Source organism: Streptomyces sp. NPDC050388 (genome assembly GCF_040655635.1).
Taxonomy (GTDB): domain Bacteria; phylum Actinomycetota; class Actinomycetes; order Streptomycetales; family Streptomycetaceae; genus Streptomyces.
Window position 1 is genome coordinate 1 of sequence record NZ_JBFAKH010000007.1, and the last position, 110,544, is coordinate 110,544.

Consider the following 110,544-nt stretch of genomic DNA (forward strand, 5'->3'; position numbering starts at 1 on the left):
GTCGATCCGGCGTACACCTCCCGTACCTGCGCCGAGTGCGGGCACATCGACCAGGCGAACCGGGTGTCCCAGGCCCGGTTCGTATGCCGGTCCTGCGGATTCGTTGAGCACGCGGACCGGAACGGCTCCCGCAACATCCGTGCGAGAGCGTGGGAGTTGTGGCGACGCGGGGCCCCGTCAACGGCCCCCGCCCCGCTCCCGCGCCCGCGGGACGGGGCCGGACGCAAGCGCAGCACCACAGCCAGTGATGCCCGTTGTGCAAGCCCGTCGCTTTAGCGACGGGTAGTTGACGCCGCACCCCATGTGGGCCTCGCTCCCGGCCCTCCTGGACGCGACGGCCACCGCCCTGGAGACCGGCGAGATCGTGGACCGTCACCGCCGTGTGGTGGTCGACGGGACCGAACTGGACTGGGAGATCGTCTGAGCGTTCGGGACGCCACCGCGTGACCGGTGCCCAGCAGGCTCAGACCCGGCGCCGGTCGGTTTTCAACTCCCCTATGAACGCCGTCCAGGAGACTGCCCCGAAGGACAGGGCGGGACCGTGCGGGGCCTTGCTGTCACGGACGGGGACGACGCCGGGGAATCCGTCCGCCACCTCCACGCAGTTGCCGCCCTCCTGATTGCTGTAGCTGCTCTTGCGCCAGGCGGCGTCGTTCGGATCGGGACGGGACGTTCGCTCCACGGTGGTTGTCCTTCATCACGGATCGGATCATGCCGAGCGACATGAGCGGGGGCAGAGCTGCCGCCCGCAGTCGATCGTAGGTCAGGGAGAAGCTCCTCACCTCGTCCGGATCCTCGATGAGTTGGCCGTAGTGCGCCCCTTCCGTGTAGGCGACCTCCGAACCGTCCGGCAGGGTGAGGACCGTGAGCGAGCCACCCATGGCATCGTGTTCTCCCTGGTCGAACGGCATTACCTGCACGGTGATGTGAGATCCCGCCGCGGCTTCGAGCAGGCACGCCAACTGCTCGCGCATCACCGCCCGGCCACCGACGGGACGTCTGAGCACCGACTCGTCGAGGACCACCCACAGCTCGGGTCGATCAAGTGCGCCAAGGCGCTCCTGCCGTCCCACGCGGGCGGTGACCCGCTCTTCCAACTGCTCTTCACTGCCGAGCGTTCGGCCGACTTTCAGCACCGCCCGTGCGTAGTCCTCCGTTTGCAACAAGCCGGGGACCACATGAGCCGCGTACTCGCGGATGTCCACCGCCCGCTCCGAGTACGCCATGAACCTGCGTGACCAGTCCGGGAACGCCTCCCGGTACACGTACGGCCACAGGTCGACCAGCAGGTTGTCCGCGCCGAGCACGGCGTCCAGCGCATGCGCCAGCTCCAGCGTCGGCCTCGCCCCCGAGGCCTGCTCGATCTGGATGATCCGGGTGCCCGCCACGTGGGTCCTCACGCCGAGTTCGGCCTGGGTCAGTCCGGCCGCCGTACGGAGCTTGCGCACCCGTGAGCCGAACAGGGCGGCCATGGAGGCGCTGGGGTCAATTCCGTTGGCCAAAGCGTCACTTCCGTCCCTTACGAACCGAAAGGTAATGCTGCGTCACCTTCCGAGCGTAGGGCGATTCCGCGGCTCTCGAGTACGGAACGTGACGGATCGCGCGCAACAGGAGGCGTCCCGTGGGCGGAACGCGCCCTCCGTTTACAACCATTGGGCACGCGTACGCGTCCAAGATCGCAAGATCGCAGCTGCAGTCACCTGCGGAGCCCTTTCTGGACAACGGAGAGTCATGAGAACCTCACGCACCGCCCTCGCCACCGCGGTCGCCCTCGCGGCAGCGGTCTGCACCCCGCTCCTCACCGCCCCCACGGCGGCCGCGGCCCCCGCCAAGCTCGCCGACGACTTCAACGGCGACGGCCACCGCGACTTCGTCATGCTCGGCGGGACACACGGCAAGGACGGCCGGGTCACCGTCGTCTACGGCACGTCGACCGGCCCCGGCACGCGCGTCCAGACGATCCACCAGGACTCGCCCGGCATACCCGGCGCGGTGGAGGAGGGCGACAGCTGGGGGTTCGCCGCGACCAGTGCCGACCTCGACCGCGACGGCTACGCCGACCTGGTCGTCGCCTCTCCGGGTGAGGCGGTGGGCGACATCCGGATGCGCGGGGGACTGACCGTGGTGTGGGGCGGAGCCAAGGGGCTCGGCTCGGGCACCGTCTTCCACTCGCCCATCGCACCGGAGTACGCGGGCTCGGGCGACCAGTTCGGGCTGGACGTCGTGGCCGGCGACTTCGACGGCGACGGTGACCAGGACCTCACCGCGATCAGCGACAGTCGGGCCGGCGCGATCCTCCTCAAGGGCCCCTTCACCCGCGCCGGCGGAAAGAGCGGCTGGCAGTCCCTCGGCGGCGACTACGGCTACCTGCACGCCTCCCAGCTGGCGGCGGGCCGGGTCGACGCGGGCTCCGCCACCGACCTGTACATCCTCGGCGACGACCTCCAGGACGGCCGCGGCGACGTCGACCTGAGCGCCTACTTCCACCGCGGCGGCAGCTCCTTCGCCCGGCGCGCGCACGAGATACACGTACCGGACGACGGCGGCCACCAGCTCGGAGGCGGCCCCGTCACCGCCATCGGCGACTTCGACAAGGACGGCTACGGCGACCTCGCCATCGGCCGCGGATACGAGCAGCCGGACGGAGAACGCGGCTACGTCACGGTCCACTACGGCGGTTCCTCCGGCCCGAACACCTCACGCAAGCCGGTGAAGTTCACGCAGAACACGGCGGGCGTGCCCGGCTCCTCGGAGAAGGAGGACTACTTCGGCGCGTCCATCGCGGTCGGCGACGTCAACGGTGACGGATACGCGGACCTGGCCGTCGGCGCTCCGGGCGAGGACCTGGAGGGCAAGCGACAGGGCGGCATGGTCACGGTCCTGCTCGGCCGCGCGGGCGGCCTGTCCGGCACCGGGGCCAAGGCGTACCACCAGAACACCTCCGGCATCGCGGGCGCGGTCGAGAACAACGACTGCTTCGGCCAGAGCCTCAAGCTCACCGACTACACCCGCGACGGCCGCGCCGACCTGATCGTCGACACGAACGAGCAGCTGGACAACACCCGTTGGGGAATGGTCCACCTGCTGAAGGGTTCGAAGACCGGCATCACCGGCACCGGTTCGAAGACGTTCACGGTGAACTCGCTCAAGCTGTCGTACAAGAACCTCGGCGGCCCCTTCCCGCACTGACGGCCGAGGGCCGCCTGCAGCACGGCATCCGGCAGGCGGCCCGGCCCGAGTTCTAGGGAGCGGAGCACGGAGCAGAGCGCTGCCCGCCCGCCGCGGACGCGTTCACACGACGGGCTCGCCGATGCCCAGCAGGTTTCCCTCGCTGTCGCGGAACCAGACGGCGCGTTCGCCGCGGGCGCCCTTGCTCGGGTAGTTGCCCTCGATCTCGGCGATCCCGTCCTCCGCCGTCCGGAACCCCGGCAGGTCGACCACCTCGAACACCACGCCGCGCCGCCTCAGCTCCGCCACGACCGCTTCGATGTCGTCGACCTGCCACCCCATCTGCGTGAAGGTCCCGGACGCGGCCCCCGCCGACCGGAACACGGCGAACTCCGTACCGCCGCACCGGTACAGCAGCCCGCCCGGCCGCTCGTCGACGGGCTCCAGGCCGAGCTTCTCGGAGTAGAAACGCCGCGCCCGCTCCAGGTCCTGGGCCGGAAGCCTGGTCGCCACGCGTCCCCGGGCCAGAAGATTCCTGCCGTCCGCCTCCATGCCTCCCCACTGTGCCGTGACCGGCGGCCGATCGGACGGAGGGCAGGCAGGGCGGACGGGGGACCTGCGCCTCGGCGGGGACCTACGCCTTGAAGGCGTCCGTGTGCTCCACGGCCCACCGGGCGAAGGTACGGGCCGAGTGGCCGGTGACCTCGTTGACGGTGTCGACGACGGTACGGCCCACTTCGGGGGTGTTGCCGTACACCTCGAGCAAGAAGCCGACCACCTCCTCGGGCCGGCCCGCCGCCGTTCAGTACGGGGACCCGGCGTACGCCGGCCGCGCGGGCCCGGTCCAGGATGCGCGGGCCGGTCTCCAACGGGGCGAAGAAGGCCCCGCCGAAGGTGATCAGGTGGAGGCCGGTGACGCCCTCCAGGGCCGGTACCAGGCTGTCGGGTGCGGTCGGATCTCCCTGGACGACCTCGACCTCCGTCGGGAGGGCGGCCCGTGCCGGGTCCCGGGTGAGGGCGCGCACCGCGTGGCCGCGGGCGAGTGGTTCGGCGACGACCTGACGGTCGACGGTGCCGGTGGCACCGGTGACGAGGGTCTTCTGCGTTTTCTGTGTCTGCTGTGTCTGCTGTGTCTGCGCCATGGCACGACCGTAGGAAGCGTTGCGGTCAGATTCTGTCCGCACGGGTGCCGGAGGGGTGCGTCAGGCGGGCAGCGCGGTGAGCCAGTCGGTCAGGAGCCGGTTGACCTCGGCGGGGCGTTCCTGCTGGATCCAGTGGCCGCAGCCGTCGAGGAGGTGGGAGGAGACCAGGCCCGGCAGCGTGACCGGATACCTCTCGATCGCTTCGGCCAGCCAGGTGGCGGAGGCGTCGAGACCGCCGCCGATGAACAGGGACGGCTGGGTGACGGGGGCGCCGTCGAAGGCGGCGAGGTCCTCCCAGTCGCGGTCCATGTTCCGGTAGCGGTTGAGCGCTCCGGTGAAGCCGGTGCGTTCGAACTCTCCGGCGTAGACGTCGAGATCGCTCTCGCCGAGCCAGGTGGGCAGTCGGCCGACGGGGAACCGGTCGCGCATCCTCCCACCCCTGCTGACGAAGTGCGGGGCGGGGGCTCCGGGCGCGGGCATGGTGTCGGCGGACAGGGCCGCGTACAAGCCCGCGAGCCAGCCGCGTACATCGGGTTCGATCTCGGCCTCGGCGCGGCCCGGCTCCTGGAAGTACGAGACGTAGAACTCCTCGTCCCCACCCATCCGGGCGAAGACCTCGCTGGGGCGGGAGCCGCCGCGCGGGGTGTAGGGAACGCTCAGCAGTCCCACCGCGCGGAAGACGTCCGGTTTGAGCAGGGCGGAGTTCGCGGCGATGGGCGCGCCCCAGTCGTGGCCGACGACCACCGCCGACTCCTCGCCCAGGGCGTGCACCACCGCGACGTTGTCCTCCACCAGGGCGAGCATCCGGTACGCGTCCGTCGCGGCCGGCTTGGAGGAGCGGCCGTAGCCGCGGACATCGAGGGCGACCGCGCGGTAGCCCGCCGCCGCGAGCACCGGCAGCTGGTGCCGCCAGGAGTACCAGGACTCCGGGAAGCCGTGCACGAGCAGCACCAGCGGCCCGGTTCCCTGCTCCGCGAGGTGGATCCGGCCTCCGGGTGAGGCGATCGACCGGTGGGTGATCTCCGCGGCGTTCTGGTCCATGCGTTCTCCTCCAGGGCCGGTGGTCTCCTCTGGACCGATCATGCAAAAGAGTCGGCTGAGAGGACGAGCCCGTTTGCCGACACGGCAAACCCGGACAACGCCCGCTGGAACCTGCCCCTCTGGCAGTCGAGGAAACCCAGCCACGCTTCCCCAGAGCCCACCCGAGCCCGATCGGTTCCGAAGAGGAGACGGCCGACGGCCTCGAGCCCAAGGCCCAGCGTCCCGCCAGTGCCGTCCGGTCCCGGTGAGCGTACGCGCCCGGCGGCCGACCGCGCGGTGCATGGCGGAGCGGGGCCGGCCGTCGGCGTCGGGCGGGTCGGCCGAGCCGTGACCGCGCTGGTGGACGAGATCCTCCCAGGAGCCCGCAGCCACCTGCGGAAGGAGTACCCCGGGCTTGTTCGCCGGTCGTACTGATGTCTGGATACGCTCGCGAGATGATGGAGAACCTTCCCCCCTGCCCGAAATGCTCCTGCGAGTACACCTACGAGATGAATTCCCTCGTCGTGTGTCCGGAGTGCGCACACGAATGGGCCCCCGAGAGCGGCGCGGAGAACGAGGGCGCTGCCGTGGAGCGCGTCGTGAAGGACGCCGTCGGAAACGTGCTGCAGGACGGCGACACCGTGGTCGTCGTCAAGACGCTCAAGGTCAAGGGCAGCCCGACGGGCATCAAGGCCGGCACCAAGGTGCGCAACATCCGGCTGATCGACGGCGTCGACGGCCATGACATCGACTGCAAGATCGAGGGGTTCGGGGCGATGCGGCTCAAGTCCGGCGTCGTGAAGAAGGGCTGATTGACGGTGGCCGGCGGAGGGCGTCGATCACTGCTGATCCCTCGCCCTCCGGCAGGGCCACCCGGACGTCGGGAAAGCTCGCCGTGTGCGGTGCCGGGGCGGGAGCCCGTGCCCACGGGCATGACATACCTGTCCCATGGCGTGAGCACTTCGGCTGCCACTGTCCGAATGCCGCTCGGTCGAGCGCTCATGTGACACCCTCCCGCCGACTGCTCACGCTTTTCCACGAGGTGTCCGCCTCCGACCGCCCCGCAGCGTCGGGACCGCCGGCCGGTCCTCCCGTTCGGTCCGTTCGCGGCCGTCCAGCGGGTAGTCGCAGCCGCTCCGATGTCGACGCCCGTACGGAACGGGCGTGAGTGATCTGGTGACTGATGCGGCCCGCCTGAGTCGCAGCAGGGCCGGCCTCATCCGGAGAGGGGGCGCCGCGGTCCGCTCGGTCGGGACCGGGATACGGCCCGTCGCGATGGGAGCGCAAGCGCAGCGCTGAGCGGCAAGGCACCCTCTGTCTGCTTCTCCCCTTTCGGTCAGGTTTGCTCGTCATTTCACTTGACGGCTGACTTGGTTGCCGAAAGTGTCGTTGGGGCGGGTGGGTACCCTTTTGAATCTCGCATCATTTCTCTGCGCTTGCCACGTTCCGCCGGCGACGTGGGAGGATTCTTCTGCTGTTCCCTCAGCGGGAATTGAACGGGAGTTGAGTGATCGTTTTCGTGGTAGAGTTTCAATGAATTCGCAGGACGCCACGAAAAAAGGGGAATGGCGTGAACACCGAGAAGGTCACGGCTCGACGTCTTACGGCCGAAGAGGTTTCGGAGTTGAGTCTCCAGGACGGAATCTTCGTCTCGGCGGAGATGGACGGCCTTCCTCTCGACTGCTACGCCCCGGCTTCTCTCACGAAGCCGGGCAAGAATTTTGAGGGAGGGTCCTTCGCCGCGAGGACGATATTCGGTCAGGAGGTCAGTGTTCTCCCGGACAATGCCGAAGAGCCCGGGATCTGGGTTGCCGACGAGGCAGGTGAAGAAATCGAGGTTCTTCAGAATGCGGGCGTCCTCCTGAATCTCGCCCTCTTCGTACCCAACGGGAACAAGGAATCTCTGGAGGCGCTCTACTCCGCCGCCCGGGAAGCCTTCGGCGCGGGGATCGTTCAGCGCTGGAGCGAGGAGGTCGTCACGGTGCCGGATGTCAAGGTCGACTTGTTCGAGGAGCCGGCCCGGGGGCGGAAGAACGCGAACAGCCAGAACCGTGACCGCCGTGCCTTGGACATCTACCCGACTCGAGTGCGCTTCATGGAGCCCAGTGACGGCTGGAGGTTCGTTGTCGAACCGCACAAGGAGATCGTCGATGAGACACCGACGATCTGACCTGGTGGCAGGTTAGCCTCGGTCTTTCCCGGGAGCCCGTCAGCTTGCTGGCGGGCTCTTCTTCGTCTGTCGGGGTCAGCCGTTGATGTCGTTCACCCTGCGCGGCCTTGACGGATGCGACCCGTCGGGCACTCAAGCAGGCTGGGGAGGCAGCCCGGAGCTGTTCGCGCCGATGCCGGGGGAAGGTGTCGACGGCACGTCGGGGAAGTGTGTCACGCTTCTTCCAGGGCCTCCCCGAACTCGCGCAGCACTTTGCCGTGGCGGCTGCGGGCGAGTTCGTGCCCGACGCCTATGGCGAGAGCGATGGGCCACTCGATGAGTTCGAGCGCCGCGAGGAAGCCGAGGCCCGCGAGGAAGGCGAGCTGGTCCATGGGCGGCAGTTCGAGCCGACGGTCGCCTACGCGGACGGTCACCGTGTTGTTCGAGACGACGTGCTCAGCTGCGGCGCGGGGCCCGCTGGGCTTCGTGATCGGAATCGGCGCACCGGAAGGCGTGGTGCCGGGGCCCGTCCTGCTTGCTTGCGTGGTCATGTCATATTCCGTTTCATCGGCCGGTGCCGGGCATCCGCTCGATGTCCTTCTTCCACGCTAGCTCCGTATGGTCCGGTGCCCTGGCCCGGAAAGGCGTGTAACCGGATGCGGAGTGACGTGGTGGGACGCTGACCTGCGTGTTTCCGGTTCTACGCCTCGGTGCTCCTGGACGCGGGGGAGAACGTCGAGGACCTCGCCGCGTACCTGGGCCCCTCGGACCCGGGCCTGACGCCGCGGGTGTACGCGCACCTGATGCCGTTCAGCCAGGAGCGCACCGTAAGGCTGTGGCTGCGGTGTTCGCGAATAAGTTCGCCCAATAAGAGTCCCGTAGCAGCCTCTGCCATCGACGCAGAAGCGATAGTTACACGCAGATCGGCAGGCTTGGATAAGAGAGCTGAATAACAGCGACTGAATAGCTCCACCAATATATGGCGGATCGGATCGGCGCAATAGGTAACGGACTGAGGATCCCACGAGTGGGTGCATCGAGCTCTCCCCCGATCCTTCGCCCGGCCCCTCGGGGCGCAACACGCAGACAGAACCGCCTGATGCCACATCGGATGCCCTCTGTCGGGCTATGCTCGACCGCGATTCGGTCGAGCATAGCCCGACAGAGGGCATCTCTTCTTCTCTCGGCGGGCTGGCGCCACTTTCGTTGAATACCTTGAGCCGGCGTCCACCATCACGTGTACGGCGCTTCGACTGAGAAGCTCACGCGCCCCAGATGGGGGAATTCACCGGTCCGCACCGCTCTCGAACGGAAATTTGCGCCGAGGCGGTTTTTCTCAATAAGGTGCGCATGCATTTCAGGGCCGCTCCCGGGCAGGGGAGCGGCCCATCCCATCGATGCGTTTCGGTAGAGCACCCAACGGGAGAAACCATGCTCGCACGTCCGCTTCTCACCATCACCATCACCCCGAACCCGGCGTCGCTGCCGCTGCTCGGCGGCTCCGTGGCTTCTCTGCCTCTTTGGTCGCACGTCCCGCAGACCGCCGCCTGGGGCGTGGGCTTCCTGGTCGCCTTCCGGGTGCGCGTCCGACTGAGGCGCCACACCACCCAGGCCTGACGGCCCAGGCGCAGCAGTGAGCCCCCTACCGGCGAGAAAGTCGCGGGTAGGGGGCCTGGGGAGCGAAGGTTACTTCTTCTTGCCCTGGGTCTGGCGGGCCCGTTTTTTGCCCCTGGTCAGCGGGCCGCGCATCCCAACTGACCTGCGGCTGAGTGGTTGTTGTTGGTTGTTGTTGGTCATCCCCGGTCGTCCTCGGAGGGCCCAGAGTGGGCCCAGCGTGGACCCGTCGCCGTCGCCGTCGCCGTCGCCGTCGTATCCGAGTCATCGCGAGGAGAGCAGGAAGGACCGCCCTGCGGGCGGACGCCTTTCAGGAGCCTGAGCGCCGTCGAAGTACGGTCGGACGGCGCCCGCGCGCATTCCGTTTTCCCGGGGAGGCAGCGGGGGAGGTGCCAGGGAGGTAGGGAGTTCTCCCTGAGTGCCTCCCTGGGGTGCCTCCCTGTATCTGACCTGCGTAGATCAAGGATCAGGGAGGCGGGGAGGCGTGAAGGTCAGACCTGCCAAACCCCTTCCTGAGAGGTTCCGGCAGGGGGTGTCTCTGCCTCCCTGAAGAGCGCCGTCATGGATTCCGCTTGTGCTCGAAGAGCAAGAGGGAACGCCCTTCGGGCGGGTGACCTTCAGGCGCCTAAGCGCCGTGAGAGCTCCCGTCGGACGGCGGTTCTGCGGGCCCCTCTCCAGGGGCGTCCTTTCTTGGAAGGCCAACCGCGCCCGTCGGCGGCGCGGGGAAGACACGCAAGAGGAGCACCACGCGCCTGCCGGTGCTCTTCTTGCTGTTCTGGCGGCAACGCCGCCCTTGACGGTCGCGCCGCGCAGCGGCTCCTTCTTCAAGCTTGAGAGTCACCGCACCACTACAGACACCCCTTCTCTTGTCCTAAGAGAAGAGACGCTGCGTCACCTGCGGCGCCAAGGGCCGGGAAACGTCCCCTGACCTGCGATTAGAGGGGGTGACGCAGAGGGCGGCGGCTGCGTCATCCTGCGTCATCTGCGTCACTGGTGGCGCAGGCTGTTCGTCACCGATGACGCACTTCCAACGCTCTGCGTCATCAGAAACGTGCAGGTCAGAGGCGTGGGTGTCGCAGGTGTCACCGGTGACGCAGAAATCCGCACCTCGGACAGATGCGGCCGCCGTCCGGCGGGAGCGGCGGACTCTCAGGCAAGGGCAGGCGTCTCGTCCACGAACCCGTGGTCGGCCGGTTGGGTTGCACGCTGGGCCAGCCATCCAGAGACCCGAGGCCCACCGTTCACCGCGACGCCTTCACGAACGGTGCGCACGTGCTCAAAGCCCTGAGTGAGGTAGTAGCGCTGTAGTGCTTCGTTCGTCGTCCACGCATCGAGCCTGAGCCACTTCACGGAAGCCCTGAAAGCCCTGTCTCCTGCCCAGTCGAGAAGTCGCCCACCGAGGCTCTGCCCCGCGTGCGTGCGAGCCACCGTGAGCTTGTTGATGAACCACGAAGGCTCGCTGAGTTCCTGCTCGGTCCACAGCCCTTCCTCAGCGTCAGAGGTGAGCGTAATGGTGGCCGCAGTCGCCTCTCTGTCGCGCACCATGAACACGGTTCCCGCTTCGATCGTGGCCAACAGGCGGTCGGCCGGGTATGGGCGGCTCCACTGATCGGTACCGAGCTCGCTGAGCCAGGAAGCCGCCTCCTGCCGGAAGGCAAGCAGCTTGGGCAGGTCCTCTGGCAGGGCAGGAGTGATCTTCACTGAGGCTCGTTCTCGCTTCTGGCGGACAGGTCGCCGATCTCGTAGTTCATCCGGTTCAGGTCCGCCCTGAAGGTAGTGACCGTGCACCGGAGGGGCCGCTCTTGTGAGTAGCCAGTCCGTGTCCACAGCAACACCGGAACCCCTGTTCCGATCTCCAGTAGACGGGCCTCATCCGGCGTTGGCATACGAGCAGCAATCTCGTCGAAGTACCCGACCTGTTCGATTCCCAGGCCTGCCATGTAGCGAGTGGTTCCCTCGGCGATGTCACCAGGCTCCGTGAGCCTTGGGGCCTTGGACACAAGCCACTCCGGATAGTGCGTTGCCTGTGTCGACCATGGGACGTCATCCACGAACCGGTGACAGAAACGAAGAACCGCTGTAGAGCCCGCCTCCACCTTCAGCCGCTCTGCGACGTACTGCGGCGTCGTGGTCACCTCGACGCGGAAGGTTTGATGCGGCCGGCGCCCCGCGTTCGTCACGTCCGTCGTGTACGAGTCACCATTCTGCGGGAACGTCAGGTTCTCGAAGTGTGAGGCGTTCAGTTCGAACACCTCGTGCTTCCGCACCTCGTAGCCGAGTCCCTGACTCGACGAGATCAGCCCCTCGCCTGCCAGGAGCTTCAACCCAGCACGAACGGTGTTCCTAGAAGCGCTGAACCGCTCCTGAAGCTCGCTTTCTGAAGGCAGGCGCGCCCCCGGCGGGTATGTGCCGCCGACGATGTCACGGCGCAGGACATCGGCCACGTGGTGGTACTTCGGCTGCTTGCTCATGGGTCCATCATGACGCACTCGCTCAACTTGTTGGTACATGTTGGCGTGAACCCCTTGACGCTTGGCGTCCAGTGAAGGCAGCATCACAGTCAGCAACTTGTACCAACAAGTTGAGCAGGTGGTTCAACCGTGCTGCCTGCGGAAACACAAAGGCCCCGGCGGGGCATCCGGTGTTGGCGCACCGGACCCGCCAGGGCCCAAGCCCAAGAGCGGCGCTCGCGGCCAAGCAAAGCCGCCGCTCTCTGACCCTCGAAGGGGTATCTCCATGATGCCTGAGATGACCGCGACCGTGCCCGGCTTGACGGCTCCTGAGCGGACCGTGGCGCTGTACGCCTCGGACATGCCGGGCCAGCAGGGCCATTGGGCTCCGGAGCAGTTGGCCGTGTGGATCGTGCAGGGTGCCGAGCGGATCGGCACGGCCGAGCTGAGGCGGCTGGCCGAGTTCTTCCACGGGTTCTTCCTGCTGGAGATGGACGGCATGGTGACGCCAGCGCTGCTGGCTCGCCATGAGCAGTGCTTCCCGGACATGAGCCGTCTGGACGCGGCGAACAAGTCGGCGGCGCTGAGCGTGCGGGTGCACGGGATGAGCGAGACCGCCCGGACCCGGAACGGGGCAGCGTCGATGGACGACTGCCCGTGCGGGGGGACCGGCACGATCGACATCGACGACCCGGACCCGGACCTGTCCTTCTCGCTGTACTGCCCGGTTCACCAGACGGCCACCGCTCTGCGCATCCGGGCGGGTGTCCGATGACCGTTCCGGGACCGCTGGGCGCGCTGTACGCCCGTGTGACGGCTCCGGCCGCTCCCGCCGTGCCTCTGGTGCGGCGGGAGCGCCGCCGCGCGGCTGAGGCTTTCCCCACGGTCCCCATCCGAGGGCTTGAGCTGACGATGGGGGAGGTTGCCGCCGCCCTGTTCGAGACGGGTGCCGACGAACTCACCCTTCCGGTGCCCGACACCGACACCCTCTATGACGCTCTCAACGGCGCCGTGCGCATGCTGGGTCCGGCAGGGATCGCCGAAGTCATCGACCACTTCGCCGCGTTGGACAGTGCCGAGTTTCCCGAGGTGGGTGCCTGCCGTCAGTTCGCCTACAGGCTTGCCCTGTCGTTCTGGTACGCCGAGGCCCGCTCGCGGCCGATGACGGTGGGCGAGGCGGCTGTGGCTCTGTACCTGTCGCCTGCCTACCGGCATCAACAGGTCGACGCGGTCACCGTGCGGCGGGCGCCGCTGCTGGTCTTGCGTGCGATCCGGCAGGGCGCAGCCCTGGTACCGGTGGAAACCCTTATGCGCCTTGGAGAGGCCATGGGGCGCGATTTCGCAGCCCCCGCGCTGACCTGCGTGACGCCCGGCGTCACGGGCGCGTCACGCCCCGGCGTCACGCCCACCGCGTCAGGCCATGACTGGCTGTACCGGCAGGCCCTGCCGGACCGGCACCGTCGCCGGTTTTGCTTCGACCTGATGCGCTCCGACACGCGCCAGCCCTCCCCGCTCATCGTCCGGTTGGACGGCGGCGGCTACGCGGTCGGAGCCACCCCGCCGGCCGGACCGGACGGCACCTGGCGCCGCGCGCTGCGGGCGGAGTGGTAGCCGTGCCCATCGCGCAGCGGTCTACCCCCGACCTGCCCGAATCGACCCCGAACCACTCGATCGAAAGGACGGCGGCATGACCGCACTCCGGAACCAGTCGACCGACCCGCGTGCCGTCCTCCGTGGCGGACTGCCAGAGCGCTACCTCACCCCGGAAGACCTGGTCACGATGTTCAGCCTCCCGAGTGTCGAGACCGTCTACGCCTGGCGCCGCAAGCGTCTTGGACCGCCCGCGATCCGCATCGGCAAGTACCTGCGCTACGACCCCGCCGTCGTCCACGCGTGGGCCCAGCAGCAGACCGACCACGACGCCGCCTGAACACTCGGCCCTGAAGGGACAGCCTGTCGATGGCAGGAAGCATCCAAGACCGCTGGTTCAAGACCACCACCGACGCCAACGGCAAGGCCGTCCGCGTCAAGACCGACCGTCACGGCAAGGGCATGCGCTACCGGGCCCGCTACTTCACGCCCGACGGGAAGCGGAAGGGCAAGTCCTTCCCCGACGGACAGAAGCGCCTCGCCGAGCAGTGGCTGAGCAGCATCACGGCGGACGTGGCCCGCGGCGACTTCATCGACCCGAACGCGTCGCGTACGACGTTCCAGGAGTTCGCCGAGAAGTGGCTTGCGAGCCAGAGCGGCGACCCGAACACCCGGGCGTCGATGGACTCTCAACTCAGGCTGCATGCCTTCCCGCGCATCGGGGCGCGTCAGCTCGGGTCGTTCCAGCCGAGTCACATCCGGGAGTTCGTGACGCAGCTCGAAGCGTCCGGCATGTCCGGCGCGTACGCCCGTGTGATCTTCTCCAACGTCCGCGCCGTGCTGTCCGCAGCAGTCGAGGACGGGTGCCTGCGCCGCAATCCCTGCAACTCGCGCACGGTGATGCCTCCCGAGCTGGGGACGCGTCGTGTCGTCCCCTGGCCGCCAGAGCGAGTCTTCGCGATGCGGGCCGCCATGGTTGAGCGCTTCCGGCCCATGGTCGACGTGGGTGCCGGCTGCGGCCTGCGGCAGGGCGAGATCCTGGGTCTGTCCGTGGATGACCTGGACTTCGAGGGCGGCACCCTGAACGTGGTGCAGCAACTGAAGCTGAGTCTCAGCAAGCCCGTGTTCGCGCCGCCGAAGGGCGGCAAGCTCCGTGACGTACCTCTGCCGGACCCCGTGGCGGAGGCGCTCAAGGAGCACATGGAGCGCTTCCCGCCTGTCGAGATCACGTTGCCGTGGATGCGAGCGAACGGCCAACCCGTGACCAAGCGGCTTATCTTCAGCGGGCCCAACGGCGGCCACGTCTGGCGTACGTCGCTGAACGAGGACCACTGGAAGCCCGCCCTGGCGAAGGTCGGTGTCATCCCGCAGGCCAAGAGCCGTGAGCATGCCGCCGCTCGCGAGCACGGCATGCACGCCCTGCGGCACTTCTATGCATCCGTTCTGCTGGATGCCGGGGAGAGCATCAAGGCCCTTGCCGAGTACCTCGGACACTCCGACCCGGGCCTGACCCTGAAGGTGTACGCGCACCTCATGCCCAGCAGTCGGGAGCGTGCCCGGAGGGCCCTCGGCCAGGCACTCCGACCGCAGGACCCGGAGGACTGAGGGCCCAGAGTGGTCCCAGGCCGTGAAACTGCCTCCCATCCGCGCCGTATGCGCAGGTGGGAGGCATGATCATTGGGTCTACTTCTTCTTGCCCTGGTTCTTGACCGCCTCGATGGCGGCCGCGGCCGCGTTCGGGTCGAGGTAGGTGCCGCCGGGGTTGACCGGCTTGAAGTCGGCGTCGAGTTCGTAGGAGAGGGGGATGCCCGTCGGGATGTTCAGGCCCGCGATGTCGGCGTCGGAGATGCCGTCGAGGTGCTTGACCAGGGCGCGCAGGCTGTTGCCGTGGGCGGCGATCAGGACCGTGCGGCCGGCCAGGAGGTCGGGGACGATCGAGTCGAACCAGTACGGGAGCATCCGGACGACGACGTCCTTCAGGCACTCCGTGCGCGGGCGCAGCTCCGGCGGGAGGGTCGCGTAGCGCGGGTCGTGGAACTGGGAGTACTCGGCCTCGGTGTCCAGCGGGGGCGGCGGGGTGTCGTAGGAGCGGCGCCACAGCATGAACTGCTCCTCGCCGAACTCCGCGAGGGTCTGCGCCTTGTCCTTGCCCTGGAGGGCGCCGTAGTGGCGCTCGTTCAGGCGCCAGCTGCGGCTGACCGGGATCCAGAGGCGGTCGGCGGCCTCCAGCGCCAGCTGCGCGGTGCGGATGGCGCGCTTCTGGAGGGACGTGTGGACCACGTCGGGCAGCAGGCCGGCTTCCTTGAGCAGCTCACCGCCGCGCGTCGCCTCCTTCTCGCCCTTCGGAGTGAGGTTGACGTCCACCCAGCCGGTGAACAGGTTCTTCGCGTTCCACTCGCTCTCGCCGTGGCGGAGGAGGATCAGCTTGTACGGTGCGTCGGCCATGGGTCCGAGCGTAATCGAAGCCGCGAGCGAGCCGTGCCCCCGCTCGACGGGTGGACGGCCGGCGGGACCCGTTAATCGAGTGGTGGACTCCTCCGGTTCCTTTGTAAGGTGTGCTCGCCGTTTCAGGTGCTTACCCCGGGGGGTCGCGTGGTGTCCGTCGTCCGTGTCCGGCGTGCGGTGCGGGAGACCGTGTCCGGGTTGCCCCCGGCGTTCTGGTGGCTGTGGACCAGCACCCTCGTCAACCGGCTCGGTGCCTTCGTCGCCACCTTCATGGCGCTCTACCTCACCCTCGACCGCGGCTACTCCGCCACCTACGCCGGCCTCGTCGCCGCCGTGCACGGCCTCGGCGGGGTGATCTCCTCGCTGGGCGCCGGGGTGATGACCGACCGGATCGGCCGGCGGCCCACGCTGCTCATCGCGCAGGCCTCCACCGCCGTGTCCGTGGCGGCCCTCGGCTTCGTGCGCGACCCCGTCTCCATCGCCGCCGTCGCCTTCCTCGTCGGCATGGCCAGCAACGCGTCCCGGCCCGCAGTCCAGGCGATGATGGCCGACATCGTCCGGCCCGAGGACCGCATCCGCGCCTTCTCCCTCAACTACTGGGCCATCAACCTAGGCTTCGCCGTCTCCGCCACGGCCGCCGGGTTCATCGCCGAGTACAGCTACCTCGCCGGGTTCCTCATCGAGGCTGCGATGACCATGGTGTGCGCCGTCGTCGTCTTCGTGAAGCTCCCCGAGTCGAAGCCCGTGCGGAGCGCCGAGGAGGCGCGGGAGGACTCCGTGGGGCTGGGGACCGTCCTGCGGGACGGGCGGTTCATGGGGGTCGTCGGGCTCTCCTTCCTCGTCGCGCTGATCTTCATGCAGGGGTCCGTCGGACTGCCCGTCGCGATGGGCGCGGCCGGGTTCACCCCGGCCGACTACGGCATGGCCATCGCGGTCAACGGTGTGCTGATCGTCGCGCTGCAGATCCCGGTGACCCGGTTCATCGAGCACCGGGACCCCGGACGGCTCCTGGTGATCTCCTCGCTCCTCGCCGGGTACGGCTTCGGCCTCACCGCCTTCGCCGGATCGGTCGGCCTCTTCGCCCTCACCGTCTGCGTGTGGACGCTCGCCGAGATCGTCAACGCGCCCACCCAGACCGGGCTGGTCGTCCAGCTGTCGCCGGCCCACGGACGCGGGCGCTACCAGGGCATGTACACCATGTCCTGGGCCGTCGCCGCGCTGGTCGCCCCGCTGATGTCGGGGTTCGTCATCGACCGGTTCGGGGCGCGGTGGCTGTGGGGCCTGTGCGCCGTCATCGGCACCGTGGCCGGACTCGGGTACGGGCTGCTGATGCGCCGCCTGGCGGCCGAGGAGACCGCGACCGCCGCGGGGAAGGCCGACGGGGGCAAGGCCGACGGGATGCAGCAGACGCCGGAGGTCAGTGCTCCCTGAGGGGCGCCGCCTCCGGCGGGGGTCGGGTCCGCCTACTGCACCGACAGCGGCACCGCGTGGATCTCGTCGGCCTTGTGGCCGGTGCGCTCGTGAACGCGTTGCACCGCTTCGGCGGAGGGTGCCTCCGAGAGGCAGTAGATCGTGCCGGACTCCGGGTCCGCCCAGGACTGCCGGAAGTAGACGCTCTCTTCCTCCTGTATCGCGAGGTCGGCCTCATGCGCCTGCCGCAGCTGGTCCGCCGTGATGCCCTGCATGCCGTGGTGGATGTCCATGAACTGGGTCACGGCCTCGCACCTCCTTCCCACTCCGGGCCGTACGTACCGACTCGGGGCGTACGTACTTCCATGCTGCGCCCGCACCGGCCGCCCGGCATGCCGAAGGCCCCGGCGGTCGCCGGGGCCTTCGGGACGGGTGGTGCACCGAGCGACGGGCAACCAGTGGGCGTGCTCAGCACTGGCAGGGGCTGCCCGACTGGCAGCCACAGCTGCAGCCGGAGCCGCAGCCGCACGCGGCGACCAGGGTCAGGCTCCTGATCTCGGCGGGCTGCTCCGTCTCCCGCTCCTGCGTGGGATCGGGCGTCGTGCCGGGGGAGCTGGGGGAATCGGCCATGGGTCCCTCCTCGAGACTGGCGCCGTGCCTGTGCCCATTGGATGCCCGTTCCAGCGGGCGCATCAACGGCGCATTGGGGCTCATGCGCGCCCTCGGCCGATCCCCGCGCTCCCTTCACGCCGTCCGGTCAGGCCTCCTGAGCCCCCGGCACCGGCTGGATGTCGGGCTGGATGTCCGGCTGGATCTCGTCCGCGTGCTCGCCCGTGACCAGGTAGACCACCCGCTTGGCGACCGAGACCGCGTGGTCGGCGTAGCGCTCGTAGTAGCGGCCCAGCAGCGTCACGTCGACGGCCGTCTCGATGCCGTGCTTCCAGCGGTCGTCCATCAGGTGCTGGAAGAGGGTGCGGTGCAGCAGGTCCATCTCGTCGTCGTCCTGCTCCAGCTGGAGCGCCAGGTCGACGTCCTTGGTGATGATCACCTCGGCCGCCTTGGCCATCAGGCGCTGGGCCAGCTGGCCCATCTCCAGGATGGTCGCGTGCAGGTCCTGCGGGACCGCACGCTCCGGGAAGCGCAGCCGGGCCAGCTTCGCCACGTGCTGCGCCAGGTCGCCGGACCGCTCCAGGTCGGCCGACATGCGCAGCGAGGTCACGACGATCCGCAGATCGGTCGCCACCGGCTGCTGCCGCGCCAGCAGGGCTATGGCACGGGCCTCCAGGTCGTGCTGGAGCTGGTCGACCTTCTGGTCGCCCTCGATCACGTGCTCGGCGAGCTTCAGGTCGGTGTCGAGGATGGCCGTCGTGGCGCGCCCGATCGCCGACCCGACCAGCCGGGCCATCTCCACCAGACTGTCGCCGATCGAATCCAGTTCCTCGTGGTACGCGTCCCGCATCAGGGTTCCTCTCGTGCGTCTACTCGGGGCTTCGGGAGCCGGGCTCCCGCGGGGTTCCGGGGCGGGTGCTCCGCCACGCAGTCGACGGCGCGAACCCCGCGCGACCGACGGTGCGAAACCCCACGCTCCCACGCTCCGATCCTTACGCGTCCGGCTCCGCCACCCCAAATGAACCATCCCTGGCTCCGAGGTGAACTCTGGGCGACGAGTGTTCGAGCTTGCCCTCTCGTGGCTGTGGCCACCGGTCGGCGCATGCCTAACCTGGACACATGGACGTGAACGCGGCGGTCGCCGCAGCGGCGGCGATCGCCGGAGTGCTCACCGGCGCCTTCGCCGTGCTGGCGTTCCGCTTCAGTGAGCGCGAACAACGGCGCCCCACACGTTCCTCGCTGCACACGGAGCCGGTGCTTCCGCCGGGCGTGGACACCGTGCTCTCCGTACTGCGCTCCTCCGCCGTCGTCCTGGACGAGGCGGACGGCGTGGTCAAGGCCAGCTCCGCCGCGTACGCCCTCGGGCTGGTCCGCGGCGGCAAGCTCGCCGTGGAACCCATGCTGCAGATGGCCCGCGCCACCCGGCGGGACGGCGAGATACGGCAGGTCGAACTGGATCTGCCCCGCCGCGGCACCGGGCGCGGCGAGGCCCTCGCCGTCTCCGCGCGGGTGGCGCCCCTCGGCTCCCGGCTCGTACTGCTGCTCGTGGAGGACCTCACCGAGGCCCGTCGCATCGAGGCGGTACGGCGCGACTTCGTCGCCAACGTCAGCCATGAGCTCAAGACCCCCGTCGGCGCGCTCTCCCTGCTCTCCGAAGCCGTCATGGACGCCTCCGACGACCCCGAGGCCGTGGAGCGCTTCGCCGGCCGGATGCAGGGCGAGGCCACCCGCCTCACCAATCTGGTGCAGGAGCTCATCGACCTCTCCCGCGTCCAGAACGACGACCCGCTCGAGGACGCCGAACCCGTCACCGTGTACGAACTGGTCGCCGAGGCCGTCGACCGCTGCCGCCACGCGGCGGGCACCAAGCAGATCACCATGGCCTCGAACGTGTGGGCGCCCGGCGGGCTCGAAGGGACCGAGGGGTCCGAAGGGCTCGCTCAGGAGGGCGGTGAGCACCAGCCGAGCGCCGCCGACCTGCGCGTGTGGGGCAACCGCGGCCAGCTCGCCGCAGCCCTCGGCAACCTCGTCGAGAACGCCGTCAACTACTCACCCGCCCGCACCCGCGTCGGCATCGCGGCCCGCAGGGTCGCCCAGCCGGGCGGGGACCTGATCGAGATCGCCGTGACCGACCAGGGCATAGGGATCTCCGACAAGGAGAAGGAGCGCGTCTTCGAGCGCTTCTACCGCGTCGACCCGGCCCGCTCCCGTGCCACGGGCGGTACCGGTCTGGGCCTCGCGATCGTCAAGCACGTGGCCGCCTCGCACGGCGGGGAGGTCACGGTGTGGAGCGCCGAAGGCCAGGGCTCCACGTTCACCCTGCGGCTCCCCGAGGCCGCCGCGGCCCCCACCCGCGGCAGCGGCCTCGGCGGCCCCCCGTCGTCCCACCAGGACGACCCCGAAGGCCTCGACGAGGCCGGACGGTCCGCTTCCGCATCCCCCCGATCCCCCCACGCTTCCGATTCATCCGCGTACGAAACGCTTCCCTCCCCGGAGGTCCTTCCGTGACCCGAGTGCTCGTCGTCGAGGACGAGGAGTCCTTCTCCGACGCCCTGTCGTACATGCTCCGCAAGGAGGGCTTCGAGGTCGCCGTCGCGGCCACGGGGCCCGACGGCCTCGACGAGTTCGAGCGCAACGGCGCCGACCTCGTCCTCCTCGACCTGATGCTGCCCGGCCTGCCGGGCACCGAGGTGTGCCGCCAGCTGCGCGGCCGTTCCAACGTCCCCGTCATCATGGTGACCGCCAAGGACAGCGAGATCGACAAGGTGGTCGGCCTGGAGATAGGCGCCGACGACTACGTCACCAAGCCGTTCTCCTCGCGCGAACTGGTCGCCCGTATCCGCGCCGTGCTGCGCCGCAGGGGCGAGCCCGAGGAGGTCGCCCCCGCGGCCCTGGAGGCCGGCCCGGTCCGCATGGACGTCGACCGGCACGTGGTCACCGTGGGCGGCACCAAGGTCGACCTGCCGCTCAAGGAGTTCGACCTGCTGGAGATGCTGCTGCGCAACGCCGGGCGCGTGCTGACCCGGATGCAGCTCATCGACCGGGTCTGGGGCGCCGACTACGTGGGCGACACCAAGACCCTCGACGTCCACGTCAAGCGGCTGCGCGCCAAGATCGAGCCGGACCCGGGCGCGCCGCGCTACCTGGTGACGGTCCGGGGGCTGGGCTACAAGTTCGAGCCCTGAGACCCCGGCCCGGCCACGGGCGGCCGTTGCCCGGCACCCGTGGCCGGCACTCGTCGGTACGACGGTGGGCGGGACCCCTGCGCAGGGGTCCCGCCCACCGTCGTGTGCGGCTGTGCCGCCGGTGCTCAGTCGCCGGCCGACTGGCTGGCCGAGGCCGCGTCGGACGGGGTGTCCGCCGGGGCGTCGGAGCTCTCGGCCCCCTCGGTCGCGGAGTCGCCCGGCGTGCCGGAGGCTTCCGCCGACGGCTCCGTCGAGGTGCCCGGCGCGGCCGGGATCTCGCTCGGGCCCCACTCGCTGAAGAAGCTCTCGGCGGGGTGGACGAGCGCGCGCAGGCTCACGTCACCGGTCTCGCTGAAGGTGAACGTGACCGGCTGCGCGTTGCCGTCCTGGACGGCCTCACGGCTGCTGGGCAGGACGGCGGAGGCGTTGCCCGCGCCGCCGATGATGAGCGAGCCGCCGGCCGGGACGGTCAGGCTGCCGCCCTTGGCGGGGGTGAGCGCGACGGTCTTGCCGGTGCCGGGGAGGGTGATCGACTCCAGCGTCTGGTCGCTGCGGCCCTCGTTGAACAGGGTCGCGGCGACGACGGCGGGGCCCGTGGACTCGCGGTCCGGCTGGGTGACGACGATGGCGTTCTGGACCTTGATGTCGCCCACGCTCGTCGCGGCGTTGTCCGGCTGGATCTGCAGGGACTGGGCGTTGTTGCCGGATGTGCACGCGGAGAGCGAGGCGATGGAGAACGCGATGGCGGCGGCGGCGATGGCGCCGCGTCGAAGGCTGCTGCTCACGGCGGCGGCAACTCCTTGACTCGAGCGAGCGGCGGCGACCGGTTCGGCCGCCTTCAAATGTCTGTCAGCGGCCTCAGGCTATCGAGCCGTTCTCGCGTGCCCGCACCCGACCCTCCCTGAGAGGACCGCCGTTCCCCCGGAAGGCGCGCGCGGACCGCGGCCGTCACTCGATCACCGGCCGTTTTCACAGGCGTCTGCGGGGTCGTGGACGACCCACGGACGCCTTCCCCGCGGACGACGCCGCAGAGGACGCCGGGGGTGACTCGCGTAAGTGACTCGCCGGTTACTTCGGTCACGTACTCCTCCGACATTCACATAAGTGCGGTCGGGATCGTCCGCGGCACCTTCTCGGAGTGGCGCATATTTCGTGAAGGAATGCGGCGGCGGACCGGGAAATGCCGGGGCGGTCCGGAAATTGATCACCGGCCGCTCGTCCCGGAGGGCGTGTTGATCAATTCCGGATTCGGCCGGAACCCTGTCGCGCACACCGAACGGAGTAGCGGAAGTCGAGCGCTTGGGGGTGGACATATGGGGACGTTTGGCCGCCTGCGGGGGTCTTCGGATGCGTGTAACGTACGCGTTTCACTTGCCCCGAAGGGCCCCTCCGACCTGCGAATACGTGCTTCCGCTCAGTGGTCGCAGCACGTTCCCGATGCTGTTGTCAAGCCCCGAGAATGGCCCTGACCTGCGAAAACGTCATTCAGAACACGCCGTATCCGTGTTACCCTGGATAGCCACGGAAGGGGTACCTGTCACATGACGTTCAAGGTTGGCGACACCGTGGTCTATCCCCATCACGGGGCCGCGCTGATCGAGGCTATCGAAACTCGCCAGATCAAAGGCGTGGACAAGACCTACTTGGTGCTGAAGGTCGCCCAGGGTGACCTGACGGTGCGTGTGCCAGCGGACAATGCGGAGTTCGTCGGCGTGCGTGATGTGGTCGGTCAGGACGGGCTGGACCGGGTCTTCGAGGTGCTGCGCGCACCGTACGCCGAGGAGCCCACGAACTGGTCCCGTCGCTACAAGGCAAACCTGGAGAAGCTCGCTTCGGGCGATGTCATCAAGGTCGCGGAAGTCGTGCGTGACCTGTGGCGCCGCGAGCGTGAGCGCGGACTCTCCGCCGGTGAGAAGCGCATGCTCGCCAAGGCGCGCCAGATCCTGGTCAGCGAGCTCGCCCTCGCGGAGAAGACCAACGAGGACAAGGCCGAGGCTCTCCTCGACGAGGTTCTCGCCTCGTAAGGCGAGACGGACGAGGCAGGCGGAGCTTCACGTCGCCAGTACGTACATCGAAGTGCGTCGAAATGCCGCGGTGCCCGATGACGGATGTGATGTCGCCGGGCGCTGCGGCATGTCCGTCCCCGGGCGGCACCCGTACTCCGCAGCCGGTCCGTGCGCCGCACCCCTGCGCCGTGCACGCCCGCTCCGTACGCCCCTGCGCCGCACCCCGCAGCGCTTCCCGGCGCGTGCGCCGCGCCGGGAAAGTGTCACCACGCGTGTCCCCGCCCCTGGCGTGCGGGTCCGGGCGGCCGGCCCGACCAGAGTCACGGAAGGGGCTGGTCAGGGCGGTACGCCCGGCACTCCCCCCACTCCGGGAGCAGGGGCTACGCCCAGGCCATACCCACCCAGGCCCTGTCGTCAAACTCCCCGGGCCGAGCACACCAACCTGACAGGAACCGATGTCTGACGATCCGCTCCTTCCGCCGACGCCGAACCCCGCATCCGGCCGTACGACCGCCCGTACGGCGGCCGTGATCCCGGCCGCCGGCCGGGGCGTGCGCCTCGGGCCGGGAGCCCCCAAGGCGCTCCGCGCGCTGGGCGGCACGCCCATGCTCATCCACGCGGTCCGCGCGATGGCCGCGTCCCGCGCCGTCTCCCTGGTCGTCGTCGTGGCCCCGCCCGAGGGCGCCGCGGAGGTCAGGACGCTGCTCGACGCGTACGCGCTGCCCGACCGCACCGACTTCGTCGTCGTCCCCGGCGGGGAGACCCGCCAGGAGTCGGTGAAGCTCGGCCTCGACGCCCTGCCACCCGGCTTCGACATCGTCCTGGTGCACGACGCGGCCCGCCCGCTCGTCCCCGTGGACACCGTGGACGCCGTCGTCGCGGCCGTCCGCGACGGCGCCCCCGCCGTGGTCCCGGCGCTGCCGCTGGCCGACACCGTCAAGCAGGTCGAACCGGCCGCCACCCCCGGCGAGCCGGAGCCCGTGGTCGCCACTCCCGACCGGTCCCTGCTGCGGGCCGTGCAGACCCCGCAGGGCTTCGACCGGACCACCCTGGTGCACGCGCACGAGACGGTGACCGACGACGTCACCGACGACGCGAGCATGGTCGAGCAGCTCGGCCGGACCGTCGTCACCGTCCCCGGCCACGAGGAGGCCTTCAAGGTCACCCGTCCCCTGGACCTCGTCCTCGCGGAGGCGGTCCTGGCCCGCAGGAGGCTCAACGATGGCTTCTGAACCCCTGCCGGTGCTCCCGCGGGTCGGCATCGGCACCGACATCCACGCCTTCGAGGACGGCCGGGAACTGTGGTGCGCCGGCCTCAAGTGGGAGGGCCAGGGCCCCGGGCTCGCCGGGCACTCCGACGCCGACGTCGTGGCGCACGCCGCCTGCAACGCCCTGTTCTCCGCCGCCGGCCTCGGTGACCTGGGGCAGCACTTCGGCACCGGGCGGCCCGAGTGGTCCGGCGCCTCCGGTGTGACCCTGCTGACCGAGGCCGCGCGGATCGTGCGGGCGGCCGGCTTCCGGATCGGCAACGTCGCGGTGCAGGTGGTGGGGGACCGGCCCAAGATCGGCAAGCGCCGGGACGAGGCCCAGAAGATCCTCACCGAGGCCGCCGGCGCACCGGTGTCGGTCTCCGGCGCCACCACCGACGGACTCGGGTTCCCCGGCCGCGGCGAAGGGCTGATGGCCGTCGCCACCGCCCTCGTCGTCCCCACCGGCTGACGACACGGGCAGGGAGGACGACACGGGCCGGGAAAGGGGCGCGAGGCACCGTCCCGGGCCGACTACCCTGGAGGGGTGACTATTCGCCTGTACGACACCAGCGCCCGGCAGATCCGTGACTTCACCCCGCTCCAGCCGGGTTGCGTCTCGATCTACCTGTGCGGTGCCACCGTCCAGGCGGCGCCGCACATCGGGCACATCCGCTCGGGGCTGAACTTCGACATCATGCGCCGCTGGTTCGAGTACCGCGGCCTGAAGGTGACGTTCATCCGCAACGTCACGGACATCGACGACAAGATCATCGCGAAGTCCGCGGAGCAGAACCGCCCCTGGTGGGCCATCGGCTACGAGAACGAGCGCGCCTTCACCGACGGCTACCAGGTCCTCGGCTGCCTCCCCCCGACCTACGAACCGCGTGCCACCGGCCACATCACCGAGATGGTCGAGATGATGCGCGGCCTCATCGAGCGCGGCCACGCCTACGAGGCCGACGGCAACGTCTACTTCGCCGTCACCTCGTTCCCCGAGTACCTGGGACTGTCCAACCAGGAGCTCGACAACCTGCTCCAGCCGTCCGGTGAGGGCGAGACCGGCAAGCGCGACCCGCGCGACTTCGCCATGTGGAAGGCGGCCAAGCCCGGCGAGCCGAGCTGGGAGACACCGTGGGGCCGCGGGCGTCCCGGCTGGCACCTGGAGTGCTCGGCGATGGCCCACAAGTACCTCGGCACCGCCTTCGACATCCACGGCGGCGGCCTCGACCTGATCTTCCCGCACCACGAGAACGAGATCGCCCAGGCCAAGGCCTACGGCGACGAGTTCGCCCGGTACTGGGTGCACAACGCCTGGGTCACCATGAGCGGCGAGAAGATGTCGAAGTCGCTCGGCAACAGCGTCCTGGTCTCCGAGATGGTCAAGCGCTGGCGGCCCATCGTGCTCCGCTACTACCTCGGCACCCCGCACTACCGCTCGATGATCGAGTACAGCGAGGACGCCCTGCGCGAGGCCGAGTCCGCGTTCGCGCGGATCGAGGGCTTCATCCAGCGGGTGGGCGAGCTGACCGGCACGCCCGGCGCCGTCGAGCCGGCCACCGAGGTGCCGCCCGCCTTCGCCGAGGCCATGGACGACGACCTCGGCGTACCGCAGGCCCTGGCGGTGGTGCACACCACCGTCCGGCAGGGCAATAGCGCGCTGGCCGCCGACGACAAGGAAGCGGCCGTCGCCCGCCTCGCCGAGGTGCGCGCCATGCTCGCGGTCCTCGGCCTGGACCCCCTCGACGCGCACTGGGCCGGCGACGGCGACCGCGGCGAGGAGCTGAGCGGCGTCGTCGACACCCTCGTCCGCATGGTCCTCGACCAGCGCGAGGCCGCCCGCGCCCGCAAGGACTGGTCCACCGCGGACGCCATCCGGGACCAGCTCGGCCAGTCCGGACTGGTCATCGAGGACAGCCCGCAGGGACCGCGCTGGAGCCTCGGCCCGCGCTGAGGCAGGAGGGGGCGCCTCCTGAAATCTCCCGGAACCTCCGGGTTCCCCAAGATCGGGTTGTGCCGTCCGGGCCTCCGGGCGGCACACTTCACAGACGTAACACACACGCACGCGTGGGTACCTGCGGACGGACGCACATGAGCACGCACGCAGGCACGCACGGACGACTTCACGGAGACGGGTACATCATGGCCGCGAACAACCGCCGCATGTCCGGCAAGAAGGGCGCGCAGGTCGGCAGCGGCGGCCAGCGGCGCCGGGGCCTGGAGGGCAAGGGGCCCACGCCCCCCGCCGAGATGCGCAAGGGGCACGCCAAGCAGCGCGCCGCCCAGGCGAAGGCACGCCGTGCCGCCGGACGCGCCCCGCAGCGGCGCGGCGGCGGCCGCTCGACCTCCGAACTCGTCGTCGGACGCAACCCCGTCGTCGAGGCGCTGCGCGAGGGCGTACCCGCCTCCACGCTGTACGTCCAGCAGTTCATCGACAACGACGAGCGGGTGCGCGAGGCGCTCCAGCTCGCGGCCGAGCGCGGCGGCATCAACCTCATGGAGGCCCCCCGCCCCGAACTCGACCGGATGACCAACGGACTGAACCACCAGGGCCTGGTCCTCCAGGTCCCGCCGTACGAGTACGCGCACCCGGAGGACCTCGTCGCGGGCGCCCACGACGAGGGCCGGGACCCGCTGATCGTCGCCCTCGACGGAGTCACCGACCCGCGCAACCTCGGCGCCGTCGTCCGTTCCGTCTCCGCCTTCGGCGGCCACGGCGTCGTCGTCCCCGAGCGGCGGGCCGCCGGGATGACCGCCGGTGCCTGGAAGACGTCCGCCGGTACGGCCGCCCGCACGCCCGTCGCCCGCGCCACCAACCTGACGCGCGCCCTGGAGGCGTACAAGAAGGCGGGGATCGTGGTCGTCGGGCTGGCCGCCGACGGGGAGTCCGAGATCGGCGAACTGGACGCGCTGGCGGGCCCGGTCGTGATCGTCGTCGGCAGCGAGGGCAAGGGGCTGTCCCGACTGGTCGGTGAGACCTGCGACTTCCGGGTGCGGATCCCGATGCCGGGCGGCGCCGAGTCGCTCAACGCCGGTGTGGCGGCGGGAGTCGTGCTGTACGAGGCGGCACGCCGCCGCGCCTGAACGGGTGTTCGACGCCATCACCCACACGGGGTATTCCGGGTGGTCCGGACAAGCTTGACGCGGTCCGGACACATCCGGCGCGTCAAAGCAGTGTCCTATCACCACGTCACTCGGTTAGATGAGTGTGGACACCAGAACACCCCGCACACCCACGGGGGACCGCTCGTCGGGACTCGACGACGCTCCCGCGCTGAGCATGGTGAAGGTGCCGAGCGATCCGGCGCAGGTCATCGTCAATCACGCCAGCTTCCGCGTGCAGCTGGGCGCCTCGACGCGACGCGCCCGATCCCCGCGGATCGCACGGCACTTCAGCGTCGCCCAGGGCGCGCCCCGCATCCCCGTCGTCACCACCATGGGCGCCCCGGGCGGGACCGCGCCCCGGCGGCGCCCCGTCGTCTGGAGCGGTCGCTCCGCCCCCGACGACGCCGGTGCGCACCGGCTTCTCCAGGCAGTGCGCCACGAAGGCGTCCGGCACGCCGACGAACCGCTCACCGACGCCGGAGCGACCCGGGTCATCCCCCGCGTCGGCGAGGGGTACGGCTACGCCGACGACCCGGCCGCCACCCAGCCCATCGAAGTGCCCGTCATCGGCCCCCAGCGCACCCACGGCGGCGCGCCGCCCCTGCTGCCCCCCATGCGCCCCGTCGGCAGCGCCTACGACGAACCGGCCTACGGCGGTTACGGGGACTACGGCTACGACGAGCACGGCTACGACGAACAGGGCCACGACACCGGCGAGTTCGAGGGCGCCGGTGGCCACCGGGCCGCCGACCGGAAATCCGGCGGCCGCCGGGCCAGGCGCCAAGGCGACGACCCGGCCCGGCACGCCTACTACCCCGGCCGCCGGATGAACCTCGGCGTCGTCCTGCTCCCGCTGCGCGTCTTCCTCGGCTTCATCTCCATCTACGCCGGCATGGGCAAACTCTGCGACCCCGTCTACTTCGACGGCGGCGAACGCGGCTCCATGGTGACGTGGCTGAACACCCTGCACCCCTGGGAAGTCGCCCAGCCGCTCCAGCAGTTCGCCCTCGAGCACCCCGTCGGCGCCGGACTCGTCATCGCCTTCCTCCAGGTCGTCGTAGGCGTCCTGACCGTCCTCGGCTGCTGGCAGCGGGTCGCCGCCGTCGTCGGCGCCGTGCTCTCCGCCGCACTGCTGGTCACCGTCAGTTGGAAGAGCGCCCCCGCCTACGACGCGCCCGACATCATCTACCTCGCCGCCTGGTCCCCGCTGGTCATCGCCGGCGCCCCCGTCTACTCCGTCGACGGCCGCCTCGCCGCCCGCGCCTGGCGCCGCCTCGGCCCCCGTTCCGACCTGTGGGACCTGCGCCGCTACGTACTGCGCCGCGGCGCCCTCGTCACCGTCGTCGTCTGCGGGCTCACCCTGCTCGTCGGCTCGCTGCTCGGCGGTGCCGTGCGCGACGCCGACCGCGTGGTCGTCCCCGGGCCCGGCGAGGCCCCGCGCAACGAACTGCCCGGCTCCCCGCTCCCGAAGAAGCCCGACAGGAGCAGGCAGGGGACCCCGTCCGCCTCCACCTCGCCCAGCCGGAGCGCCTCCTCCGGAACGACCGGCCCGTCCGCCGGCACCACCAGCCCCGGCGCGACCCGGGACACCGGCGGTGCCGTCACCGGCGCGCCCAGCCAGACCCGGGGCACCACCGGTGAGGCCCCGCCCCAGCAGTCCTCCCCGGTCGAGCAGGCCCCGAGCACCAGCTCCGGCCCCACCTCCGGCGGCAGCACCACGGGCGGCGTCGACGACGGTGTCCCGAGCGACGGCGGCGGGGACGAGGCCCCGGCCCCCGAGCAGCCCGGCCGGCTCGTGGGCGGCCTCCTCGGGTAGCCCGTCCGCGTGTTGACGACGACGGGGTCCCGCACGTCACCGTGCGGGACCCCGTCGTCGTGTCCGGACGGCGGTCGTGTCCGGGTGCCGGGTCAGCGGTTCTGGGAGGCCAGTTCCTTCGCCGCCTCGGTCAGGTCCTTCGCGGTGTCGATCGCCCGCCAGTAGGAACCCTGCGGGATCGGGAACCCGGCCAGCCGACGCTCACGGGCCAGCCGCGGGAACGTCGTGCGCTCGTGGTCACCGCGCTCCGGCAACAGGTCGGCGAACCCGGGGGAGAAGACGTACACACCCGCGTTGATCTCGAACGTCGACGGCGGGGCCTCGATGAAGTCGGTGATGTGGCCGAACCCGTCGGTCTGCACGGCACCCCACGGAAGGCGCGGGCGGGCCAGGGCGAGGGTCGCGACGGCGTCCCGCTCGGTGTGGAAGTCGGCCATGTCGCGCAGCGAGAAACGGGTCCAGATGTCGCCGTTCGTGGCGTACCAGGGCCGGTCCGGGTGCGGGAGGCGGGCGGCGGCGTACTTCAGACCGCCGCCGCGGCCGAGCGGCTCCGTCTCGACGACGGTGGTGACGGAGAGGGACAGATCGGCGGTCTCCAGCCACTTCTGCAGCACCTCGGCGAGATGGCCGCAGGAGACCACCACGTCCGTGACGCCCTCCTCGGCGAGCCAGGAGAGCTGATGGCCGATGATCGGGGTCCCCGTACCGGGAATCTCGACCATCGGCTTGGGCCGGTCGTCGGTGTACGGACGAAGCCGGGAACCTTGGCCGCCGGCCAGGACGACGGCTTGCACGGGCCGCGACGCGGCGCTCGGATCGGTCATGAGCGCACTGTACGTGGCAGCCGGGGGACCGGACGGGCCGGGCGGCAGGCCCTCCGGCGGGCCGTGGCGTGGGCCGTGGTGGGGCCCCTGGGACGGGTTCAGCGGTGGGCGGTGAGCACCCCCGACGCGAAGGAGGTGTCGCAGACCGGACGGGCGAAGGACTGGGCCCTGGCGGGGCCGTACATCCGGACCGCTGCCTTGCCCAGCGCACGGGCGATCGACGCGCAGTGCCGCGCCAGCGACGGGCGGTCGTTCACCGCCTGCTGGAGGTGGGTGAGGGCGACGCCCGGGTCCTCCCTCTGCGACTCGACCAGGAGCGTGTCCCGCAGCACCTCGTGCGGGGCACGCGCGGCGGCACGCGAGGAGGCGCCGGCCGAGGACGCGCCGGGCACAGCCGTGTCGGCGGCGGCGAGCACCGGACCCGAAGGGCTCCCCGACCAGTTGACCCGGGCGACCGCGAGGGTTCCGGAGAACACCAGGACGACGGGCAGGACGAAGGCGAGGGTGCGGCCGACCCGGCGGGCGGGGCCCCGGCGGCTTCGCGTCTGAGGCGTAGTGGAGTGCTTCACGCGTGTGAGGGTAGCGTCCAGTGATGACATGGAGACATTCAGTCACTGGTTCGGGTGACATGGGCGGGACGTTTTCTGGGTAACGCGTTGACGCACGCTGCTCGAAACGCGCTGAATGTCAGGGTGTTCGTCGACGACGCAGACGCACGGAGGAGGGCCCCGCAGCGGTCTGCGGGGCCCTCTTCATCAAGTCGAGTGAATCACCCGGTGTGGTGCGACGGTTCGGTCGTGGCCTCAGTCGGACAGGCGCGCCCCGGACGACGTCGAGAACACGTGGGTCTCACCGGACTGCGGCACGACGTGCAGGGTGCTGCCCTTCTCCGGCACGTTGCGGCCGCCGACGCGGACGACGAGGTCCTTGGCCTCACCGCCGACCTGGGCGGTGCCGTACACGTACGCGTCGGAGCCCAGCTCCTCGACCACGTTGACGGTGACCGCGAGGCCCTGGTCGGACTCGGCACCGGCCACGTCGAAGTGCTCGGGGCGGACGCCGACGGTGACGGTCTTGTCGGTGGCGGCGGCCAGCGCGTCGCGGTCCACGGGGACCACCGAGTTGCCGAACTTCACGCCGCCGTCCGTGATGGGCACCTCGACGAGGTTCATCGCGGGGGAGCCGATGAAGCCGGCCACGAAGAGGTTGGCGGGCTTGTCGTACATGGTGCGCGGGGTGTCGACCTGCTGGAGCAGACCGTCCTTGAGGACCGCCACCCGGTCGCCCATGGTGAGGGCCTCGACCTGGTCGTGGGTCACGTACACCGTGGTGATGCCGAGACGGCGCTGCAGGCTCGCGATCTGCGTACGGGTGGAGACGCGGAGCTTGGCGTCCAGGTTGGACAGCGGCTCGTCCATCAGGAACACCTGCGGCTCACGCACGATGGCGCGGCCCATGGCGACCCGCTGACGCTGACCACCGGAGAGCGCCTTCGGCTTGCGGTCCAGGTACTCCGTCAGGTCGAGGATCTTCGCGGCCTCCTCGACCTTCTGCCGGATCTCCGCCTTGTTGACACCGGCGATCTTGAGCGCGAAGCCCATGTTGTCGGCGACCGTCATGTGCGGGTACAGGGCGTAGTTCTGGAACACCATGGCGATGTCCCGGTCCTTCGGCGGCAGGTGCGTGACGTCGCGCTCACCGATGCGGATCGCTCCGGCGTTCACGTCCTCGAGCCCGGCGAGCATGCGGAGCGAGGTGGACTTGCCGCAGCCGGACGGGCCGACGAGTACGAGGAACTCCCCGTCCTCGATGTCGATCTCGAGCGCGTCCACGGCGGGCTTGGTCGAACCGGGGTAGATCCGGGTCGCCTTGTCGAACGTGACAGTGGCCATGGTGAATGGGCCCCCTTCTACCGGCAGGAACGTGCCGGACGATCCGAGTAGGAAGGCGGTGCCACGACGGGATGTTCCGTTGTGGTTCCGAGTGGTGCAGTCCACGGAAGCGAACTGGCACAGGACGGTACCGGCGTTCACCTGATCTGTCAGTACCCGAAGTCTCATGAACTTCGCGGAAACCTTCGCCGGCCGGTGTCACCGCTCGGCCGCGTAGCGCTCGGCGAGGACCGTCACGGCCCCCGCGACCGCCTGCCGCAGCCCCGGCGGACCGAGCACCTCCGCCTCGGTGCCGAGCCGGAGCAGATCGCCGACGGCGACCGCCTCCGACTCGACGGACAGCTCCACCTCGACCCGTCCCGCGCCGTCCGGCGGCCCCGCGTCCCGCAGCGCCCGCGCGCCCGCCGCCCCGAACTGCATCGGCAGCAGCTTCTGCCCGCGGGGCGAGAGCCGCAGCCGCGCGGTGTCCTGCCGCAGCGCCCCCTCCAGCCGCCGGGAGGACTCCGCCCAGTACGCGGCGAGAGCGAACCCGGTGGGACGGGTGAACAGGTCGCCCGTCTCCTCCACCACCTGGAAACGCGACACCCGGTAGGTGCGCACGGTGTCCTCGGAGTTCTCGGAGGTCTCGGACAGCGCCACGAGGTACCAGATGCCGCCCTTCAGCACGAGCCCCAGGGGGCGGACCTCCCGGTGTACCTCGCCCCGCCAGCGCCGGTAACGGGTGCTCAGCACCCGCCGCTCCCACACCGCCCCGGCGATCCGTTCCAGGTGCGGCACCGGGTCCGCGTCGCGGAACCAGGCGGGGGCGTCCAGGTGGAACCGCTCACGCACCCGCCGGGCCTGATCCGCGAGTGCGCCGGGCAGGGCGGCCTCCACCTTCAGCTGGGCACTCGCCAGCACGGCCCCCAGGCCGAGGTCCCCGGCCGGTCCCGGCAGTCCGGCCAGGAACAGCGAGCCGGCCTCCGCGTCCGTCAGCCCGGTCAGCCGGGTGCGGTACCCCTCCATCAGGCTGTAGCCGCCCTCCGGCCCGCGCTCGCCACGGACCGGCACCCCGGACGCGCCGAGCGCCTCGATGTCCCGGTACACGGTGCGCACCGACACCTCCAGTTCCGCCGCGAGTTCGGGGGCGGTCATCAGACCGCGGTTCTGCAGCAGCAGGAGCAGGGAGAGAAGCCGGTCGGCACGCACGGGAGGCATTCTCCCGCGCCTCGGGCGTACCTGACAGGAGATGTCAGGTACGCCTCCCATGATGGTCGTGCCGGCGCGGGACGGTCCTCGCCGGCAGCACGACCGGACGACACGACCGGACGACACGACCGAAGGGGAACCATCCATGCCCACCACCCGGACCACCGGCCACTTCACCTTCGCCGACTGGAAGGAGGTCCCCGTAGGCCCGGAGGACACCCGCCCCCGGCTCGCACACGCCACCGTCACCAACGCCTTCACGGGCGGCATCGAGGCCGAGTCCACGACCTGCGACTACGCGATCTCCTATCTGACCGGCACGACCGGCTCCTTCGCGGGAATGGAACTCGTCCGCGGCCGCGTCGACGGGCATCAGGGCAGCTTCGTCCTCGAGGAGCGCGGGCGCTTCGACCCCGACGGGACCGTCCACTGCTCCTTCGAGGTCGTCGAGGGGTCGGGCACCGGCGAACTGGCCGGGCTGCGCGGCACCGGCGAGTTCACCTACCGGCACGGGGAGACGAAGGTGCCGTACACCTTCGCGTACGGTCTGGAGTGAGCGGGCCGGGCCCGCCGCCCCCAAGTGCGTGGCTCGGCGATTGCCGGTCTGTGTACAGTGGACCAGCCTTCGCGCGTTCCGCGCGGCGCCTCCTTAGCTCAGATGGCCAGAGCAACGCACTTGTAATGCGTAGGTCGTCGGTTCGAATCCGACAGGGGGCTCTCCTGAAAACCCCAGGTCAGTCCGTTCTGACCTGGGATTTTTCGTTCAGAGGACGCGGCGCCGACGGCGGGCGCGGGCGGCGCGGCCGCCGCCGGGTCCGGTTCTGGTCTCGGCAGGGGGTTCCGGACGGGGCGTGAAGGGGTCTCCCGTGCGGCGCATCGCGTCCTTCGAGAGGAGGGGCCGGCCCTTCACGTCGGGTGAAGTGCAGGTGCTCTCCGCCGCTCGCGGTCCGGGTCCGGGAGGGGGCGGGAACGGCCGGGCGCGTCCGCGGAAGCGCGTGGACGCGGGCTGCGGCGGGTGTCATGATCACGTCGGTGCCCGGCGGAGGTCCGGCGCGCCGGGAGGGGGGAACCATGCGGCTTTATCTCGCCATACCTTCCGTGGTGGTGGCGTTGCTCCTCACTGCTTCGGGCGTGGCGGCGATCACTCGCGGCTGGGTGCTCCCCTGGAACCGGCGTCACGTCCGCCGCGTTCGCCTCTACGGCTGGGGCCAGTTGGTGGCCGCCTTCGGCCTGTGCTGCCAGGTGGTCTTCGGGCTGGTGATCGGCGGCATCGGCGTCCGGCAGTCGGGGGCCTTGACGGGCAGCGGGCTTCTGCTGACCGGTCTCATCGTGATGATGGTGAGCCAGCGCGGAAGTAATCGGCAGGGCAGCGGCACGCCCTGAACGGGTCGACCCAAGTCACGTGCCGATCCCAGGGGTCAAAGAGGGGTCGACGGGCCGGGGCAGCTGCGCTGCGGGGCCCGGGAACTGCTTGGACGGTGGCGGACAGCCTGACATAGCGTCCTGTCCGGCCCGCCGGTCGGCGGGCGTTCCGCTGCCCATGGGGGGGCTTGCTCAGTCATGTCCGACACTTCGCAGAACGCATTCGATCCGCCTCCGGCGGCCACCGGACACCTTCCGTCGTACGTCGCGCCGTTCCGGTCGCCGAGGGGGCTTGCGACGGCGCTCACCGTACTCTTCGGCCTCACTGTCGGGGTGGACCTGCTCGCCGTTGCCTCGGATGCCCATGTGTGGCGGCTGACGGACGAGATGGCGGGCGGTGGGTTCGTCGAGGACGCCGATCTGACGCGGGCCGACGCCCTCCAGGTCGTGGGAGGCGTGCTGCAAGTGACGCTCCTGGTGGCGACGGCCGTGGTCTTCATCATCTGGTTCCACCGGGTGCGCAGGAACGCCGACTTCTTCGCGCTCGACTCCTGTGAGATGAAGAGCGGCTGGGCCATCGGGGCCTGGTTCGTACCGATCGGCAATCTGTGGCTGCCGCGCAAGGTCGCGGGCGAGGTGTGGGACGCCAGCATCGACTGGGAGTCCGAGGCGCGCCGCCCGTCCCACACCCCGATGAACGTCTGGTGGGCGCTGTTCGTGGCGACGTGGTTGGTCGGCCGGGCCGCGAGCTCGGCCTATGAGGACGCCGTCAGCGCGGCGGAGTTGAAGCAGGCCGTGGAGAGGATGATGGTCTCCGACGCCCTCGACGCGGTGGCAGCGGTCTTCGCGCTCCTCTTCGTACGGAAGCTGACCCGCATGCAACTCGACAAGGCGACCGCGCGTCAGGAGCAGATCCCGCCGCAGCCCCGACCGTAGTCCTGACGGGTCGGGCGAGGCCGGGTGCCGCGGTGAGGACCTGCACGGTGATCCAGCCGCCGAAGACGACGGCGGCGAGGAAACCGGCGCCCCCGAGGACGACGTTCACCGCGGTGCGGGAGACGGCCGGTCTCGCGGCGACCGTCTCGGGCTCGGCCGGCTCGACGGCGCAGCCGGTGACGACCCGCCCGTCCGGCAGGACGGCGCTCGCCACGGCCGGGACCGTGCCCGGCCGCACCGGAACGACCGGCGCCGGGGCGACGGCGGGTGGTACCGGGGTGGGCCGGTGCACCTCCACGGCCCGCGGCGTGGTCACCCCGTCGCGCAGTCGCTTCGCCCGCTCGGCGGTCCCGGTGCCGGTGTGGTGGGTGCGCACCGGGAGGGACGACGGCGCAGGCGGTGGGCGATCTCGAGTTCGCGGGGGGTCGGAGGGCGGCCGTCCTCGATGTGCCACAGGCAGTTCTGGAGCAGGCGGGCGTAGGTCCAGGCGCGGGCCCGGTCGCGGTCCAGGCCGAGGACGTCGGTCATGGCGTCGAAGCGCCAGGCGGTGTCGGCGGTGTTGCCGGGGTCGTCGGGATCGTCGGCGTCGAAGCGGTTGGCCAGGGCGGGCCAGAGGTCGAAGCCGGGGTCGCCCGCCAGGGGCTTGGGGTCGATGGCGAGCCAGGGGGCGCGGTCGGCGGCCAGGACGTTGTCGTAGTGCAGGTCCCAGTGCAGGAGGCGGTCGCCCGGTTCGTCCGCCACCTCCCGCAGGGCCGCGGCGCAGTCGGCGACGGTGCGGCGGACGGCCGGGTCCGGGGTACGGCTCAGGGCCCCGGGTGTCCGCTCCAGCAGGGCGTGCGCGATGTCGCCGAGGTGGCGCAGGCCCGCCGGGGCGGGGGTGCCGGTGAGGTGCGCCAGGAGGCGGGCGACGACCAGGACGGCCTCGCGGACGTCGGGCAGGCGGGCCAGTGTCCGGGCGGGGTCGAGGCGTTCCAGGAGCAGGGTGCCGGTGGACGTGTCGTGGTCCAGCAGGCGGACGGCTCCGTCGCCGTCCCAGGCGCGCAGGGCGACGGGTTCGCCTTCGGTCTCCTCGTCCAGGATCTGGAGCTTCAGTACGGCCGGTGTGCCGTCCGCGCGGTCGACGGGGAGGACCAGGGCGCTCACGCCGTGCATCGGCGCGCCGGTGACCCGCAGGTCCCAGTGTTCCAGGAAGGCGGCGGCCAGCCCGGGCAGCCCGGAGACGAAGGCGCGGCCCGCCGCGCCGTTGAACTTCTCCTGTGCCGCCGCGAGTTCCTCGGGTACGTGGATCACGGTGGGCACGATAGTGCGGCGCTCACGGTTCCAGGACGACTTTTCCGGTCGTGCCCCGGCTCTCCAGGGCGCGGTGGGCGGTGGCGGCTTCGGCGAGGGGGAAGCGGTGGACGGCGGGGGTGAGCCGGCCTTCGGCGGCTTCGGTGAGGGCGCGCAGTTCGAGGGTGCGCACGGGGTCGGCGCCGCCGGCCCTGCGCATCATCTCGGGGCCGAGGACGTTGAGGGAGACGCCGTCGACGAGGTGGGGGTCGGTGCTGTCGAGGCCCTGGGAGGACCAGCCGAAGACGATGTGGCGGCCGCCGGGGGCGAGGAGGGCGACCGCCGCGCGGGCGGTGTCGCCGCCGACGCCGTCGTAGACGAGGGTGACGCCGCCCTGGTGGGCGGAGAGCCGCTCGGGCCAGGCGGGGTCGGTGTAGTCGACGGCGAGGTCGGCGCCGTTCGCGGCCACGCGGGCGGTCTTCCCGGGGCCGCTGGCGAGGCCGATGACGGTGGCGCCGGCGTTCTTGGCGTACTGGACGAGGAGGGTGCCGATGCCGCCGGCCGCGGCGGGGACGAGGACCACGTCGCCGGGTCCGGGCTCGGCGAACTGCACGATGCCCATGACCGTGCGGCCGGTTCCGATCATGGCGACGGCCTGGGCGAAGTCGAGGCGCTCGGGGATCTCGTGGAGGCGGTCGGCGTCGGTGACGGCGAGTTCCGCGTAGCCTCCGGGGGCGAAGCCGAGGTGGGCGACGACGCGCCTGCCGAGCCGGTCGGCCGGCGTGCCGTCGCCCAGGGCGTCGACCACTCCGGCGACTTCACGGCCGGGAATGGTGGGCAGGGCAGTCGGGGCGGGCGCGGGTCCCTGGTGTCCCTGCCGTAGCGCGGTGTCCAGGAGGTGGACTCCGGCGGCCCGGACGGCGATACGGACCTGGCCGGGGCCGGGTCGCGGGTCCGCGACCCGTTCGTGGACGAGGTTCTCGGCCGGGCCGAAGGCGTGCAGGCGGACGGCGTACATGAGGCCCCCAGGGGTGTGATGCGGCTTCGACAGCGCCCCCACTGTTCAACCTCAAGCTCGCTTGAGGTCAAGCTCGTGATGCCCCAGGGCGAGGGAGACGGCTGTGAGGGCGCTGGTGAAGGAGACCTCGGAGAGCACACCGGGGGCGGCGACCTGGTCGCCGGCGAGGTAGACGCCGTCGCCGCGGTCGACGGCGGGCCGGTCGCGCCAGCTGGTGCCCGGCAGGTCGACGGCGCCGGTGCGTCCGGCCGCCACCGCCTCCCGCCGCCAGGTGACGCGCTCCCGCCAGCCGTCGAAGGCGAGGTCCAGGAGTTCTTCGGCGCGGGCGGTGCCGTGGGACTTGGACTCGTGCGGGGCGATGGGGACCTGGCCCTGGACGAGCTGTTCGCCGGCGGGGGCGAGGGTGGGGTCCTGGGCGGTGAACCGTTCCAGCCAGCCGGTCGCGTCCAGGTCGGACACGACGAACGCGTCGCCGCGCCGGGTGCGCAGGGCGAGGTCGATGAGGACGGTGCGGCCGCTCGGCCAGGTCAGGGTGGGGTCGCCGAGGAGCCGGCGGGCGGCGTCCAGGGAGGTGGCGACGACGACCGGGGCGTCGGTGGGGAGGGTGTCGACGCGGGACAGGGTCTCCACGCGGACGCCCAGGTTCCAGGCGTGGGCGGCCATCCGGTCGATGAGGCTGCCCCAGCCGCCGCGCGGGTAGTGGGCCTCCGGGGGCAGTGTGGTGGCGCGGCGCAGGCGTTCCTGCACGTAGGCGGCGGACAGCGAGCCGGGGTCGTGGTGGAAGAGGGCGACGGCGCAGTAGTGGGCGGCGGCCCGTGCGCCCTCCTCGCCCGCGATGCCGGTCGCCCAGGTGTGGAAGTCGGTGTCGACGGGTGCGTGGGCGTGGCTGCGGCGCAGCAGCTTCAGCATGGCGAGGGGCGGGGTGCGGCGCAGTGCGCCCCGGTGGCGGAGGCGGAAGCGGGTGGCTTCCAGGGGCGGGAGGGGAGCGAGGGGGCCGATGAGGCCGCGTTGCCGGAGCCAGGGCCAGTGCGGGCCGCCGCTGTAGAGGGCGTGGGGTCCTTCGTTGGTCCGGTAGGGGCCCTCGGCGGTGCGGGCCCGGCCGCCGAGGGTGTGGTGGGCCTCGTGGAGGGTGACTTCGGCGCCGGCCTCGGCGGCGGTGATGGCCGCGGTCAGTCCGGCGAAGCCGCCGCCGATGACGGTGATGCGGTGCATGGCTGGGGTCTCCCTCGGTCGGGGTCGCGCCTGCTGGATCGGGGATCGGGGTGGATCAGGTGGTTCGTGGCTACGACGGCCCAGGGCCCCGGGATGTGACATGTGCGGGGTTCTCGCAGGTCAGGGGGATTGTCAGTGGTGGGGTGCAGGATGGGCGCATGGCGAGGAGAGCGGTGGGTGGTGCGGGGGCGGTGCGCGGTGCGGGGGTGAGGGGAGCGCGGCGGCCGGAGCTGCGGCTGCCGGTGCTGGAGAGGTACGAGGGGGGTGGTCTGGAGCCGGACGGGGACTACGACGGGCTGGAGTTCCGGGAGGTGGACCTCTCGGGGGAGGACGGCGCGGGGGCCCGGTTCATGGACTGCGCGGTGACGGGGTGCGCGCTGGACGAGACCCGGCTGTCCCGGGCCAGGGTGCTGGACTCCGTCCTCGCCGAGGTGCGGGGGGTGGGCACGGACCTCGCCGGGGCGACCCTGCGCGACGTCGAGCTGACGGACGCGCGTCTCGGGGGGACACAGCTGCACGGGGCGGGGCTGGAGCGGGTCCTGGTCCGGGGCGGGAAGATCGACTTCCTGAACCTGCGGTCCGCGCGGCTCAGGGACGTCGTCTTCGAGGGCTGTGTCCTGGTCGAGCCGGACTTCGGCGGGGCGAGGCTGGAGCGGGTGGAGTTCGTGGACTGCGCGCTGAAGGGCGCGGATCTCAGCGGGGCCACCCTGACGGACGTCGATCTGCGCGGTGCCGCTTCGCTGGAGATCGCCCGGGGTGTGGACAGGCTGGCGGGAGCGGTGATCAGTACGGGGCAACTGCTGGATCTGGCACCGGTGCTGGCGGGGGAGCTGGGGATCCGGGTGGAGGGCTGAGCCGACGGGGAGGGAGCCGACGGGGAAGGGCCGGAGGGGGCGCGGTGGGTCACTCCAGGCGGGGGTAGCGGGCCTGGAGGGTCCAGACGGCCGGGTTCTCGCCGAGGTCCTCGTGCAGGTCGGTCAGGTCGGCGAGCAGGTCGTGCAGGAAGTCGCGGGCCTCGCGGCGGAGTTCGGTGTGGGAGAACGTCAGGGGCGGTTCCGACGCCGGCAGCCACTCGGCCTCGATGTCCACCCATCCGAAGCGGCGCTCGAAGAGCAGCCGGTCGGTGGATTCGGTGAAGTCCAGCTCCGCCCACTGGGGGCGGGAGGCGCGGGAGCCCGCCGGATCCCGGTCGATCCGTTCCACGATGTCGCACAGCGCCCATGCGAAGTCGAGCACCGGCACCCACCCCCAGGTGGTGGACAGTTCCCGGTCCGCCTCGGTGTCGGCGAGGTAGACGTCGCCGCAGAAGAGGTCGTGGCGCAGGGCGTGGACGTCCGCGCGGCGGTAGTCGGTCTGCGGGGGGTCGGGGAAACGGTTGGAGAGGGCGTAGCCGATGTCGAGCACGGAGGTGATGGTGTCACGACGGACGAGGTGCCCCGCCCGACGGCCCCCGGGCGGGGGCCGCCCGTGTGCCGGCGCCCCCGCTCAGGACGTGCCGGAGCCCCCGGCCGGTGTGCCTCGCGCTGCGCGGTGCGGTGCGCGATGTGCCGGGCGGCCGGGGGCTCCGAGAGGGCTGCGGGGCGTCCGTCAGACGTTCACACCGAAGTCCTGGGCGATGCCCGTCAGGCCCGACGCGTAGCCCTGGCCGACGGCGCGGAACTTCCACTCGGCGCCGTTGCGGTACAGCTCGCCGAAGACCATGGCGGTCTCGGTGGCCGCGTCCTCCGACAGGTCGTAGCGGGCGATCTCGGTGCCGCCGGCCTGGTTGACGATGCGGATGTAGGCGTTGCGCACCTGGCCGAAGTTCTGCGAGCGGTTCTCGGCGTCGTAGATCGAGACCGGGAAGACGATCTTGTCGATGTCGGCGGGCAGGGCGGCGAGGTTGACGTTGATGGCCTCGTCGTCGCCGGCGCCCTCACCGGTGCGGTTGTCGCCGGTGTGGACGATGGTGTTGTCCGGGGTCTGCTTGTTGTTGAAGAAGACGAAGTGACTGTCGGAGTAGACCTTGCCCTGCGGGTTGACCGCGATCGCGGAGGCGTCGAGGTCGAAGTCCGTGCCGGTGGTGGTGCGGACGTCCCAGCCGAGACCCACGGTGACGGCGGACAGGCCCGGAGCCTCCTTGGTGAGCGAGACGTTGCCACCCTTGGACAGGCTTACAGCCATTGTTGGGAGTCCCTTCCCTCGTGTACGTACGGCTACGAAGCTACAGCTACCCCCTTGAACGCGAGAGGGGGACGCGAGGTTCCAGGTCGCTTTACTTTCTTTACCGAGATGACCGGGGCGGCGGGGCGACCGGAGTGATCGGGGCGGCCGGGATAACCGGGTGACGTGGACCGGTCAGAGGCGGGAACATGTACGGCATGTCCGGTCCCTATGTCATCCGTGGCTCCGTCTCCCTGCCCGAGGCCGAGCTGATGTGGCGTTTCTCCAGGTCCTCGGGGCCGGGCGGGCAGCATGTGAACACCAGTGACTCGCAGGTGGAGCTCCGCTTCGACCTCGCCGCCACCGACGCGCTGCCCGAGGTGTGGAAGCAGCGGGCACTGGAACGGCTGGCGGGGCGGCTGTCCGGCGGCGTCGTCACCGTCCGCGCCTCCGAGCACCGCTCCCAGTGGCGCAACCGGGAGGCCGCCGCCGTGCGCCTCGCCGCGCTCCTCGCCGAGGCCACCGCGCCCCCGCCCAGGCCCCGCAAACCGACCCGCATCCCGCGCGGCGTCAACGAACGCCGACTGCGGGAGAAGAAGCAGCGCTCGGAGACGAAACGGGGACGCTCCGCGCGGGACTGGGGCTGACCCGCGGGACGGTGACCGGGGCCGTCGGCCGTCAGGCCAGGTCCAGTACCCCGACCGTCTCGCCCTCGACGACCTCCCCGTTCTTGCGGAAGCCCAGGCCGAGGTAGAAGCCCTCCGGGCCGTGCTCGCCGGGATGCCAGGTGACGTAGAGGTCCTTGCCGCCCCGGGCGCGGATCTCCGCGGCCACCGACTCCACGGCGAAGCGACCGTAGCCCTTGCCCTGTTCCTCAGCGGCGATGTTCAGCCGCCACAGGCCCGAACGGACGACGCTGCCGCCGTCCTCGTGCCAGTCGGTGTCGAGGAAGGCCATCAGGAAGCCGACCGCGCGGTCACCGTCCATGATCAGGCGGGGCCAGGCGGAGCCGGAGTGGACGTACGCCTCGGCAAGGGACTTCACGACCGGGGCGACCGCGAACTCCTGGTCGGGGCGGACGCGTATGCCGAGGGCGGCGTCGAAATTTCCCGGGGTGATCTCTTCGAGGCGGGGGTCTGTGGTTTTCGTCACCCGGGCAGGGTAGGCGCGCGATTTCCTTTCGGTGGAAGGAGTTTCCGGTCCGGAAAGAGCCCCGGGCGCGCTCAGGCCAGGTGGCGGTAGCGGCCTCGGAAGTAGGTCAGGGGGCCGCCGTCCGCGCTGGGCAGGTTCGCCGCGAGGACGCGGCCGATCACCAGGGTGTGGTCGCCGGCGGGCACCCGCTGCTCGGTGCGGCACTCCAGGGTCGCGAGGGCGCCGCCCACCAGTGGGGCCCCGCTGTGCTCGCCCCGTATGTACGGGATGTCGGCGAAGAGGAGGCGGTCGCTGATCCGGCCCTTCATCGCGAAGCGGCCCGCGATGTGCCGCTGGCTCTCGGACAGCACGGAGACCGACCACAGCGGTTGCTCGTCGAGCAGGTCGTCCATGCGGGAGCCCTCGCGCAGGCTGACCAGCACCAGGGGCGGGTCCAGGGACACCGACAGGAACGCCGTCGCCGTCATGCCCACGTCCTCGCCGGCCGGTGCCCGCGGGTCGTCCGGGTCCAGCGGCGGCTCCTGCGCGGTCACCAGGACCACACCGGCGGCCAGACGGGACATGGCGGCACGGAACTCGTCGTTGCTCACCCCCTCAGCATGCAGGGCGGCGGGCGGAGCGGCGGGCGCGGGCAGGGGCGGCAGGGGGGCGGGGGGCGAGGGGGGTACGGAAGTGTTCGGCACACCGGAAACGCTAATCTCCGCTCCGTACGCACCGCATCGGACCCCGGCCCGAGCAGGGACCTAGGACCAGCGGCGGAGTGGAGAGCGGGTCACGCACGGAGTGAGTCGGGGAAAACCTGTGAAAAGGGTGCAGAATTCGCACTCGACGCCTTCGGTGAATTCGCGGGGAAACCCCGGAAAGGCCTCCCAATTGTTCACGTTTGGTTGTGACTTGAGTCACAAGGGGAGGTAATTGTTGACCCTGTGTACCGAGTGGGCAGCGCGCTGTGATTCAGTGGCGGGGATACTGCCAGGACGATACGTCGATGAGATCGCTTGATCCGCCGCGAGGTCCCGGGGGGAGGGTGAGCATGGAGACCGATTCGGAGCCCTACGTCCGTCTTGCCTCCCTGCGGCAACTGCACCAGGCCATGGCCGCCATGAACACGGCCCGCAGTCTGGCCGACACCCTGCAGACCGTCGCCGACGGCGTGGTCGACGCCCTCGGCTACGAACTGGCCTGCGTCAACCTCGTGCGCCCCGACAACAACCTGGTCGTGGCCGCCTTCTCGGGCAACGCCGCCGCGGAGGCCCTCATCACCGGCCGGGTCGGCTCACGCGAGTCCTGGGAGCGCCGCCTCTCCATGGGCGAGGCCTGGGGCGACCTGATCTTCATACCGCACACCGAGGGCTGGGTCCTCGACGACGACGACGTCCCGCAGTGGTACACCGACGGCCCCGCCCCCCGCTTCGAGGACGAGTGGCACCCCTCCGACCGGCTCTTCGCCCCGATGCACGCGCCCGCCCCGCAGGGCGGAGGGGCCTGCGGCGAGCTGATCGGCGTGCTCTCCGTGGACCGCCCGCGCAACGGCCGGCTGCCCGGTGCCTGGGGCCGCGAAGCGCTCCAGATGTACGCCTTCCAGGCCGCCATCGCGATCAGCAACGCCCGGCTGCGCTCCAACATGCAGCGCGCCCTGGTCCGCCTGGAGCGCGAGCAACAGGCCCTGCGCGCCAGTGAGGAAAGCTTCCGGCAGGCCTTCGAGTACGCCCCTTCCGGCATGGCCGTCGCGGAGCTGGGCGGTGACCAGCACGGCCGCATCCTGCGCACCAACGACGCGCTGTGCCGACTGCTCGGCCGCCCCGCCTCCGCGATGCGCCGCTACTCCTTCTCCGACCTCGTGCACCCCGAGGACATCGGCACGCTGCTGCGGACCTCCGCCGAGGGCGGCCGCGCCGAACTGCGGCTGGCCCGCAGGGACGGCACCTACCTCTGGGTGTCCCTGCGCAACTCCGTCGTCGCCGACGCCGCCGACGGGCCGCGCTTCCTGCTCACCCACGTCGAGGACATCGAGGAGCGCAAGCGCCGCGAGCTGCACCTCGCCCACCGCGCCTCCCACGACTCCCTCACCGGCCTGCCGAACTCCGCCGAGCTGCGTGCCCGGCTCTCCGCCCGCCTGTGCCGGCAGCGCCCGCAGGGCGCACTGCCCGCCGCCGTCGCCGACTCCCTGGCCGCCTTCGAGTCCTTCGAACCCTTCGACTCCCAGGACGCCGCCCACGGCCCGCCCGCCTTCGACCGGGGCCACGACTTCGACTTCCCGCCCGAGGCCGGCACGTTCGAGGGCTACGACCATCATGTGCACGCCATCGCCCCCGACGAGGACCGCGACGACGGCGCCAAGGGCCTCGCCGTGCTCTTCTGCGACCTCGACGGCTTCAAGTCGATCAACGACCGGTTCGGGCACAACGCGGGTGACGCGGTCCTCATCGAGGTCGCCCGCCGGCTCAGCGACGCTGTCCGGGACGGCGACACCGTCGCCCGGCTCGGCGGCGACGAGTTCGTGATCCTCGCCAACGGGCTCGGCCGGGCCGACGCCCAGGACCTCGCCGTACGGCTGCGCAACGAGATCATCCAGCCCATCCGGGCCGAGGGGCGGGCCGTGCGGGTGGGCGCCAGCTTCGGCATCGGATGGGCACACTGCGGCATGACCGCGGACGAGGTGTTGAAATCCGCTGACGAACGGATGTACGTCGAGAAACGATCTCGTCCCAAACAGCACCGGCGCGCGGGATGAACCGCAGCTCAGTGAGTTGAGGCGGCCGGAGTCACCCGTTCGGGTCACCGGGTGGGGGTAGGCTCGCCTTTCTCACCTCGTACCGCAACCGATCCGCAGCTAGGAGCACCAAGGGATGACGCCCGGCAACAACGGCGCGAGCACGCCCGAGGACGACGACCCGTTCGGCTACCTCTACGCCGACGGGCAGGCCAACGGAGCCCAGCCGCCGTCCGGGGGCTACGGCTACCCGAACTCGGTCAACCGGGTGCGGCCGGTCGGAACCCGCCAGTACGGCCAGCAGGCACCCGCTCCGCAGGCACCGCCGCAGCAGGGCACCTACGGCCAGCCGGCCGCGCACTACGCGGCACCGGAGACACTGCCGGGCGGCTCCGGCGTCCAGCAGCCCCGCGGCGGGCACGGCGGCGGGGGCGGCCGGGGCCGCGGCCCGAACACCAGGGGCCTGCTCATCGGCGCCGTCGCGGTGGTCGCCGCGGTGGTCGTCGGCATCAGCGTGGCCATGCTCAGCGGCGACGACAAGGACGACAAGGGCGGCAACCAGGCGGACGCGAGCCCGACCCAGCCCCAGGAAAGCTCCGAGCCGAGCCCGTCGGCGAGCAGTGGCGGCGACGAGGAGGAAGCGGTCGAGCTGCCGACGATCGACGCGAAGGCACTCCGTCTGGGCGGCGAAGCGGCCCTGGCCTCGGACATCGAGGGTGCGCAGTCCGACGGCGGCATCTATGTGACGAACCTCAGCCAGCCGGGTTCCACGGTCACCTGGACGGTCGACGGCATTCCCAAGGACGGCACCTACACCGTCTTCGTCCGCTACAGCACCACCGACGATCCCCAGTCGATGACGCTCACCGTCAACGGCAAGGAGTTCGGCAGCAAGCTGAACATGGACAACTTCGCCCGTGCCAAGGACGGCGACTTCTCCAAGGGCTGGACCAAGACCTACGCCTGGCCCACCCTCAGCAAGGGCACCAACACGATCTCGGTCTCCTGTAACGACGGCGACAAGTGCAACGTCCTGCTGGACCAGCTGTGGCTGAAGGAAGGTCAGGTCAAGGAGTAGAGGGCGGACCGGTCTCACCCGACGGGCGGCCCAGGGGTGCCGGGAGGCCGGTTCCTAGGCCGCGCCGACCTCCCCTGTGATCGCCACCCGCCCGAGCAGCTCCTCGTAAGCTCCCCGGTCGAACTCGCCCGCAGCCGGCGCCAGGACCGTCGCCGCCGACAACGCGACCGCTCGGGCGAGGCGGTCCGGCCAGGGGAGGTCGGTGACCAGGCCCGAGAGCAGGCCCGCGACGGCCGAGTCGCCGGCGCCGGTCGGGTTGCCGTGCAGGGCGGTCGGCGGAGCCGCGCGCCAGTGGCCCTCCGGGGTCACCGCGAGCAGCCCCTGCGGGCCGAGGGAGGCGACCACCGCGCCGGCGCCGCGGCGGCGGGCGTCCCGGGTGGCGCGCGAGGGCTCGTGGGAGCCGGTGAGTTCGGCCAGTTCGTCGGCGTTGGGCTTGAGGATGTCGGGGCGGCCTGCGACCCCGCGGCGCAGGGCCGCCCCGCTGGTGTCGAGGAGGACGGGGACTCCGGCGGCGCGGGCGGTGCGGGCCAGCCCGGTGTAGGCGCCGACCGGGACGCCCGGGGGCAGACTGCCGCACAGGGCCACCGCCGAGACACCGGTCAGCAGGTCCTCGTAGACCTCCTGGAAGGCGTTCCACTCGGCGGCGGAGACGGTGGGGCCGGGCTCGTTGAGCTGGGTGGTGGCGCCGGAGCGTTCGTCGACCACGGCGACGGTGCGCCGGGTCGTGCCGGACACCGGGACCAGCGCGTCCACCAGGCCCGGTACGGGGATGAGCCGGTCCCGCAGGAGCCGTCCGGTGAGGCCGCCCGCGAAGCCGGTGACCGTCACCTCGTGGCCGAGGGCGGCGAGCACCCGGGCCACGTTGACGCCCTTGCCGCCGGGGCGTTCGGTCACCTCGGTGACCCGGTGGGAGGCGTGCGGGCGCAGGGCCGGTACGCGGTAGGTGATGTCGAGAGCGGTGTTCAGCGTGACCGTGAGGATCACCGGGCCGACCTCCCCCTTGGCTGCGCCTGCCGTCTGCCGTGCGTTCCGGGATTCCGGAACCCCGGAGTCCTGATCATGCCAAACAGACGGCGGCCGGCCCACCCCCGAGACCGTCCGCCGGCTCCTGACCGGCGGACGGATCAGCCCAGTCGGGGATCGACCACCCACTCGCCCCGGCGCATCACGCCCTTGAGGGTGAACTCCGCGTCGAGAACCACCAGGTCGGCGTCCTTGCCGGGTTCCAGGGAGCCGATCCTGTCGTCCATGCCCAGCAGCCGGGCCGGATTGGCGGACAGGGCCGCCACCGCGTGCTCGACGGGCAGTCCGTCGACGGTCACCGCGCGCTTCAGCGCACGGTCCAGGGTGAGCGTCGACCCCGCGATGGAGCCGCCCTCCACCAGGCGGGCCACGCCGTCCTCGACGTCCACCTCCAGCGGGCCGAGCATGTAGCGGCCGTCGCCGAAACCGGCCGCGTCCATCGCGTCGGTGATGAACGCCACCCGTCCGGGGCCCGCGTGACGGAACGCCAGCTGAAGGGCGGCCGGGTGCAGATGCGTACCGTCGTTGATCAGCTCGACCGTGACCCGCTCGTCCTCCAGGAGGGCGGTGACCGGGCCGGGGGCGCGGTGGCCGAGCGCCGGCATCGCGTTGAACAGGTGGGTGGCGACCGTGGCGCCCGCGTCGACGGCCGCCACGGTCTGCTCGTACGTCGCGTCGGTGTGGCCGACGGCCGCGATCACGCCGTGCTCGGCCAGCAGGCGTACGGAGTCGAGGCCGCCGGGCAGCTCGGTGGCGAGGGTGACCATCTTCGCGTGGCCGTGCGCCGCGTCGATCAGCTTGCGGACCTCCGCCGGGTCGGGGTCGCGCAGCAGCTCCTCGGAGTGCGCGCCCTTGCGGCACGGTGAGATGAACGGCCCCTCGAAGTGGACGCCGGCGATGTCGCCCTGCTCGGCCAGTTCCGCCAACAGGCCCGCGCGCCGGGCGAGGAAGTCCAGGTCATCGGTGACGGTCGAGGCGACCAGGGTGGTGGTGCCGTGCAGGCGGTGGGTGTGTATGCCCTTGAGGACGTCGTCGACCGTTCCGGAGGTGAAGGACGCGCCGCCGCCGCCGTGGTTGTGGAGGTCGACGAAGCCGGGGACCAGCCAGTGACCGGTCAGGTCGAGCGTCTCGGCGGCGTTCCCGGGGGCGTCGGAGGAGGTGCTCCCCGGAGTGCCGGAGGAGGCGTTCGCGGGGGCCGTGGCGAGGATGCGCGTGCCGTCGACGATCACGCGGCCGTCGTCCACGGTCCCGGTGGGCAGTACCACCCGGGCACCGGTGAGAACCTTCGTGGGGGCCATCAGGCGGTTACCTCCGAGGAGTCGTCCGAGGGGGCGGTGGCAGTGGCGGTGGCGGCGGTCTCGAGGAGATCCCAGGCGAGAAGTCCCGCGCCCAGGCATCCGGCGGTGTCCCCGAGGGCGGCCGGGACCAGGGACGGAAGTTTCTGGAAGGTGACCCGTCGCCGGACCGCCTCCCGCAGTGGTGCGAACAAGGTTTCCCCTGCCTCGGCCAGCCCGCCACCGATGATCAGAGTGCGCGGGTCCAGCAGGGTGAGCGCGGTGACCAGCCCGTCGGCGAGGGCGTCGACGGCCTCCTGCCAGACCTCTCTGGCCCGTGCGTCGCCGGACTCCACGGCTTTGGCGCAATCGGTCGCGTCCGCCCCCGGGTCGCCGCAGGCCGCCGCCCAGGCCTCGCCGACCGCCGCCGCGGACGCGAACCGCTCCAGGCAGCCGCGCTGACCGCACGGGCAGGGGGCGCCCCCGGGCCGTACGACGATGTGGCCGATCTCTCCGGCGAAGCCGTGCGCGCCCGCCTCCACCTGGCCGTCGATGCCGATGGCGCCCGCGATGCCGGTGCCCAGCGGGACGAACAGGAACCGGTCGGCGCCCCGGCCCGCCCCGACGCGGCCCTCGGCGAGCCCGCCGGTGCGGACGTCGTGGCCGAGGGCGACGGGGAGGCCGCCGAGCCGCTGGGCGAGCAGCGCGCGCAGCGGGACGTCGCGCCAGCCGAGGTTGGCGGAGTAGACGGCGACGCCCTCCGCCTCGTCGACGATGCCGGGGACGGCGAGGCCTGCGGCGGAGGCGGGCTCGCCGTAGTGCTCGACGCCGCGGGCGCGGAGTTCGGCGGCGAAGCCGAGGATGCCGGCGACGACCGCGTCCGGGCCGCGGTCCCGGCCGGTGGCGCGGCGGGCCCGGTGCAGCAGCTCGCCGTCCGCTCCGACCAGGGCGGCCTTCATCCCGGTGCCGCCCACATCGAGGGCGATGACGTGTTTCACGTGGAACAGTGTGGCCCCGGGACCCGCAAGAGGTCTAGTCCACTTACGTGGTGTAGACCTTATTCCGACTATCGGACTACCGGAAAACCTTCGAACGGATGGCGCAGAGCGCCGGGTTGGGGAAAGAAGCAGTGCAGCGGCGGGGCTTGGCAAGGACGATCGCGGCGGTGTCCGCACTGGGGCTGACGGGAGTCCTCGGCGGATGCGGTGTCGGCGAAGGCTCCTCCGACGTGACGCTGAAACTGGTCGCCGCCGACTACGGCACCGGCGAGGCCGACAGCTCCGAGAAGTACTGGGCCGCCCTGACGAAGCAGTACGAGGCCGAGCACCCGGGCGTGAAGATCGACGTCAGCGTCCACTCCTGGAACGACGTCGACCGCGAGGTCAAGAAGATGGTCGACGCGGGCGACCCGCCGGACATGGCCCAGATCGGCGCCTACGCCGACTACGCCGCCGAAGGCCTGCTCTACAAGGCCGACGACGTGCTCTCCATCCCCGTCCAGGCCGACTTCGTCTCGCAGCTGGCCAACGCGGGCCAGGTCAACGGCGTGCAGTACGGCATGCCGTTCGCCTCCTCCACACGCGTGCTGTTCTACAACAAGACCCTGTTCGAGGAGGCCGGCCTCACCCCGCCGAAGACCTGGGACGACCTCGCCGCGAACGCCGAGGCGCTCAAGGCGGAGGGCGTGAAGTACCCCTACGCGCTGCCCCTCGGCCCGGAGGAGGCGCAGGCCGAGACCATGCAGTGGCTGCTCAGCGGCAAGGGCGGCTACATCGACTCCCTGGGTTCCTACAGCTTCGACTCCGTGGAGAACACCGCGACCGTCACCTGGCTGAAGGACGAGCTGGTCGGCAAGGGCCTGACCGGCCCGGTGGCGCCCGGCAAGCTCGACCGTGCCGAAGCGTTCGCCGCCTTCGCCGACGGCGACGTCGGCATGCTGAACGGCCACCCCTCGCTGATCGAGATGGCCGAGAAGAAGGGCGTGGAGTTCGGCACCGTGCCGACGCCGGGGATCGACGGCGAGAGCCGGGCCACGCTCGGGGTCGCCGACTGGATGATGGCCTTCAACAAGAACGGCCACGGCGACGAGATCGGCGAGTTCCTCGACTTCGTCTACAGCGAGGAGAACGTGCTCGACTTCTCCCGCGACTACAGCCTGCTGCCGGTCACCAGCTCCGCGTCCCGGGCGATGGAGGGGTCCGAGCGGGACAAGGACCTCAAGCCCTTCCTCGACGAGCTGGCCACCTCGGAGCTCTACCCGGTCGGCAACACCTCCTGGGCCGCGGTCAACGCGGCCATCAAGGAGCAGATCGGCAAGGCGGTCGCCCCGGGCGGCAGCCCCAAGGGCGTGCTGGGCGGCCTCCAGGCGACCGCGACGCGCGCGGAGAACTCACGCTAGGACTCTCTCCCGCAGCCCCTGCCGGCGACCGCGTGTCCGTGGCAGGGGCTACCGTCGGGGCATGGATGAGGAACGGCTGGCCCGGCGCGAGCAGGACATCATCGCGCTGGAGCGCCGCGGCTTCCTCGGCCCCGGCGTGAAGGAACGGGCGATACGCGAGGAGCTGGGCCTGCCCCCGGTGCGCTACTACCAGCTCCTCAACGCCCTGCTCGACGACCCCCGCGCCCTGGCCCACGACCCGGTCACGGTGAACCGGCTCAGACGCATCCGCGAGTCCCGCCGCACGGAACGCTGAACGCGGCCGACCGGGGCACCGGAACGGCACGGGGGCCGGGACGCCGGGGGACGCGCCCGTGGGGGCGGGGCGGGTCAGGCGGCGCGCAGGGACGACGCCAGCGCCCGGAGCAGGCGTACGACTCCGGCGGGGCCGTCGACCACCAGGTCCGCGCGTTCCCTCAGCTCCGGGACCTCGTCGCTGCCGCTGCACACCAGCAGGCCGGGGACGCCGTCGGCGCGGAGCTCCTCGACGGCGGCGTAGGCGGGAAGGTCACCCAGGTCGTCCCCCGCGTAGAGGACGGACCCGGCGCCGATCTCACGGGCGTACTCCAGCAGGGCCACGCCCTTGTCCGTCCCCGGCGGACGCAGCTCCAGGACCATGCGGCCGGGCTCCACGACCAGGCCGTGCCGGGCCGCCAGATCGGACAGCGGCCCGCGCAGCGCCTCGAACGCGGCCTGGGGGTCGGCGGCCCTGCGGGTGTGGACGGCCACCGCGCGGCCCTTCTCCTCGGTCCGGACGCCCTGGCCGGCACCGACCCGGTCGAGCAGCCCCGGCAGTTCCGCGCGGACGCCGGCGACACCGGGGTGCGGGGCGGGCGCGGTGATGTCGCCGGTGGCGGCGTCCCAGCGTTCGGCGCCGTAGTGGCCGAGGACGACCAGGCGCTCCAGACCGGGGACGCCCGCGAAGCCGCCGTGGCGCACCGCGACCTCGGGCGGCCGGCCCGTGATCACCGCCACGGAGGCCACCTCCGGGGCGAGCGCGGTGAGCGCGGGCACCGCCTCCGGGTGGGCGCGGGCCTGCTCCGGGTCGGGCACGATCGGCGAGAGCGTGCCGTCGAAGTCGAGGCCGATCAGCGCCCTCCCCGGCCGCGCGAGCAACGCGTCGAGCCCCTCCCGCCCGGCCCGCGTGGCGGGCGTCGGCAGGGGCTCCGCGGCGGCCGGGCCGACGGTGTCGGAGTGCGTGGCATTCGGGTCCGTGGAATCCGTGTGACTGCCCATACCGCCAACCTATCCACGCCCACCCCGCCGCACGCCACCCCGACCGGCCGTCCAGGGCCGGTCCCCGCCGGGCCTACGACTCCTCGCGGAGGGCGTTCAGCTGGTCCAGGAACCACTGTTCCGGTGGCAGCGCGGTCGCCGCCGCGGTCAGGCGCTTGGCGGCTTCGGCCCGTTCCGCCGGGCCCATCGTGAGGCCCTCGTGCAGGGCGCGCGCCGTGTCGACCACGTCGTACGGGTTGACGGTGATCGCGTCCTCGCCCAGCTCCTCGTGCGCACCCGCCTCCCGGGACAGCACCAGCGCACAGCCCCCCTCGGCGAGGATCGGGATCTCCTTGGCGACCAGGTTCATACCGTCCCGGATGGGGTTGACCAGCGCCACGTCGGCCAGCCGGTACGCGGCCAGCGAGCGCGCGAAGTCGTCCCTGACGTGCAGCACGACCGGACGCCAGCCGGGTGTCCCGTACCGCTCGTTGATCTCCTCGGCGACCCGCCCCACCTCGGCGGTGTAGTCGCGGTACACGGCGAGGTCCTGCCGGGACGGGTAGGCGAAGGCGAGGTGCACCACCCGTTCGCGCCACTCGGGGTGGTCCTCGAGGAGCTGCCGGTACGCCAGCAGACCGCGCACGATGTTCTTCGACAGCTCGGTCCGGTCGACCCGGACGACCGTCCGCCGCGGGGTGCCGTCGGGAGCCGTGCCGATCTCCTTGCGCAGCACGCCGAGCCGCTCCTCGACGTCCGCCTCCCGCGCGCGCCCGCGCAGGAAGTCCGCGTCGGCGCCCAGCCCGTGCACGCCGATCCGGGTGTCGCCGAGCCCGCCCGCGAACCGCTCGCAGCACGCGGTGAACGCGTCCGCCCAGCGGTGGGTGAGGAAGCCGAGCCGGTCCGCGCCCAGCATCCCGCGCAGCACCTGCCCGGCGATGTCGTCGGGCAGCATCCCGAAGTACTCCGGCGGCGCCCACGGCGTGTGCGAGAAGTGGCCGATGTGCAGGTCGGGGCGGAGCTCCCGGAGCAGTCCCGGGACCAGCGTCAGGTGGTAGTCCTGCACCACCACCGCGGCCCCCTGCGCCGCCTCCTCGGCCAGCGCCTCGGCGAAGGCCCGGTTGTAGGCCTCGTAGGAGGCCCACTGCCGCCGGAACTCCGCGTCGAAGACGGGCTCCACCGGCGTCTGGTACAGCATGTGGTGCACGAACCACAGCACCGAGTTGGCGATGCCGTTGTACGCGTCGGCGTGCACGTCCGCCGGGATGTCCAGCATCCGTACGCCGTCCTCGCCGACCCCGCGCCGCACGGCCTCGCGGTCGCCGTCGGACAGCGCCGAGCACACCCACAGCGACCCCGCGTCCGGCCCGATCGCCGACAGCCCGGACACCAGCCCGCCGCCACCGCGACTGGCCCGCAGCGAACCGTCCTCCTCCACCGTGTACGAAACGGGGCCGCGGTTCGACGCGACCAGCACCCGAGCACCCTGCATGGAAGCCATACGCCTGAACCTAGCCCGCCTCCGAAACGCTCAAACGTAACGGATCAGCCGTATACGGCTCGGTTGTCACCCGTTCCGGCGTCCGGGCGTTCCGGCCGGGGCGTGCCCGTCGTGCTCAGGCCACCCGGCGGGACCGGTACTCGGCCATCTCCGCCATCGGGGGGCGTTCCTCCGTGTCCACCGAGTAGGTGCGGGGCTCGAAGGTGCCCCCGATCCGTTCGAACTGGGTGAGCGCGGGGCGGATCAGGTGGCCGCGGGCCAGGCGCAGCTGGGCGGTGCGGTAGATCGCGGCGGCCATACGGCCGAGGGCCTGGCCGTCCTGGTGGCGGTGGAGGCGGACGCCGACGTCGACCTGGGCGAGGGCGTCCAGCCCCACCAGGTGCAGGGCGTCGACCAGCATGCCCAGCTCCACGCCGTAGCCGACGGGGAAGGGCAGCTGTTCCAGGAGCGAGCGCCGGGCCGCGTACTCGCCGCCGAGCGGCTGGACGAAGCCGGCCAGCTGCGGCCAGTGCATGTTGAGCAGCGGGCGCGCCATCAGCTCCGTGACCCTGCCGCCCTGACCGGCCGTGGCGGCGGTGTCGGGGGCGCTCCCGTCGGACAGCGTGAAGGGGCGGTCGTACATCGCCTTCACCAGGTGGACGTCCGGCTCGGTGAGCAGCGGGCCGACGATGCCGGAGACGAAGTCGGCGGAGAACCCCCTGAGGTCCGCGTCGACGAAGCAGACGATGTCCCCCCGGGTGACGAGCAGGGAGCGCCACAGCACCTCGCCCTTGCCGGGCACGGCGGGGAGGCGGGGCAGGATCGTGTCCCGGTGCACCACCGTCGCGCCCGCCGCCGCGGCCACCTCGGACGTGCGGTCGGTCGAGCCGGAGTCCACGACCACGATCTCGTCGACCAGCGGGGTCCGGAGCATCAGCTCGTGCCGGACGACCCTGACGATGTCACCGACCGTCGCCTCCTCGTTGAGCGCGGGCAGTACCACGCTCACCGTCCGGCCCGTGGCGCGCTTCGCGGCCAGGACGCGGTGCAGCGGGCGGTCGGCCACGGACCAGGAGCGGTCGGCCAGCCAGCGCTCGACTTCTTCCAGCACGGTCTGCGGCTCCTCACCTCTGTGATCCATACACCTGGCACCTGTTGATCCATCTCGCGGTTCGGACGCGCCCTCTCCGTCGTCCTGGCCGTCGGTTACAGTCTTGAACAACGCGGACGCCCCTTGCACACCGGGGGTCACGACCCTCCTCGCGTCCGCGGCGCACGATCGCACCACCGCATGACACACAATCGAATACAGCTCATCCAGAGGGGCAGAGGGACACGGCCCGATGAAGCCCCGGCAACCCTCCAGCCGGTTCTCGTGGATCACCGTCGATCGACGATCACAGCGGAACACCGAACGCTGATCGCCGATCGTCCACGCGAGGCTCCCGGCTAGGGAAGGTGCCAAATCCGTCTCACGGCGAAACACGTCGTGAGGAAGATGAGGAGAAAGGGCCTCGCCTCACATGGCTGTGCAGACTGTCGCAAGCACCACCGTATCCGCCGCCGGATCCGCCGAGCCCTCCGTCGATCTCGGTCCCGCCACCGCGCTGTCCTGCCGCGAGTGCGGCCACCGCGTCCCCCTCGGCCCCGTCTTCGCGTGCGAGGAGTGTTTCGGCCCGCTGGAGATCGCCTACGACTTCTCGGCCTACGACACCGAGGAACTCCGCCGGCGCATCGAGGCGGGCCCCGCGAACATCTGGCGCTACGCGCCCCTGCTGCCCGTCCCCGCCGACGTGGCGACCAGGCCGAACATCAACCCCGGCTGGACCCAGCTCGTCCAGGCCGACAACCTGGCCCGCGAACTCGGCGTCACCGGCGGCCTGTTCGTGAAGGACGACTCCGGCAACCCGACCCACTCCTTCAAGGACCGGGTCGTGGCCCAGGCCCTGGAGGCCGCCCGCGCCTTCGGCTTCACCACCCTGTCCTGCTCCTCCACGGGCAACCTCGCCGGTGCCGTCGGCGCCGCCGCCGCCCGCGCCGGCCTGCGCTCCTGCGTGTTCATCCCGCACGACCTGGAGCAGGGCAAGGTCGTCATGGCCGCCGTCTACGGCGGTGAACTCGTCGGCATCGAGGGCAACTACGACGACGTGAACCGCTTCTGCTCCGAGCTGATCGGCGACCCGGCCGGCGAGGGCTGGGGCTTCGTCAACGTCAACCTGCGGCCGTACTACGCCGAGGGCTCCAAGACCCTCGCGTACGAGATCTGCGAGCAGCTCGGCTGGCGGCTGCCCGACCAGATCGTCGTCCCCATAGCCTCCGGCTCACAGCTCACGAAGATCGACAAGGGGCTGCAGGAGCTGATCCGGCTCGGCCTCGTCGAGGACAAGCCGTACAGGATCTTCGGCGCGCAGGCCGAGGGCTGCTCGCCGGTGTCGACCGCGTACAAGGCGGGCCACGACGTCGTCCGGCCGCAGAAGCCGAAGACCATCGCCAAGTCGCTCGCCATCGGCAACCCGGCCGACGGCCCGTACGTCCTGGACATCGCGCGCCGCACCGGCGGCGCGGTGGAGGACGTGACGGACGAGCAGGTCGTGGAGGCCATCCGGCTGCTCGCCCGGACCGAGGGCATCTTCGCCGAGACCGCGGGCGGTGTGACCGTCGGCGTCACGAAGAAGCTGATCGAGAACGGCGTCCTGGACCCGTCCCTGACCACCGTCGTGCTCAACACCGGCGACGGTCTCAAGACGCTGGACGCGGTGGCCGACACCGGCCTGACCGCGACCATCCGTCCCAACCTCGAGTCGTTCCGAGAGGCCGGTCTCGCCTGACCCCCTCGCCGGTCCCGAGGAGGCCGGCGGTCACCCGCCGGGCGTCCTGCTTCACGGCCGGTCGTCCCCGGGACGTCCCCGAGTCGAGGTCTTCCACCGGCTCCGCGGGCCGACACCGTCGGCCCGGTGGCCGACACGCAAAGTATTCCCACCGTCACTGGAGGTCAAGTCGCATGAGCGTGACCGTTCGCATCCCGACCATCCTGCGCACCTACACCGGCGGCAGGGCCGAGGTGAACGCCGAGGGGGCGACCCTCGGCGACGTCATCGCCGACCTGGAGAAGAACCACACCGGGATCTCCGCCCGGGTCCTGGACGACCAGGGCAAGCTGCGCCGTTTCGTCAACGTCTACGTCAACGACGACGACGTCCGCTTCGAGCAGGGTCTGGAGACGGTGACCCCGGACGGTGCCGGTGTGTCGATCATCCCGGCCGTCGCCGGCGGTTGATCATTACCCTCGGTAAATAATCTTACCGAGTGTTTACCAGGCTGCCCCCTCCGTGAGAGAAGCGGAGGGGGCAATTCCATGGGGTTGAGCACGGTAGGGTTGGGGAACACGGTCCCGACTCCCCGTTCTGGAACCGTCAATTCCTGCCGCGCACCCGACTGGATACAGCCAAAGTCTGGGCCACTTCTGCGGCATTTGCGCGCTTTGCCCGGCCTGACTTGCCCTGAAATCAGGTGAATTCCCGTCATATTCCGGACCGGTGCCGTCCAGATTTCTCGTCCGATTGACCTGTTGCAGAGGGCAGTTGGACGGATACATTCGGCCGCGGTCGACGCGTTCCGGCGCACGCCCCCGATCGTCGGGGGGTGAGGTCTGACCCGGATCCGCGAAGTGTGGATCTGTGCAAGGGCCAGTAATAGGGGAGTTAGGCATGGCTCAGGGCACCGTCAAGTGGTTCAACGCGGAGAAGGGGTACGGCTTCATCGCGGTCGACGGTGGTGCGGATGTTTTCGTCCACTACAGCGCGATCCAGATGGACGGCTACCGCACCCTTGAAGAGGGTCAGCGGGTCGAGTTCGAGATCTCGCAGGGCCAGAAGGGCCCGCAGGCCGACATGGTTCGCGTCACCGCCTGAACGCGCTACCAACCGCAAGAATTTCCTGCTGGCGAAGGGTCCGCACCCCCGGGGTGCGGACCCTTCGTCGTGCCGGGGCCCGGGTGGCGACCGGTGCCCGGGGGTGTTCGCGCGCGGCTGACTCGTCCGGCGATCCCCCGGGGGGCGCTTGCACTCGCATGGGTCGAGTGCTAATCATTGGCGTTAGCACTCTGAAGGTGAGAGTGACAACGTAAGGACCGGGTCGGTGAGGCCCGCAGGCCGGTGGGGCAAGGAACCACCGGTTCTGTGAGCCGTCCGTCGCGGGCGCGGGCGCGGTCCGAAGTAATCACCCCCAGTCCTGGAGGGACCACTTCACATGGCCAAGATCATCGCGTTCGACGAGGAGGCGCGGCGCGGCCTCGAGCGCGGCATGAACCAGCTCGCGGACGCCGTCAAGGTGACGCTCGGCCCCAAGGGCCGCAACGTCGTCCTCGAGAAGAAGTGGGGCGCCCCCACGATCACCAACGACGGTGTGTCCATCGCCAAGGAGATCGAGCTCGAGGACCCGTACGAGAAGATCGGCGCCGAGCTGGTCAAGGAAGTCGCCAAGAAGACGGACGACGTCGCCGGTGACGGTACGACCACCGCGACCGTCCTCGCCCAGGCCCTGGTCAAGGAGGGCCTGCGCAACGTAGCCGCCGGCGCCAACCCGATGGCCCTCAAGCGCGGTATCGAGAAGGCCGTCGAGGCCGTCTCCGGTGCCCTGCTGGAGCAGGCGAAGGACGTCGAGACCAAGGAGCAGATCGCCTCCACGGCCTCCATCTCCGCCGCCGACACCCAGATCGGCGAGCTCATCGCCGAGGCCATGGACAAGGTCGGCAAGGAAGGCGTCATCACCGTCGAGGAGTCCCAGACCTTCGGTCTGGAGCTGGAGCTCACCGAGGGTATGCGCTTCGACAAGGGCTACATCTCGGCGTACTTCGCCACCGACATGGAGCGTATGGAGGCGTCGCTCGACGACCCGTACATCCTGATCGCCAACTCCAAGATCGGCAACGTCAAGGACCTGCTGCCGCTCCTGGAGAAGGTCATGCAGTCGGGCAAGCCGCTGCTGATCATCGCCGAGGACGTCGAGGGCGAGGCCCTGTCGACCCTGGTCGTCAACAAGATCCGCGGCACCTTCAAGTCCGTCGCCGTCAAGGCCCCGGGCTTCGGCGACCGCCGCAAGGCGATGCTCAACGACATCGCCATCCTCACGGGCGGCGAGGTCATCTCCGAGGAGGTCGGCCTCAAGCTGGAGAACACCAGCCTCGACCTGCTCGGCAAGGCCCGCAAGGTCGTCATCACCAAGGACGAGACCACCATCGTCGACGGTGCCGGCTCCTCGGAGCAGGTCCAGGGCCGCGTGAACCAGATCCGCGCCGAGATCGAGAACAGCGACTCGGACTACGACCGCGAGAAGCTGCAGGAGCGCCTGGCGAAGCTCGCCGGCGGTGTCGCGGTCATCAAGGCCGGTGCCGCCACCGAGGTCGAGCTCAAGGAGCGCAAGCACCGCATCGAGGACGCCGTTCGCAACGCGAAGGCGGCCGTCGAGGAGGGCATCGTCGCCGGTGGTGGCGTGGCCCTGCTCCAGGCCTCCCAGGTGTTCGAGAAGCTGGAGCTCGAGGGTGACGAGGCGACCGGCGCCAACGCCGTGAAGCTCGCGCTCGAGGCCCCGCTGAAGCAGATCGCCGTCAACGCCGGCCTTGAGGGCGGCGTCGTGGTGGAGAAGGTGCGCAACCTGACCCCGGGTCACGGCCTGAACGCCGCGACCGGCGACTACGTCGACCTGGTCAAGGAAGGCATCATCGACCCGGCCAAGGTGACGCGCTCCGCGCTGCAGAACGCCGCGTCGATCGCCGCGCTGTTCCTCACCACCGAGGCCGTCATCGCCGACAAGCCGGAGAAGGCCGCCGCGGCCGCTCCGGGCGGCATGCCGGGCGGTGACATGGACTTCTGAGCCTGACTCACCTCAGGTTCGGACCCGGTCCGTCAGTGCCGAGGGCGGCACCCCCTGTTTCCGACAGGGGGTGCCGCCCTCGGGCGTTTCCGGGTTCCCGTGTTCCCGTGTTCCTCGTGCGCGGGACCGGTCCGGCGCAGGGCTTCGGCGCGGGTGTGGTCGGGGTCACAGGCGGGTGTGCCGGTGGGTGGAATGCCCTTCGGGGTTTGGGGGTTGGGGGGGGGAGTGCGATCGATGCACGCGCACATACCGACTGGTACATCCCATGAGGAGCCCCCACATGACCGTCACCGCCTCCACCACCGCCGCCCGGGCCGCGGAGATCCTGTCCCGCCCGGTCTCCATCAACGGCCTCACCGTGCCGAACCGCATCGCGATGGCGCCGATGACCCGGATGTTCTCGCCGGGCGGTGTGCCCGGTGAGGACGTGGTGTCGTACTACGCCCGGCGGGCCGCCGCCGGTGTCGGACTGATCGTCACCGAGGGCACCTACGTGGGGCACGAGTCGGCCGGGCTGAGCGACCGGGTGCCGCGGTTCCACGGCGAGGAGCAGCTGGCCGGCTGGACGAAGGTCGCCGAGGCGGTGCACGCGGCGGGCGGCACGATCGTGCCGCAGCTGTGGCACATCGGGATGGTCCGCAAGCAGGGGCAGGCGCCGTATCCGCAGGCCCCGGCGGTCGGCCCGTCCGGCGTGCGCACCGACGGCACCGAGGGCACCGGCAAGGCCATGACGCAGGCCGACATCGACGCGGTGGTCGAGGCGTTCGCGCAGGCCGCGGCGGACGCCGAGCGCATCGGCTTCGACGGCGTGGAGCTGCACGGCGCCCACGGCTACCTGATCGACCAGTTCCTGTGGGCGGGCACCAACCGCCGTACCGACGCCTACGGCGGCGACCCGGTGGCGCGGGCGAGGTTCGCGACGGAGATCGTCGCTGCGGTCCGCGAGCGGGTCTCGCCCGGGTTCCCGGTCCTCTTCCGGTACTCCCAGTGGAAGCAGGACGCCTACGACTCCCGCCTCGCCGAGACCCCCGAGGAGCTCGAGGCGATCCTCACCCCGCTCGCGGCGGCCGGTGTCGACGCCTTCCACGCCTCCACCCGCCGCTACTGGCTCCCCGAGTTCGAGGGCTCGGAGCTGAACCTGGCCGGCTGGACGAAGAAGCTGACCGGCAGGCCCGCCATCACGGTCGGTTCGGTCGGCCTGAACGGGGACTTCCAGGACGCGTTCCGGGGGAAGGGCGCCGAACTGGGCAGCCTCGACAACCTGCTCGACCGGCTGGAGCGCGACGAGTTCGACCTCGTCGCCGTGGGACGTGCGGTGCTCCAGGACCCGGACTGGGCGGCGAAGGTCCTCGGCGGGCGCTTCGACGAGCTCGAGCCGTACGACGCGGCGTCGCTGCAGACACTGAGCTGAGCCGCGGGCCCCGTCGGCTACGGGCCGCCCAACGGCTCGATGCCGGCCCGGACCGGCACCCCCCACACGCGCAGCACCTCGTAGTCGGTGAACTCGTGCACCACCCGGTACGCCATGGCGGGCCGGGGCCCGCGCCGCTGCGCCGCGATGTACAGCTCGGCCTCACGCCGGTCCCGGCGCGGGGTGCCGCACAGCTGCCACGCCTGGCCGTTCCACAGCTCCGGCAGCCAGCGCTGCTGCGGCTGGGGGCGGTCGCCGTGCATCCCGTACCGGGACGGGACGGGTTCGGTGGGCGGGTGGTGGGGCGCCGGTCCGTTGAACTCGGCGCGGCGGGCGGTCCGGCGCCGGGTCTCGCACAGCAGGCACAGGTCGGGGGCGCTCTCGTCGACCGGCCCGGTCGGGTGCTCGGGGCAGCGGGTGCTGGGCGCGGCCGTCTCGACGCTCTCCTCCAGCCGGTCCAGCGCGCGTTTCAGGTCGGCCCGCACCTCGTGCAGCTTGGCGTCCGGCGTGTCGGCGGCCAGCGCCTCGCCGTGCTCGCCGAGGACGCGCAGGGCGCGACCCAGGGCGGTGAGCTGCGCGTGGTTCATGTGCTTCGTCTCCGTGTGGGGGTGGGGCCAGTATCCCAGTGTTCACCGGGGATGGTCGCCGTCTCGCGGAGCGGTCGCTCCGGGCGGTTCGCGGCCTGGACGAACCGCGGGGCGGTGTGGATCCAGCCGTCCGCCGCGTACGCGTTCCGGCATCCGATGAGCTGGGACATTGCCGGGATCCGGCATGTCGAACGCCTGTGGCGCCCGCTTACCATGCCCGAACACATCCGATGTCGGCACTGGCCGGGACGGATGTCCGGCGAGAGGAGTGGCGCGATGTTCTTGGTGGCCTGGGGCGTGTTCGCGACCGCCTTCGGCTGGATCGTCGCGACGGATTTCCGGGGGGCGGCCCGCCGCTTCCACGCGATGTCCCGCGCGGCCACGCCGTTCGGCGGCGCCGGCTCGTCGGTCATGGGCGTCGGCTTCGTGCGCGCCGTGGCGGGGGTGTTCGGCCTGATCGGTCCGTTCGTCCTGGGTGCAGGGCTCCTGGAACTGTGGCGTGGTGAGGCGGGGCTGGACGGGCTGCCCCCGGTGCCCGCCTGGTTCGTCGTGTGTCAGGCGCTGGTCGCCGGTGTCGGTCTGTGGACGATGTGGCGGCGTTCCGGCATGCTGCGCCGTGAGTGGGACGCCGGCACCGGGTTGCGGCGTGCTGCCGTCGTCGTTCTCACGGCGTCGTTCGTCGCGTTCCTCGTGACGCTGGGCCTCGGCCAGGGCGGATGGGCGGTGGTGAGCTGGCTGGTCGGCGGCCTGTGCGGCCTCACCCTGCTCCTGGGCCGTCGAACCGATCAGCCCTCCGCCGCCGGTCCGGCCCCCGCGGATCCCTGACCGCCCGCCTTCGCCAGCGCCGCGCGCAGGTGGCCGTCGGCCTCGGTCAGCAGGCGGGCGGCCGTCGGGCCGTCCACGTCGGCGAGCAGGACCAGGATGGCGTGCTTGACCTCGCCGTCCGTGGCGGCCAGGGCGCGTTCGATCTCGGCGTCCGCCGCGCCGGTGGCGAGGGCGACGATGCGGCGGGAGCGGGCGCGCAGCTTCTCGTTGGAGGCGCGGACGTCGACCATCAGGTTCCCGTACGTCTTGCCCAGCCGGATCATCGTGATCGTCGAGATCATGTTGAGGACGAGTTTCTGGGCGGTGCCGGCCTTGAGGCGGGTGGAGCCGGTGAGGAGTTCCGGGCCGACGACCACCTCGACGCCGTGCTCGGCCGCCGCGGCGAGCGGGCTGCCCGGGTTGCAGGCGAGGCCCACGGTCAGCGCACCCCGCGCGCGGGCGTGGGTGACGGCGCCGACGGCGTACGGGGTGCGCCCGGAGGCGGAGACCCCGACCACCGAGTCGTCGGGGGTCAGCCCCAGTGCGGCCAGGTCGGACGCGGCCAGCTCCGCCGAGTCCTCGGCGCCCTCGACCGAGGTCACCACGGCGCCGGGGCCGCCCGCGATCAGGCCGACGACCCTGGCGGGGTCGGTGTTGAAGGTCGGCGGGCACTCGGAGGCGTCCAGGATGCCGAGCCGGCCGGCGGTGCCCGCGCCCGCGTAGACCAGTCGGCCGCCCCGGGCCATCCGGTCGGCGACGGCGTCGATCGCGGCGGCGATCCGCGGCAGCTGCTCGGCCACGGCACCGGCCACGGTGGCGTCCTCGCCGTTCATCAGCCGGGCGATGTCGAGGGTGGGAAGCCGGTCGACGTCCGCCAGCTCCGGACGGAACGCCTCGGTGGTCAGGGTCTCCAACTCGGCGCGGAGACCACGGGGTTCGGACGTGTGGGTCATGGAACGGTTCTCTCCGGTGGTCTGTGTCCGGTGGTCTGTGTGCGGTGGCTGTGTCCGGTGTCTCCGGCCGGTGCCGGAACCGCGGCGGGGCGTGCTCGGCCCCGCAGTGTCCCCCGAGCCCCCGTCCGCTACCGCGGACCGCTCCGGTGCCGGTGGGCCAGGGCCTCGTACGACGCGGACAGGGCCGGGGCCGCCGACTCGTAGGTGCGCTGGGCGATGCCGACGAACAGGCAGTCCACCACCAGGAGTTGACTGGTCCGGGACGACATCGCGGCCGGGCGCAGCTCGCTCTCGCGGGCCGTGGACGTGGTCAGTACGTGGTCGGCGTACTGGGTGACGGGACCGTTCGGGCGGCCGGTCACCGCGATCGTCGTCGCCCCGCGCTCGAAGGCCACCCGCAGCGGTTCGATGACGTCCCCCGTCGACCCGGAGTGCGTGATGGCGACGGCCACGTCACCGGCGCGCAGCTGCACCGCGTTGGTGACGGCGAGGTGCGGGTCGCCGGGGGCGTGGGCTATCAGGCCTATGCGCAGCAGCTTCTGGGTGAGGTCCTGGGCGACCAGGCCGGAGGCGCCGATGCCGTACACGTCCGTCCGGCGGGCGCCGGCCAGTGCCGCGACGGCCGCGCCGAGCTGGACGGTGTCCAGTCCGGCCGCGGTGTCGGCGAGGGTCTGCTGTTCGTCGTAGGCGAGCTTGGCGACGACGTCGGCGATGGGGTCGTCCACCGCGATGTCGGTCGTGATGGAGGGCGCGCGGCCGGACTGCTGCTGGGCGGCGAGCCCGGCGAGGGCGAGCCGCAGGTCGCGGTAGCCGGGGTAGCCGAGCAGGCGGGCGGTGCGGACGACGGTGGCCTCGCTGGTGCCGGTGAGCTCGGCGAGGCCGGTGACCGTGAGGGCCGCGCAGCCTGCCGGGTCGCCCGCGACGGCCTCGGCGACCCGTTGCATGGAACGGGTCATCGAGGGAGCCAGCGTGCGCACCTTGGCCGCGAGGGCGGCGGGGGCGGGCGGTGCGAAAATTTCCTTCACGTCCTGGGTCACCCTTGAAAGATATTTTCGTTTCGGTGGTGCGGTCAAGGGTGCGCACAATGGGGGCATGGCCCCCCATGACGATCCCGGCGATCCCGACGACACCCCCGTCGGCCCTGTCAGCCCCCTGGAGCAGGCGTTGCACGCGGCCCGCGCGCTCGTGCTCGCGGACCTGGTCGCGCACGAGGTCGCCGAGGCGGACGTCGTCTCGCTCGTCGAGGAGTCCGTCGCGCACCGGCGCTGGTGGGTCGAGCAGTGGCCGGAGGGCGCCGGGTTCGTCGCCGGTCTGGTCGCCCAGGACGTGCAGGACGCCCTGCTGGAGCGGTACGGCCGCTGGCCGCTGTGCCCGGTGTGCGGCTCCGGCGACCCGCACGCGCTGGAGGTGGAGCCGGAACTCGGCCCCGATCCGCACTGGGTGTGCCACCTGGCGGGCGTGAAGGTCGCGGCGGTCGGCTCGCTGGGCGAGGCGGCTTCGACGTGACCCTGTACATCGACCCGCCCACCTGGCCGGGACACGGCCGACTCTGGTCCCACCTGGTCAGCGACGTCTCCTACGACGAACTGCACGCCTTCGCCGCCGCCCTCGGCGTCCCCCGCCGCGCCTTCGAACGCGACCACTACGACATCCCCCAGCACCGGTACCCGGACGTCGTGCTCGCCGGGGCGGTGGAGGTCAGCAGCCGCGAGGTGGTGCGGCTGCTGTACGGGGCGGGGCTGCGGGTGCGCAAGAGCGCGGTGCGCGACGGCGCGGTTCAGCGGCGGATCTCGTAGACGTACTCGCCCGCGTCCTCACCCGCGTCCTCACCCGCGTTCTCGGCGACCCGGGTGAATCCGGCGCGGGTGACGACGTTCTGCGAGGGCACGTTGGCGCGGTCGATGACGGCGGTGACGGTCCGTACGCCGTCCTGCGCGAGCGCCCACGCCGACAGCGCGCGCAGCGCCTCGGTGGCGTAGCCGTGGCCGCGGGCGCCCTCGACGAGGTCGTAGCCGATCTCCACGCGGCCGTCCCCGTCCGGAGCGCGGTGGAATCCCATGGCGCCCACCGCGAGGTCGTCCGCCCGCCGGACCAGCACGTACATGGTCCACTCCGGGTGGAAGGTCCCCTCCTCGTACTGCTCGACCATCAACCCGGCCCCGACCCGGGTCCCGTCGGCGGGAGCGGAACCGACCCACCGGTAGCCGCCGTCACCGCTCGACGACAGGTCGGACGCGACCGCGGGAGTGATGCTCGCCAGGGTGAGGCGGTCGGTGGGTATGCGGATCGTGCTCTCGCCCGCCGGCTCGTCAGCCCTTGTCATCCTCGTCCCCCTCGTTCCCCGAGTCGTCCGGTACGACCGACACGATGGCACAGGTCGGGGGAGCCGGGTGGGGAAGGTGGGCATAGGTGACGGACAGGGCGGGGCAGTTCGCACGGGCTTCGACACGCGTCACCCAGACCTCCGCGCCCCGGTCGAGTACACGGACGCGACAGCCCAGCTGCTGCGTCCGCTCCAGCTCCGTACGTAACGCCTCGACGACCGCCTCGGCGGCGGGGCCCAAGAGGCCGAGGCGCTTGCGTGCGGTGTACGTGACTTCCACGACGGCCGCCGGCTCGGTCAACGGGGACTCTCCAGCTTCAACGCACGGGCCAGCTCGATGCCCTCGGCAAGGGAGGCCTCGAAGTCGGGGTCGCAGCGTGTCAGGACATGCCCGCGATACGTCGCGATCAGCTCGGACACCTCACGCAGGTCCGTGAAGTCGACACGGTCGAGGGTGGCCGCCAGTTCGGCTTCGAGGCGGGCCAGGTCGCCCGGGAAACCGAGCCCGGCGGCAAGGGCGGCCCGGACTTCGCCGAGGGTCCGCATGGGCGGCGGTTCGACAGGCGCTTCCGGATGGACGGGCTGTTCACTCACGGAATGTGATCCCTCCAGCAGAGAGCTGGTCCATGACGCCACTCCGGCCGGTCTCATTGCGTCAGCAGTTCCAACTCGCCGCCGATGTTGTACCGGGCGGTGGCCTCCCAGTGCTCCTGCCCGTGAGGGGTGCGGAACAGGCGGGGCAGGGCGAGGAGTCGGCGCAGGACGGCGGCCCGGCCCTCACGGAAGGCGTCACCCGGCACGAAGTGGTACTCCGCGCGGACGGCGGCGGTGTAGACGGCGTACGCCGACGGGGGCGAGGCGAGGATCGCCAGGTCGGCGTCGCACAGCACCTGACCGTCCCGGTCGTCCTCGGCCGGGTCGTGCGTGACGGTGAGCCGCACCAGCCGCGCCACCTCGGCGACCTTCGCCTCCGGAACCCCGGCCTCGGCCAGCGCCCGCTCGGCGAGCCGCGCGGACCGCTCCTCGTTCTCGGAGCGGTCGGGCAGGTACACGGCGTCGTGGAACCAGGCCGCGAGCCGCACGACGTCCGGGTCGCCCGCGTACGCCTCCAGCTCGTCGACGTGATCGAGCACGGCGGTGAGGTGGGCGAGCGTGTGGTAGTGCCGCTGAGGCTCCTGCCAGCGGGCGAGCAGGTTGTCGGCATACGGCACAGGCTCGGGTCCGCCCCCGGAACCCCGGGCCCCCTCCAGAGCACGGGCGAAACGGGGGCGCAGGACGTCGGTGTCGGCCATGTGGCCATTCTTCCCGACCTGGCGGATCGCGGGAACTTCGCCGCAGAGCTCCAGCTCGGCTCGTACCGTCTTGCCCGGCCCTCCCTCGTCGCGTGCCTCGACGGACAGTCGGCTCGTCAGGCAGGACACCAGCCAGAGACCGCGGCCCTCCACCGCCTCAGGATCCTGGGGAGCGCAGGGCCGGGCCGGGAGGAAGCCGTCGTCTCGAGTGTCGGTGACCTCGACGCGAACGAGATCACGTGCGACGGCCAGTGTCAGGCTCAGACGGAAGTCGCGGCCGGAGACGCGGCCGTGGGTCACCGCGTTGGCGCTGAGCTCGGCCACGACGAGCGTCACGGTTTCGTTCACCTCGGACTCGTACGGGAAGCCCCAGGCGTCCAGGCGGTGGGAAGCGAGCCGACGGGCCAGACGGGCGCCTCGCGGGGTGGAGGTGAAGCACATGGAGAACCCTTCGGCGTGTGCGGAGGATTGGCCGGTGCGCTCGATGGGGGGAGTTTCTGTCGTCATGTGAGTGAGCGTGCCGTTGCATGCATACCGTGACCAGCAGCGAATCCCTTACACAGCGTTGTTGTAGGGATGCCGAGAGTGCCTGTCGGTGAGGGAGAGGGGCAGCCCATGGTGCAGGTCGCGGAGCAGGCAGCGCGGAATGAGGATCCCGCCGACGAGTTGCTGCGTTCCTTCGGCAGGCAGGTCAAGATCCTCCGCGAGCGGGCCGGGCTCACTCAGGCCGCGCTCGCCCCACGGCTCGGATACAGCGAGGCGCAGATCGCCGCGATCGAGCAGGGGCGCCGGATTCCACGGCCGGAGACCATCGACAACCTCGACAGCCTGCTGGAGGGCGGTGGGTTGCTGCTCGCCATGAAGCGGGCCGTGGCGCTCACGCGGTACCCGGCGTTCTTCCGTGACGCGGCGCGGATCGAGGAGGAGGCCGTCGAGTTCCACGCGTATGCGGTGCTGGCCGTGCCCGGTCTGCTCCAGACGGAGGAGTACGCGCGGACCATGTTCACCGTGTGGAGGCCTCGGCGGCGCGAGGACGAGATCGAGCAGATGGTGGCGGCGCGGATGGCACGCCACAAGATCTATGAGCGGAAGCCCGCGCCGACGCTCAGCTTCGTCATCGAGGAGTCCGTGCTGGAGCGGCCGTTCGGCGGGGTGGACGTGCTGCGTGGTCAGTTGGAGCACGTGCTGCTCGTCGCCGAGAACCCCCATGTCGAGATTCAGGTCATGCCGACCCGGGTCACCGATCACGCGGGGGCGGACGGGCCGTTCACGATGATGACCCCGGAGGGCGGTGAGCAAGTGGCGTATGTGGAGAGCCAGGCCAACGGGCGCGTGATCACCAAGCGGGAAAGCGTACGTGGGTTCGCCGTGCGGTATGGAATCCTGCGGGCGCAGGCGTTGTCCCCTGACGAATCCGTGCGTCACATCGAGAAGTTGCTGCAAGGAGACCTATGAACACCGAGCAGTCCCAGGCACAGGCGCTCCACTGGTTCAAGTCCAGCTACAGCGGTGGCGCGGGCGGCGAGTGCGTCGAGGTCGCTGCCCTCCCCGCCTCCGTCCACGTCCGAGACTCCAAGGACACCGGCCGGGGCACCTTCACGGTGAACCCCGCCACGTGGTCCGCCTTCGTCGCGCACGCGAGCCACGCTCACTGACCGAAAAGCGACGTCAACATGGCGTGACGTCGGCTTGGCCCACTTCCGTCGGTCTTGGCAGCATCGGCGGTAGCAAACAGAACACGGTGCATATGGCTGCACCAGGTCCTGGGGCCGTTCCTTCGGGAGCGGCCCGAGTGCTTTCCGGAAAAGATCGCGGGTGCCGCGAGGAAGCAGAAAGTGAGCCGCCAGGTGCAACCGACGTTCGTACTGGTCCACGGAGCCTTCGCGAACTCCTTCTCCTTCGCGCCGCTCCAGGCCGAACTCGGCCTGCTCGGGCACCGTTCGGTCGCCGTCGACCTGCCCGGCCACGGCTTCGCGGCGACCTACACCCGCGCCTACCAGGCGCCGCAGGATCCCGAAGGGCTCGCCACCGCGCCCGGTGCGATCAAGGGCGTCACGCTCGCCGACAACGCCGCGCACCTGATCGGGGTCCTGGAGCGGGCCAAGCGGAACGGCCCGGTGATCCTCGTCGCCCACAGCCGCGGCGGCGTCACGGCCACGGCCGCGGCCAACGCGCGGCCCGACCTGATCGACCGCATCGTCTACGTCGCGGCCTGGTGCCCGGTCGCGCTCGACGTCGGCGACTACTACGCCGAGCCGGAGATGGCCACGGTCGACGCCGCCTCCCTGGGCCTGGCGATGGCCGGGAACCCCGCCGAACTCGGCCTGCTCCGCGTCAACTTCCGCACCGCGGACCCGGCCGCCCTCGCGGCGCTCAAGGCGGCCTTCCTCGCCGACGGCACCGACGAGGAGTTCCTGACCTTCCTGAACACCTTCCAGCCCGACGAGAACCTGGACGTCGGCACCTCCGCCGACCGGGCGCAGGCGGCGACCTGGGGGCGTGTCCCGAAGACCTTCGTCCGCCTGGCCGACGACGCGAGCATGCCGCTCGCCCTGCAGGACCGGCTGATCCGCGAGGGCGACGAGCTGACGCCGGACAACCCGTACGACGTCCGCACGCTCGCGGGCAGTCACCTGAAGTGGCTGGTCGATCCGGCGCCGGCGGCCCGGACCCTGGGCGAACTCGCCGCGCTCCCGGCCCCGGCCCCGGCCCCGTCCACGGAGTGACTCCCGCGCCCGCCCCGGAACGATTCCCCTCCCGGGGGCGGAGCCGCCACTAGCGTGGGGGGCATGACGACTCCTGCGGATGTGCAGAACGTACGAGACCCGGAGCTGCCCGGGCGGCTGCTGACCGTCGAGCGGGACGCGCTGATCCCGTTGTTGCGGAGGAGGCCCGAGGCGGACTTCGCGTTGCCGGTGGCGGCGTGTCCGGGGTGGACGGTGCGGGACGTGCTGGCGCACTGCTCGGCCGCGCTGACGCGGGTGGTGGAGCGCCGGTTCGAGGAGGGGGTGTTCTCGCCCGCGTCCAACGACCGGGACATCGCCGAGCGGGGCGCGTGGACCAACGCCCAGGTCGTCGACGAGCTCGAGCGCGGGATGACCGAGGCCGGGCCGGTGATCGCGAAGGCGGACGGGGCGCTGGACGTCCTCGCGCTGGGCGAGTGGGTGCACGCGGGGGACGTGCGTGAGGCGTTCGGGGAGCCCGGCGCGTACGCGGGTGCGGGGCTGCCGTCCGCGTTCTCCCTGTTGGCCTACGTGACCGGTCGGAAGGGGCACCTTCCGCTGCATGCCGACCTCGACGACGTGGACGAGCCCCTGCGGCTGGGCGACACCTCGGGCCGGCGGCCCCCGGCGCGGTACATCGGGGACGGGCCGACGCTCGTACGGCTCTACGCGGGGCGGCCGGTGGACGGCGCCGCGTACGAGCTGGCCGGGGCACAGGCGGCGGAGCTGAACATCTTCGGCGAGTGAGGCGCGGCGAGGGCTCCAGGGGCGCGGATCCTCGGTCGGCGGGCGTAGGGTGGATTGGACTAGACCTCTAGTCGCCGCCGATCGATGCCGAGGAATGGGGTCCCATGAGCAAGCGTGCAGTCCTGGAGGTGATCGCCCTCGACGTCGAGGACGCCGTCGCCGCGCAGGCCGGGGGCGCGGACCGGCTCGAGCTGGTCACCGACATGGCCGCCGACGGGCTCACCCCGGCCGCCCGCACCGTCGCCGCCGTGCGCGCGGCCGTCGACATCCCGCCGCGGGTGATGCTGCGGCTGGCGGACGGGTTCGCCGCGGGCGACCTCGGCCGGCTGGTGGACACGGCGCGGGAGATGCGGGACGCGGGGGCACAGGAGTTCGTCCTCGGGTTCCTGGACGCGGACGGCGGTGTGGATCTGGGCGCGGTGGAGCGGGTGGTCGACGCGCTGGACGGCTGCCGCTGGACCTTCCACCGCGCCATCGACCGCGCCGCCGACCGCGACGCCCTGCGCAAGCAGCTCGACGGACTGCCGGGCCTCGACGCCTACCTCACGGCCGGCGCGCCCGGCGGTGTGGCCGACGGGCTGCCGACGCTGCTCGCCGAGGCCCGGCGAGGGGGGCAGGGCGAACCCGGGTACGAGCAGCAGCTGCTCGTGGGCGGCGGGCTGCGGCTGGAGCAGGTGCCCACGCTGCTCGGCGCCGGGATCCGTGCCTTCCACATCGGTGGCGCGGCCCGGCCGAACGGGTGGAACGGACCCGTCTCGGCGGCGGCCGTGGCCGAGTGGCGCCGGGCGGTGGACGGGGACTGACACCGGCGCCACGCACCGGATCAGTTCAGCAACTGCTCCGGCAGCGGGGCCGCGTGGGTCACGATCAGGCCCGAGACCGCTCGGGTCAGGGCGACGTACAGGCGGCGCAGGCCGGTGCGTTCGTCGGGCTCGGCGTCGACGACGGCGCGGGGCTCGTCCAGGACCACGTAGTCGTACTCCAGGCCCTTCGCCAGTGACGCCGGGACCAGGGTGAGCCGGGTGTCGTGCGTCGTCTCCTCGCCGGGCGCGACGTGCCCGAGGCCCGCCGCATTGAGTTCCCGGGCCAGTTCCGGGACGCGGGCGTCCGCGGCGATCAGGCCGATCGAGCCCTCGTGGCCCAGCAACTCACGGCAGGCCGAGACCACTTCGCCGCTGCCGGTGATCGGGCGGACCTCGAAGAAGCCCGGGTTGTCACGGATCGACGCCACCGGCGTCAGCCCCGGCGCGATGTGCGGGAGCAGCCGGGAGGCGTACGCGATCACGTCCGTCGGGACGCGGAAACCCGCGGTCAACTCCTCGACCACCGCTTCCCGTTTGCCCAGGTGGGCCAACGCCTCCTGCCAACTCCGGGTCGCCCACGGCGTGGTGCCCTGCGCCAGGTCGCCGAGGACGGTCGCCGAGCCGGTGGTGCAGCGCCGGCCCACCGCCCGGTACTGCATGGGGGAGAGGTCCTGCGCCTCGTCGAGCACCACGTGCCCGAGGGAGGGGGTGCGCCGGATCAGGTCGGTGGCCTCGTCGATCAGGACCGCGTCGGCCGCCGACCACTTCGCGGACCGCACCGACCGCGCCGGCTTCGTCCACAGGACCGCCTTCTGCTCGTCCTCGTCCAGCAGCCCGGCCGCGTGCTCGGCCAGGAAGTCCGGGTCCGCCAGCAGGCGCAGGACGAGTTTCGCCGGGTCGACGGCCGGCCAGACCGTCTTCACCGCCGCCTTCACCGCGCTGGTGCGGGCCACCGTGTCCTGCACCCTGTCGTCCGGCGCCTCCCCGGCACGCTCCATCCGCACCAGCACGGCGTGTGCGACGCGCTGCGGCAGGGCCTCGCGGGCGGCGCCGTAGCGGATGTCGCGGTCGAGCAACTGGCGGACGATCTCCTCCAGTTCGTACGCCGGTACCCGCCAGTGGCGTGAGCCGCGTACGACGACGACCGGTTCGGTGGGCATCGTCACGTGCGCGTAGAGGGCCCGGCGCAGGACCTCGGCCATCCTCGCGTCGCCCTTGACGAGCGCGGCCCGCGCGTCGTCCGTCCCGCGCACCTCGACGTGGGCCACCAGGTCGTCCACCGTCGCCTGCCCGACCGCCAGTTCGCCCAGCGCGGGCAGCACCTGTTCGATGTACTGCAGGAAGGACCGGTTCGGCCCGACGACCAGCGTGCCCGTGCGGGCCAGCCGCTCGCGGTGGGCGTACAGGAGGTACGCCACCCGGTGCAGGCCGACGGCGGTCTTCCCGGTGCCGGGGCCGCCCTGCACGCAGACGCTGCCCGACAGGCCGGACCGTACGATCTCGTCCTGCTCGGGCTGGATGGTGGCGACGATGTCCCGCATCGGGCCGACGCGTGGGCGCTCGATCTCCTGCTGGAGCAGCTTGCTGGTGACGGCCCCCTCGGTCGGGTCGGACAGGTGCTCGTCCTCGTACGCCGTGAGGTCGCCACCGGTGTAGCCGAAACGGCGGCGCAGCGCGATGTCCATCGGGTCCTTCTTGGACGCCCGGTAGAACGGCTGCGAGACCGGCGCCCGCCAGTCGATCACCATCGGGTCGCCGTCGGCGTCGTGCACATGGCGGCGACCGACGTAGAAGACCTCGCCCTCGGCCCCTTCCGCCCCCTCGGCGCCCGGGGCGTGCAGGTGGTCGAGCCGGCCGAAGAACAGCGGGGTGTCGCTGAGGTCGGCCAGTGCCTTGACGCGCTCCGCCATCTGGCGTTCCAGGATCTGCGCGTTGACCCAGTTCGCGGTGACGTCGCGGAGGTCGAGGGCCTCGACGTCCGCGCGCATGGCCCGCAGGGCGGTACGGGACGCGGCGAGGTGCGCACGCTCGCGGTCCAGTGGGCCGGCGTCGGCGGGCGCGGGCGTGGGTGTGGGGGCGGGTTCGGGTTCGGGGACGTGCGCGGGCACGGGGCTGCCTCCGGCTGGTGCTGACGGTGATGCCGCGTGATCACGGCATGGCTGACCGGCCGGTTTCCGTCCGGGCGGTGGCGCTCCGGCGAGGGAGGCGGGAGAACCCCGGACAACGCTGACAATGCAGACAACGCAGGCAACGCAGACAGCGCGGCCGGGGCGAGCGGGAGATTCTAGTCGGCCGCAGGTCCCGGGGGCGAACGGTTTCCCTCCCGCCCGTGCCCCTCAGGGATCCTCGGGGTCCCGGGTCCTCCTCGCAGGGGAGAGCGGCTGCCTCAAGGGGTACCTGGTGGGACCCGAAGGTGGACCCGAGGACTGATGCCCCGGACGGGCGATCCGGCGCACTCTGGACACATGAGCGCAGCGACCTTCCTCCCGGGCAACCGGGCCGGTGACCAGGGCCCTCCGCGCCGCGGTGCCACTGTCACCGGCTCCGTCCACCACTCCCCGCACCGTGTCGGCGACGCCCTGCGCGCCGTCAGGGTCTTCGCCGGGGCCTTCTTCTCGGTCACCGTCCTCGGCGAGTACGAGGAGGAGGCCGGCGTCCGCCGCCGCCGCTGATCACGCACGCGGCGGAAGCAGGCCCTCGACGACCTCCAGGGGCCAGGCGCCGTACGGCGACGGCAGTGGCCCGCCCGGGGTCGCGGCCCGCGGCAGGCCTCCGGCAGGCGTCCCGGGCTGCGCCCGCACCGGTTCCGAAGCCGACGGCGCCTCGGCCGGCGGGGCGAACGGCGGGAGGTCCTGCGTGCACCGCGCGCCCTTCGGCGGCAGCGCGCCGGTGAGGAAGTACCGCACCACGTGCCGTCCCACGCACGCACTCGGGTTGGCCAGCGCGGTGTGCCCGTACCCGTCCAGGGTCAGCAGCCGCGCGTCGCCCAGTTCCTCGACCATGTCCTGGGCCGCCCGGTACGGGGTGGAGGGGTCGTGGGTCGTGTTCACCACCAGCACCGGGTGGGCGGTCGCCCGGTCCCACGGGCCGGTGTACGGGTCGGCCGCCCGGGCCGGCCACGTGGCGCACGGCTCGTTGGCCCACACCCACCAGCGGGCCAGCTCCCCGGACTCCGCCACCGCCCGCCGCTCCAGTTCGGGGTAGCGCAGCGGTGACCGCGGGTTGGGGCTCTCCGCGCACAGCACCGCGAGCGGCTGCTCGAAGCCCGGGTAGCGCGCCGGGCCGCCCGACGGGACGCCCGGTGCCAGGAGGGGCCGGCCGGACCACAGCGCCTCCAACAGGTCCGCGACGCCGGTCCAGCCGGGGTGCACGGTGTAGAGCCCGCCGCGCACCTCGCTCACGGCCCTCGCGTACGTCCAGTCACCGGCAGGCCGTTCGGCGAGGCGCCGCATCAGGGTGTCGTACTTGTCGCGGGTGGCCGCCGGGGTGCCCGCCGAGAAGACGCAAGCGGTCACGGGCGCGCGCCCGCAGTGGTCGAGGAACTGTGCCAGCGTGTCGGCCGAACCGAGGTGGGAGCCGAGCCGCAGGAACGTGTTCACCTCTTCGGCCTCGCCCGTCGTGCCGCCCCCGCCCAGCCAGGCGAGCGGATCCACGTTCCCGTCCAGGACGAGCCGCCCGACCCGCTCGGGGAACAGGTTCGCGTAGGTCGCGCCGAGCAGGGTGCCGTACGAGACGCCCCAGTACCGCAGTTGCTGCTCGCCCACCGCGGCGCGCAGCAGGTCCAGGTCGCGGGCGGTGTCGGCGGTCGAGACGTGGCGCAGCAGTTGCGGATCGCGCTGCTCGCACTGGATCGCGAGGTCGGCGTACGCGGCGGCGAACGCCTGCTGTTCACGCACGCCCACCGGGAACGGCGGGACCTTCGTCTGCCAGGCGGCGGCCTCCTCAGCGGTGTCGAAGCAGCGTACGGCCGTGCTCTCGCCGACCCCGCGCGGATCCCAGCTGACGATGTCGTAGCGGTCCCGCAGTTCCTCCGGGAACCTGGCGTACAGCTGCGGCAGTCCCACGGTGCCGGGGCTGCCCGGGCCGCCGGGGTTGAAGAACAGCGTGCCGACCCGCCGGTCCGGCGCGGCGGCGCGGTGCCTGATCACCGCCAGCTCGATGGTGCGGTCCCCGGGACGGGTGTGATCCAGGGGCACGTTCGCCGTCGCGCACTCGAACCCGGTCTGCGTGACGTCCGGGCAGTCCCGCCACCGCAGCACCACGCCGTCGCCGCCGCCCGGTCCGCCCGCGGACGCCGGGCCGACCGCCCCGAGCAGCAGCACCAGTGCTCCGGCCGCCGCGCCGGCGGCTCGGGTGAGGGGTATCCGTGTGGCGGTGGCGGTCCGTGGCATGGGCAGGCCCTTCCCTCGCAGCGACCGGGAGTCGGGCCCGCGGCAGCGGACCCGCTGTCATACCATCGGCGGTCCGCCGACCGGGCAACCGACACGCGTCCGTTCGGGTGTTGAAGTGAGTGACCGCCCCCGTCCGCCCGGGTACGTACGCCGATGCGCGGGCGCCGGCCACGCGGCTTGACCGGCCCCATGAGCCACGACCCCTTCGCCCCTGAGGCCCCCGGTGCCCCGCCCGACCGACCGGGACCGCTGGGCCCGGACGGCGCCCACCGTCGCGGCCGTGCTCCTGGCGGTCCCGGGGCCGGTGACGCTGCCGGTGGGAGCGAGGCCCCCGGGGCGACCGACAGGGGCGGCCCCGACGACTGCTCGCAGGACCTGACGACCGCCCTGGACGGGGTCCCTCCGGGCGATGTCCCTCGGCGGCGTCCTCCCCTCCTGAGCCCGGCTCAGGTCCTGGCCGCCGCCGTGGAGAACCCGTTGGTCGACCCCGCGTGCCGCGGCGGCCTTCCTCTCCCCGGTCCCCGGTGCCGCCGCTGTTCATCATCCTGCCGGTGCGCGACCTCCCCGGGGGACGACGGCCCGAGGGGCGACGGTCCCGGGAACGACGCCCCGGAGGCGCACGCTCAGCTCTCCGCGAGGAGTTCGTCCGCGTCGACGATGCGGTAGGCGTAGCCCTGTTCCGCCAGGAAGCGCTGGCGGTGGGCCGCGAAGTCCTGGTCGATGGTGTCGCGGGCGACCACGGAGTAGAAGTGGGCCTGGTGGCCGTCCGCCTTGGGCCGCAGGACCCGGCCCAGCCGCTGGGCCTCCTCCTGCCGGGACCCGAAGGTGCCCGACACCTGGACGGCGACCGTGGCCTCCGGCAGGTCGACCGAGAAGTTCGCGACCTTGGACACGACCAGCACGCCGATCTCGCCCTGCCGGAACGCCTCGAACAGCTTCTCCCGCTGCGCGTTCGACGTCTCGCCCTTGATCACGGGGGCGTTCAGGTGTTCGCCCAGCTCGTCCAGCTGGTCGATGTACTGCCCGATGACGAGGATCTGCTGACCGGCGAAGCGGCGCACGATCGCCTCCGTCACCTTCCGCTTGGTGGCGGTCGTCGCGCAGAAGCGGTACTTCTCCTCGGTCTCCGCCGTCGCGTACGCGATCCGTTCGGAGTCGGTGAGGTTGACCCGGACCTCCACGCAGTCGGCGGGCGCGATGTAGCCCTGCGCCTCGATCTCCTTCCACGGCGCGTCGAACCGCTTCGGCCCGATCAGCGAGAACACGTCCGACTCGCGGCCGTCCTCACGCACCAGGGTCGCCGTCAGGCCGAGCCGCCGCCGGGCCTGCAGGTCGGCCGTGAACTTGAAGACGGGGGCGGGCAGCAGGTGCACCTCGTCGTAGAGGATCAGGCCCCAGTCCCGGGAGTCGAAGAGTTCCAGGTGGGGGTAGACGCCCTTCCGACGGGTCGTCAGTACCTGGTAGGTGGCGATGGTGACGGGGCGGATCTCCTTCTTCGTCCCGCTGTACTCGCCGATCTCGTCCTCGGTCAGCGAGGTCCGCTTCACCAGCTCGTGCTTCCACTGCCGGGCCGAGACGGTGTTGGTGACCAGGATCAGCGTGGTCGACTTCGCCTGGGCCATCGAACCGGCGCCGACCAGCGTCTTGCCCGCGCCGCAGGGGAGGACGACCACGCCGGAGCCGCCGTGCCAGAAGTTCTCCACGGCCTGCTTCTGGTACGGGCGCAGCGCCCACCCGTCCTCGACCAGCTCGATGGGGTGCGCCTCGCCGTCCACGTACCCGGCGAGGTCCTCGGCGGGCCAGCCCAGCTTCAGCAGCGTCTGCTTGATCTGCCCGCGCTCCGAGGGGTGCACGGCGACGGTGTCCGGGTCGATGCGGGCGCCGACCAGCGGGGCGATCCGCTTGGAGCGCAGCACCTCCTCCAGCACGGGCCGGTCGGTGCTGGTGAGGACGAGACCGTGCGCCGGGTGCTTGAGCAGGCTGAGCCGGCCGTAGCGGTCCATCGTCTCGGCGACGTCGACGAGCAGCGCGTGCGGCACCGGGTAGCGGCTGTACTGCACCAGTGCGTCCACCACCTGCTCGGCGTCATGGCCGGCGGCCCGCGCGTTCCACAGGCCGAGCGGGGTCACCCGGTAGGTGTGGATGTGCTCCGGGGCCCGCTCCAGTTCGGCGAAGGGCGCGATGGCGCGACGGCAGTCGTCCGCCTGCTCGTGGTCGACTTCCAGGAGAAGCGTCTTGTCGGACTGGACGATGAGCGGACCATTCACGCGCGGCTGCCTTTCTGCGACGGGCTCGGCACGGGCACTGCACGGGCACAGCTCGGCCAAACGTCCAGTTTGCCTGATCGCCGGTGTTCGTCGGCAGATCGGGCTCAGCTTTCGTCGTCCGCCAGTTCCGCGACGCCCGTGATCCGGTGCAGCGGATAGGTGCGGACCTCGTCGGCGGTGTGGTCGTACGCCGTGACGAAGCCGCCCTCGACGCGGACCGGGGCGATGACGCGCTGGCTGGCCGCGCCCTCGGCGTTGACGTAGCCGATCCACAGCGCCTCGCCGGTGAGGACGGCGGCCTGCACGGTGGCGAGGGTCTCGGCGGACCCGGTGCGCGGCAGCTCGCCGCCCCCGCCCCCCGCTCCGGCCGCCGCCCCCGCCCCGCCCCGGGGCTTGCGGGGGGCGGTGGAGGCGAGGTCGCCCGCCCGTACGGCCCGGACCGCCGCCGCGAGCAGGGTGTCGTCGGGCACCGGTGGCCCCTCCGGAACCGGCTCGGGCGGGGTGCGCGGCGGGGTGCGGCGGGCATGGGCGCGGGTGATCAGGACGTCGCCCTCGGCGGACTCGGCGGCCGGCGCGAACCCCATCTGACGCAGCCCCTCCAGCAGGCCGGCCGGATCGGCCCGCGCGGCCAGTACGGTCGGCGCGAGACGGCGCAGCCCCAGCCCCGCGGCCCGCTTGTCGGCGAGGATCTCGTTCAGTACCGCTTCGTCGTCGCAGCGCACGTACGCGGAGGCCGCGCCCACCCGCAGATGCCCGTGCTTGCGGGCCACGTCGTCGATCAGATACGCCAGCGGCTGCGGAACCGGTGTGCGGGAGTGCGCCGCGAGGAAGGCGTGCAGGTCCGCGGCGGTCTGTCCGGCGTCCAGGGCACGGCGTACCGAGCCCGGCGTGAACCGGTAGACGGTCGCCCCGCCCTTCGACTCCACGTCCGCGAGTACGTCCAGCATGTCCGCGAGCGGCCGTTGCAGCGGGCCCGGCGCGACGGCCGTCAGGTCGGCCTGGAGCAGGACGTGGTCCAGCGGTTCGGGCAGCAGCGGTGCCAGCAGCCGGGCGGCGGCGGCGACGTCCCTCGGCTCGGCGGGGGAGAGGGGGGCCGGCGGCGGGGCCGGCCGGTGGTGGACCGGCAACCGGGCGCCCGGTCCCCGGGGCTCCGGTTCCGCCGTGGGGGCCGGTTTCGGCGCGGGCAGGCCGAGCAGCGCCCGCCCGTGGGCCGACAGCGCCCCCCGGCCGGTGATCCCCAGCATCTCCGCCTCGGTGAGCGTCCACCGGGCGAGCCGGGAGCGCAGGTCCTCGCCGTCGCCCCCGCCGGCGCGCGGCGGGCGTTCCCACCGCAGCCGCGCCCACACCGACTCGGCCACCGGAGCCGCCCCCTCCGGCAGCCCCGCCAGCAGCGCCAGCACCCGGTGCCGCACCTCGGGCGCCGCCGACCGGTCGAGCCCCGGGCCGAGCGCCGCCACCGCGTGGTCCTTCGCGTCCCGCCCGCCGACCAGCCCCGGGGTCCGGGTCGCCGCCAGCCACGCCGTGGCCAGCACCGTCCAGCGTTCGGCGGCGGGCCGCTCCAGCCACGTGTCGTACGCCGGGGTCGCCGCGTACCGCTCGTCGGCCTCCCCGTCGGAGGCCAACAACCCTGCCGCATAGGCCAGTTCGACCCAGAACGCGGCGACCGGCTCGGGCACGTCCAGGGCGACGGCGGTCCGCTTCAGGTCCCGCACGCTCAGCCCGCCGGACCGCAGCACCGCCGGGCCGCCCTCGTCCCAGTCCTTCAGCAGCTCCTCGACGGTCGCCAGCGCCGTGTACGCCTGCCCGGCCGCCGCCGCGTCCACAACCTGTGGACGGTGCGCGGTCGCGGTCGCGGGTTCAACAGGTGGCGCCACCGGCTCGGTCACCCGGTGCGCCCGTCCGCCCCGCAGATGCAGCGCCACCTCACGCGGCAGGACGACCGTCCCGGGCCCCGTCGGCAGCAGCAGCCCCCGGTCCAGCAGCAGGCGCAGCCGGGGCGCCGGATCGGCGGTGACCTGGCCGTAGGGCGGTCCCCACACCAGTCGCTCCAGCACCTCCATCGACTCGGACGGCACCTCGGCGAGCAACGCCGACATCCGCGTCCGGTCCGTGAACAGCCCGGTCAGGGCGGTCACCGCGGAGACCGAGTCATGGGTGGACGGCAGTCCGGCCGCCGTGACGATCTCCTGGATCCGCCCCGGGGACATCCCGGCCGTCGCCTCCCGCACGCTCGGGCCGAGACCGGTCGGCGAGGGGTGCTGCGCGGAGGGGGAGAGCAGCTCACGGGCCGTACGGACCAGCCGCATCCGGTCGTCGCCGCCCCACACCAGCGCCTGTTCGCGCAGCGTCCGCACGGCGTGCGGCAGCGCGGCGGACACCGCGGGGTCGCCCTCGTCGCCCGCCAGCAGCCCGAGCAGCTCGTCGTACGACGCCGGATCGGCCGCCACGGCCAGCGCCTGCGCGGTCTGCAGCGCGAACCGGTCCAGCCGCTCCAGGGCCCGCACGACCGAGGCACGGGTCCCGGCCCGGGTGGCGAGTTGGGTGAGGTCGGTGGGCACGGGCGTGACGAGGTCCGGCCTGCTGCGCAGGAGCGCGGCAAGCCCGGCGTCGTCCCGTCCCCGGAGCGCCTCCGCGAGGGATCGGGGGGCCGCCGCGGGCTTCTCCTCGGTGCTCATCCGCCTCACGGTAGCGGGTGGGTGCGCCGGTGGGGTGCGCGGAGTTGGGCCGGCCGACCGGACTCGCGGTACCGTCGTCCGACGTCGTGTACCAACGCATCCGCCCCGGAGGGGACTTCGTGGGTATCGAGAGTGACCAGGTCGTCTACGAGTACCTGAGCCGCGTCGGCGACGTGGCGCAGCAGCGGCAGCTGCCGTCGGCGACCCGGATGGGTCTGGTCGCCCGGCTGCGTGACGAGATCGACCGGCGCCGGGCGAGGTCCGCGGTCGACTCCCCGGCCGCCGTGCGCCGCATCATCTCCCGCATGGGCACCCCGGACGAGGTCGTGGCGGCGGCCGCGGACCCCTCCGGGACGGCCGGGGCGGCCGGGGCGGCCGGGGCGGCCGGGGCCGGTGGCACGGATCTCCGGCCGGAGGGACCCACCGCGAACAGACCCGCACCGCCGCCCGCCGCGGTCCCCGCCCAGCGGAGCGGGGACCGCGGCGGGCGCGCGAGGGACGTCCTGCGCCGCGCCGTCCCCCGGCCCCGTCCGGCCGGGAACCCGCACCCCGCGCCTTCCTCCACCGGCGTACCGTCCCCGCCGCACCAGGCCGGTACGGACGAACTCGGGGACGGCTCCACCCAGCCCGACTGGTGGCGGGTGGACGACAGCCCCTTCGGCGTCGGCGACGAGGTCACCGGTTTCGTCGGCGGCGTGGAGATCCCCGAGCTGCTCAAGCCCCCGCCGTCGAAGGAACCGGACGGGGCGACGGGCCCGGAGGGGAAGACGCCCGCGCCGGCCGTGGTCGAAGCCGGAACCGAGGCCGAGACCGGCACCGGCTCCGCCGGGCGCCGGTTCCTGCGCCTCCCGTCCGGCCGCTGGAGCAACCCCCTGCTCCTGGTCGCCGCGGGCCTGCTGGTCGTGGGCGCCGTCCTGGGCAACTGGTTCGCCCTGCTCCTCGGCTGGGTCATCGCCTACGCCTCCCGCCGCCTCACCCAGGCCGAGATCAAGTGGGCGGTCGTCGTCCTGCCGGGCCTCGCGGTCGCGGGCGGGATCGTCTGGCTCTGGGGCCGGACCGAGGAACGCTGGGGCACCCCCATCGCCGACGGCACCATGAACGACGCCGTCTCCGAAACCTGGCCCTGGGTGGTCCGGGCCGCGGCGGTGACCTCGGCCCTGTTCCTCACCTGGCGCTCCCAACGCCCCCGCTGACCTCGCAAGAGGCGCAGGCACAATGGCGGGTATGGCCTTTATGACCCCGCCCCCGTCCGCGCCGTCTCCGTCCGCGCCGCTCACTGTCGGCTTCGACCTCGACATGACGCTCATCGACTCCCGGCCGGGTATCCGCGCCTGCTACCTGGCGCTGGCCGAGCGGACCGGCACCCGCATAGACGCCGATCTGGTCGTCACCCGGCTGGGGCCGCCCCTGGAGGACGAACTGGTCAACTGGTTCCCGGCCGAGCGGGTCGAGGAGGCGGCGGACCTGTACCGGGCGATGTACCCGACGTACGCCATAGCCCCCACGCCGGCGCTGCCCGGCGCCCGCGACGCCATGGCGGCCGTACGGGAGGCGGGCGGACGCGCGATCGTCGTCACCGCGAAGCACGAGCCCAACGCCAAGCTGCACCTCGCCCACCTCGGCATCGAACCGGACGCGGTGATCGGCGATCTGTGGGCCGAGCAGAAGGCGCTGGCGCTGCGCGAGCACGACGCGGGTGTGTACGTCGGCGACCATGTGGGTGATGTGCGCGGCGCGCGGACCGCCGGGGCGCTGGCGGTCGCGGTCGCCACCGGCCCGTGCGACCCGGCGGAACTGCGCGCGGCGGGCGCGGACGTCGTCCTCGGCGACCTGACCGAGTTCCCCCGCTGGCTCTCGGACCACCGCTCGGCACGCCCCTGACGGCTCCCCGCCCGGGGCGCGCCTGACAGGGCCGGTGCCGGGCGTGCGCTTGGACGGAGTCGCCGCCGGGCGCGGCCTGGCGGCTGATCGCCGGGCGTGGGGCCGGTGCCCGGGGCGCGCCTGACGGGAGCATCGCCCGGCGCGCGTCTTGGCGGGGTGCTGCCCGACGGGGGGCCTGAAGGCTCAGCGCGCGGCGCGCCCGCGGCGGCTGACCGCACGGCACGCGCCTGACGGGGTCACTGCCCGGCGCGTGCCTGACGGCGGCCCGCTGCGGCCGAGCGGAGTACTCCCGCGCCGGCCATCAGGAATCCGACCCCCATGAGCATGCTCAGTACGAACATGTACGTCGGAAAGGGCTCCATACCGAAAAACAACGGAGCCACCGTGACCAGAGTGGCCACGGCACCGATGATGAAGACGACGCCGCCGGCCCGGACCAGGCCGTCGCCGGGCGCCGTGGAATTCGTTTGGGTTTTGTCAGCCACCGGACCAGGGTAGTTCCTGGCCGGAGGGAACTACCGGGCGACGTCTTGTCACCTGCCCGAAGACCATTAGCCTTGGTTGCGGTGGGTCACCAGGACTCGCCCGAGCGTTATCAAGAGCAGTTTTCAGAAGCGGTTTCCCGACGAGTACGAGGACGAGGACAGACGTGCCCACCGGCAAAGTCAAGTGGTTCAACAGTGAGAAGGGCTTCGGCTTTCTCTCCCGCGACGACGGCGGTGACGTCTTCGTCCATTCCTCGGTCCTCCCCGCCGGAGTCGAGACGCTGAAGCCGGGACAGCGGGTGGAGTTCGGCGTGGTCGCCGGGCAGCGGGGTGACCAGGCCCTGTCCCTGACCGTCATCGACCCGACCCCGTCGGTCGCGGCGGCCCAGCGCAAGAAGCCCGACGAGCTGGCCTCCATCGTCCAGGACCTGACGACCCTGCTGGAGAACCTCACGCCGAACCTGGAGAAGGGCCGCTACCCGGACCGCACCTCCGGGAAGCAGATCGCGGGGCTCCTGCGCGCCGTCGCCGACCAGCTGGACGTCTGATCCGGTCGGACGTCCGATCCGGTCGGACGTCCGGTACCGGTACCCGCACCGGTACGGGTCAGGGGAACCGCAGTGCGTCCGGGCCGAGGGGCGGTACCAGTCCCTCGGCCGCCGCACGCGTCAGCAGGCCCCGTACGGCCGCGTAGCCGTCCTCGCCGAGGTCGGCGGTGAACTCGTTGACGTACAGCCCGATGTGCTGGTCGGCGACGGCCGGGTCCATCTCCTGGGCGTGCGCCATGACGTACGGCCGCGCCGCCTCGGGGTCGTCCCAGGCGGCCCGTACGGAGTCGCGGATCGAGTCGGCGAGCAGGGTCAGCGTCCGCGCTCCGAGGGACCGCTTGGCGATGATCGCGCCCAGCGGGATCGGCAGCCCGGTGGTCCGCTCCCAGTGCTCCCCCATGTCCGCGAGCCGGTGCAGCCCGTAGTCCTGGTACGTGAAGCGCGCCTCGTGGATGACGAGCCCGGCGTCCACCTTTCCGTCCCGTACGGCGGGCATGATCTCGTGGAACGGCATCACCACGATCTCCCCGACCTCACCGGGCACCACGTCCGCCGCCCACAGCCGGAACAGCAGGTACGCCGTCGACTTCTCGCTGGGCACGGCGACCGTGCGCCCGGTGAGTTCCCCGGGCTCCCTGGTCAGCACCAGCGGTCCGCAGCCCCGGCCCAGCGCGCCCCCGCAGGGCAGCAGCGCGTACTCGTCGAGGACGTGGGGGAGGGCCGCGTACGACACCTTCAGCACGTCCGACTCGCCGCGCTCGGCCATGCCGTTGGTGATGTCGATGTCGGCGAAGGTGACGTCGAGGGCGGGTGCGCCGGGGACGCGGCCGTGCGCGAGGGCGTCGAAGACGAAGGTGTCGTTCGGGCAGGGGGAGTACACGATCCCCAGTCGCTGCTGCTCAACTGTCATACCGGTTCCAACTCTCCAGGACGGGCGCGATCTTCCCGAAGCCCTCGGTGAGGGCGTTCAGGGCGTCACCGATGCGCCAGGCGGCGCGGTCGCGCGGGCCGACGGGATTCGACACCGCCCGCACCTCCAGCACGGGTACGCCGTGCACGGCGGCGGCCTCGGCGACGCCGAAGCCCTCCATGGCCTCGGCGAGCGCGCCGGGGTGGCGGTCGCGGAGCAGGGCGGCGCGGGCCGCGGTGCCGGTCACCGTCGACACGGTGAGCACGGCACCGGTGAGCGCGCCGGACGCGGCGGCCACCTCCCGGACCAGGGCGGCGGGGGGACGGTGGGTGACGGTGCCGAAGCCGAGGTCGGTCACCGGCAGGAAGCCGTCGGCCGTCTCGGCGCCCAGGTCGGCGGCGGTGATCTCGTCGGCGACGACGAGCGAGGCGAGGGGCGCGTGCGGCGGGAAACCGCCGGCGATCCCGGCCGAGACGACCAGGCCGTAGGGGCGGCCGTCCAGAGCTGCGGCGGTGAGCGCGGTGGCCGTGGAGGCGGCGGCGAGGGCCGGGCCGACACCGGCGGCGATCAGATCGGGGCCGTCGGCGATCTCGACGACACCCGCCCCGGGCAGGGCCCTCTCGTGTGTGGCACCCGGGAAGGCCCGAGCCACCGCGTCCCGTTCGGCGGGGACGGCGGTGGCCACGAGGACGCCTCCCCGCGCTCCAGGTCTCCTGGGAGCGGGGGGCGTCCCGGCGGACGACGCGATCAGGCTTCCTTCTTCAGCCGGAAGGACCACAGGCCCGTGGCCTCGTTCTCGCCCTGCTTGATCGACACCAGGGTCGAGTTGCCCTGCGCGCCGTACTGGGCGTTGAAGAACACGCTGCCGGGGATGGTGCGGTAGGTCTTGGTGCTGGAGTCGGTCAGCGGCTGACCGTTCATCAGGATCGTCCAGCCCTTGTCGGCGAGGTCCGGGTCGACACCGAAGCGCACGGTCTCGTCCGGGTCGACCGAGATCGCCTTGATGTCCTTGTCCTTCAGGCACGACGTCAGGTCGGCGGCCTTCAGGGCCTTGCCCTGGCCGCCGCAGGTGGCCTCGGAGGACACCGAGTCACTGCCCACGGTGATCGTGGACATCGCCGTCGGCTTCTCACAGGCCGACAGGACGAGCAGTCCGGCGGATACGGCACCGGCGGCGACGACGGCACGGCGCCGTCGCACAGCGCGGTCACTTCGAGCGGCTGTGCCGCGGGGCAACGTGGTCATGGGCGAAGGTTATCGGGCACGTCCGGTCCGCCTCCCACGTGGGGGTACGGCGTGGCCGGAGCGTTACGCCACTCGCGCGCGTCCGTGGCCCCCGTGCCGGGCGGAGTCGATCAGCGCGCGGACGGTGGTCAGCCAGCCCGTGGCGACGATCGCGGCGCCCACCGTGAGGCCCAGCGGCCCGATCAGCGGCATCGCGATACCGATCGCCCCGCCCAGCACCCACGACATCTGCAGCAGCGTCTCGGAGCGTGCGAACGCCGACGCGCGGACCGTCTCGGGCACGTCCCGCTGGATCAGCGCGTCCAGGGACAGCTTGGCCAGCGCCTGCGCGAAGCCGGCGACCCCGGCGAGGCAGGCCACCACGACCGCGCCGAACAGCGCCGCCGCCGTGATCGCCGCGGTCACCACACAGGCCACCACCGTCACGATGATGATCTCCGGCGCGCGGGACCTGAGCGACGCGCCGACGGCCGTGCCGAGCGCGTTGCCCGTGCCCGCCGTCACCCCCACGATGCCCAGGGACACGGCGGCGCTCTGACCGGTCATCGGATGCTCGCGCAGCAGGAACGCGAGGAAGAAGATCAGGAAGCCGGTCAGGCAGCGGATGGAGGCGTTGGCGGCCAGCGCGTGGGTGACGGCGGGGCCGACCGTGCGCAGACCGGGCCGCTTGACGGGCTTGCGGTGCGGGCCGCGCAGGTGGGTCTCGTCCGCCGCGAGCAGCGCCGTGTGCTCGCCCTTGGCGGAGTCCACCTGCGCCGGCAGCCGGAAGGACAGGAACATGCCCGTGACGAAGAGCACGAACGCGCCGTACAGCGGCCAGCGCGGTCCGATCTGGTGCAGCCCCGCGCCGATCGGTGCCGCGATGCCGGTGGCCAGCAGCCCGCCGAGGGTGACCCGCGAGTTGGCTTTCACCAGGGAGAACGCGGGCGGCAGCAGCCGGGGCACGACGGCGCTCCTGACCACCCCGTACGCCTTCGAGGAGACCAGTACGCCGAGCGCGGCCGGATACAGCTCGATGCCGCCGGTGACCACCGCGCCGGACAGCACCAGGGCGAGCAGCGCGCGGGCGAGCATCGCGCCCGCCATCGCGGCCCGGCGGCCGTGCGGGACGCGGTCCAGGAGCGGGCCGATCACCGGGGCCAGGAGGGTGAACGGCGCCATCGTGATGGCGAGGTAGAGCGCGACCCGGCCGCGTGCCTCGTCCGTCGGCACGGAGAAGAAGACGGTGGACGCGAGCGCGACGGTGATCATGACGTCGCCGGCGCCGTTCACACCGTGCAGCTCGATCAGTTTGCCGAGCCCGGACTCCCCGGCGCCGTGCGCGTGGGTGGCCCGGCGGATTCCGCGTGCGGTTCCGGTCACCGGGAAGCGCAGGACGCGGCCGACCGCGCGCAGACGGCCGCCCGGCCTGTCCGCCGTGAGGCGTCGGGCCTTCCCTTTGACTCTGGCCCCGTTCGGCCCACCGGTCCCGGTGGCGCCCTGGGGTGTCCTCGCGGTAGCCACGACGTTCATAGTGCCCCGATACGGCGGTCCGTAGTGCCTCAACCGCCTCGACGGCCCCGCGATGTGCGGCTTCCGGCGGAACGCGGCACCGGTGCGCGGTGCCCGGGACCACCTGAGAACACTCGAGAACAACCGTCGGTGTAGGCCCAGCGCACGCGAACAGGTAGCGTGCGTATCTCAGCCATCCCGCAGAATGGATGGAGGCGCGCCCGAGCACGATCAGGCGTGGACGTCGACGCGGTCCTCCGGTCCGCTCCGTCCGCCCTCGCGCCGGGAGTGGCGCACTCGTGAGACGGCGTAGGAGAGAAGCGATACCTGTGAAGGCAGCGACAAGGCGAAGCCGCACCCCTGACCGGCTGTGCGCCGAGGCCGTCGACCTCGCCCGCGCAGCAGCCGAGGAGGCCGCCGCGCCCGGGGTCGTCGGCGAACACGAAGGAATGCTCTCCGAGGGCGACCGGGTCGTCACCCACTACTTCGCGTGCGGTGAGCTCGGCTACCGCGGCTGGCGCTGGGCCGTCACCGTCGCCCGCGCCTCCCGTGCCAAGATCGTCACGGTGGACGAGGCGGTCCTGCTGCCCGGCCCCGACGCGATCCTCGCGCCGGAGTGGGTGCCGTGGAGCGAGCGGCTGCGTCCCGGCGACATGGGCCCCGGCGATCTGCTGCCCACCGACGCCGAGGACCTGCGGCTGGAGCCCGGCTTCTCCGGTGAGGACGCGCCGCCGCCGAACTCGCCGGTCTCCGGGGAGTTCGCCGAACTGGCGGAGGCCGAGGACGCGGACGTCACCGAGGGCACCCCGGCACACCAGGCGACCGCCCCGGCCCGCGGTTCGATCGCGGCGGTCGCCGAGGAACTCGGCATGCGGCGCGCCCGCGTCCTGTCCCGCTACGGCCTGCACGCCGCCGCCGACCGCTGGGAGGAGGCCTTCGGCGCCAAGACCCCGATGGCGCAGGCGGCCCCCGCGTCCTGTGTGTCCTGCGGCTTCCTCACCCCGATCGGCGGATCGCTCGGCCAGGCCTTCGGCGTGTGCGCCAACGAGTTCTCCCCGGCCGACGGCCGTGTCGTCTCCCTGTCCTACGGCTGCGGCGGCCACTCGGAGGCCGCGGTCATGCCCAAGCCGCCCCAGCCCACCCCGCCCCGGATCGACGAGACCCGCGTCGACCCGTTCCCGCTGCGCCCGTCGCCGGACTCCGGCTCGGTCCCGGCGACGGAGGACGCGTCCTCGGCGGAACTGGGGCATTCCTAGACCCCCCGGTGCGGGACCCCGGCTCAGCGGTCGGCCGTGCCGACCGCCTCACCGGCGGGCCCGGCGTCCTCGGGGGCACCGGCCTCGGGTCCGAGGGGGCGGCCTTCCCGGTGCAGCGCCCGCCAGCCCCGGTCGGGGGGCCGGAGAGGACGACGACACCGGTGTTCCGCAGCTGGTGCTCGGCCGTGTACGACACGCCGACGTTCTCCGCCCGGGCGGCCACCCGCATGCGGACCGCGGCGCTGTGGCTGACCATCGCCACCGTCGCCGCCCCGGTCCCGGCGGCCTCCTCGACGACGGCGTCGAAGCGCCCGAGGGCCTCCACGCCGTTCTCCCCTCCCGGCATGCGCAGCTCGGTGCTCCCCGCCGACCGGGCGAGGGCGGTGCTGAGGTACGTCCGGGCGGCCTCGTCGTCGCCGCGCATTTCCAGATCCCCGGCGGACACCTCCCGGATCCCGTCCCGGACCCGGACCTCCAGCCCCTCGCGGCGGCCAGTGGCGCGGCGGTGAGCTGGGTGCGCACCAGCGTCGACGCGTGGAGGACGTCGGTCTCCTCCTCCGCCGGCGCCTCCGGCAGGGCGGCCGCCTGCTGCTCCCCCGAGGGGGTCAGCCCGGGGCCCGGCTCCGCGGTGTCCAGGAGGTGCTTGAGGTTGGAGGGGGTCTGGCCGTGGCGGATGAGCAGCAGACGCATGTAAGGGTCTACCTCCCGGACAGCTGATGACGTCCCCCCGCTCTGCCACTCGACGGCGCCCTCCACGGCGGCGGGTGGTTCCCGGTCGGCGCCGGCCGGGCCTACAGGTTGTCCCCCCAGCCGCTCTGGAGCATGGTCTGGAACGCCCACCTCCCGTCCCGCCTGATCAGGACGTCGGCGTACCGGAGCCGCTGGGAGTGGCCCTCCGCCGTCATGGTCGAGTCCGTGAAGACCACGGCCATCGAGGGGGACAGGAACACCGGGGTCCGGGTGGACTCGAAGGTGATGTCCTGGCTGCCGTCCCCCATCACCTGGGTCATGGTCGCGACGAACCGTTCCCGGTCCCACTGCGCCGACCGGCCGTCGCCCGCGGAGTCGTCGCTGACGAGGTTCAGTGGGAACACCGCCAGGTCCGCCATCCGCTCGACGTCGCGCCGACCGCTCGCCGCGTCGTACTCCGCGAACCAGGCGTCCAGACTCGCGCGGTCCTCGGGGGTCGGGGTGTATCCGGTGTCGGGGAGGAAGGGCATATGGGCTCCTTCGGGAGGGGGCGGGATCGAGACTGCCGACTGGGCAAGTTTGACTAGCTGGCCACGAGGGGAAACGTATACCTCTCCGGTGGTCTAGTAAAACTTGACGAGAGATCTCTTCGTGCATGATCTGGATCATGCAGGCAGGTGAGGTTTCCTCTCCCGGGCGTCCGGCCGCCACTCCGGCAGGCCGGACGCCCGGGGAGCCCGGTCACTCGTCCTCGAGGATCTCTTCGGCTTTCGGTGCGGTGACGGCGCGGGTGAGCCAGTGGCGGAGGAGTTCGGGGTCGGTGCAGTCCGTGACCCGCCTGCGGACGTCGTCGGAGACGTCGAGGCCGCGCTGTTCGAGGACGAGCAGGATGTCCTCGGCGGCGCGTCGCGCCTCCCCCTCCGCACGGCCTTCGTCGCGGATCTCTACAGAGATGCAGGACTTGTAGAAGGAGAGGTCCACGGCCACCAGGTTCCTCCAGAGGTGCTTGGCCGGGCGGTGCAATCCGTCTTCGAGCGAGACCCGGCACCCGTGATCCATTTCGTGCTGGAAGAGGCACCGCTGCGGCGCGAGATCGGGGGCACAGTGGTGTGGAACCGACAGCTCGAACGACTGGTGAAGCTGGGCCGGTTGTGGAACGTCACGCTTCAGGTGATGCCGACCAAGAGTGACGCCCACCCGGGACTGGACGGCAGGATCGAACTGCTGAAGTTCGCAGACGGTACAGCCGTAGGGCGTGGCGATGGCACGTTCAACGGACGCCCCGTCTCCGATCCCCGGCAGTTCCGGATTCTCGAGCTGCAGTTCAGCGCCATCCGGGCACAGGTTCTCACCCCCGGGAGTCACTGGCCTTCCTCGAGCACCTTCTGGGAGAGAAATGATCCGCAAGATCAACGCCAGAGACGCCTCCGAACCGACATGGTTCAAGAGCAGCTACAGCAGCGGCACCAATGGTGAGTCCTGCGTCGAACTCGCCCTCACCCCCAGCACCGTCCACGTCCGCGACTCCAAGGACGTCACGGGCCCCCGCCTCGCCTTCGCCCCGGACGCGTGGGCGCGCTTCGTGCCGTACGCGTCCGAGGGCTGAGCGCACCGCCCGGCCCGCCCGGGCCCGGTCCGGGGCGTGCCCGAGGCCCCGGTGGCGGGTGCCATCGGGGCCTCGGGCGTGCGTGCGGGTGCGGCTCCCCGGGCGGGGTGCCAGCGGCCCGGGGGCGTCAGCGGTTGGCGCGCAGGAACTGGGCCGGGTCGATCGCCGAGCCGTAGTTCGGGGTGGTGCGGATCTCGAAGTGCAGGTGGGGACCGCTGGAGTTGCCGGTGTTGCCGGACAGGGCGATCTGCTGGCCGGTCTCGACGGCCTGGCCGACCTGGACGTTGACCGACGACAGGTGGGCGTACTGGGAGTACATGCCGTTGCCGTGCTTGATCACGACGGCGTTGCCGTACGCGGAACCGTCACCGGCGCCGTTGCCGCCGGCCTTGACGACGGTGCCGCTGTTGGTGGCGTGGACCGGGGTGCCGGTCGGCACGGCGTAGTCCTGGCCGCTGTGCTTGGAGGCCCACATGCCGCCGCTCTGGGCGAAGCTCGCGGAGAGCTTGTAGTTCTTCACCGGGTCCACCCAGGACGCCTGCTTCGCGGCCGCGGCCTGGACGGCCTGGGTCTGCGTGGCCTTGGCCTGCGTCTGGACGGCGGTGGCGGCGCCGGTCGCGGCCGAGGTGTCGGCGGCGACCGCGACCCCGGCTCCCAGCACGACCGAGGCGCCCAGGCCGGCGGTCAGCACGGCCGCACGGGTGCGGGTCAGGGACGTACGGGAGAAACGGGACGTGGCGCGCTGGAACATCGAAGACCTCATGGGGGGAGGGGGCAGAGGGAAACCACCGGCGGAACGGGTCCATGCCGCGGTGGCCATTCCTTGGTAGCCCGATCCGGGCAAAAGCCGCAAAGGTGTGACCTACGACGGGGCGTCGTAGGTCAGGCGTGAGACGTACGTCTCTTGACGAAGGGCGCAGGCCGGGCGGAAGTCCCCATTTCAAGCCGATCCGTCAGGTATTAGGAATAAATGTCCGCTTTGGTTTTCGGTGTTTTCCCGCTATCCCGCTTAGTACCGGTCAGGCAGCTTGTGTGGCTTGTCACGGGGAGGCCGGTCCGGGCGTTCCGTGAATGTGACGCGCGTCTCCGGCCGCCCCTCGCCCGGGAGCGCGTGCTTCGCCCAGGCGGTCGCCCCGGGCCCGGCTCCGGAACCCCGCCCTCCCGTCCGCCCGGGCCTCCAGGACGCCCGCGCTCACCCGCCCAGGACCTCCAGCGAGACCCACAGCGCGACGGTCGACGCCAGCAGCGTGGCCGGGACGGTGAGCAGGCCGAGGAGTGTGAACTCCTTCAGCGGGACGTCGTGGTCGTGGTGGTGGACGACGCGCCGCCACAGCAGGGTGGCCAGGGAGCCGGCGTGGGTGAGGTTCGGGCCGATGTTGACGCCCAGCAGGAAGGCCAGGACCGCGCCGGGCCCGGACGGCGCGGCCAGGGGGGCGAGGGCGAGGACGACCGGCAGGTCGTTGATCAGTTCGCCAGCAGCGCGGCGAGCGCGGCGGTGCCTGGCAGGGCGGGGAGCGTGGTGCCGTCGGGCAGGACGGTACCGAGGGCGTCTTCGAGGCTGTGGTCCAGTACGCCCGTACGACCACGCCGAGGGCGAGGACGAAGGCGAGGAACGGCAGGTCGGCGGCGCGCACCAGCGCGGCGGGAGTGGTGTGCCGGCGGGTCAGGGCGCGGACGGCCGGCACGGTCCACGCCGGGTCGATGCCGAGCGCGGACACCACGGTGAACCCGGCCAGCGTGGCGCCCACGGTCACCAGCGCGAACAGCGGCACCTCCACGGGCTCCTCCGCCTTCGCCCCGGTGGTGGGCGCGTCGAGGTCGGCGGCGAAGAAGCGGCGGAAGACGGCGTACTCGACGGCGACGGCCGCCAGCCACGGCAGGCTCATCGGTAGTGCGATACGGGTGAAGGTCAGCCCGGTGGCGGCGAATGCGAGCAGGTTGGTCAGGTTCGACACCGGCAGCAGCAGGGACGCCGTGTTCGACAGGTGCGCGCCGGCGTAGACGTGGGGCGGGGCCGGGCGCTCATGCGGGTGGCGGTGGCGAACACCACCGGCGTCAGCAGACCACGGTGGCGTCCGGGCCGAGCACGGCGGTGATCACCGGGGCGAGGGCGAAGACCGCGCTCAGCAGCCGGCGCGGCCGGCGGTGGGCCCAGCGCGCCCTCCAGGTCCCGCAGGCGTGGAAGAGGCCCTCATCGACGCAGAGTCAGGCGAGCACCAGCACGGCGGCGAGGAACCAGATCACCGGCCCGAGCCGGGCGGCCTCCAGCGGGATCGCGCCGGTCGCGATCACGACACCGGCCGCGGGCACGGCGAAGGCCGCCTCCGGCCGACGGAAGAGGGGGACGACGGCGCACACCGGCACCACGACCAGCGCGGCGACGGACAGGGACTCCAGCAGCACGGCAACGATCGTCCCCGCGGCCGGAGCGGGATCCCCCCGCCCCGGCCGGAGGGCCGCGTTTCGTCCTGTTCCCGGCCCGGTGCCGGGACCGCCCGCCTCGCCGGGGTGCCGCGGAGCGGTACCTTCGGTCTCACGCCGATGAGGGCCGATGAGGAGAGTCAACGTGAGCAAGTTCGTGCGGCCGGCCGCCGAGGGCGCCGACCCGTTCGGGACGGCGCGGCTGCGGCGTGGGGTGCTGGACGCCTGGGCCGCCAGTCCCGCCCGGTTCCGTGAGGACGCCAACGCCGAGGAGGATCTCGTCCTCGGCGGGTACCGGGACCGCCTCGTCGTCGAGCTGGCGCAGAACGCCGCCGACGCCGCCGCCCGCGCGGGGGTGCCGGGGCGGCTCCGGCTCACGCTGCGCGACGGGGTGCTCGTCGCCGCCAACACCGGCGCTCCGCTGGACGCGGACGGGGTCGAGTCGCTGTCCACCCTGCGGGCGTCCGCGAAGCGGGACGAGCCCGCCGGGGCCGTGGGCCGGTTCGGTGTCGGGTTCGCCGCCGTCCTCGCCGTCACCGACGAGCCCGCCCTCGTCGGCCGGCAGGGCGGGGTGCGGTGGTCGCTGGCCGAGGCCCGGGAGCTCGCCGGTGACAGCGCGGGGCACAGCGCCGGGCTCGGCGACGAGATCCGCCGCCGCGACGGGCACGTGCCGCTGCTGCGCCTGCCCTTCGCCGCCGAGGGCACCGCCCCCGACCCGTACGACACCGCCGTCATCCTGCCGCTGCGCGACACGGCCGCCGCCGACCTCGCCGAACGGCTGCTGCACGCGGTCGACGACGCCCTGCTGCTCGCCCTGCCCGGTCTGGAGGAGGTCGTCGTCGAGATCGGCGACGCCGGGCCCCGTACCGTGTGCCGCACCACCGACGGCCCCTTCACCGTCGTCGCGGACTCACGCGACGGCACCACCCGCTGGCGCACCTCCACCGCGCACGGGCCGCTCACCCCGGACCTGCTCGCCGACCGCCCCGTCGAGGAGCGGCTGCGGCCCCACTGGTCGGTCACCTGGGCCGTCCCCGTCGACTCCGACGGCGGCCCCACCGGGCCCCGCACCAGCCCCGTCGTGCACGCCCCCACCCCCAGCGACGAGCCGCTCGGCGTCCCCGCCCTGCTCATCGCCTCCTTCCCGCTGGACTCCACCCGCCGGCACGCCGCCCCCGGCCCGCTCACCGACTTCCTGGTGGAGCGCGCGGCCGACGCCTACGCCGGTCTCCTCGCGGAGTGGCATCCGGTGACCGCCGGGATCATCGACCTCGTGCCCGGCCCGCTCGGCAAGGGCGAACTGGACGGCGCCCTGCGCCGGGCGGTCCTCGGGCGGCTGCCCCGCACCTCCTTCCTGCCCCCCGCCGTCCCGCCGCGCGAGCAGGACGACGACTCCGGTCTGCCCGAGTCCCTGCGGCCCCGGGACGCCGAGATCGTCGAGGGTGCCGGGTCCGACACCGTGCGGGTGCTCGCCGAGGTGCTGCCCACCCTGCTGCCCGCCGGGCTCGAGCGGCGGACGGAACTGCGCACCCTGGGCGTGGCCCGGGTCCCGCTGGCCGACGCGATCGACCGGCTCGCCGGGCTGGAGAAGGCGCCCGACTGGTGGCGGCGGCTGTACGAGAGCCTTGCCGGGGTCGACCCGGACCGGCTCTCCGGTCTGCCCGTGCCGCTCGCCGACCGGCGTACCACCATCGGCCCCCGGCAGGTGCTGCTGCCCGGCGCGGAGGCCGCCCGGATCGACCCCGAGGTGCTGGCCCGGCTCGGCCTCAAGGTCGCCCATCCGGACGCCGCGCACCCCCTGCTGGAGAAGCTCGGCGCCCTCCCGGCCACCCCGCGCGCGGTGCTCACCACCCCGCAGGTGCGGGCCGCCGTCGCCGCCTCCCTGGACGACGAGGGCGGCATGACCGCCATGGGCTGGGAGGAGGAGGCGCCCGACGCCGAGGAACTCGCCGACACCGTGCTCGGCCTGGTGCGCGACGCCGGTCTCGAACCCGGTGACGAGCCCTGGCTGGGCGCGCTCGCCCTGCCCGACGAGGACGGCGAACTCTCCCCGGCCTGTGAACTGGTCTTCCCCGGCGGCCCCTTCGCCGGCGTCATGCGCGAGGGCGAACTCGCCTCCGTGGAGCCCGAGCTGGCGCAGAAGTGGGGTGAGGCCCCGCTGGCCGCCTGCGGCGTGCTGGTCGACTTCGCCCTCGTCCGCGCCACCGACGTCGTCCTCGACCCGGACGAACTCGAGCCGCGAGAAGGGGACTTCACCGAACCCGACGACGCGGGCCTGCTCGACGCCGTGGACGTGTGGAGCGAGGACATCCTCGACCGCTTCCCCGACAGCCCGGTGCCGCCGGTCGCCACCGAGATCGTCGCCGTGCGCGACCTCGACCTCGTCGACGACGACCAGTGGCCTCGGGCTCTCGCCCTGCTCGCCCGCCCGCCGCTGCGCGACGCGCTCACCCAGCCGGTGCGCGTCCTGCTGCCCGACGGCACCCACGAGGTGGTCCGCCCGTACACCGCCTGGTGGCTGCGCGGGCACCCGGTGCTCGGCGGCCGCCGTCCGGCCGGTCTGCGCGCCGCGGGGAGCGACCCGCTGCTGCGCGGCCTGTACGACGAGGCCGACGCCACCGGCTTCGAGGACGAGCAGGTGCTGCGGGCACTCGGCGTGCGCACCTCCGTGTCCGCGCTGCTCGACGAACCGGGCGGCGCGGCCGAACTCCTCGACCGCCTCGCCGACCCCGACCGTGCGGTCACCGCCGCCCAGCTGCACGCCCTCTACGGGGCGCTGGCCGACCTGGAGCCGGAACAGGTGACCCTGCCGGACGAGCTGCGCGTGGTGGTCGACGGCCGGGTCGAGGTGGTGGACGCCGCCGACGCGGTGGTCGTCGACTCGCCCGACCTGCTGCCGTTCACCGCGGGTGTGCCCCTGCTGCCCGTCCGCCCCTCGCGGGCGGCCGAGCTGGCCGAACTGTTCCAGGTGCGGCGGCTGAGCGAGTCCGTCACCGGGGAGGTCGGCTCCCAGGGCACCGAGTACGACGTGCCGGAGTCCGTGCGGGTACTGCTCGGGTCGCGCACCCCGGCCACGTACGTCGAGCACGAGGAGCTCGTCGTGGACGGCGTGGAGATCGACTGGCGCCTGACCGGCGACGGCGTGCTGCACGCCGCCACCCTGGAGGGCGTCGCCGCCGGACTGGCCTGGGCGGCCGGTGAGTGGCCGCGCCGCTTCGAGGTCGCGGCCCTGCTGGAGGACCCGTCCAGGACGGAGGAGCTGGCGCGGGACCGCTGGTTCGACTGAACACGCGTGGGGGCGGGCCGGGGTCGCCCCGGCCCGCCCCCACGCGTGGACCTTTCGCTTGCTTCCGCTCCTACTTCTGCTCCGTGGGCGCCTGGACGCCGGACTCCTGCGCGTACGCCTCGAGCTCGCGGGCGAGCGTCGCCGCGTCGTACGGGCCGGTGTGCCGGCGGTCGCCGATGAAGAACGTCGGGACCCCGCGGGCGCCGCTGGCCTCGGCACTGGCGGCGTCCGCCCGTACCCGGTCGGCCGTCTTCTCGTCGTCGAGGTCGCGGAGGAACTTCTCGACGTCGAGTCCGAGGTCGGCGGCGTAGCCGGCGCTGTCCTCGTACTCGAGCTCGTCCTGGTGCTTGTAGAGCAGGTCGTGCATCTCCCAGAAGCGGCCCTGCAGACCGGCGGCCGTCGCCGCCCGGGCGGCGAGCTCGGCGTGCGGGTGCACGTCGGGCAGCGGCAGGTGCCGGAAGACGTAGCGGAACTGGTCACCGAAACGCTGCCGCAGTTCCTGGGTGACGCCGGTGGCGCGGGCGCAGAAGGGGCACTCGAAGTCGCCGTACTCCACCAGCGTGAGGGGCGCTTCGGGGGGCCCGAGGATGTGGTCCGTCTCCGGGTCGACCGGACGGTCCAGATAACGGGGCAGGTCCGCGTCGGTCTCCCCGCGCAGGACCGCGGCCAGATGGAACACGAGCCAGCCCGCGAGAGTGGAGAACAGGGCCGCCAGCAGGACACCGACGGTCGCCTCGGCACGCATCACCGGGTCGTGGAAGGCGAGCCCGACGATCAGCAGGGACACGGTGAAGCCGATCCCGGACAGGACACCGCCGCCCAGGACGTGGCCCTGCCCCACCCCGGTCGGGAGCTTCCCGAGACCGGTCCGGGTGCCGAGGTAGGCACCGCCCCAGATACCGACCAGCTTTCCGACGACGAGACCCACGACCACGGCCCAGGTGACGAAGGAGGTCAGGGCGTTGGTCAGGACGCCGTTGCGCAGGTCGACACCGGCGTTGGCCAGTGCGAACACCGGGACGATGACGTAGCTGGACCAGGGGTGGAGCACCGTCTGGAGCCGCTCGTTGACGGAGACGGCCTGCTGGAGCCCCCTGCGCGCCGTCTTGCCGACGTCCGCGAGGGGGGACTGACGGAAGGCGCGGAAGAGCCGTGCGGCCTGCTCCACTCCCTCGCGTGAGGGGTTCCGGGCGGGGATCAGGAGGCCGCCGAGCATGCCGGCGATGGAGGCGTGCAGGCCGGCCTGGAGGGTGGCGAGCCACATCACGAGCACGATCAGGACGTACGGGGCCGCCTGCCAGACGCCGAAGCGGGTCAGCGCGGACAGCACCACGCCCAGGAGGAGTGCGACGATCAGCTCCGGCACCCTGACACTGCCGGAGTAGACCACGCCGATCACGGTGACGGCCACGATGTCGTCGATGACGGTGATGGCCAGCAGGAAGACGCGCAGCTGGGTGACGAACCGCGGGCCCACGATGGCGAGCGCGCCCAGCATGAACGCCGTGTCGGTGCCGATGACCACGCCCCAGCCCATGGCGGCCTCGCCCCCGGGCGCGATCGCCAGGTACAGCAGGACGGGCACGAGCATGCCGCCGATCCCGGCGAGGAGCGGGATCATGAGCCGGCTGCGGCTGTTCAGCTCCCCGACGGAGACCTCGTAACGGACCTCCAGGCCGATGATGAAGAAGAAGAGGGCCATCAGCCCGTCGTTGACCCAGTGCCCCAGGTCCATCGACAGCTCGGCCTTGCCGAGGGAGAGGGACAGGTCGGTGGCCCAGAGCGACGTGTACGAGTCCGACCAGGGCGAGTTCGCCCAGATCAGGGCCACCGCGACGGCTATCAGGAGCAGACCGGCGCTGCCGGCCTCGGTCTCCATGAAGGACCGCACGCGGGTGGAGAGCTGCCCACCCAGTGAGCGGCGCTTCGCCCGGGACTGCGTGTCCGGAGTCTTCGTCGCGCTCATCACTGAATCACAGTACTCGTCCGCATGGTGGACAAGGCCTGGGAATGATGCCGACAGGGGTTGTCGCGGACGGGTGTGATCATGCGGGACCCTCCTTCGGGTTCTTCAGATGCTTCTGGCCTTTCGGGCTCTGCGTGCGGCGCGCGGCGGCCGGGACCTTGATCTTCAAGAGTCGCACACAAGTTTTCGAATGCGCGTACAACCATTCGCCGGTGTGACGTATCTGATCAGCTGAGTCAACAGACTCCAAGGTCACTCGGGCCCCGGAAGTGACGACGAGCCGTTGGGAACGACGACTGTCGGGGCCCCTTCTCCACCTGGGGAATGCATGCGTATTCGAGCCACCGTCGTCGCCGCGGTCTCCGGCGCCCTGGCCCTGTCCGCCCTCGCCGCCCCGGCCGCGCAGGCGTCCGACGACGCCGTGAGCCGCGCGGACATCGCGAAGGTCCGTGAGGCCGCGCACGCCGCCTCGTCCAGCAAGGCCGCGTTCAGCGCACGTGCCGCCGCCTACGACGAGCCGTACGCCCTGAACGTCACCTTCTCCAACTTCAAGATCGCCAAGGCGGTCAAGGTCGGTACGACGAACCGGGTCACGGCCAAGGTCACCTACACCCTGACCCACGGCACGGACGTCGACATCACCGCGTTCGACTTCCTCACCGACCCGTTCCTCTACAAGGGCAGCTTCGCCGCGCCGCAGAACGTACTGATCGGCGACGACTTCGGCCACTGCAAGTCGACCTCGGCGACCAAGGCCACCTGCTCCGGCACCATCGACATCCGCCCCAGGGACTACGAGCTGCTGAACGCGGACGCCGGCACCTGGAAGGCCGGCGCCTGGGCCATCGCCTTCAACGGCGAGGACCCGGGCGCCGACGACTTCGACATGGGCAAGGTCGGCTACGCGGAGAAGGGCGGCCTCGCCACCACCCTGGTCCAGCGCTACTCCAAGCTGACCGTCAACGCCTCCCCCGAGCCGGTCAAGAAGGGCAAGACCATCACGGTCACCGGCAAGCTGACCCGCGCCAACTGGGAGGCCTTCCGGTACGCCGGCTACACGAACCAGTCGGTGAAGCTGCAGTTCCGCAAGAAGAACTCCAACACCTACACCACCATCAAGACCGTCAAGACCAACTCGACGGGCAACCTGAAGACCACGGTCAAGGCCTCCGTCGACGGCTACTACCGCTACAACTTCGAGGGCACCACGACCACCCCGGCCGTCAAGGCCGCCGGTGACTTCGTCGACGTGAAGTAAGCCTTCGTCCGGCCGGTCGCGCGGTCACCGAAGCGCCCCGTCAGGGGCGCGGGGCCGTGTCGACATGCGGCTCCGCCGCGCGGGCGCGACCAGCCCCCACCGGCCCGGCAGGGACACACGACCGTCCCTGCCGGGCCGAGCGCTAAGCGGAAACGCGGTCCACCCGTCTCCACAGGAGTTCCAGGACGGCCGCCGCCGCCACCGCGATGCCGACCGCGATCCACGGCATCGTCATCCCCACCAGCCTCAGCGCGAAGAACTCCTGCAGCCGCGGTACGACCAGCACCAGCAGGAACCCCGCGGCCATCGTCGCCACCAGTCCGATCCGCCACCAGGTGTAGGGCCGGGCGATGATCGCCAGCACCCACAGCGAGATCAGGAACAGCGTCAGCGTCGCCGCGCTCGTCTCCGCCTCCAACGCCCCCTCACCGCTGTAGTGGTGGCGGGCGAGCAGGTACGTGGCGAACGTCGCCAGCGCGGCCAGCACCCCGCCCGGGACCGCGTACCGCATGACCCGCCGTACGAAGTTCGGCCGGGCCCGCTCCTTGTTGGGGGCGAGGGCCAGGAAGAACGCCGGGACGCCGATGGTGAGCGTGGACAGCAGGGTCAGATGGCGCGGCAGGAACGGGTACTCCACCTGCCAGCACACCACCAGTACCGCCAGCAGCACCGAGTAGACGGTCTTCACCAGGAACAGCGTCGCGACCCGGGTGATGTTGCCGATCACCCGCCGCCCCTCGGCCACCACCGACGGCAGGGTGGCGAAACTGTTGTTCAGCAGCACGATCTGCGCGACCGCCCGCGTGGCCTCCGAACCGGAACCCATCGCCACCCCGATGTCGGCGTCCTTCAGCGCCAGCACGTCGTTCACCCCGTCGCCGGTCATGGCGACCGTGTGCCCGCGCGACTGGAGCGCGCCCACCATGTCCCGCTTCTGCTGCGGGGCGACCCGCCCGAACACCGTGCCCCGGTCCAGCGCCTCGGCCATCTCGTCCCGCCCGGCGGGGAGCCGGCGCGCGTCGACCGTCGTACCGCTCAGCCCGAGCTTGGCCGCGACCGCGCCGACCGACACGGCGTTGTCGCCGGAGATCACCTTGGCGCGGACGTTCTGCTCGGAGAAGTACCGCAGGGTGTCGGCCGCGTCCGGCCGCAGCCGCTGCTCCAGCACCACCAGCGCGGCCGGACGGACCCCCTTGGCCGCGTCCGGGTCGTCCACGTCCACGTCGCGCTCGGCGCGGGCGAGCAGCAGCACCCGCAGCCCCTGCTCGTTCAGCCGCGTGGTCCGGGCGAGGGCCGGGTCGTCGGCGTCCAGCAGCACGTCGGGCGCCCCGAGCAGCCAGGTGACGGGCGGTTGCCCGGTGCCCTCGTCGCCCTCGTCGAAAGTGGCGCCGCTGTACTTGCGGGCCGAGGAGAACGGCAGGGCGTCGGTGCAGCGCCAGTCCCCGGCGTCCGGGTAGGCGTCGACGATCGCCCGGAGGGACGCGTTCGGCCGCGGATCGGACGCGCCGAGGGCCCCCAGCACCTTCCGTACGTACGTCTCGTCGCCGCCGTCGAGCAGCCGCAGTCCGGTGACGTCCATGCCGCCCTCGGTGAGGGTGCCGGTCTTGTCCAGGCAGACCGTGTCGACGCGGGCCAGTCCCTCGATGGCGGGCAGTTCCTGCACCAGGCACTGCTTGCGCCCCAGCCGGACGACCCCGATGGCGAAGGTCACCGAGGTGAGCAGCACCAGCCCCTCGGGCACCATCGGCACGATCCCGCCGACCGTGCGGGCGATGGAGTTGCCCAGCTCGTTGTGATTCACGACCAGCTGGCTGATGATCAGCCCGGCCGCGGTCGGGATCATCATCCACGTCACGTACTTGAGGATCGTGGAGATGCCCGAGCGCAGCTCGGAGTGGACCAGCGTGAACCGGGACGCCTCCTCGGCGAGCTGCGCCGCGTACGCCTCGCGTCCCACCCTGGTCGCCTGGAAGGCACCGCCGCCCGCGACCACGAAACTTCCGGACATGAGCCGGTCCCCGGGCTGTTTGACCACGGGATCGGCCTCGCCGGTGAGCAGCGACTCGTCGATCTCCAGCGCGTCCGCCTCGGCGCACACCCCGTCGACGACGACCTTGTCGCCCGGCCCGATCTCGATCAGGTCGTCCAGCACGAGCTCGGACGTGCCGATCTCCGTCGCCGTCCCGTCCCGGCGCACCGTGGGCCGCACCTCGCCGATCAGCGCCAGTGAGTCCAGGGTCTTCTTCGCCCGCCACTCCTGGACGATGCCGATCCCGGTGTTGGCGAGGATCACGAAGCCGAACAGGCTGTCCTGGATGGGTGCGACGGCCAGCATGATCACCCAGAGGACGCCGATGATCGCGTTGAACCGGGTGAAGACGTTCGCGCGGACGATCTCGATCATGGACCGGCTGCTGCGCACCGGCACGTCGTTGACCTGCCCGCGGGCCACCCGCTCCGCCACCTCCGCGGCGGTCAGGCCGGTCACCGGCGAGGTGACGGTGCCGGGCTGCGTGGCCCCTGTCCGGGGGTCCGCGTCGAGAGGCGTCATGCAGTCGACGGTACGTGCGGTTCCACGGCTTCACCCACCGGATACGAGGAAGATCCGACCAGGGGAGGAGAGTCGCGGGGCGGCCGTAGTTCCGTGGTCGTACAGGAGCGGTGAGGAGTCAGTCGGCCGACGACGGGGAGGGGGCGCCGGAGGGGCCGCCGGCCGGTTCCGTCTCCACCGTCTCCGCTGTCTCCGCGGACTGTGCCGACTCCGTGCCCCGCGCGGCCGCCGCGGCCTGGGCGCGCTTGATCGCGGCGTCGCGCCGGCGGACGTACCAGATGCCGATGAGCCCGAGCCCGCCGCCGGCCAGGCAGGTCCACAGCCACCAGGTGTGGCCGTGGTCGTCGAACCAGCCGTAGAAGGGCAGCTGCACCAGGAAGAGGGCGAACCAGATGATCGTGCCGCCGACGATGGTGGCGACCACGGGGCCCTCCAGGGGCTCCGGCGCCTCGTGCTTGGGGGTCCCCGTGAACCAGCGCGAGAGACCCGAGAAGAAAGCGGCCATGCGGACAGCTTACGAGGGCGGGCGGGGGTGAGGTTCGCCGCATCGGGCCGCATGGGTCTACGCGCGGAGATAGCGTGGATGTCGTTATATCTTCATACTGAATCTGTTTGTCTCTGGCCAGTTCTGCTCGTAGGAAACGCCAAAGGGCTTTGATGGAAGTCCGACGGTGATGAGGTTCTGCATGTCCACGTCGGCCCCCAGCAAGGCCCCCCTGCCCGATCAGCCCGCGCCCGCGCGCGGCGCGCTCGACCGCTACTTCAAGATCTCCGAGCGGGGCAGCAGCCTGCCCCGCGAGATCCGTGGCGGATTCGCCACCTTCTTCGCGATGGCCTACATCATCGTGCTGAACCCGATCATCCTCGGCAGCGCGAAGGACATGTACGGCAACCAGCTCGACAACGGTCAGCTGGTCACCGCGACCGCCCTGACGGCGGCGTTCACCACGCTGCTCATGGGCGTCATCGGCAACGTGCCGATCGCGCTGGCCGCCGGCCTCGGCGTGAACTCGGTCGTCGCCCTCCAGCTCGCCCCGCGCATGTCGTGGCCCGACGCGATGGGCATGGTGGTGCTGGCCGGCTTCGTCGTCATGCTGCTGGTCGCCACCGGTCTGCGCGAACGCGTGATGAACGCCGTCCCGTACGGCCTGCGCAAGGCCATCGCCATCGGTATCGGCCTGTTCATCATGCTGATCGGCCTGGTCGACTCCGGTTTCGTCTCCCGGATCCCGGACGCCGCCCAGACCACCGTCCCGCTCCAGCTCGGCACCGGCGGTCACCTCACCGGCTGGCCGGTCCTCGTCTTCGTCCTCGGCGCGTTGCTCACGCTGGCGCTGATCGTGCGCAAGGTGCCCGGCGCGATCCTCATCTCGATCGTCGCGATGACGGTCCTCGCCGTGGTCATCAACGCCGTGGCCGACATCCCCTCCTGGGGCCTGACGAACCCGACCTGGCCCGGCAACCCCGTCGCCACCCCCGACTTCGGCCTGGTCGGCGAGGTCAGCCTGTTCGGCGGCTTCGCCAAGGTCGGCGTGCTGACCGGTGTCCTGTTCGTCTTCACCGTGCTGCTGTCGTGCTTCTTCGACGCGATGGGCACGATCATGGGCGTCTCCGACGAGGCCAAGCTGACCGACGCCGACGGCCAGATGCCCGGCATCAACAAGGTCCTGTTCATCGACGGTGTCGCGGTCGCCGCGGGCGGCGCCAGCTCCTCCTCCGCCACCACCGCCTTCGTGGAGTCCACGGCCGGCGTCGGCGAGGGCGCGCGCACCGGCTTCGCGAACGTCGTCACCGGCGCGCTGTTCGCCGTCGCGCTGTTCCTCACGCCCATCGCCACGATGGTGCCGTCCCAGGCGGCCACCCCGGCGCTGTTCGCGGTCGGTTTCCTGATCCTGGCGGGCTCGATCAAGGAGATCGACTGGGCGGACCACACGATCGCCGTCCCGGCCTTCGTGACCATGGTGATGATGCCCTTCACCTACTCGATCACCAACGGCATCGGCATGGGCTTCATCACCTTCGTGCTGCTGCGCCTGGCGGCCGGGCGCGGCCGGGAGGTCCCGGTGGCGATGTACGCGGTGTCGGGGGTCTTCGCCTTCTACTACCTGATGCCGGCACTGGGTCTGACCTGACCCGACCCGGCCCGTCCCGACCGGCTCGGTACGGGCTCAGGTGACGCCGTAGAACTTCTCCGTCTCCTCGACGGCGGTCTGGAACCGCTGGTCGAAGTCATCGCGAATGAGCGTCTGGACGACATAGTCCTGGACGCTCATTCCGCGTTTGGCGGCATGGCTCCGGAGTCTTTCGAGCAGTTCCTGGTCCATGCGCAGACTGAGTACGTCGGTCCCCATGGGCATGAGCCTTGCCGCACTCTCCGGCCCGGTGCGCCCTGTTTCACGCAGAGATCACCCGTACGAGTGATCCATGGCCTGCTCTGTGGCCTGCTCTGTGGCGCGATTGCGGCATGACCGCGGCACGAGTGGCCGACCTCACGGGCGCGGGCGGAGTTCGAGCCGCCCCGACCGGTCCTTTAGCGAGAGTAATGAGTTATGCTAAAGAACATGCCGGACCTCAGCCATGGCGACGACGCGGCCGCCGTCAACGCCCTTCGATCCGCCGTGATGCGACTGTCCCGTCGACTCAGGCACCAGCGCGTCGACGAGTCGCTCAGCCCCACCGAGATGTCGGTGCTGGGCACTCTGGCCCGCTGCGGCCAAGCCACCCCGGGCGAGCTCGCCCGCAAGGAACACGTCCAGCCGCCCTCGATGACCCGCATCGTGGCCCTGCTGGAGGGCAAGGGGCTGGTCCGGCTGGAGCCGCACCCCGACGACCGGCGGCAGAAGGTCGTGACGCAGACCGAACAGGCCGAGGCGATGCTCGCCGAGAGCCGACGCAGGCGGAACGTCTTCCTGGCCACCCTCGCCGAGGAACTCGACGAGGACGAATGGGCGAAACTCCGTGCCGCCGCCCCCGTGCTGGAGAAGCTCGCGCACATCTAGGAACTCAGCAGCCGTCGCTAGGAGGCGAACCTTGAGTACGGGACCCGGAGCAGACTCCGCCCCCGGACCGGACACCCACGACATCACCACCGGCGGTGACACACCGCCCGCCCCCGGAAAGCCGGGGCGGAACATCCGCACGTCCCGGATGTTCTCCTCGCTGCGGGTCAGGAACTACCGCCTGTTCTTCATCGGCCAGGTCGTCTCGAACATCGGCACCTGGATGCAGCGCATCGCCCAGGACTGGCTGGTGCTCACCCTCACCGCCTCCTCGGCCGCCGTCGGTATCACCACGGCCCTGCAGTTCCTGCCGATGCTGCTGTTCGGTCTGTACGGCGGCGTCCTGGTGGACCGCCTGCGCAAGCGCCCCACGCTGCTCGTCACCCAGTCGGCGATGGCCCTCACCTCGCTGGCGCTCGCCGCCCTCACCCTCACCGGACAGGTCGAGGTCTGGCACGTCTACGTCGCCGCCTTCGTCACCGGTCTGGCGACGGTGGTCGACAACCCCGCCCGCCAGTCCTTCGTCGCCGAGCTGGTCGGCCCCGGGCAGCTGCAGAACGCGGTCAGCCTGAACTCCGCGAACTTCCAGTCCGCCCGCCTGGTCGGCCCCGCCGTCGCGGGCCTGCTGATCACCGGCGTCGGCACGGGCTGGGCGTTCCTCCTCAACGGCCTGTCCTTCATCGCGCCGCTGGCCGGCCTGATGATGATGCGGGCCCGCGAACTGCACGCCGTCACGCCGTCCCCGCGCGGCAAGGGGCAGCTGCGGGAGGGGCTGCGCTATGTCGCGGGCCGGCCCGATCTGGTCTGGCCGATCGTCCTGGTCGGTTTCATCGGCACGTTCGCCTTCAACTTCCCCGTCTACCTCTCGGCCTTCGCCGACGACGTCTTCCACGGGGGCGCGGGCGCCTACAGCCTGTTCAACACCCTGATGGCGGTCGGCTCGCTGGCCGGCGCCCTGCTCGCCGCCCGGCGCGGCACGGCCCGCCTGCGGCTGCTGATCCTGGCCGCGCTGGCCTTCGGCGGACTGGAGATCGTGGCGGCCGGGGCACCCACCCTGTGGCTGTTCGCCCTGCTCATGATCCCGATCGGCCTGTTCGCCATGACGGTCAACGTCACCACCAACACCAGCATCCAGATGTCCACCGACCCGGCCGTACGCGGCCGCGTCATGGCCCTGTACATGATGGTCTTCCTCGGCGGCGCGCCCGTCGGCGCCCCGATCGTCGGCTGGATCACCGACACCTACGGCGCCCGACTCGGCTTCGCGGTGGGCGGCGCCGTCGCGGTCCTCGCCGCCTCCGTGATCGGCCTGATCCTGGCCCGCGTCGGCAACCTGCGCCTGACGGTCGGCTGGACCGGGGGCCACCCCCAGGTGCGGTTCGTACCGAGGGAACGGCAACGGGAGCTGACGGCGATGGCCTGACGGCCGGACCCACCGCCCCGACGAGTTCCCCCGCGGTCAGTCGCGGGGGAACTCGTCGGTCTTGAGCACCAGACCGACGACCGTCCCGGTCAGGTCGACCTCCTCACCGAAGGGGAGGCTGACGGTGCCGTGGTACCTGCCGTCCTTCGGCAACGTGTGCAGGTGCCACTCTCCGGTGTACGGATCCACGATCAGGTAAACGGGAACGCCGACGGAGGCGTACGTGTCCTTCTTCGGCCCGTAGTCGTTGCCGGCGGTGTCCTTGGAGATCACCTCGGCGATGAACTCGACATCCTCGTGGCGCCGGCGTCCGTGAGCGTCCTCCTTGGCGCCCTCCGCGAGCCCGACCACGTCGGGCGCGAGCCCGTTGAGACGTCCCGGGTAGTCCATGCGGACGTCGGACGTCACACGTTCGCGCGGGTACTTGGCACGTAGTTGCTCGACGATGTTCAGGATGATGTCCCAGTGGGCGCGGCGCTGCGGCGTCACGAAGATGTGGCCCCCGATGATCTCGGTCTTGTACCCCTCGGGGATGGGCATCTTCTCCAGCCACTCGAACATCGCGTCGAGCGTGAGCTCGTCTCCGGTGTCGGCCATCTCGATCCTGTCGTCAAGGACGGTCATCGTGGCGCTCCTCCACGGCTGCGCCCCGGACGGGTGCAGCCGCGCAGTACAACGATACGCACGGTGACCAGGACACGCGTGGGCGTACACGCGTTCCCCGGTGAGACTGGAGGCATGAGACTCTTCGCCGCCGTGGTGCCGCCCGAGGACGTGATCCGTGAGCTTGCCGTCGAGGTCGAGGCGCTGCGGCGGCTGCCCGGCGCGGACGCCCTGCGCTGGACCGGGCGTCCCGGCTGGCACTTCACGCTCGCCTTCTACGGTGAGGTCGACGACGACCTCGTCCCCGAACTGACCGCCCGCCTGGAGCGGGCCGCGTCCCGGGGCGAGCCCTTCGGGCTGGCGCTGTGCGGCGGTGGTCAGTTCGGCCACGGACGGACCCTGTGGACCGGGGCGGACGGTGACCTGCACACCCTGGGCCTGCTCGCCGACCGTACGGAGGCGGCGGGGCGCAAGGCGGGCGTGGCGATGGGGGAGCACCGCCGCTACAAGGCCCACCTGACCCTGGCCCGCAGCCGGACCGGTGCCGACGTACGGCCGTACGTGGAGGCCCTGGGGCGGTTCCGGAGCCGCGCCTGGACCGTGGGCGAGCTGGCACTGGTGCGCAGCAACCTGCCGAGGTCGGGGGTGCCGGGCGAGCAGCCGCGTTACGAGGTGGTCGCGCGCCGGCCACTCGGGGCGGCCGGTTAGGCTCGAAGGCGTGGACCCGAAAACCCGGAACCGGATCATGGCCGGTGCGCTCGTACTGATGTTCGCGGTGGTGGCCCTGGCGGCGGCGCTCGGATACTAGCCCCGCCGCCAGGCACCCCCGGCGATCCCGGCGTGCCCGCCGGGAAGGCGGCGTCCTACCAGGCGAAGGCCTCCGGGGACGGCCCCGGGCCCGGGAAGATCTCGTCCAGCGAGGTCAGCAGCTCCTCGCTCAGCTTCAGCTCGACCGCCCGCAGCGCCGACGCCAGCTGCTCGGTGGTGCGCGGACCGACGATCGGGCCCGTCACCCCGGGCCGGGTGAGCAGCCAGGCCAGCGCGGCCTCGCCGGGCTCGACGCCGTGCTTGTCGAGCAGGTCCTCGTACGCCTGGATCTGGGCGCGGGCGGTGGGGTCGGCGAGCGTCTCGGCGGCCCGTCCGGACGCGCGGCGCCCGCCCTGGACCTCCTTCTTGATGACCCCGCCCAGCAGGCCGCCGTGCAGCGGCGACCAGGGGATGACCCCGAGCCCGTAGTCCTGCGCGGCCGGGATGACCTCCATCTCGGCGCGGCGCTCGGCGAGGTTGTACAGGCACTGCTCGCTCACCAGGCCGTACGACCCGCGCCGGGCGGCGATCTCGTTGGCCTGGGCGATCTTGTAGCCGGGGAAGTTGGACGATCCCACGTAGAGGATCTTGCCCTGCTGGACCAGGACGTCGATCGCCTGCCAGATCTCCTCGAACGGCGTCGACCGGTCGATGTGGTGGAACTGGTAGAGGTCGATGTAGTCGGTCTGCAGCCGCTTGAGGGAGGCGTCGACGGCCCGGCGGATGTTCACCGCGGAGAGCTTGTCGTGGTTGGGCCACGCCTCGCCGTCGGCGCCCATGTTCCCGTACACCTTGGTGGCGAGCACGACCTTGTCGCGCCGCTCGCCGCCCTTGGCGAACCAGTTGCCGATGATGGTCTCGGTACGGCCCTTGTTCTCGCCCCAGCCGTACACGTTGGCGGTGTCGAAGAGATTGATGCCGGCGTCCAGCGCCGCGTCCATGATGGCGTGACTGTCGGCCTCGTCGGTCTGCGGACCGAAGTTCATCGTCCCGAGGACGAGTCGGCCGACCTTGAGTCCCGTGCGTCCGAGCTGCGTGTACTCCATGAGCACCAAGCCAACGTCTTGGAGCGCGCTCTATGCAAGGGGAGGCCGGTCCCGGGGGAAGCCGCTGGTCCTCATGGTCAGGTCGGCCACGGTGCCCGTCAGATCGATGTCGTCGCCGAAGTCCACCCGCGTCCTGGTGACGTAGTCGCCGTTCTTGGGGTCGGTGTAGACGTAGCAGAGGCCCTGGTAGGGGTCGGCGATGACGTAGAGCGGGACCTCGGCGGTCGCGTAGGCGGTCTTCTTCGGGCCGTAGTCGTTGGCGGCGGTGCCCTCGGAGATGACTTCGAAGACGAACTCGACGTCCTCATGGCGCCAGCGGCCTTCGTCGTCCTTCTCGGCGGAGGCGCGCAGCACGGCCACGTCGGGGCAGAGGCCGTTCTCGTGGCCGGGGAAGTCGATGCGGACGTCCGAGAACACCGGCACGTCCATCCCGAACCTGTCCTCGACGGCCCGTACGATCCGACGGATGATCCCCCAATGGGTGTCCCGCTGCGGTGTCATGTAGACGTTGCCCCCGACGATCTCGACCCTGAATCCTTCGGGGACGGGCATCCGCTCCAGCCGCTCGAACCACTCGTCCAAGCGCTGCGTGTTGGCGTCGGCCATGGCGATCCTGTCGTCTACGACGGTCATCGTGGCATCCTCCCCGGCTGCCCCCATGGACGAGCACAGCCGTGCGGTACAACGATACGCACGGTGACCGGGACACGGGGAGAGGCGCATATGCCGCCGCAGCGCCGTCGCCGGTTACGGCGTGCAGGACGCGGAGTAGGGCCCGCCCAGCTCCCAGCCCTCGTACATCGCCTCCGCGAAGGCCTCCGCGATCCTGTGTTCGCCGGTCGCGTTGGGGTGGGTGCCGTCGTAGGTGTCGGTGTGGATGTCGTACGACGGCGGGACGGCGGCCAGGAGGAACGGGGAGCCCGGGGTGTCGAGGTCGGCGGCCGTCTTCGCGAGGAGCTCGTTGAAGCGGGTGACCTCGGTGGCGAAGGACGGGTCGGCCTCCGCGCGGATGTTGGGGATCACGGGCAGCACGGCCATGCGGATGCGCGGGTTGGCCGCCCGCGCCCCGGCGACGAAGGCGCGGACGTTGTCCGCGGTCTGCTCGGCGTTCGTGTAGAAGCCGAGGTCTATCAGGCCCAGGGAGACCAGGAGCACGTCGGCGCGCTGGGAGCGGACGGTCTCGCCGATCAGCGGCGCCATGTGCTGCCAGCCCTCGCCCCAGCCGGCCAGGTGGGCCCGGGGGAAGTCGGGCTCGGCGTAGGCGTACGAGGTGGGGGCGTCCGTCGCCTGGTCGTGCAGCGTCTCGCGCGGGCCGACGAAGGTGAAGGGGCCGCCGTACTCCGTGCACAGGTGCTGCCACAGGCGGTAGCGCCAGGTGTGTTCACCCGCGCTCCCGATGGTCATCGAGTCGCCGACGGGCATGAACCTGAGCACCCGGTCATCATCGTCGATCGGCCCGGCCGCCGCGATGTGAGACCGACCACCTGCCGTCAAGTCGGCCGCGGGATGGCAGTCTTGGGCCATGCGCCGACCCTTCGCCCTGCTCGCCGCGGCCCTCCTCCTCGGGGCGACCGCCGCGCTCACCGCCCCCGCCGTGCCCGCCTCCGCAGCCGACGGCGACGAGGGGTTCACGATCAAGGACCCGCGCATCACCGAGTCCAGCGGTCTCGCCGCCTCCCGCCTCCACCCGGGCGTCTACTGGACCCACAACGACAGCGACGACGGCCCCTACCTCTACGCCGTCGACAGCGCCACCGGTGACACCGTCGCCCGGCTCACCCTCACCGGCATCGGCGAGCCCCGGGACGTCGAGGCGATCTCCATCGGTCCGGGCAACCGGATCTTCGTCGGGGACATCGGCGACAACCTCGGCGGCACCTGGCCGTATGTGTGGATCTACGAGCTGCCCGAGCCGAAGGAGCTGCGGGACCAGACCGTGCGGGCCACGCAGTACGTCGTGAAGTACTCCGACGGGCCCCGCGACGCCGAGTCCCTCGTCGTGCACCCGAGGACCGGACGCGTCTACATCGTCGACAAGAAGGAGGAGGGCGGGC

The 110,544-nt window shown here is 71.7% G+C and carries 109 protein-coding genes, 1 tRNA gene, 7 pseudogenes and 1 riboswitch (1 of these 118 only partly in view); of the genes and pseudogenes, 56 read left to right on the forward strand and 61 right to left on the reverse strand.

Annotated features, from left to right (window positions below; translation table 11 throughout):
• Together AB0I73_RS05475 and AB0I73_RS05480 are read left to right on the forward strand one after the other, a co-directional pair.
• Positions 1–276: zinc ribbon domain-containing protein (locus tag AB0I73_RS05475; RefSeq protein ID WP_363034040.1), on the forward strand; the 276-nt coding region annotated here is incomplete at its 5' end.
• 10 nt (positions 277–286) lie between these two features.
• Positions 287–424: a hypothetical protein gene (locus tag AB0I73_RS05480; protein WP_363034042.1), complete on the forward strand. Its 138-nt coding sequence runs from the start codon at positions 287–289 to the stop codon at positions 422–424.
• A gap of 39 nt (positions 425–463) precedes the next feature.
• On the opposite strand, the gene AB0I73_RS05485 is transcribed toward AB0I73_RS05480, so the two are convergent.
• Positions 464–601: a DUF397 domain-containing protein gene (locus tag AB0I73_RS05485; protein ID WP_363034044.1), complete on the reverse strand. Its 138-nt coding sequence runs from the start codon at positions 599–601 to the stop codon at positions 464–466.
• Positions 558–1,472 (reverse strand): helix-turn-helix transcriptional regulator, encoded by a 915-nt coding sequence (locus AB0I73_RS05490; RefSeq protein WP_363034282.1) that lies wholly within the window; start codon positions 1,470–1,472, stop codon positions 558–560. Before AB0I73_RS05490 ends, AB0I73_RS05485 begins: the two co-directional genes overlap by 44 nt.
• A 259-nt stretch (positions 1,473–1,731) precedes the next feature.
• Between AB0I73_RS05490 and AB0I73_RS05495 the strand changes: the two genes are divergently transcribed.
• Positions 1,732–3,189, forward strand: a complete 1,458-nt coding sequence (locus AB0I73_RS05495; RefSeq protein WP_363034046.1) for an FG-GAP and VCBS repeat-containing protein — start codon at positions 1,732–1,734, stop codon at positions 3,187–3,189.
• 102 nt (positions 3,190–3,291) lie between these two features.
• Here AB0I73_RS05495 and AB0I73_RS05500 read toward each other — a convergent pair whose 3' ends face one another.
• The 3 genes and pseudogenes from AB0I73_RS05500 to AB0I73_RS05510 all read right to left on the reverse strand — a co-directional run bounded on the left by AB0I73_RS05500 (position 3,292) and on the right by AB0I73_RS05510 (position 5,351).
• A complete protein-coding gene (locus tag AB0I73_RS05500; RefSeq protein WP_363034048.1) occupies positions 3,292–3,720 on the reverse strand; it encodes a VOC family protein in 429 nt (142 codons plus the stop codon).
• Between the two features lie 82 nt (positions 3,721–3,802).
• A pseudogene (locus tag AB0I73_RS05505) lies at positions 3,803–4,310 on the reverse strand (NAD(P)H-binding protein).
• A 60-nt stretch (positions 4,311–4,370) separates the two neighbouring features.
• Entirely contained in the window at positions 4,371–5,351 is a 981-nt protein-coding gene (locus AB0I73_RS05510; RefSeq protein ID WP_363034050.1) for an alpha/beta hydrolase, read from the reverse strand.
• 434 nt (positions 5,352–5,785) lie between these two features.
• Here AB0I73_RS05510 and AB0I73_RS05515 point away from each other — a divergent pair, with 434 nt between their 5' ends.
• Both AB0I73_RS05515 and AB0I73_RS05520 read left to right on the forward strand, forming a co-directional pair.
• The gene (locus tag AB0I73_RS05515) at positions 5,786–6,142 is read left to right on the forward strand and encodes a zinc ribbon domain-containing protein YjdM (protein ID WP_109379262.1); all 357 of its coding nucleotides are present in this window, start codon (positions 5,786–5,788) and stop codon (positions 6,140–6,142) included.
• Positions 6,143–6,900: 758 nt separating this feature from the next.
• A complete protein-coding gene (locus AB0I73_RS05520; RefSeq protein ID WP_363034052.1) occupies positions 6,901–7,500 on the forward strand; it encodes a hypothetical protein in 600 nt (199 codons plus the stop codon).
• Positions 7,501–7,712: 212 nt separating this feature from the next.
• On the opposite strand, the gene AB0I73_RS05525 is transcribed toward AB0I73_RS05520, so the two are convergent.
• Complete coding sequence (locus AB0I73_RS05525; RefSeq protein WP_363034054.1) at positions 7,713–8,030, reverse strand: hypothetical protein; 318 nt, start codon at positions 8,028–8,030, stop codon at positions 7,713–7,715.
• 880 nt (positions 8,031–8,910) lie between these two features.
• Here AB0I73_RS05525 and AB0I73_RS05530 point away from each other — a divergent pair.
• A complete protein-coding gene (locus AB0I73_RS05530; protein ID WP_363034056.1) occupies positions 8,911–9,096 on the forward strand; it encodes a hypothetical protein in 186 nt (61 codons plus the stop codon).
• A 1,146-nt stretch (positions 9,097–10,242) separates the two neighbouring features.
• Here the strand turns inward: AB0I73_RS05530 and AB0I73_RS05535 are convergent.
• Positions 10,243–10,794 carry a GNAT family N-acetyltransferase gene (locus tag AB0I73_RS05535; protein ID WP_363034058.1) on the reverse strand — a complete coding sequence of 184 codons (552 nt, stop codon included), beginning with the start codon at positions 10,792–10,794 and terminating at the stop codon, positions 10,243–10,245.
• Positions 10,791–11,564, reverse strand: coding sequence for a GntR family transcriptional regulator (locus tag AB0I73_RS05540; RefSeq protein WP_363034060.1), 774 nt, complete (start codon positions 11,562–11,564; stop codon positions 10,791–10,793). Before AB0I73_RS05540 ends, AB0I73_RS05535 begins: the two co-directional genes overlap by 4 nt.
• A gap of 277 nt (positions 11,565–11,841) precedes the next feature.
• On the opposite strand from AB0I73_RS05540, the gene AB0I73_RS05545 reads away from it, so the two are divergent.
• The 4 genes from AB0I73_RS05545 (at position 11,842) to AB0I73_RS05560 (ending at position 14,738) form a co-directional block, all read left to right on the forward strand.
• Positions 11,842–12,318 carry a hypothetical protein gene (locus AB0I73_RS05545; RefSeq protein WP_363034062.1) on the forward strand — a complete coding sequence of 159 codons (477 nt, stop codon included), beginning with the start codon at positions 11,842–11,844 and terminating at the stop codon, positions 12,316–12,318.
• Positions 12,319–12,455: 137 nt separating this feature from the next.
• A complete protein-coding gene (locus AB0I73_RS05550; protein ID WP_363034064.1) occupies positions 12,456–13,154 on the forward strand; it encodes a hypothetical protein in 699 nt (232 codons plus the stop codon).
• Positions 13,155–13,230: 76 nt separating this feature from the next.
• Positions 13,231–13,473, forward strand: coding sequence for a helix-turn-helix domain-containing protein (locus tag AB0I73_RS05555; RefSeq protein ID WP_242782150.1), 243 nt, complete (start codon positions 13,231–13,233; stop codon positions 13,471–13,473).
• Between the two features lie 29 nt (positions 13,474–13,502).
• Positions 13,503–14,738 (forward strand): tyrosine-type recombinase/integrase, encoded by a 1,236-nt coding sequence (locus AB0I73_RS05560; RefSeq protein WP_363034066.1) that lies wholly within the window; start codon positions 13,503–13,505, stop codon positions 14,736–14,738.
• 78 nt (positions 14,739–14,816) lie between these two features.
• Here AB0I73_RS05560 and AB0I73_RS05565 read toward each other — a convergent pair whose 3' ends face one another.
• Positions 14,817–15,578: a phosphoglyceromutase gene (locus tag AB0I73_RS05565; protein ID WP_363034068.1), complete on the reverse strand. Its 762-nt coding sequence runs from the start codon at positions 15,576–15,578 to the stop codon at positions 14,817–14,819.
• Between the two features lie 150 nt (positions 15,579–15,728).
• Between AB0I73_RS05565 and AB0I73_RS05570 the strand changes: the two genes are divergently transcribed.
• On the forward strand, positions 15,729–17,009 hold the full coding sequence (locus tag AB0I73_RS05570; protein WP_363034070.1) for an MFS transporter: 1,281 nt from the start codon (positions 15,729–15,731) through the stop codon (positions 17,007–17,009).
• A gap of 32 nt (positions 17,010–17,041) precedes the next feature.
• Here the strand turns inward: AB0I73_RS05570 and AB0I73_RS05575 are convergent, their stop codons facing one another.
• The 3 genes from AB0I73_RS05575 to phoU all read right to left on the reverse strand — a co-directional run bounded on the left by AB0I73_RS05575 (position 17,042) and on the right by phoU (position 18,447).
• Positions 17,042–17,293: an SCO4226 family nickel-binding protein gene (locus AB0I73_RS05575; protein ID WP_109379269.1), complete on the reverse strand. Its 252-nt coding sequence runs from the start codon at positions 17,291–17,293 to the stop codon at positions 17,042–17,044.
• Between the two features lie 163 nt (positions 17,294–17,456).
• On the reverse strand, positions 17,457–17,618 hold the full coding sequence (locus AB0I73_RS05580; protein ID WP_363034073.1) for a hypothetical protein: 162 nt from the start codon (positions 17,616–17,618) through the stop codon (positions 17,457–17,459).
• Between the two features lie 127 nt (positions 17,619–17,745).
• Complete coding sequence (gene phoU / locus AB0I73_RS05585; protein ID WP_363034075.1) at positions 17,746–18,447, reverse strand: phosphate signaling complex protein PhoU; 702 nt, start codon at positions 18,445–18,447, stop codon at positions 17,746–17,748.
• Between the two features lie 269 nt (positions 18,448–18,716).
• Between phoU and AB0I73_RS05590 the strand changes: the two genes are divergently transcribed.
• Complete coding sequence (locus AB0I73_RS05590) at positions 18,717–20,105, forward strand: ATP-binding protein (RefSeq protein WP_363034077.1); 1,389 nt, start codon at positions 18,717–18,719, stop codon at positions 20,103–20,105.
• Positions 20,102–20,782 (forward strand): response regulator transcription factor, encoded by a 681-nt coding sequence (locus tag AB0I73_RS05595; protein WP_030403545.1) that lies wholly within the window; start codon positions 20,102–20,104, stop codon positions 20,780–20,782. Before AB0I73_RS05590 ends, AB0I73_RS05595 begins: the two co-directional genes overlap by 4 nt.
• Before the next feature lie 125 nt (positions 20,783–20,907).
• Here AB0I73_RS05595 and AB0I73_RS05600 read toward each other — a convergent pair whose 3' ends face one another.
• A complete protein-coding gene (locus AB0I73_RS05600) occupies positions 20,908–21,567 on the reverse strand; it encodes a DUF461 domain-containing protein (protein WP_363034079.1) in 660 nt (219 codons plus the stop codon).
• 756 nt (positions 21,568–22,323) lie between these two features.
• Here AB0I73_RS05600 and AB0I73_RS05605 point away from each other — a divergent pair.
• The 6 genes from AB0I73_RS05605 (at position 22,324) to AB0I73_RS05630 (ending at position 28,956) form a co-directional block, all read left to right on the forward strand.
• Positions 22,324–22,806: a CarD family transcriptional regulator gene (locus AB0I73_RS05605; RefSeq protein WP_042168913.1), complete on the forward strand. Its 483-nt coding sequence runs from the start codon at positions 22,324–22,326 to the stop codon at positions 22,804–22,806.
• A 437-nt stretch (positions 22,807–23,243) separates the two neighbouring features.
• A complete protein-coding gene (gene ispD, locus AB0I73_RS05610) occupies positions 23,244–24,020 on the forward strand; it encodes a 2-C-methyl-D-erythritol 4-phosphate cytidylyltransferase (protein ID WP_363034082.1) in 777 nt (258 codons plus the stop codon).
• Positions 24,010–24,507, forward strand: a complete 498-nt coding sequence (gene ispF / locus AB0I73_RS05615; protein ID WP_363034084.1) for a 2-C-methyl-D-erythritol 2,4-cyclodiphosphate synthase — start codon at positions 24,010–24,012, stop codon at positions 24,505–24,507. The genes ispD and ispF overlap by 11 nt, the downstream gene beginning before the upstream one ends.
• A 75-nt stretch (positions 24,508–24,582) precedes the next feature.
• On the forward strand, positions 24,583–25,989 hold the full coding sequence (gene cysS / locus AB0I73_RS05620; RefSeq protein WP_109379277.1) for a cysteine--tRNA ligase: 1,407 nt from the start codon (positions 24,583–24,585) through the stop codon (positions 25,987–25,989).
• 188 nt (positions 25,990–26,177) lie between these two features.
• Positions 26,178–27,119: a 23S rRNA (guanosine(2251)-2'-O)-methyltransferase RlmB gene (gene rlmB, locus AB0I73_RS05625; RefSeq protein WP_109379278.1), complete on the forward strand. Its 942-nt coding sequence runs from the start codon at positions 26,178–26,180 to the stop codon at positions 27,117–27,119.
• Positions 27,120–27,237: 118 nt separating this feature from the next.
• A complete protein-coding gene (locus AB0I73_RS05630; RefSeq protein WP_363034087.1) occupies positions 27,238–28,956 on the forward strand; it encodes a DoxX family membrane protein in 1,719 nt (572 codons plus the stop codon).
• A 92-nt stretch (positions 28,957–29,048) separates the two neighbouring features.
• On the opposite strand, the gene AB0I73_RS05635 is transcribed toward AB0I73_RS05630, so the two are convergent.
• From AB0I73_RS05635 to AB0I73_RS05650, 4 genes are all read right to left on the reverse strand, one after another.
• Entirely contained in the window at positions 29,049–29,780 is a 732-nt protein-coding gene (locus tag AB0I73_RS05635; RefSeq protein WP_363034089.1) for a nucleotidyltransferase family protein, read from the reverse strand.
• Positions 29,781–29,878: 98 nt separating this feature from the next.
• Positions 29,879–30,349: a hypothetical protein gene (locus tag AB0I73_RS05640; RefSeq protein WP_363034091.1), complete on the reverse strand. Its 471-nt coding sequence runs from the start codon at positions 30,347–30,349 to the stop codon at positions 29,879–29,881.
• 234 nt (positions 30,350–30,583) lie between these two features.
• The gene (gene ugpC / locus AB0I73_RS05645; RefSeq protein WP_109379281.1) at positions 30,584–31,672 is read right to left on the reverse strand and encodes a sn-glycerol-3-phosphate ABC transporter ATP-binding protein UgpC; all 1,089 of its coding nucleotides are present in this window, start codon (positions 31,670–31,672) and stop codon (positions 30,584–30,586) included.
• A 198-nt stretch (positions 31,673–31,870) separates the two neighbouring features.
• Positions 31,871–32,869: a WYL domain-containing protein gene (locus tag AB0I73_RS05650; RefSeq protein ID WP_363034093.1), complete on the reverse strand. Its 999-nt coding sequence runs from the start codon at positions 32,867–32,869 to the stop codon at positions 31,871–31,873.
• 136 nt (positions 32,870–33,005) lie between these two features.
• On the opposite strand from AB0I73_RS05650, the gene AB0I73_RS05655 reads away from it, so the two are divergent.
• From AB0I73_RS05655 to AB0I73_RS05670, 4 genes are all read left to right on the forward strand, one after another.
• Positions 33,006–33,416 carry a DUF3224 domain-containing protein gene (locus tag AB0I73_RS05655; protein WP_363034095.1) on the forward strand — a complete coding sequence of 137 codons (411 nt, stop codon included), beginning with the start codon at positions 33,006–33,008 and terminating at the stop codon, positions 33,414–33,416.
• An 87-nt stretch (positions 33,417–33,503) separates the two neighbouring features.
• Positions 33,504–33,577 (forward strand) — tRNA-Thr (locus AB0I73_RS05660).
• A gap of 354 nt (positions 33,578–33,931) precedes the next feature.
• Positions 33,932–34,243, forward strand: a complete 312-nt coding sequence (locus AB0I73_RS05665; RefSeq protein ID WP_363034097.1) for a hypothetical protein — start codon at positions 33,932–33,934, stop codon at positions 34,241–34,243.
• A 177-nt stretch (positions 34,244–34,420) separates the two neighbouring features.
• Positions 34,421–35,158: a DUF4328 domain-containing protein gene (locus AB0I73_RS05670; protein ID WP_363034099.1), complete on the forward strand. Its 738-nt coding sequence runs from the start codon at positions 34,421–34,423 to the stop codon at positions 35,156–35,158.
• A gap of 28 nt (positions 35,159–35,186) precedes the next feature.
• Here AB0I73_RS05670 and AB0I73_RS05675 read toward each other — a convergent pair.
• From AB0I73_RS05675 to AB0I73_RS05690, 4 genes and pseudogenes are all read right to left on the reverse strand, one after another.
• A pseudogene (locus AB0I73_RS05675) lies at positions 35,187–35,486 on the reverse strand (hypothetical protein); the annotation flags it as partial.
• Positions 35,471–36,448, reverse strand: coding sequence for an aminoglycoside phosphotransferase family protein (locus AB0I73_RS05680; protein ID WP_363034101.1), 978 nt, complete (start codon positions 36,446–36,448; stop codon positions 35,471–35,473). The gene AB0I73_RS05680 and the pseudogene AB0I73_RS05675, both read right to left, overlap by 16 nt.
• Before the next feature lie 22 nt (positions 36,449–36,470).
• Entirely contained in the window at positions 36,471–37,445 is a 975-nt protein-coding gene (locus tag AB0I73_RS05685; protein ID WP_363034103.1) for a zinc-binding dehydrogenase, read from the reverse strand.
• Positions 37,446–37,496: 51 nt separating this feature from the next.
• Positions 37,497–38,657, reverse strand: a complete 1,161-nt coding sequence (locus AB0I73_RS05690) for an NAD(P)-binding protein (protein ID WP_363034105.1) — start codon at positions 38,655–38,657, stop codon at positions 37,497–37,499.
• A gap of 158 nt (positions 38,658–38,815) precedes the next feature.
• On the opposite strand from AB0I73_RS05690, the gene AB0I73_RS05695 reads away from it, so the two are divergent.
• Entirely contained in the window at positions 38,816–39,511 is a 696-nt protein-coding gene (locus AB0I73_RS05695) for a pentapeptide repeat-containing protein (protein ID WP_363034107.1), read from the forward strand.
• 49 nt (positions 39,512–39,560) lie between these two features.
• Here the strand turns inward: AB0I73_RS05695 and AB0I73_RS05700 are convergent, their stop codons facing one another.
• Both AB0I73_RS05700 and AB0I73_RS05705 read right to left on the reverse strand, forming a co-directional pair.
• Entirely contained in the window at positions 39,561–40,061 is a 501-nt protein-coding gene (locus tag AB0I73_RS05700) for a hypothetical protein (RefSeq protein WP_363034109.1), read from the reverse strand.
• Between the two features lie 183 nt (positions 40,062–40,244).
• Entirely contained in the window at positions 40,245–40,820 is a 576-nt protein-coding gene (locus AB0I73_RS05705) for a TerD family protein (protein ID WP_109379289.1), read from the reverse strand.
• Positions 40,821–41,008: 188 nt separating this feature from the next.
• Between AB0I73_RS05705 and arfB the strand changes: the two genes are divergently transcribed.
• The gene (arfB, locus tag AB0I73_RS05710) at positions 41,009–41,446 is read left to right on the forward strand and encodes an alternative ribosome rescue aminoacyl-tRNA hydrolase ArfB (protein WP_363034112.1); all 438 of its coding nucleotides are present in this window, start codon (positions 41,009–41,011) and stop codon (positions 41,444–41,446) included.
• A 31-nt stretch (positions 41,447–41,477) separates the two neighbouring features.
• Here the strand turns inward: arfB and AB0I73_RS05715 are convergent, their stop codons facing one another.
• Together AB0I73_RS05715 and AB0I73_RS05720 are read right to left on the reverse strand one after the other, a co-directional pair.
• Complete coding sequence (locus AB0I73_RS05715) at positions 41,478–41,951, reverse strand: GNAT family N-acetyltransferase (RefSeq protein WP_363034114.1); 474 nt, start codon at positions 41,949–41,951, stop codon at positions 41,478–41,480.
• A 71-nt stretch (positions 41,952–42,022) separates the two neighbouring features.
• Positions 42,023–42,514, reverse strand: a complete 492-nt coding sequence (locus AB0I73_RS05720) for a flavin reductase family protein (RefSeq protein WP_363034284.1) — start codon at positions 42,512–42,514, stop codon at positions 42,023–42,025.
• 470 nt (positions 42,515–42,984) lie between these two features.
• On the opposite strand from AB0I73_RS05720, the gene cdgB reads away from it, so the two are divergent.
• Positions 42,985–44,685 carry a diguanylate cyclase CdgB gene (gene cdgB / locus AB0I73_RS05725; RefSeq protein WP_363034116.1) on the forward strand — a complete coding sequence of 567 codons (1,701 nt, stop codon included), beginning with the start codon at positions 42,985–42,987 and terminating at the stop codon, positions 44,683–44,685.
• Between the two features lie 115 nt (positions 44,686–44,800).
• A complete protein-coding gene (locus tag AB0I73_RS05730; protein WP_363034117.1) occupies positions 44,801–45,742 on the forward strand; it encodes a carbohydrate-binding protein in 942 nt (313 codons plus the stop codon).
• A 54-nt stretch (positions 45,743–45,796) separates the two neighbouring features.
• Here the strand turns inward: AB0I73_RS05730 and AB0I73_RS05735 are convergent, their stop codons facing one another.
• The 3 genes from AB0I73_RS05735 to AB0I73_RS05745 form a co-directional block, all read right to left on the reverse strand.
• The gene (locus AB0I73_RS05735; RefSeq protein ID WP_363034119.1) at positions 45,797–46,726 is read right to left on the reverse strand and encodes a 1-phosphofructokinase family hexose kinase; all 930 of its coding nucleotides are present in this window, start codon (positions 46,724–46,726) and stop codon (positions 45,797–45,799) included.
• A 140-nt stretch (positions 46,727–46,866) separates the two neighbouring features.
• Positions 46,867–48,063 carry an N-acetylglucosamine-6-phosphate deacetylase gene (gene nagA / locus AB0I73_RS05740; protein WP_363034121.1) on the reverse strand — a complete coding sequence of 399 codons (1,197 nt, stop codon included), beginning with the start codon at positions 48,061–48,063 and terminating at the stop codon, positions 46,867–46,869.
• Positions 48,063–49,037 (reverse strand): ROK family protein, encoded by a 975-nt coding sequence (locus AB0I73_RS05745; protein WP_363034123.1) that lies wholly within the window; start codon positions 49,035–49,037, stop codon positions 48,063–48,065. The genes nagA and AB0I73_RS05745 overlap by 1 nt, the downstream gene beginning before the upstream one ends.
• 131 nt (positions 49,038–49,168) lie before the next feature.
• Here AB0I73_RS05745 and AB0I73_RS05750 point away from each other — a divergent pair, with 131 nt between their 5' ends.
• Together AB0I73_RS05750 and AB0I73_RS05755 are read left to right on the forward strand one after the other, a co-directional pair.
• Positions 49,169–50,437 carry an extracellular solute-binding protein gene (locus AB0I73_RS05750; protein WP_363034286.1) on the forward strand — a complete coding sequence of 423 codons (1,269 nt, stop codon included), beginning with the start codon at positions 49,169–49,171 and terminating at the stop codon, positions 50,435–50,437.
• Positions 50,438–50,498: 61 nt separating this feature from the next.
• Positions 50,499–50,732, forward strand: coding sequence for a DUF3263 domain-containing protein (locus AB0I73_RS05755; RefSeq protein WP_109379298.1), 234 nt, complete (start codon positions 50,499–50,501; stop codon positions 50,730–50,732).
• A 74-nt stretch (positions 50,733–50,806) separates the two neighbouring features.
• Here the strand turns inward: AB0I73_RS05755 and otsB are convergent, their stop codons facing one another.
• From otsB to AB0I73_RS05770, 3 genes are all read right to left on the reverse strand, one after another.
• On the reverse strand, positions 50,807–51,712 hold the full coding sequence (gene otsB, locus AB0I73_RS05760; RefSeq protein WP_363034126.1) for a trehalose-phosphatase: 906 nt from the start codon (positions 51,710–51,712) through the stop codon (positions 50,807–50,809).
• A gap of 73 nt (positions 51,713–51,785) precedes the next feature.
• Positions 51,786–53,192 carry a trehalose-6-phosphate synthase gene (locus AB0I73_RS05765; RefSeq protein WP_363034128.1) on the reverse strand — a complete coding sequence of 469 codons (1,407 nt, stop codon included), beginning with the start codon at positions 53,190–53,192 and terminating at the stop codon, positions 51,786–51,788.
• A gap of 115 nt (positions 53,193–53,307) precedes the next feature.
• Positions 53,308–54,282 carry a glucosyl-3-phosphoglycerate synthase gene (locus tag AB0I73_RS05770; RefSeq protein ID WP_363034288.1) on the reverse strand — a complete coding sequence of 325 codons (975 nt, stop codon included), beginning with the start codon at positions 54,280–54,282 and terminating at the stop codon, positions 53,308–53,310.
• Between the two features lie 199 nt (positions 54,283–54,481).
• A riboswitch (SAM riboswitch) is annotated at positions 54,482–54,676 on the forward strand.
• 18 nt (positions 54,677–54,694) lie between these two features.
• Between AB0I73_RS05770 and thrC the strand changes: the two genes are divergently transcribed.
• From thrC to AB0I73_RS05795, 5 genes are all read left to right on the forward strand, one after another.
• Entirely contained in the window at positions 54,695–55,999 is a 1,305-nt protein-coding gene (thrC, locus tag AB0I73_RS05775; RefSeq protein ID WP_363034130.1) for a threonine synthase, read from the forward strand.
• Between the two features lie 173 nt (positions 56,000–56,172).
• A complete protein-coding gene (locus tag AB0I73_RS05780) occupies positions 56,173–56,448 on the forward strand; it encodes a ubiquitin-like small modifier protein 1 (protein ID WP_363034132.1) in 276 nt (91 codons plus the stop codon).
• A 430-nt stretch (positions 56,449–56,878) separates the two neighbouring features.
• Positions 56,879–57,082, forward strand: a complete 204-nt coding sequence (locus AB0I73_RS05785; protein ID WP_004986573.1) for a cold-shock protein — start codon at positions 56,879–56,881, stop codon at positions 57,080–57,082.
• A gap of 337 nt (positions 57,083–57,419) precedes the next feature.
• Positions 57,420–59,042 (forward strand): chaperonin GroEL, encoded by a 1,623-nt coding sequence (gene groL / locus AB0I73_RS05790; protein WP_109379302.1) that lies wholly within the window; start codon positions 57,420–57,422, stop codon positions 59,040–59,042.
• Positions 59,043–59,322: 280 nt separating this feature from the next.
• Positions 59,323–60,453 carry an NADH:flavin oxidoreductase gene (locus AB0I73_RS05795; protein ID WP_363034135.1) on the forward strand — a complete coding sequence of 377 codons (1,131 nt, stop codon included), beginning with the start codon at positions 59,323–59,325 and terminating at the stop codon, positions 60,451–60,453.
• Between the two features lie 17 nt (positions 60,454–60,470).
• Here AB0I73_RS05795 and AB0I73_RS05800 read toward each other — a convergent pair whose 3' ends face one another.
• Positions 60,471–61,040 (reverse strand): hypothetical protein, encoded by a 570-nt coding sequence (locus AB0I73_RS05800; RefSeq protein ID WP_363034137.1) that lies wholly within the window; start codon positions 61,038–61,040, stop codon positions 60,471–60,473.
• Between the two features lie 276 nt (positions 61,041–61,316).
• Between AB0I73_RS05800 and AB0I73_RS05805 the strand changes: the two genes are divergently transcribed.
• A complete protein-coding gene (locus AB0I73_RS05805; RefSeq protein ID WP_363034139.1) occupies positions 61,317–61,865 on the forward strand; it encodes a hypothetical protein in 549 nt (182 codons plus the stop codon).
• Here the strand turns inward: AB0I73_RS05805 and murQ are convergent.
• Complete coding sequence (murQ, locus tag AB0I73_RS05810) at positions 61,826–62,797, reverse strand: N-acetylmuramic acid 6-phosphate etherase (protein WP_363034141.1); 972 nt, start codon at positions 62,795–62,797, stop codon at positions 61,826–61,828. The two genes, AB0I73_RS05805 and murQ, sit on opposite strands and share 40 nt — an antisense overlap.
• Positions 62,798–62,925: 128 nt before the next feature.
• Complete coding sequence (locus AB0I73_RS05815; protein ID WP_109379306.1) at positions 62,926–63,834, reverse strand: MurR/RpiR family transcriptional regulator; 909 nt, start codon at positions 63,832–63,834, stop codon at positions 62,926–62,928.
• Between the two features lie 55 nt (positions 63,835–63,889).
• Between AB0I73_RS05815 and AB0I73_RS05820 the strand changes: the two genes are divergently transcribed.
• Together AB0I73_RS05820 and AB0I73_RS05825 are read left to right on the forward strand one after the other, a co-directional pair.
• Positions 63,890–64,303: a hypothetical protein gene (locus AB0I73_RS05820; protein WP_363034144.1), complete on the forward strand. Its 414-nt coding sequence runs from the start codon at positions 63,890–63,892 to the stop codon at positions 64,301–64,303.
• Positions 64,300–64,593, forward strand: a complete 294-nt coding sequence (locus AB0I73_RS05825; protein WP_363034146.1) for a DUF4031 domain-containing protein — start codon at positions 64,300–64,302, stop codon at positions 64,591–64,593. The genes AB0I73_RS05820 and AB0I73_RS05825 overlap by 4 nt, the downstream gene beginning before the upstream one ends.
• Here AB0I73_RS05825 and AB0I73_RS05830 read toward each other — a convergent pair.
• The 5 genes and pseudogenes from AB0I73_RS05830 to AB0I73_RS05850 form a co-directional block, all read right to left on the reverse strand.
• Positions 64,575–65,120 carry a GNAT family N-acetyltransferase gene (locus AB0I73_RS05830; RefSeq protein ID WP_363034148.1) on the reverse strand — a complete coding sequence of 182 codons (546 nt, stop codon included), beginning with the start codon at positions 65,118–65,120 and terminating at the stop codon, positions 64,575–64,577. The genes AB0I73_RS05825 and AB0I73_RS05830 overlap by 19 nt on opposite strands.
• Positions 65,107–65,421 (reverse strand): hypothetical protein, encoded by a 315-nt coding sequence (locus tag AB0I73_RS05835; RefSeq protein WP_363034150.1) that lies wholly within the window; start codon positions 65,419–65,421, stop codon positions 65,107–65,109. Before AB0I73_RS05835 ends, AB0I73_RS05830 begins: the two co-directional genes overlap by 14 nt.
• Entirely contained in the window at positions 65,418–65,714 is a 297-nt protein-coding gene (locus tag AB0I73_RS05840; RefSeq protein WP_363034152.1) for a hypothetical protein, read from the reverse strand. The genes AB0I73_RS05835 and AB0I73_RS05840 overlap by 4 nt, the downstream gene beginning before the upstream one ends.
• Positions 65,715–65,767: 53 nt before the next feature.
• A complete protein-coding gene (locus AB0I73_RS05845; RefSeq protein ID WP_363034290.1) occupies positions 65,768–66,412 on the reverse strand; it encodes a hypothetical protein in 645 nt (214 codons plus the stop codon).
• Positions 66,413–66,484: 72 nt separating this feature from the next.
• A pseudogene (locus AB0I73_RS05850) lies at positions 66,485–66,919 on the reverse strand (ATP-binding protein); the annotation flags it as partial.
• Between the two features lie 108 nt (positions 66,920–67,027).
• Here AB0I73_RS05850 and AB0I73_RS05855 point away from each other — a divergent pair.
• The 5 genes from AB0I73_RS05855 (at position 67,028) to AB0I73_RS05875 (ending at position 70,685) form a co-directional block, all read left to right on the forward strand.
• Entirely contained in the window at positions 67,028–67,867 is an 840-nt protein-coding gene (locus AB0I73_RS05855) for a helix-turn-helix transcriptional regulator (protein ID WP_363034154.1), read from the forward strand.
• Positions 67,864–68,067, forward strand: a complete 204-nt coding sequence (locus tag AB0I73_RS05860; RefSeq protein ID WP_363034155.1) for a DUF397 domain-containing protein — start codon at positions 67,864–67,866, stop codon at positions 68,065–68,067. The genes AB0I73_RS05855 and AB0I73_RS05860 overlap by 4 nt, the downstream gene beginning before the upstream one ends.
• A gap of 180 nt (positions 68,068–68,247) precedes the next feature.
• Entirely contained in the window at positions 68,248–69,138 is an 891-nt protein-coding gene (locus AB0I73_RS05865; protein ID WP_363034157.1) for an alpha/beta hydrolase, read from the forward strand.
• Between the two features lie 63 nt (positions 69,139–69,201).
• Entirely contained in the window at positions 69,202–69,882 is a 681-nt protein-coding gene (locus AB0I73_RS05870; RefSeq protein WP_363034159.1) for a maleylpyruvate isomerase family mycothiol-dependent enzyme, read from the forward strand.
• 104 nt (positions 69,883–69,986) lie between these two features.
• A complete protein-coding gene (locus AB0I73_RS05875) occupies positions 69,987–70,685 on the forward strand; it encodes a copper homeostasis protein CutC (RefSeq protein WP_363034161.1) in 699 nt (232 codons plus the stop codon).
• A gap of 20 nt (positions 70,686–70,705) precedes the next feature.
• Here the strand turns inward: AB0I73_RS05875 and AB0I73_RS05880 are convergent, their stop codons facing one another.
• A complete protein-coding gene (locus AB0I73_RS05880) occupies positions 70,706–72,724 on the reverse strand; it encodes an ATP-binding domain-containing protein (RefSeq protein ID WP_363034292.1) in 2,019 nt (672 codons plus the stop codon).
• A gap of 426 nt (positions 72,725–73,150) precedes the next feature.
• Here AB0I73_RS05880 and AB0I73_RS05885 point away from each other — a divergent pair, with 426 nt between their 5' ends.
• On the forward strand, positions 73,151–73,357 hold the full coding sequence (locus AB0I73_RS05885) for a hypothetical protein (protein WP_363034163.1): 207 nt from the start codon (positions 73,151–73,153) through the stop codon (positions 73,355–73,357).
• On the opposite strand, the gene AB0I73_RS05890 is transcribed toward AB0I73_RS05885, so the two are convergent.
• From AB0I73_RS05890 to AB0I73_RS05900, 3 genes are all read right to left on the reverse strand, one after another.
• Complete coding sequence (locus AB0I73_RS05890) at positions 73,358–75,076, reverse strand: alpha/beta hydrolase (protein ID WP_363034165.1); 1,719 nt, start codon at positions 75,074–75,076, stop codon at positions 73,358–73,360.
• A 623-nt stretch (positions 75,077–75,699) separates the two neighbouring features.
• A complete protein-coding gene (locus tag AB0I73_RS05895) occupies positions 75,700–77,343 on the reverse strand; it encodes a DNA repair helicase XPB (RefSeq protein WP_109379316.1) in 1,644 nt (547 codons plus the stop codon).
• 104 nt (positions 77,344–77,447) lie between these two features.
• The gene (locus AB0I73_RS05900; RefSeq protein ID WP_363034167.1) at positions 77,448–80,018 is read right to left on the reverse strand and encodes a helicase C-terminal domain-containing protein; all 2,571 of its coding nucleotides are present in this window, start codon (positions 80,016–80,018) and stop codon (positions 77,448–77,450) included.
• 119 nt (positions 80,019–80,137) lie between these two features.
• Between AB0I73_RS05900 and AB0I73_RS05905 the strand changes: the two genes are divergently transcribed.
• The gene (locus AB0I73_RS05905) at positions 80,138–81,211 is read left to right on the forward strand and encodes a hypothetical protein (RefSeq protein ID WP_363034169.1); all 1,074 of its coding nucleotides are present in this window, start codon (positions 80,138–80,140) and stop codon (positions 81,209–81,211) included.
• 31 nt (positions 81,212–81,242) lie between these two features.
• Positions 81,243–81,899, forward strand: a complete 657-nt coding sequence (locus AB0I73_RS05910; protein ID WP_363034171.1) for an HAD family hydrolase — start codon at positions 81,243–81,245, stop codon at positions 81,897–81,899.
• 236 nt (positions 81,900–82,135) lie between these two features.
• Here the strand turns inward: AB0I73_RS05910 and AB0I73_RS05915 are convergent, their stop codons facing one another.
• Positions 82,136–82,384, reverse strand: coding sequence for a hypothetical protein (locus AB0I73_RS05915; RefSeq protein ID WP_363034173.1), 249 nt, complete (start codon positions 82,382–82,384; stop codon positions 82,136–82,138).
• Positions 82,385–82,548: 164 nt separating this feature from the next.
• On the opposite strand from AB0I73_RS05915, the gene AB0I73_RS05920 reads away from it, so the two are divergent.
• Complete coding sequence (locus AB0I73_RS05920; RefSeq protein WP_202278384.1) at positions 82,549–82,932, forward strand: cold-shock protein; 384 nt, start codon at positions 82,549–82,551, stop codon at positions 82,930–82,932.
• 58 nt (positions 82,933–82,990) lie between these two features.
• On the opposite strand, the gene AB0I73_RS05925 is transcribed toward AB0I73_RS05920, so the two are convergent.
• The 4 genes from AB0I73_RS05925 to AB0I73_RS05940 form a co-directional block, all read right to left on the reverse strand.
• A complete protein-coding gene (locus tag AB0I73_RS05925; RefSeq protein ID WP_363034175.1) occupies positions 82,991–83,842 on the reverse strand; it encodes a 1,4-dihydroxy-6-naphthoate synthase in 852 nt (283 codons plus the stop codon).
• On the reverse strand, positions 83,832–84,527 hold the full coding sequence (locus tag AB0I73_RS05930) for a futalosine hydrolase (RefSeq protein WP_363034177.1): 696 nt from the start codon (positions 84,525–84,527) through the stop codon (positions 83,832–83,834). The genes AB0I73_RS05925 and AB0I73_RS05930 overlap by 11 nt, the downstream gene beginning before the upstream one ends.
• Positions 84,528–84,589: 62 nt before the next feature.
• A complete protein-coding gene (locus tag AB0I73_RS05935; RefSeq protein ID WP_363034179.1) occupies positions 84,590–85,087 on the reverse strand; it encodes a DUF2771 domain-containing protein in 498 nt (165 codons plus the stop codon).
• A 63-nt stretch (positions 85,088–85,150) separates the two neighbouring features.
• Positions 85,151–86,590 carry an MFS transporter gene (locus AB0I73_RS05940; RefSeq protein WP_363034181.1) on the reverse strand — a complete coding sequence of 480 codons (1,440 nt, stop codon included), beginning with the start codon at positions 86,588–86,590 and terminating at the stop codon, positions 85,151–85,153.
• Between the two features lie 317 nt (positions 86,591–86,907).
• Here AB0I73_RS05940 and AB0I73_RS05945 point away from each other — a divergent pair, with 317 nt between their 5' ends.
• Entirely contained in the window at positions 86,908–87,834 is a 927-nt protein-coding gene (locus AB0I73_RS05945) for a DUF3027 domain-containing protein (protein ID WP_363034183.1), read from the forward strand.
• 23 nt (positions 87,835–87,857) lie between these two features.
• Here AB0I73_RS05945 and AB0I73_RS05950 read toward each other — a convergent pair.
• The 3 genes and pseudogenes from AB0I73_RS05950 to AB0I73_RS05960 form a co-directional block, all read right to left on the reverse strand.
• Positions 87,858–88,524: pseudogene (locus AB0I73_RS05950) on the reverse strand (histidine phosphatase family protein).
• Between the two features lie 101 nt (positions 88,525–88,625).
• On the reverse strand, positions 88,626–89,054 hold the full coding sequence (locus tag AB0I73_RS05955) for a DUF4440 domain-containing protein (protein ID WP_363034185.1): 429 nt from the start codon (positions 89,052–89,054) through the stop codon (positions 88,626–88,628).
• Positions 89,055–89,265: 211 nt separating this feature from the next.
• Positions 89,266–89,544, reverse strand: a pseudogene (locus tag AB0I73_RS05960) (hypothetical protein); the annotation flags it as partial.
• Here AB0I73_RS05960 and AB0I73_RS05965 point away from each other — a divergent pair.
• Positions 89,545–89,924: pseudogene (locus AB0I73_RS05965) on the forward strand (DUF5753 domain-containing protein); the annotation flags it as partial.
• Positions 89,921–90,130 carry a DUF397 domain-containing protein gene (locus AB0I73_RS05970; RefSeq protein WP_109379328.1) on the forward strand — a complete coding sequence of 70 codons (210 nt, stop codon included), beginning with the start codon at positions 89,921–89,923 and terminating at the stop codon, positions 90,128–90,130. The pseudogene AB0I73_RS05965 and the gene AB0I73_RS05970, both read left to right, overlap by 4 nt.
• A gap of 127 nt (positions 90,131–90,257) precedes the next feature.
• On the opposite strand, the gene AB0I73_RS05975 is transcribed toward AB0I73_RS05970, so the two are convergent.
• On the reverse strand, positions 90,258–90,881 hold the full coding sequence (locus tag AB0I73_RS05975; RefSeq protein WP_363034294.1) for a M23 family metallopeptidase: 624 nt from the start codon (positions 90,879–90,881) through the stop codon (positions 90,258–90,260).
• A gap of 441 nt (positions 90,882–91,322) precedes the next feature.
• Positions 91,323–92,542 (reverse strand): annotated as a pseudogene (locus tag AB0I73_RS05980) (SLC13 family permease).
• Between the two features lie 154 nt (positions 92,543–92,696).
• Here AB0I73_RS05980 and AB0I73_RS05985 point away from each other — a divergent pair.
• The gene (locus AB0I73_RS05985; protein ID WP_363034187.1) at positions 92,697–95,837 is read left to right on the forward strand and encodes a molecular chaperone Hsp90; all 3,141 of its coding nucleotides are present in this window, start codon (positions 92,697–92,699) and stop codon (positions 95,835–95,837) included.
• Between the two features lie 70 nt (positions 95,838–95,907).
• Here the strand turns inward: AB0I73_RS05985 and nhaA are convergent, their stop codons facing one another.
• Positions 95,908–97,803 carry a Na+/H+ antiporter NhaA gene (nhaA, locus tag AB0I73_RS05990; protein ID WP_363034189.1) on the reverse strand — a complete coding sequence of 632 codons (1,896 nt, stop codon included), beginning with the start codon at positions 97,801–97,803 and terminating at the stop codon, positions 95,908–95,910.
• 328 nt (positions 97,804–98,131) lie between these two features.
• On the opposite strand from nhaA, the gene AB0I73_RS05995 reads away from it, so the two are divergent.
• A complete protein-coding gene (locus AB0I73_RS05995; RefSeq protein WP_363034191.1) occupies positions 98,132–99,061 on the forward strand; it encodes a hypothetical protein in 930 nt (309 codons plus the stop codon).
• A 142-nt stretch (positions 99,062–99,203) separates the two neighbouring features.
• Here AB0I73_RS05995 and AB0I73_RS06000 read toward each other — a convergent pair whose 3' ends face one another.
• Together AB0I73_RS06000 and AB0I73_RS06005 are read right to left on the reverse strand one after the other, a co-directional pair.
• The gene (locus AB0I73_RS06000; RefSeq protein ID WP_363034193.1) at positions 99,204–101,612 is read right to left on the reverse strand and encodes an HAD-IC family P-type ATPase; all 2,409 of its coding nucleotides are present in this window, start codon (positions 101,610–101,612) and stop codon (positions 99,204–99,206) included.
• Positions 101,613–101,730: 118 nt separating this feature from the next.
• Complete coding sequence (locus tag AB0I73_RS06005; RefSeq protein WP_363034195.1) at positions 101,731–102,117, reverse strand: DUF2530 domain-containing protein; 387 nt, start codon at positions 102,115–102,117, stop codon at positions 101,731–101,733.
• A gap of 181 nt (positions 102,118–102,298) precedes the next feature.
• Between AB0I73_RS06005 and AB0I73_RS06010 the strand changes: the two genes are divergently transcribed.
• Positions 102,299–103,744, forward strand: a complete 1,446-nt coding sequence (locus tag AB0I73_RS06010; RefSeq protein WP_363034197.1) for an NCS2 family permease — start codon at positions 102,299–102,301, stop codon at positions 103,742–103,744.
• Between the two features lie 36 nt (positions 103,745–103,780).
• On the opposite strand, the gene AB0I73_RS06015 is transcribed toward AB0I73_RS06010, so the two are convergent.
• On the reverse strand, positions 103,781–103,963 hold the full coding sequence (locus AB0I73_RS06015; protein WP_109379380.1) for a ribbon-helix-helix protein, CopG family: 183 nt from the start codon (positions 103,961–103,963) through the stop codon (positions 103,781–103,783).
• 210 nt (positions 103,964–104,173) lie between these two features.
• Here AB0I73_RS06015 and AB0I73_RS06020 point away from each other — a divergent pair, with 210 nt between their 5' ends.
• Both AB0I73_RS06020 and AB0I73_RS06025 read left to right on the forward strand, forming a co-directional pair.
• Complete coding sequence (locus tag AB0I73_RS06020) at positions 104,174–104,611, forward strand: MarR family transcriptional regulator (protein WP_363034199.1); 438 nt, start codon at positions 104,174–104,176, stop codon at positions 104,609–104,611.
• A gap of 31 nt (positions 104,612–104,642) precedes the next feature.
• Positions 104,643–106,034, forward strand: coding sequence for an MFS transporter (locus tag AB0I73_RS06025; protein WP_363034201.1), 1,392 nt, complete (start codon positions 104,643–104,645; stop codon positions 106,032–106,034).
• 36 nt (positions 106,035–106,070) lie between these two features.
• On the opposite strand, the gene AB0I73_RS06030 is transcribed toward AB0I73_RS06025, so the two are convergent.
• Positions 106,071–106,658 carry a Uma2 family endonuclease gene (locus AB0I73_RS06030; protein ID WP_363034203.1) on the reverse strand — a complete coding sequence of 196 codons (588 nt, stop codon included), beginning with the start codon at positions 106,656–106,658 and terminating at the stop codon, positions 106,071–106,073.
• A gap of 114 nt (positions 106,659–106,772) precedes the next feature.
• Between AB0I73_RS06030 and thpR the strand changes: the two genes are divergently transcribed.
• Positions 106,773–107,345 carry an RNA 2',3'-cyclic phosphodiesterase gene (gene thpR, locus AB0I73_RS06035; RefSeq protein ID WP_363034204.1) on the forward strand — a complete coding sequence of 191 codons (573 nt, stop codon included), beginning with the start codon at positions 106,773–106,775 and terminating at the stop codon, positions 107,343–107,345.
• Positions 107,346–107,500: 155 nt separating this feature from the next.
• On the opposite strand, the gene AB0I73_RS06040 is transcribed toward thpR, so the two are convergent.
• The 3 genes from AB0I73_RS06040 to AB0I73_RS06050 form a co-directional block, all read right to left on the reverse strand.
• The gene (locus tag AB0I73_RS06040) at positions 107,501–108,490 is read right to left on the reverse strand and encodes an aldo/keto reductase (RefSeq protein WP_363034206.1); all 990 of its coding nucleotides are present in this window, start codon (positions 108,488–108,490) and stop codon (positions 107,501–107,503) included.
• A gap of 30 nt (positions 108,491–108,520) precedes the next feature.
• Entirely contained in the window at positions 108,521–109,123 is a 603-nt protein-coding gene (locus AB0I73_RS06045; RefSeq protein WP_363034208.1) for a Uma2 family endonuclease, read from the reverse strand.
• Between the two features lie 114 nt (positions 109,124–109,237).
• The gene (locus tag AB0I73_RS06050; protein ID WP_363034210.1) at positions 109,238–109,924 is read right to left on the reverse strand and encodes an SGNH/GDSL hydrolase family protein; all 687 of its coding nucleotides are present in this window, start codon (positions 109,922–109,924) and stop codon (positions 109,238–109,240) included.
• A gap of 88 nt (positions 109,925–110,012) precedes the next feature.
• Here AB0I73_RS06050 and AB0I73_RS06055 point away from each other — a divergent pair, with 88 nt between their 5' ends.
• Positions 110,013–110,544, forward strand: the 5' portion of a protein-coding gene (locus AB0I73_RS06055) for a WD40 repeat domain-containing protein (protein WP_363034212.1). The gene runs 500 nt beyond the window's last position; the window shows 532 of its 1,032 coding nt (coding positions 1–532); its start codon is at positions 110,013–110,015; the stop codon falls past the right edge of the window.

Coding starts and splice junctions, on each gene's coding strand:
- AB0I73_RS05490 (WP_363034282.1), bottom strand. CDS start 1,472: ATGGCCGCCCTGTTCGGCTCACGGGTGCGCAAGCTCCGTACGGCGGCC.
- AB0I73_RS05495 (WP_363034046.1), top strand. CDS start 1,732: ATGAGAACCTCACGCACCGCCCTCGCCACCGCGGTCGCCCTCGCGGCA.
- AB0I73_RS05500 (WP_363034048.1), bottom strand. CDS start 3,720: ATGGAGGCGGACGGCAGGAATCTTCTGGCCCGGGGACGCGTGGCGACC.
- AB0I73_RS05510 (WP_363034050.1), bottom strand. CDS start 5,351: ATGGACCAGAACGCCGCGGAGATCACCCACCGGTCGATCGCCTCACCC.
- AB0I73_RS05515 (WP_109379262.1), top strand. CDS start 5,786: ATGATGGAGAACCTTCCCCCCTGCCCGAAATGCTCCTGCGAGTACACC.
- AB0I73_RS05525 (WP_363034054.1), bottom strand. CDS start 8,030: ATGACCACGCAAGCAAGCAGGACGGGCCCCGGCACCACGCCTTCCGGT.
- AB0I73_RS05530 (WP_363034056.1), top strand. CDS start 8,911: ATGCTCGCACGTCCGCTTCTCACCATCACCATCACCCCGAACCCGGCG.
- AB0I73_RS05540 (WP_363034060.1), bottom strand. CDS start 11,564: ATGAGCAAGCAGCCGAAGTACCACCACGTGGCCGATGTCCTGCGCCGT.
- AB0I73_RS05545 (WP_363034062.1), top strand. CDS start 11,842: ATGACCGCGACCGTGCCCGGCTTGACGGCTCCTGAGCGGACCGTGGCG.
- AB0I73_RS05550 (WP_363034064.1), top strand. CDS start 12,456: ATGGGGGAGGTTGCCGCCGCCCTGTTCGAGACGGGTGCCGACGAACTC.
- AB0I73_RS05555 (WP_242782150.1), top strand. CDS start 13,231: ATGACCGCACTCCGGAACCAGTCGACCGACCCGCGTGCCGTCCTCCGT.
- AB0I73_RS05560 (WP_363034066.1), top strand. CDS start 13,503: ATGGCAGGAAGCATCCAAGACCGCTGGTTCAAGACCACCACCGACGCC.
- AB0I73_RS05565 (WP_363034068.1), bottom strand. CDS start 15,578: ATGGCCGACGCACCGTACAAGCTGATCCTCCTCCGCCACGGCGAGAGC.
- AB0I73_RS05580 (WP_363034073.1), bottom strand. CDS start 17,618: ATGGCCGATTCCCCCAGCTCCCCCGGCACGACGCCCGATCCCACGCAG.
- phoU (WP_363034075.1), bottom strand. CDS start 18,447: ATGCGGGACGCGTACCACGAGGAACTGGATTCGATCGGCGACAGTCTG.
- AB0I73_RS05590 (WP_363034077.1), top strand. CDS start 18,717: ATGGACGTGAACGCGGCGGTCGCCGCAGCGGCGGCGATCGCCGGAGTG.
- AB0I73_RS05605 (WP_042168913.1), top strand. CDS start 22,324: ATGACGTTCAAGGTTGGCGACACCGTGGTCTATCCCCATCACGGGGCC.
- ispD (WP_363034082.1), top strand. CDS start 23,244: ATGTCTGACGATCCGCTCCTTCCGCCGACGCCGAACCCCGCATCCGGC.
- ispF (WP_363034084.1), top strand. CDS start 24,010: ATGGCTTCTGAACCCCTGCCGGTGCTCCCGCGGGTCGGCATCGGCACC.
- rlmB (WP_109379278.1), top strand. CDS start 26,178: ATGGCCGCGAACAACCGCCGCATGTCCGGCAAGAAGGGCGCGCAGGTC.
- AB0I73_RS05630 (WP_363034087.1), top strand. CDS start 27,238: ATGAGTGTGGACACCAGAACACCCCGCACACCCACGGGGGACCGCTCG.
- AB0I73_RS05635 (WP_363034089.1), bottom strand. CDS start 29,780: ATGACCGATCCGAGCGCCGCGTCGCGGCCCGTGCAAGCCGTCGTCCTG.
- ugpC (WP_109379281.1), bottom strand. CDS start 31,672: ATGGCCACTGTCACGTTCGACAAGGCGACCCGGATCTACCCCGGTTCG.
- AB0I73_RS05650 (WP_363034093.1), bottom strand. CDS start 32,869: ATGCCTCCCGTGCGTGCCGACCGGCTTCTCTCCCTGCTCCTGCTGCTG.
- AB0I73_RS05655 (WP_363034095.1), top strand. CDS start 33,006: ATGCCCACCACCCGGACCACCGGCCACTTCACCTTCGCCGACTGGAAG.
- AB0I73_RS05665 (WP_363034097.1), top strand. CDS start 33,932: ATGCGGCTTTATCTCGCCATACCTTCCGTGGTGGTGGCGTTGCTCCTC.
- AB0I73_RS05670 (WP_363034099.1), top strand. CDS start 34,421: ATGTCCGACACTTCGCAGAACGCATTCGATCCGCCTCCGGCGGCCACC.
- AB0I73_RS05685 (WP_363034103.1), bottom strand. CDS start 37,445: ATGTACGCCGTCCGCCTGCACGCCTTCGGCCCGGCCGAGAACCTCGTC.
- AB0I73_RS05690 (WP_363034105.1), bottom strand. CDS start 38,657: ATGCACCGCATCACCGTCATCGGCGGCGGCTTCGCCGGACTGACCGCG.
- AB0I73_RS05695 (WP_363034107.1), top strand. CDS start 38,816: ATGGCGAGGAGAGCGGTGGGTGGTGCGGGGGCGGTGCGCGGTGCGGGG.
- AB0I73_RS05705 (WP_109379289.1), bottom strand. CDS start 40,820: ATGGCTGTAAGCCTGTCCAAGGGTGGCAACGTCTCGCTCACCAAGGAG.
- arfB (WP_363034112.1), top strand. CDS start 41,009: ATGTACGGCATGTCCGGTCCCTATGTCATCCGTGGCTCCGTCTCCCTG.
- AB0I73_RS05720 (WP_363034284.1), bottom strand. CDS start 42,514: ATGTCCCGTCTGGCCGCCGGTGTGGTCCTGGTGACCGCGCAGGAGCCG.
- cdgB (WP_363034116.1), top strand. CDS start 42,985: ATGGAGACCGATTCGGAGCCCTACGTCCGTCTTGCCTCCCTGCGGCAA.
- AB0I73_RS05730 (WP_363034117.1), top strand. CDS start 44,801: ATGACGCCCGGCAACAACGGCGCGAGCACGCCCGAGGACGACGACCCG.
- nagA (WP_363034121.1), bottom strand. CDS start 48,063: ATGGCCCCCACGAAGGTTCTCACCGGTGCCCGGGTGGTACTGCCCACC.
- AB0I73_RS05755 (WP_109379298.1), top strand. CDS start 50,499: ATGGATGAGGAACGGCTGGCCCGGCGCGAGCAGGACATCATCGCGCTG.
- otsB (WP_363034126.1), bottom strand. CDS start 51,712: ATGGGCAGTCACACGGATTCCACGGACCCGAATGCCACGCACTCCGAC.
- AB0I73_RS05765 (WP_363034128.1), bottom strand. CDS start 53,192: ATGGCTTCCATGCAGGGTGCTCGGGTGCTGGTCGCGTCGAACCGCGGC.
- thrC (WP_363034130.1), top strand. CDS start 54,695: ATGGCTGTGCAGACTGTCGCAAGCACCACCGTATCCGCCGCCGGATCC.
- AB0I73_RS05780 (WP_363034132.1), top strand. CDS start 56,173: ATGAGCGTGACCGTTCGCATCCCGACCATCCTGCGCACCTACACCGGC.
- AB0I73_RS05785 (WP_004986573.1), top strand. CDS start 56,879: ATGGCTCAGGGCACCGTCAAGTGGTTCAACGCGGAGAAGGGGTACGGC.
- groL (WP_109379302.1), top strand. CDS start 57,420: ATGGCCAAGATCATCGCGTTCGACGAGGAGGCGCGGCGCGGCCTCGAG.
- AB0I73_RS05795 (WP_363034135.1), top strand. CDS start 59,323: ATGACCGTCACCGCCTCCACCACCGCCGCCCGGGCCGCGGAGATCCTG.
- AB0I73_RS05800 (WP_363034137.1), bottom strand. CDS start 61,040: ATGAACCACGCGCAGCTCACCGCCCTGGGTCGCGCCCTGCGCGTCCTC.
- AB0I73_RS05805 (WP_363034139.1), top strand. CDS start 61,317: ATGTTCTTGGTGGCCTGGGGCGTGTTCGCGACCGCCTTCGGCTGGATC.
- murQ (WP_363034141.1), bottom strand. CDS start 62,797: ATGACCCACACGTCCGAACCCCGTGGTCTCCGCGCCGAGTTGGAGACC.
- AB0I73_RS05820 (WP_363034144.1), top strand. CDS start 63,890: ATGGCCCCCCATGACGATCCCGGCGATCCCGACGACACCCCCGTCGGC.
- AB0I73_RS05830 (WP_363034148.1), bottom strand. CDS start 65,120: ATGACAAGGGCTGACGAGCCGGCGGGCGAGAGCACGATCCGCATACCC.
- AB0I73_RS05845 (WP_363034290.1), bottom strand. CDS start 66,412: ATGGCCGACACCGACGTCCTGCGCCCCCGTTTCGCCCGTGCTCTGGAG.
- AB0I73_RS05855 (WP_363034154.1), top strand. CDS start 67,028: ATGGTGCAGGTCGCGGAGCAGGCAGCGCGGAATGAGGATCCCGCCGAC.
- AB0I73_RS05860 (WP_363034155.1), top strand. CDS start 67,864: ATGAACACCGAGCAGTCCCAGGCACAGGCGCTCCACTGGTTCAAGTCC.
- AB0I73_RS05870 (WP_363034159.1), top strand. CDS start 69,202: ATGACGACTCCTGCGGATGTGCAGAACGTACGAGACCCGGAGCTGCCC.
- AB0I73_RS05875 (WP_363034161.1), top strand. CDS start 69,987: ATGAGCAAGCGTGCAGTCCTGGAGGTGATCGCCCTCGACGTCGAGGAC.
- AB0I73_RS05885 (WP_363034163.1), top strand. CDS start 73,151: ATGAGCGCAGCGACCTTCCTCCCGGGCAACCGGGCCGGTGACCAGGGC.
- AB0I73_RS05890 (WP_363034165.1), bottom strand. CDS start 75,076: ATGCCACGGACCGCCACCGCCACACGGATACCCCTCACCCGAGCCGCC.
- AB0I73_RS05900 (WP_363034167.1), bottom strand. CDS start 80,018: ATGAGCACCGAGGAGAAGCCCGCGGCGGCCCCCCGATCCCTCGCGGAG.
- AB0I73_RS05910 (WP_363034171.1), top strand. CDS start 81,243: ATGGCCTTTATGACCCCGCCCCCGTCCGCGCCGTCTCCGTCCGCGCCG.
- AB0I73_RS05925 (WP_363034175.1), bottom strand. CDS start 83,842: ATGACAGTTGAGCAGCAGCGACTGGGGATCGTGTACTCCCCCTGCCCG.
- AB0I73_RS05935 (WP_363034179.1), bottom strand. CDS start 85,087: ATGACCACGTTGCCCCGCGGCACAGCCGCTCGAAGTGACCGCGCTGTG.
- AB0I73_RS05955 (WP_363034185.1), bottom strand. CDS start 89,054: ATGCCCTTCCTCCCCGACACCGGATACACCCCGACCCCCGAGGACCGC.
- AB0I73_RS05970 (WP_109379328.1), top strand. CDS start 89,921: ATGATCCGCAAGATCAACGCCAGAGACGCCTCCGAACCGACATGGTTC.
- AB0I73_RS05975 (WP_363034294.1), bottom strand. CDS start 90,881: ATGTTCCAGCGCGCCACGTCCCGTTTCTCCCGTACGTCCCTGACCCGC.
- nhaA (WP_363034189.1), bottom strand. CDS start 97,803: ATGAGCGCGACGAAGACTCCGGACACGCAGTCCCGGGCGAAGCGCCGC.
- AB0I73_RS05995 (WP_363034191.1), top strand. CDS start 98,132: ATGCGTATTCGAGCCACCGTCGTCGCCGCGGTCTCCGGCGCCCTGGCC.
- AB0I73_RS06000 (WP_363034193.1), bottom strand. CDS start 101,612: ATGACGCCTCTCGACGCGGACCCCCGGACAGGGGCCACGCAGCCCGGC.
- AB0I73_RS06005 (WP_363034195.1), bottom strand. CDS start 102,117: ATGGCCGCTTTCTTCTCGGGTCTCTCGCGCTGGTTCACGGGGACCCCC.
- AB0I73_RS06010 (WP_363034197.1), top strand. CDS start 102,299: ATGTCCACGTCGGCCCCCAGCAAGGCCCCCCTGCCCGATCAGCCCGCG.
- AB0I73_RS06015 (WP_109379380.1), bottom strand. CDS start 103,963: ATGGGGACCGACGTACTCAGTCTGCGCATGGACCAGGAACTGCTCGAA.
- AB0I73_RS06020 (WP_363034199.1), top strand. CDS start 104,174: ATGCCGGACCTCAGCCATGGCGACGACGCGGCCGCCGTCAACGCCCTT.
- AB0I73_RS06030 (WP_363034203.1), bottom strand. CDS start 106,658: ATGACCGTCCTTGACGACAGGATCGAGATGGCCGACACCGGAGACGAG.
- thpR (WP_363034204.1), top strand. CDS start 106,773: ATGAGACTCTTCGCCGCCGTGGTGCCGCCCGAGGACGTGATCCGTGAG.
- AB0I73_RS06040 (WP_363034206.1), bottom strand. CDS start 108,490: ATGGAGTACACGCAGCTCGGACGCACGGGACTCAAGGTCGGCCGACTC.
- AB0I73_RS06045 (WP_363034208.1), bottom strand. CDS start 109,123: ATGACCGTCGTAGACGACAGGATCGCCATGGCCGACGCCAACACGCAG.